Genomic DNA, 115,343 nt, shown 5'->3' on the forward strand with positions numbered 1-115,343 from the left:
CAAAGCTTGAATGTAATGCAACAACATTGTCAATTTTACCAATTCTTCGCAGCAAAATATCACTATAATCATCCATATTTCGTGCAACTAGTTCTAAAATAAAATCAGCACTCTGACCTGTAACCAAAAAGGCGTTGGTGACTTCAGGAATATCTTCAATCTCTGTCAGAAATTTATCAAAAGTCTCGGTATCATGTTTACTTAAAGAAACTTGCAGCAAAATATGTAAAGTAAAACCAAGCTTCGCAAAATTAATATCACGCTTCAGACTACTCATGATATTGGTTTCAATTAAATGTTTAATCCGCCGATGCACCGAACTGACTGAAAGACTAATGCGCTCAGAAAGCTCATTCAGATTGACATCTTCATGGGTTAAGATTTCAAGAATTTGTTTATCAAAACGATCCAGTTCCATCGATGCTCCACAATCTTAATTAGGATATTTGAGTTTATTGGAACTTTTTATAACCATTTAATTTTTACAGGGTTAAAATTTTACAGGGTCAAGGGAAAACATCAGTTTACTTGTGACGACGTATTCACCGATAAATGAAATCATCTTGCAATTAACTTGTGGTCAATTGTGTCAAAGCCGAGTTGAGACCTTTTGGGTCAGATCTGCGTATCTCCCAATCCGCTGATCACTCTTCTCAGTCCCCATCACACCCTGATATATAAAGTACCAATATCTGTATGGAATTATTTCCCTAAAATAAAAAGAAACCAAGCGAAATTTAAATTATTTTTCATTAAATGTTATTTTTATGTTATTTTTTACCAGATTATTATAAATAATCGATTATAAATGTCATTTTAACTCATATAATTAATAAAATTTACTTTAAAAAATAAAAGATCAAAAGCGAACTACTTCTAAAAAAATATTTAAATAATTGCAATAAATTGGAACATGAATGATTTATTTTAGGACTTTTTAATACTTATTATTCTGAATAAAAACTTTAGAGTTTTCAAAGATTACATATAGTTATCTTATTTTATTCTTTTTTTTCATATTGGCTAGTTTTTGGATATTTTTCAACCAAACACAAAAGACTCATTAGTCTGTCTTAATTATTGGCACTATTCTTGTTAGTAAAAACACGAAGCTTTTTTTGATTTGAGCTTTTACCATCATCATTGGAGTAATCGTGATCAAACTTAATAAATTAGTACTTTGCATGAGTACACTGGGGCTATCCGCAATCTCTCTACCAGCTTTTGCTGCTACTAGTGAGCAGCAAGAGATACAACAATTACGTGCAGAAGTCGCAGAACTTCGCGCATTGATTCAACAACAGGCAGTTACCCAAAAACAAATCGTGGCAGAGCAAAAGGCTCGACCAGTTATTGCTACTCCGCCACCAGCACCTGTTATAGCACAAGCTGCACCAGCGCCTGCCAATGCAAAACCAGGTTGGTTCACTTTGCCAGATGGGCAAACACAAGTGAAACTTTATGGTAGCGTCCGTGCAGATGCGACTTATGACTTTAAAGGCACAAATGCTGACACCACGAACATCAATAACCCAACCAACAAAGTTCCTCTGAACTCTGCAAATGCCACCGAAGATGCGCTTAACGTCACCGCAGCAACCACTCGCTTTGGCCTTGATTTCTCACGTCCTAGCGACATTGGCGAGATTACAGGTAAAATTGAAGCCGACTTTATGGGCTCATCTGGAACGAATGGTACGGGTTCATTACGAGTACGTCATGCCTATGTGAATGTTGGAAAATGGTTAGCAGGTCAAACCACTTCTCCGTTTGTAAACGTTGATACTGCACCAGAGACAGTCGATTTCAACGGCCCAATGGGGTATGGTTCAACACGAACTGTTCAGGTTCGTTATACACAGCCAATCAATGCCAATCAGAAATTATTATTGGCATTAGAAGGTGGAGATGTTGATAACATTACAACAGGTAATGCCGTTATCAATGCAAATGGTACAACATCAAGTGGTGGTAACCGTTTCCCTGCTTTAACTGCTCGTTATGATTTTAAAACAGCCGATAATAAATTCTTGGCTCAGGCCCATGCACTTTTACATGAAAACCGTATTTCAACCAATGACAGCAATGATGAAGAAAAACTCGGTTGGGGTGTCGGTTTAGGCGCAAAATATAAAATCACCGATGCAGATACCGTATTTGCCAATTACTACCATGTTAAAGGTGATAACCGTTACTTGCTTTACGGCAATTCAGCTTATGTCGCTTCAAGCAATGTCGATGGTAGTTTAAATATTTCAGAAAGCGAATTTAACTCAGGTTTGATTGGTTACTCACGCACTTGGAGTCCAAAACTGAGATCAACCATTGCTGCAGGTGGTATTTGGTACAAAGATGATAATGGTTATGCAGATTTTGCGTCCCGCGCTGCAACTTTGCCAGCAACACGCGATGGCTTAAATAAGACTTTATATAACATCATTGTCAACTCATTTTATAGCCCGACAAAAGCGATTGATTTAGGTGTTGAATATACTTATGGTCAACGTAAGATTTTTGAACAGCTTGATCCGAACAAATCAGACGATGGTGATTATTCACGTTTAAATTTAATGGCTAAATACAGCTTCTAAATTCTTTCATGATTTAAAAAACCACAGATCAATCCTGATCTGTGGTTTTTTATAAACAAATTTATTCGACTTAGAATAACAATCATAGTAATAAAAAAAGAGCCAAGACAATGACTCTTCTTTTCAATGATAAAACACTTAATGCATCATTTGAATCTTGTCTAAAAATAATTTGGCGCGATCATGACGAGCATGTAAATTGCCAAAAAATTCGCTGGTCGCGCAATCTTCCAGAATTTTACCTTCATCCATAAAAATCACGCGATTAGATACTCGTTTGGCAAAGCCCATCTCGTGCGTTACGCACATCATGGTCATGCCTTCGTTAGCAAGTTGCATCATGACTTCCAAAACTTCACCCACCATTTCAGGGTCAAGTGCAGATGTAGGCTCATCAAACAACATACAAATCGGATCCATGGACAATCCACGAGCAATAGCGACACGTTGCTGCTGACCACCTGAAAGCTGACCTGGAAACTTATCTTTATGAGCAAGTAAGCCGACTCGTTCAAGATATTTCACGCCCTTTTCGCGTGCTTCTGCCACAGAACGTTTCAGCACCTTGACCTGTGCTACTGTCAAATTTTCAAGTACAGTCATGTGGGGAAATAGTTCAAAATGCTGGAAGACCATTCCGACTTTAGAACGAAACTTGGCAAGATTGGTTTTAGGATCACATAGTGATACTCCATCTACCAAAATATTACCTTGCTGTATAGGTTCAAGGGCATTGACGGTTTTAATCAATGTTGATTTTCCAGACCCAGAAGGGCCACAAACGACGACCACTTCCCCTTTTTCGATACTGGTGGTGCAATCTGTTAAAACCTGAAAATCACCATACCATTTAGAGATATGTTGGATGTCTATCATTGGCATTTAAAATCTCCAATTAGCGAATGATGGCAATTTTCTGCTGTAATCGTTTTACAAGTTGCGAAAGCAAAAACGAACTACAGAAATAAACCAGAGCTACAATAAAATAAAAAGTGGCTTTTGTTTCAGGCCCATAGGTATTGGCCAATGTATCTGCACGACCTAAAAAGTCAGGCGCACTGATCACATATACCAAAGAAATATCCTGAAATAAAATAATGGTTTGCGTTAAAAGTACAGGCAACATATTACGAAAAGCCTGAGGCAAAACCACATATTTCATGGATTGACCATAAGTAAAACCTAATGCATAACCCGCGTTCACCTGACCTTTAGAAACAGATTGAATACCTGAGCGTACAATCTCAGAAAAAAATGCTGCTTCGAAAATAGCAAAAGTCACAACGCTGGAAAATAATGGCCCCCAGTACGTATCTGATTGAAAATCAAATACTTTAGGCAATAAGAAATAAAAGATAAAAATAACCTGAATCAGTGGAATACCACGAAAAACATCCACATAAAACTTGGCAAAATTACGCGCAACAAAATTGTTGGATAAACGCATCATTGCCAGAGGTGTACCGATGAGAATCCCACCGATCATAGACAAAACAGTTACCGTAAGGGTAAAAACAAAGCCTTCTCTTAATGCATGAATTACGTCAGGATGTTGTAATAAACTAAAGTCCATATTACTTCCCTCCCGAGCCTAAACCTGGCACTGCCATTCTTTTCTCAATCCAAGCCATCACAAATTTAATTCCATATGTGATAATTAAATACACTGGCGTAGATAAAATTAAAATAACAATATCTTGAGAAGTCTCTTCCCGCATGGTTTTAGTATAGGCAAAGAAATTCAGTACACTTAAGGCATATAGCACTGCTGAGTTTTTAAACACATTCATGGCTTCAGAAGTAATCGTTGGCCAGACAATTCGATAAGCGACTGGCAAAACTACATAGCGATAGCTTTGACCTGTGGTAAAACCCAGTGCAGAAGCAGCATATTTTTGACCGCGTGAAACTGTATTAATCCCCGCCCGAATATGTTCAGATACACGTGCTGCGGTATAAAGCCCTAAAGCAAAAACACCAATGACGGCAGGATGCGTATTTAAAATATTTTTCCACCATCCGCCTGCAACAATATCTCCACTCCCTGAACTCAAGCTATCAGGCAAAAACTCGGGAAACACAAAAGCCCAGAAAAAAAGTTGTACAATTAAAGGAATATTACGAAAAACCTCGACATAACAGTTACCTATAAAAGCTAGAGGCTTATTTGGTAAAGTACGAATAATACCTAACAAAGATCCTAGAAAAAAAGCAATTAAAAATGCAATTACAGCGGTCCAAATCATTGTAAATACACCAGAACCTAACATTTGAAGCCATGTAGGTGCATCGGCGTAGGGAGAATAACTTGCACTGCCTAATCCTTTACAGATCGATTCAGCCCAAGCAGCCTTATCCATTCCGTATTCATTGGATTCAGCACAAAACGCAGTCCAGTTTAATGAGCCAACTGACATAGCTGCCCCTTTTAATAAAGTTCAAAAAGTACAGCTCATGCAGTAAAAATCACTGCATGAGCCAACGATCTAGCGACTACTCATTAACCTAATAAGTTAAATACCTGCATCAGTAGGATTTGCTTTTAATTTTTTGAACGATTGACTTTGAGGCATATTTAAGTTGGTATTTTTTGGAGGAATGGCAGATTGAAACCATTTTTTATACAAAGTATCCATCTGACCTGACTTCCACATACCTTTAACTGTACGGTCTGCGATTGCCTTAAATTTAGGATCATCTTTTGCAATCATAATGCCGTATGGCTCAGAAGATAATACTGGCCCAACAATTGCAAATTCTTTTGGATTAGAAGATTTGGCAATTAGTCCTGCCAAAATATTATCATCCATTACAAATGCAGCTGCACGACCTGAAGCCATCATTGAAAATGAGTCTGCATGATCTTTACCATAAATGTTTTGCACATTAATCTGTTGACCACGTTCATTCATTTTAATGTATTTGTCTGAAGTTGTTCCCTGAGTAGTTACAACTGCTTTACCATTTAAGTCTGCAAGGCTTTTAATGCCTGAATTTGCTTTAACCGCCATACGAACTTCTGTCGCATAGTAATTGGTTGAGAAACCCACTTGCTCCTGACGCTGTTTCGAATTTGTCGTCGTACCACACTCCATATCAATATTTCCTGATAAAAGTTCTGGGATACGTGTCGAAGAAGTCACCGCCTTATATTCAACTTTAAGATTTGGCATCTTAAGGTCTTTTTTAATTTCATTGGCAAAGTTATTGCAGATATCAACTGCATAACCCACTGGTTTACCGCCTACGACATAAGAGATTGGATCAGAAGATTCACGATGCCCAATAATAATTTTTCCGCTCTTTTGAATTTTTGCCAATGTATCGGCAGCTTGAACCTGTGTTGCTCCTCCGACTGTAAAAACCATAAGTGCAGATACAAGTAGTGAGGTCGCTGAATGTTTCATAAAAACTCCTTGATTATAAGTTCTCTCCTTTTGGTATCTTAATCGTATTATTCAAAGATACTAAAGGATGAGCTTGTTTTTCCTAGTTGCAATTATCAAGCCAACTTCTAATTATTACTTAATTATCGATTGATAATAGCTCTGTTTATACGCTATTGAAAAAAAATGAAAAGATTAAAAAATTCCTTTTTTGTTATACTTTAGTTTTAGTTTTCCTATTTTACGCTCTAAGTGTCTTTTTTTTACACAATTTATTTAATTAATCTTTAAAGAATATCCTATTTGGTGCACACATTATTTATAAAATGCGACATAAATAAGCATTTCAACAAAAGAAGATATCTTTTAGCCAAATATCTATGACAAATATTTTTCTTGGGTAAATGATTGTGCTTTTATCAAGCATTCATTTTATAAATGATTATTGTTTAATTATTTTTACAAATCATAGTTCCAAGTTATTTAAGTAACAATGAAAAATACTTTTTTGAGATTTATCTTTATCCCCGAGTGTAAGCTCAGGTTTTAATCAACTTAGCATTTTTATAACTCACAATATAACGCTATTGAATCATCCATATTTACACCCATATACAAAACATCTATCAAGCCCAAAACGACCGTTACCTTTACACAGCCAGCCTTGCTAAATTTTGCTATACTGTAATCTGGGTATTTAATTTCTTAAGTTTCCAATAATTTTATGTAGAGACCCCCTAACCTTATGACTCAACACGTCTGCTGCGAACTACCCCAAACCAGAAGAGGACATGAACGCCGTATAGCGCTCTTGTTAAGCGGCACTGAGTTATTTTTAGAACGTGGCTACGATGCCGTTTCTCTGGATGATATTGTTAATCATGCAGGCGGTTCCAAAGCGTCTATTTACAAATATTTTGGTAGCAAAGAAGGCTTGTTTAAAGCCATTTGTGATTATAGACGTGAGCTTTTTTTTAAAAATATTTGTGTGGCATTTAATAGCCATATTGAAGATTTAAGAAGCTATCTCATTCAAACTTTGATCGGTTTTTATCAGAAAATTACCTGTGCTGAAAATGCAGCCTTTATGCGTTTAGTCATTGAACGTTCACAAAGTGATCCTGAACTAGCGCTTTATTTACATGAACGTGGCCCTGAGTTCGTGCAAAAAACCATTGCTTGTGCTTTGGAACAGGCCGCGCAACAAGGAAAAATCGATTGTCCTCAGCCGTTTAACTCCGCCATGATGTATTTTGGTATTTTGCGTAATATTGAGTGGAAAATTACGATGGGAGTTCCAATGACTGTAGATCATCACGAAATTCTTGATCATATTGAATATTGCGTGGATATTTTTTTGAAAGGCCATCAGTTAAGCTAATTTCTTTGCATTTTCAAACACATGTAGTATAGTATTTGATTCTTTTTTTCTTCATTTATCAGCAACTAATTGTTGTTTAACAACAATTATTGTGGAGTAACCATGGCTCTACGGCATTTCTTAACTTTACGCGACTTATCTTCTTTGGAATTAAACCGTATTTTAGATCGTGCAAGCGAACTAAAACGCTTACAGCATGAAAAACAGATATTTCAGCCTTTTGTGGGTAAAGTTCTAGGAATGATTTTTGAAAAATCGAGTACACGTACCCGTATTTCTTTTGAAGCAGGCATTAATCAATTTGGTGGTAGTGCTATTTTTCTTTCGCCACGCGATACTCAATTAGGTCGCGGTGAACCCATTGAAGATTCTGCTCGTGTTATTTCAAGCATGCTTGATATTGTCATGATCCGTACTTTTGGTCATGAAATCGTTGAGCAATTTGCTTCTTATTCCAAAGTTCCTGTGATCAATGGTTTAACTGATGATCATCATCCTTGCCAGCTTTTAGCCGATCTACAAACGTATCAGGAACACCGTGGCAGCATAAATGGTAAAACTGTAGCTTGGATTGGTGATGGCAACAATATGTGCAACTCTTACATTGAGGCAGCACATATGATGGGCTTTAAATTAAAAATTGCCTCTCCAAAAGGTTATGAGCCAAAACCCGAATTTCTAGCAGAATTTGCACACTGTGCAGAGGTTTTTGATAATGTTGAAGATGCAGCCGTCAACGCTGATCTGATCGTGACTGATGTCTGGGCGAGTATGGGGCAAGAAGAAGAACAAAAACTTCGTGAAAAAGCTTTTTCTGCATTTCAGGTCAATGAAAAACTGATGGATATTGCACATCCAGATTGTTTATTTATGCATTGCTTACCAGCGCATCGTGGTGAAGAAATTTCAGAACATATGCTAGATCATAAAAATTCTGTTGTTTGGGATGAAGCTGAAAATCGTTTACATGCGCAAAAGGCATTGATGGAATTCTTGCTAAACGAACAATCAAAATAATATGTTTGATATTAAAAAAACGCTGTTTTAAAACAGCGTTTTTTTACTTTTTGAACTTAGAAAAATAAAACTTATCGAATCAAACCTTGTGGTTGCAAAATAATTAAACTCGCACCAATTAAAACCACTAAACCACCCAATAAATCCCAACGAGTCAATGCAACCTGATCAACAAATCGAAGCCACATCAATGCTGTAAAAATATAGATTCCGCCATAAGCAGCATAAATGCGACCTGAAGCAGCTGGATGCAACGTTAAAAGCCATACAAATAATGCAAGGCTAACTATGGTAGGAATCCATAGCCATGTACTTTTCCCCTCTTTTAAAATTAAGTAAGGAAAATAACAGCCCAATATTTCAGCAATAGCTGTTAATAAAAATAACCCGAATACACTGAGTATCCGGGTTATTGAGAAATCTTCTAGCATCGATTAAGCAGGCTCAGCAGTTTGATCTTCAAAGACAGAAAGCTGTAGTCCAACATCTTTGCCATCTTCTTTTTTCACAGAAACAGCTACGTTGCCACCATGATCAGCCAACTCACCAAATAAAATCATCTCAGCAAGCGGCTTTTTCAAATGTTCCTGAATTAGACGCTGCATCGGACGTGCTCCCATTTGACGATCATAACCGTTCGCGGCTAACCAATCACGAGCAGATTGATCAACTTCAAGCACTACTTTTTTGTCATCGAGTTGTGCTTGTAGCTCGGTCAGGAACTTATCGACAACAGATTCAATAACTGATGTTGGCAATGCCTTAAATTGAATTACGCCATCTAAACGGTTACGGAATTCAGGCGCAAATGCACGTTTCATCGCCTCTTGGTTATCATTGCTATTGTCTTGCTCTGTGAAACCAATACTGGCTCTCGAAATGCTTTCTGCACCAATATTTGTTGTTAAAACAATAATCACATTTCTAAAATCAGACTTACGACCATTATTGTCTGTTAAAGCACCATGATCCATAACTTGTAGCAACAGATTAAACACATCAGGATGGGCTTTTTCAATTTCATCTAGCAATAATACGCAATGTGGATTTTTGTGAATTGCATCTGTCAGTAAGCCGCCCTGATCATATCCCACATAACCTGGAGGTGCACCAATCAAACGTGAAACCGCGTGACGTTCCATATATTCAGACATATCAAAACGTACCAGTTCCACACCTAACAATTTTGCCAATTGTTTGGTGACTTCTGTTTTACCCACCCCAGTTGGGCCTGCAAATACAAAACTACCAACAGGTTTGTCTGGTGCTTTTAATCCTGCACGAGATAATTTAATCGCAGATGCAAGTGCGCTAATCGCTTCATCTTGACCAAAAACCACGCGTTTAAGATCCCGCTCAAGGTATTCAAGAACGGCTTTATCATCTTTAGATACGGTTTTTGGCGGAATTCGTGCAATTTTCGAAACGATATCTTCTATATTTTCAATCGTAATCAAACTATCATCTGACTCTGCTTTTAAACGACGCTGCGCACCTGCTTCATCAATAACATCAATCGCTTTATCAGGTAAGAAACGATCGTTAATAAATTTAGAAGAGAGTTCAACCGCAGCAACTAGAGCTTTATCTTCATATTCGACATGATGAAAATCTTCAAACTTGGTTTTGAGTCCACGTAAGATATCAATCGTTTCAGAAATACTTGGTTCATTCACATCGACTTTTTGGAAACGGCGTGATAATGCATGATCTTTTTCAAAGACTTGACGATATTCCTGAAAAGTGGTCGAACCAATGCAGCGTAAACTTCCATTTGCCAACGCAGGTTTGATTAAATTCGAAGCATCCATTGTACTGCCCATACTTGAACCAGCACCAATGATCATGTGAATTTCATCAATAAATAAAATTGCATTGGGATTTTTCTTTAAAGCATTTAGAAGTTGTTTTAAACGCTTTTCAAAGTCACCCCGATATTTGGTTCCTGCAACCAAGGCACCAATATCCAGACTATAAACCTCAGCATTGGCAAGTGGTTTTGGAGCTTTGCCATTGACAATTAACCACGCTAAACCTTCCGCAATTGAAGTTTTACCAACACCTGGATCGCCCACCAACAACGGATTATTTTTCCGACGACGGCAAAGAATTTGCGCGGTACGTTCGATCTCTTTTTCGCGCCCGATCAAAGGATCAGTTTTACCTTTGAGTGCTTCGTTATTAAGATTAAGCGTAAATTGCTCTAAAGGGCCAGCATTGGAAGATGCCGATGCATCACCCTCGATATCTTCAACTTCTTCTTCGGGTTGGATATCTTCTTTACGTGTACCGTGAGACAAATACTGAGTTAATGTCAAACGATTAATTTGATGACGTTTTAGTAAATAGACCGCAAAGGAATCACGTTCAGAATACATCGCCACCAATACATCAGCACCTTCGACAGTACGATCACCGCCGCTAGATTGCACATGGAAAATAGCACGCTGTAAAATACGATCAAAACTTTCAGTCGGATGCGGAGCCTGATCGTTATTTTCACCAAGCTTCGGCGTATGTTGTTCTACGTATTCTTCTAGTTCTTTACGCAATGAAACTATATCGGCACCACACGCCTTAAGTGCATTTACAGCCGAATCATTATCGAGCAAAGCCAGCAATAAGTGTTCTACAGTGAGAAACTCATGCCTTTTTTGACGAGCCATGCTTACAGCCAAACGTAAGGATACTTCTAATTGACGACTGAGCATACGACCCCCTTTTAATCTTTGGGTTCGATCTGACAAAGTAATGGATGACCTTGAGATCGAGCGTAATTATTTACCTGGTTTGCTTTGGTCTCCGCAATGTCTCTCGGATAGACGCCAGCAACACCTTTACCTTCATAGTGTACTGTTAGCATTACTTGAGTGGCTTGGTCAAGATTCAATGCAAAGTATTGTTGTAAAATTTCAATTACAAAGTCCATTGGTGTGTAATCATCATTCAACAACACGACCGCATATAGAGGTGGACGTTTTAGCTGAGGTTCAGCAGTTTGTACTGCAATGTCACCTTCTGGCTCATTACTTTGCGAATCACTTAAGCGCGGGTTGATATGCCAATCGACATATCCAGACTGGTAAAAGGAAGCTTTCACGTCTTTTAAACTAATTTGTCGCTTATTCGTTCGCATATACTCTTTGATTCACTCTTAATTTGCATTTGCTTCTGCTTGGGGAATTTCTGCAACAAAGGCAGACTCCGCTTCAACAGGCTTGCCACGTTGCCAGCTAAAACGTTTGGTTACAGGCGTAGCACCTGTCAGACGTATCTCAATGTATTGCGGAGTAAAGCCTTTTGGCATGGTCCAGCGCCCTGTTAAACGCTCAAAATCATCAAAATTGAAACTACTATCTTCCAACGGCACAACCAAAATTTCATCGCCCTGAATTAAACGCATTTCAACAGAACCTGCAGCACGACGTTTGTTTGGGCTGACTTGAACTAAGTCAAGCTGATATTCAAATGCATTTTCAGGTAATGATTTAATCGCCAGATCTTGAATCGTCAAGCTTAAACCACCTCTCTGGCGTAGGATTTCACGATAAAGCGCACTCATGCTTTGCATTTGTGCCTTATCATTTTTTGCCTGTGTAATGCCTTGATATAAATCATTGGCATTACTCACAGCAATATCGCGCTCTTGTACCGTTGCATTTAAACTTTTATTCACTGCATCAAGTGCAGTTTTCTGTTTTTGAACAACCTCAACCAGTTGCTCTGCATCGGCATCGTAACCAACAACAGTTAAGCCCTGACGATGTCCAACGGTATAACCTAATAAAAAACTACCAGAAATCAGAACAACTGCTCCAACTACTAATGGTCTGTTCGTATGCCAAAATGACGGCTTAGGTGTTTGTAGATCATCGTTATTTATTTGTTCAGTATTCTGCATCGCCATCTCTATTTGAAGATAGAACCAAAGCACACATTTAAATCGATATTTAAATGTGTGTGAAGCTTAAAAGCGTTTTTTATGGTAATAAACCAATACCTGTTAAACCTGTATCTTCTGAAAACCCAAACATTAAGTTCATATTTTGTACAGCCTGACCTGCCGCCCCCTTAACCAAATTATCCTGTGCGGATAATACAATTAGTTTATGGGGTTGTGGTTTGTATAATGCAATACGTAATTCATTAGAACCGCGTACACTACGGGTTTCAGGTGAACTATTAGGCGGCATCACATCTACAAATTTTTCATGGGCATAAAATTGCTCATAAAGTGCTTGAAGATCAGTTTTTGCACCTTCTTCAGTCAAGTCAATATAAATAGTACTGAGCATACCGCGAATCATCGGCACCAAATGTGGCACAAATACAATATGATCGAATACACCTTTTTGACCAGATATATTTTCTAAAGCTTCAACAATTTCAGGATGATGACGATGACCACTTACCCCATAAGCTTTAAAATTGTCGGCATTTTCTGAATAGATCATTCCCATGCTTGCTTTACGACCAGCACCAGATACACCCGATTTTGCATCAATAATAATGCTTGAAGGGTTTACTAAGTTTTGTTCAGACTTTAATAACGGTGCTAAACCCAACTGTACTGTCGTTGGATAACAACCAGGATTACCAATCACACTTGCCTGTTTAATTTTCTCGCGATTTAGCTCGGTTAAACCATAAGCCGAGTCTTTTAAGACATCTGGGCAGCTATGCTGTAAACCGTACCACTTTTCAAACTGTTCTAGATTTTGTAAACGAAAATCAGCAGCAAGATCAATAACTTTAGTCTTGGCAGCAAGTAGTTCTTGTGCATGTTGCATCGCAACACCATGTGGCGTAGCAAAAAAGACCACATCACATTGTTTTAATTGATCCAGATTCAAATCTGAAAATTCAAGATCAGTATGACCACGAAGGCTTGGAAACATATCAGCAACACGTTTACCAGCTTCAGTACGCGAAGTAAGAATTTGAACAGTGACCTGCGGATGTCGTAATAAAAGACGCAATAATTCAACGCCAGTATATCCAGTTCCCCCAACAATTCCGACAGAGACCACGATCATTACCTCTAAATATCAACCGAATGGCAGATAGTATGGCAGTTTACTTGGATTTCTACAATCAACTCGACAGCTTCAAAAAGCTTTATTAAAGCTGATGCAATGAAGTGCTGTAATAAAGTATTTGTCACATACTCTACCACTGGTCAAAAATTACTTTAGTCGTTATATTGAGATGACATAAAATGAAATAAAGCCAATAGTTTAAACTGGATAAAACTTTATATAAGCCATGAAGGCTATACAAAAGTATTTTATGTCGTTGAATGACAAGGACTAAAGTCTCTAATTTAAATAATAGATTGTTAGTGAATATCAAACTGACTCCTTGGTTGGCACGGATGACTAAAATTTCAGGGGTGAAGGAATGCCTTTTTTCAAAAGAAGACAATATCAATATACTAATTTATGCAAATCAATTGGTATTGTCATACTCAGTACTTATCTTGCCAGTTGTGGAGGAAGCTCTAACACCCCTCCAACTACACAAGCAAATAACGAAAATTCAAGTAGTGAAGTTTTGCAACCCAATGAGGTTCTAATTAAACTTCCTCTAGAAATGCATAATGTGAATCTTAAACTTTATGACAACACCAGTAATCAAGTCGTCACAGAAGTCGCATCTTTTAGCGGAATTTCATCTGTTCTAAAGTTTCCTATTGAAAGAGCAAACCGAATTTATCGCCTTGAAATTACCACCAATCAAAACTCACAAATTTATGATTTTATTAATGATAAATATGTAACACTTGATGGAACTTATCATGCATTACTTTGGCCAACCTCGACTGAGTCACGCATATTTTATGTCAGTCCAGTCTCAGAAGCTGTTTACCAACGCACTTTAGTACGCGCAGGTCAGTTACCTGATGAAAATATAGAAACGTCCAAGATCAATGATACTCATTTCATTATGGCTATGCAGGATGTAAACACTGCTCTATTAAATGCCTTTAAAAATGAAAAGACGCCGACTTTAACCAATGCAAATGCGTTAACCAATCTAACCTATACTGCATTGCCACAAAATGTTTATCTGGATAGTTATTTAAGTTTTGGTTATTTCGTTTATTGGTACAATACACACAACCAAAGTAGCAACTATTATTCAGAATTTACTCAGAATATTGCGCTTGATTTAGCAGATGGCTATTTAGATGGTAAAAGTGTGAATGGCAATAAAACTGCTTTTACTCCCATGATCACCACAGTTCAAAATGCTGATGCACGTTTAAATACTGCCCCTGATATTGGAGCAAATCAAAAAGCGGCAAGAGATTTATTTGCAAGTCACTTAAAGAGCGCCGTATTAGATTTAGCCGTTCGTCAACTACAACCAAGTTTAAATGGCGCAGGTTACAAAGCATTAGCTGAACGTACTTATAGTGGAACGCCTGACGCTGCCTACAATTCTTTCAATATACGAACAAGCGGTGCAGGCGATTATCGACGTGCTGTTGGATTTAACAATTCAACCGTATGTGGAGATTCAATTTATCTATGTAAACAAGGCATTTCTGGGATTAATAACGACAATAATGATATCAATTTTCCCTCAATTGAATACCTAATTGGGCTTTATGAAAAAAATGGTTGTGTTTTAAAAGTCAGAGCGACAGGTGACATTGAGCTGACGCAAGGTAGCCAAAGCTATAAATCCAGTCTGAATGGTGGCAGCACGGATAATTTGCTCCAAATCAATGCATCGACACAGGAATATATTCTGAATAGTGGTTCTGCCGAACCAAGTAATAACTCACAACAATATCCATTTATTCAGCTCAAAATTAAAGCCAATAAAATTCTGTCTGCTAGCGCAGGTTTAGATCAACACACGTCCCCTACACAACTGGAAACGCCGCAACTAAATTGCACATTTGACTAGTTAGCTTTACTTCAATACCACCATGCAGGCAACTGATAACTTTTCAGTTGTTTGCGGTGTATAAGATAGTCTGGTTCGAATTTTTCTACTTCAGCCCAAAACTGAGCGCTGTGGTTAAAATAACGTGTATGCGCTAGTTCATGCACACAAACATAACGTACAATTTCTGGTTGCATCAAAACTAATCCCGCATGCAACATAATACTATGTTGTACACTGCAACTTCCCCACCGTGTTTTAGGTCGTCGAACACTGCAATCACGAAAATTTAGTCCAGTCTGCCGACTAATCTTGTCCAGATATAAAGGTAAATATTGTTTCGCATAGTCATAAATCATGCCCTTTAATACGCTCACTCCTTTATCCTCACGAATGAAGACACAGGCTTGTTCATGATCGATGACATAATTTTTGTGTTGTTTACGCAATACAATCTGATAAGGCTGATCTTGATTAAAAAATTGAATATGCTGAAAATTTGAACTTGCAATTTGTTGTTGAGTTTGTTTTTGCCACGTCTGCATTAACCAGTCCTGCGACTGATCTAAAAACTGCTGGATTTGTTTTTTTGTACAAAATAAAGGTACAGTTAATCGTATCTGATGAGGCTCGACACGTAAGCGCAAATGTCTTGCTCTTACATGTCGTACGATCTTAATTTCTGGTATTGTTTCCAAATGCATTAAATCGCAGTACGCTCTTCAATACCATTATTGGTCGCAACAATTGCAATAGATGCAGAGTTAAGTGCAAAAATACCGTTAGTGACCACACCTGGAATATCGTTCAAAGTTTTCTCAAGCTCAAGTGCATTTAAGATATTTAAATTATAAACATCTAAAATTACGTTACCGTTATCGGTCACTACACCTTCTCGATAAACAGGGTCACCACCTAATGTGACGATTTTACGCGCTACAGCTGAACGTGCCATTGGAATGACTTCGACAGGCAATGGAAACTCGCGTCCTAATTGTTCGACCCATTTTGAATCATCTACAATACATACGAATTTTTTAGCGATAGACGCCACAATCTTTTCACGTGTCAGCGCCGCACCACCACCTTTAATCATATGCATATGGCGATCAATTTCATCTGCACCATCAACATATGCATCTAAGCCACCAACATGATTCATATCGACAACTTCGATGCCAAGTTTTTGTAACCGCTCAGCAGTTGCTTGAGAACTCGCCACAGCAGCTTCAAGCTGTAACTCAGGTAATAAATCAATCAAAAAATTAACCGTACTGCCTGTTCCCACTCCTAATATGCCACCTCTTGGCAAATGTTTTAAAGCAGCTTGCGCAGCAGCTTGTTTTTTTTCATCTTGGGTTGCATACAGGCTCATGACATCACTCAACTATTTTTCACATTTGGGCGAATTAATCGGCGCAAATGCGTAGGGGTTTGTTACAATAATCGTTTATTTTAAACTGTTAGATGGAAGATTAACATGCTGTCTCGTTTGGTTCGACAAATTTTACAGGCAACGGTGTATGACGTTGCAATCGAAACCCCACTCGAAGCAGCGCCACGAATTAGTGAGAAGCTTAACAATAACATTCGTTTTAAACGCGAAGATTTACAACCTGTTTTTTCTTTTAAACTACGGGGTGCCTATAACCGTATTAGCCAACTCCCAAAATCCCAATTGGAACGTGGCGTCATCACCGCTTCAGCAGGTAACCATGCTCAAGGTGTTGCATTATCTGGTCAAAAGTTAGGGATACGCGCCATTATTGTTATGCCTAAAACCACACCAGATATTAAAGTGCAGGCTGTTAAACGTCTGGGCGGTGAAGTGGTTTTGCATGGCGATTCTTTTGATGTTGCCAATAAATATGCGATTCAACGTGCCAAAGAAGAAGGAATGACTTTTATTCCGCCATATGACGATGAATTGGTGATGGCAGGTCAAGGCACCATTGCCAATGAAATTTTACGTCAATGGCGTGATGTTGAATATGTCTTTGTTGCTGTCGGTGGTGGTGGCTTAATTGCAGGAGTTGCTGCTTATTTGGGTGATGTTGCTCCGCACGTTAAAATCATCCCTGTTGAATATGATGAGTCAGCTTGCTTAAAAGCTGCTTTTGAAACAAATGAACGGGTTATTTTACCACATGTAGGTTTATTTGCTGATGGCACTGCCGTTGCACAAATTGGCGAAAAACCATTTGAAGTCATTCAACTACAAAAATCGGATAACTCTGGGCCAATTGTTGAACGCGAAGTTGTATTAGTTAATACAGATGAGATTTGTGCCGCCATTAAAGATACTTTTGATGAATGCCGTAGCATTGTCGAACCTTCAGGGGCAATGGCACTTGCAGGTATTAAAAAATACGTCGAACAACATCAAATTCAAGATAAAAATATTGTCTCAATCGTCTGTGGCGCAAACATGAACTTTGACCGCTTACGGTATATTGCTGAACGTACTGAATTGGGTGAACATAAAGAAGCTATTTTTGCTGTAACGATTCCAGAGCAAAAAGGTGCATTTTTAAATTTTTGTCGTGCTCTACATGGTCGTAATATTACTGAATTTAACTACCGCGCTAGTGCCAGTGATGAAGCTCAGGTCTTTGTGGGGATCAGTTTAAAATCAGGTCAGGCTGAACGGATTGAAACGTTCAATTCACTTAAAGAATTGTATGAAGTAGATGACCTTTCTGATGATGAAGTGGCTAAGCTACATATTCGTTATTTGATTGGTGGTCATGCCAATATTACAAATGAACGCCTATTTCGGGTTGAATTCCCAGAACGACCAGGTGCATTACTGACTTTTCTTGAACGCTTAGGCCCAACTCATAATATTAGTTTATTTCATTATCGTAACCATGGCGCTGCTGAAGGTCGCGTATTGGTTGGGTTACAAGCAACAGATACACAAGAAAATCCTGATGTACTGATCGAAACACTAGAAAATATTACTTATCCTTATGAAGAGATTACTCAAAATATCGGATATCAACGTTTTTTAAAGTAATCTTTTGAATAAAAACCGATAAGGGTGATGTCGCATACCTTATCGGTTTTTTAACACTTCTTTGCATTAAAACCTGTTCAAAAATAATAAACTACTTCAATAATAGCTTATCCAAGATTTAAAGTCGGTTAAGAGCTATTTATCTTTAAAATTGAATGCGTTAAGAAATTTTATCCTTATTACTTATACAAAAATCATCAGGTTAAATATGGCCCAATTTGCTGTCATCGGTCTAGGAAGTTTTGGTGCAACTGTCGCGGTACAGCTTGCACAGTTAAAGCATGATGTCATTGGTATAGATACCATTAAACGCAATGTAGAAGACGTTAGTGATCAACTCACACATGCTGTTATCGCAGATGCAAGCGATGAACATGTTCTTGAAGAGCTGAATATCAAAAATTGTGCGGCTGTCGTAGTTGCCATTGGTGAAGATATTGAAGCCAGTATCTTATGTGTTTTACATTTAAAAAATCTCGGCGTCCCGAAAATTTGGGTCAAAGCAAAAACCAAAGCTCATCATATGATTTTATCTCATTTACACGTTGATAAAATCATCCATCCTGAAGAAGATATGGGTGTACGTGTCGCGCAGGCTTTAAACTACCCAATGGTCAGCCGCTATATGGCACTCAATGATGATCATTTTATTGTAAAAATTGAAATTCCCAAGCATTTAAATGGTGTACATTTACTTGGCTTACTTGATGCCACCCAGCATGTAAAAACTATCTTATTACAACGCGGCAAAGATATTATTTATGATCCAGATCCTGCGTATGCAGTCCAGTCAAAAGATATTTTGATTGTAGAAGGTCATCTCGAACCGTTAAAAAAACTCTCCAAGCGATTTCTAAGCTATGATGAAACCTAAACTTAAGAATAAAACGTTTAACTTAAGTCCTCCATCACTTTTAGCACTAGGGTTCTTGAGTTTTATCATCGTTGGAACGCTTTTACTTAAACTTCCTGTTGCGAATCATGGTGATTTAAGTTGGATGGATGCCCTGTTCACTGCAACCTCTGCGGTGACCATTACAGGGCTTTCAGTTGTGAATATTGGTCAATCACTTACCACGACTGGTCAGCTTATTTTGCTATTTCTGATTCAGTGTGGCGGCTTAGGTTTTATGACTTTTGCGATTTTAGCTGCCTTAAGTCTTGCCCCACAATTAGGGCTTAGACAACAAATGATGGCGCAGGATTCACTTGGACAAACCAGCCTGTCTAAAGTCACGACTATCGCGCAGTCGGTATTTTTTTATTCTCTGTTCTTTGAAATAACAGGAATAATTATTCTAACTACGATCTGGACATCGCAATTCGGTTTTTCACAGGCTTTGTATTATGCCTTTTTTTATAGTGTTTCAGCATTTAACAATGCAGGATTTTCCTTATTCCCTGATAGTTTAGTCGGTTTCCAAAATCATTATTTCGCGTGTCTTGCAATTAGTTTTCTTTATATATTAGGCGGTATTGGTTTTCTGGTGCTTATGGATATTAAGCAGAACAAACGCTGGAAAAAACTGAGTACAAATAGCAAAGTCGTTTTATCTACCATTGCAATTTTAAATTTGAGTGGTTTTTTATTAATCTGGTTAATGGAAGCCAATAACCCCCTTACTTTCAGCCAAATGACACTCGGGGAACAAGCAATTAATGCGTGGTTTCAAGCGACAGTTCCTCGTTCTTCAGGCTTTAATACCATCAATACTGCATCTTTGATGGATAGTTCCACCCTACTCACTATGTTTTTAATGTTTATTGGTGGCGGCTCCCTCAGTACAGCAGGTGGAATTAAGGTAGGCACTTTTTTTATTTTAGTATTGAGCGTCGTCTCATTTTTGCGCCGAAATGATGAAATTCGAGTGTTCAATCATTCCATTTCCTATGAAAGTACATTTAAAGCACTTGCAGTAGTTGTTATTACCTTAAGCTTAATCTTTATTGGGCTCATGACTATTCTAGTTTTAGAACCACATAAAAACTTTTTGGATCTATTTTTTGAAGTTGTGTCAGCAGCATGTACAGTAGGTTTATCGCGTGGCGTAACAGGAGAATTACATAATGGCAGTTTATTTGTACTAAGTTTACTCATGTTTGCAGGTCGTTTAGGCCCACTCACTCTTGCTTATTTGATTGCAACACCCAAGAAAAGTCGACTTAAGCATCCAAGTGCAGATATTCAAATTGGTTAATTTATTAAATTTTAAACACTTTAAACTATAAAACGCCCAATAAGCCAATTGGGCGTTTTATTAAAGATAGATAACGATATGATTTAATTGGTCGATCAATACCAATCCATAAGAGAAATACCCAAACCGAAATAGGTAGCTCTATGATTATAATCAATCAGACTTTCACCATAACCATCAAACACCTGAAAATGACCACGCAACTTTCCACTAATCGGGAATGTCCAGTCAAACTGTGCAGCGCCATGCGAGTCATCACCATCTTTTAAAGAATGTCGAAGCATGAGAGAAAAATCATGATCATTCCACTTATAGAATGCAGTCAAATCTCCTCGTCCAACATAATCTTCAATGTCTGGATTATTATCATTTTTCGCTTCTTCCTCAATACGAATCCACGGTCGTAGCATCAAAGCAAAATTATCTTTTTCAAATCCGACATTAAAAATCACACGATTCCAACTACGTGATAAAGGATCTGAACGACCATTGGACTGATGATTCAATGTCATGCCAAGCAAACGCCCATCCAAACCAAAAACTTTATAATTGGTACGAAACATTAATGTGGCTTCAGGCTCATAGTTTGTTTCTCGAAATGGTCGAGATTCATCACCATTATAAACTTGCCAACGTGAAGACTGGGTATACCCCAACCATAAATCACCATTATTACCGATAATATTTTCCCAAGCCTTTGTTTTCAGTGAAAGCTGAAATTTCGACTCAAGCGAATCTAAATTTTGATTCTGATCTACTGTGTTATTCGGGTTTGGACTAGAAGGAAATTCATTTTTCTTGGTTGTCCAGAATACGGGCATCAAATACACAGGTTTAAATGCACGAATATTCCATGTTCCGAGTTTAGCTTTTTCAGATAACTCCCAACGTTTATCTAACAAAGAAACATTTGGATCGAGCGGATCAGCTTCCAAGGCAAATAAACTGCCCACCTTTTCTTCAACTTTTTCTTTTAAAGATGTAGGTTGTGCTTTGGTCTGTACAGATTCAACAGGCGCGGCAGCTTGTGCTGCGATCGCGTTTGCAGTATCTACAGGTAGTTTAAAAATTGCATCGTAGCAAGCAAGACGATCTGCATTTGAATCCAGTGCAACACAAGCTTTGGCACTTGCGGGAGCAGCAGGTGACTCTGCATTTTTTACAATGGGTGCAGGTGTTTGAGCTTTCATCGATATTTCAGCATGTACAGCAGATACACCCATACAACTGAGCATGCTAAACATACTCAGTCGAATTGGTGTTCGTTCAAAAGATTTGAACGACATAAGGTTCTCCAGTTTTTTGTTTTAATTGACTTGTTTAATCTGAAAACCAAGCTGCTCAAGTTCCTGACGTTTTGCAAACGGTGCAACTACAGCTTTTGTCGGTTTCTGATTAATTAAATATTGTTTTGCCACACGTTCTAAATCATCCAAGGTGACATTTAACAAACGTGTCCGCAAAGTTTTTCGAAATGCAGGTGTACGTGCATGTAAAAGCGCATAACATGCTGTAATCGCTTCTCCAGCAGGAGAACCTGGTTTATCCATACTTGAGACTAAACCCAAAATTGCTTCTTCAAGTTGATGCGGCTGCTGTTCAGTATGCAAAAGCCATTCCACACTCGCGTCAAAATCTTTAAATGTTTCAGCCAGACGCGGATCACGATAACTGTAAAAACGGAATGAACACGCATTACCATCATAGCTTGCCCCACCGCCATAAGCCCCGCCTTTTTCGCGAATGGCACTATGTAAATAGCCATTACGCAAATAAGCTGCTAACACCATTAAAGGTGCTGCATCAGGATGTGAAACATCAACAGCTGAATATGCAGATGCACAGAATTGGACGTTAGCCTGAATCAGCCATGCTTCATCATGATCATTTTGTTGAGGATTAATTTGCTGAATATTAGCAATATTGCTATCGATTTCAACTGTATCCCAAACATTCTGAATTTCTTCAATTAATTGTTCAGAAAGCTGTTCCTCACATACCAACAAAAATTGCTTAGGTGCCTGAAGCAGCTTTAAATGAATGCTTTTTAGTTCATTGATGAATGCGTCATAAGCTGCATCATCTTGCTCAATACCATCAACCAGATCATTAAGCCAATTTAAAGCACCCAAACCTGTATTATGATAATCACGTTGTGCCAATGCACTCATATTGCGTGATGCAATTTGCATCGCATAGCTATGACCAGAACCAGATAAACGAGATTTCCAGCGCGTTTTACGTTGTTGTAATAACTCAATAATGCGTTCTTTTTCATCAAAACGAAGCTTTTCAAAGGCCAACTTTAATAGGCCAATCGCATCTAAACGTTCATTTAAAGATTTAGTGGTTAACGTCAACCATGCACTAATTTTGCCTTTATCATCGACTTTACTGCGTAATGAAGCGCCCATGCCCAAACCGCCACTTATCGCAGTTTGTAGTTGTTGCAAAGTTAAATAATCATATTCACCAGCACCAACTTCTCCCATCAAAATAGACAACAAACTAAAGTAAGGTGACTGAACAATTTCATTCGGGATTTCAATCAGAACTTGCTGATAATAAATACCATTTGTTCCAGCATGATATAAATTGAGCGGATAATCATGGCGATTTGAAATAATTTCTCTAAGTTGGCCCTGCACAATGTGCAAATCTGCTGGGACATCTTCAAGTCCGACTTTTGGCAATAAATCCAAATCATCAGGTGTATCCTGACGTTGTTTCAACGCTTCCGTATTTGCTTCAATTTCAGCACGATCAGCATCAGTTAAATGTTCACCAATTTTCGCCAAACGTGCTTTTTCATCCGCTTGCTCTTTCACAGATTTTTCAGCATCAGGAATAAGTGTCATCTGTACGCGGTGTGGATTATCCAAAAGATACGTCTGAATCAGATTTGAAAGCCACATCGGATCTTTGAGTTCTTCTTTAACCTGATCAATTGCGGTGTCCACATCCCAGACATGAACGGGATCATTATGGTGAATCGCACTACTTAAACCATTTAAAATCAAACTCAAACCATAAGGCATACCATCGCCATTGATTTCGCGCTGATGCAATTCAATCTGGTGCAAAATCGCATCAACCAACGCCTGATCAATCGGTTTTGATGCAACATCCTGTAAAACCTTGAGAACACCTTGTTTAAATTCTTCGGCATATTCGGCATTTGAACCCTGAACGCCGCAATAAAATGTCATCTCAAAATTAGAATCATCTACACCCATTAATGGACCTGTAGACTGCGCATAGCCACATGTTTCCAGATAATGACGCAATGGAGAAGCAGAGTTTTCCAGTAAGATTCCTTCTACCAAACGCATACCCAAACGCAATTTAATATCACTTGCTTGAGGTAACAACCACGCCAAAACATGATACGTTTTATCAGTTAAATCTTCGCTATCTACCGCATAATTTTCAGTGACTTCAATTGGAGCGGTCAAACGTTTTTCTGGCGTTGAATAAAGCGTAGTGCCTTTTTCAAATCTAGCCAACGCCAGTTTTTCAAATTGTTCTTGCAGTTCATAAGCACTTTGATTACCAAAGGTCATAAATACCGCATTACTTGGATGATAATGGGTCTTGTAAAAACGAACTAATTGTTGATAAGTCAGATCAGGAATATCTTTTGGATCACCACCAGAATTATAGTGATACGTTGTTTGTGGGAATAAATGATGAGCCAATTGATGATAAAGTTGGTCTGAAGGTGCGCTCATTGCCCCTTTCATTTCATTAAAAACCACACCCTTATAAACAGGCTCGCCATTTTCAAGCTCAATGCGAATCCCTTCCTGTGCAAAGTCTAAAGGGTTCAAATTGGCTGCAAAAGCTGCATCCAGATAAACAGACAATAAGTTTTGAAAATCTTTTTTATTTTGTGTTGCAAACGGATAAGCCGTCCAGTCTGCCGCAGTAAAAGCATTCATGAAAGTATTCAATGAACGGCGAATCATCAAGAAAAACGGATCACGTACAGGAAATTTCTCTGAGCCACACAATGCCGTATGTTCAAGAATATGCGCTGTGCCTTTCGAATCCATCGGCTGAGTACGAAATGCCACTAAAAAAACATTTTCATCATGCGAAGTGGCTAAGTGGTAGTGAATAGCGCCCGTCACTTTATGGGCGTATTCAGAAACTAGAATATCTAAAGCTTCAACATGGTGTTGACGTACCAACTGAAACGCAGGATGTACAGTTTGATTAATGGTTTCAGTGACATCTACCGTCATGTGATCTCCTAAAATTTCGCTTTATAAATTGGCTTCCATTATAGCCTTACTCTCTAACCAATTTGGTAGTTTTAATCTGACACAATTTCTTTGTTTTGCTATATTTTTGTGCATGTTTTAAAAAGATCATTAAAATTCAAACTATATTTTTACTCCTCATCAAATAACTGAGCAAATTTTTAAAAATTCAAAAGATTCTTTTGATAATTACTTTGCTCATCAACAAAAAAGCTATAGCCCATCTTTCTATAGAATTTAGCCGCATTTTCCGTATCTGTGTAAAGGTGTAAAACCTTAAAATAATTGTGGGCATAAGCTTCTACAGTCTCAAGCATCGCCTGACCAATACCTTGTTGGCGATATTCTGGATGTACATAAAAACGCCTTAAGCGACCAATCTGATCATCTTGCGAGAATGTATCTTGGTTTAAACCACATATTGCGACAAGTTGCTGATTCAAACGCGCTTCAAATAATGCTTCGCCAACACCTGAAAACTGATTTTTCCCCATTTCAAACTCATCATACAAACGCTTTAAGAAACGAAACTTCTCATGCACAGAATATTCAACTAATACATTGAAATCGCGGGGTAAATTTAAAATTTTATTGATAGTTAGCATATTTACCCCATCAATCTTAAATAAAAATTTAATGAAGTGGCTCAACTCAATCCATAACGGCTTATGTGCTGAACCAATGAAATTTATTCATCAAACTACAGCAAAACTGAACAATCGTGTAAACTGTGTGCTTTGATTTTTTATGTGAATACAATCATGGCAACTGTAGACCTTTTTGCAATTGGTAACGCGCTTATTGATCAAGAATTTAAAATCTCTGATGATTTTTTAGCCCAGCAAGGCTTGCAAAAAGGCACAATGCAGTTAACCGATGGTCCAACTCAAGCAGCATTATATCAAAATCTATTAGATTCTCAGGATTATAAAGGTCAAGCCAGTGGTGGATCTGCGGCAAACACCACGGTTGCTTTTAGTGCTTTAGGTAGTTCTGCATTTTATGCATGTCGTGTTGGCAATGATGAACTTGGGCAAATTTACCTTGATGGTTTAAATGATGCCGATATTCATACTTCAGAAAAATCAAAAACTGAAGGTGTTACAGGTACTTGTATGGTACTGATTAGTCCAGATACAGAACGCACCATGCATACGTATCTTGGGATTACCACTGAGCTATCTTCCGATCAAATCGATTATGAGCCATTAAAAAATGCGAAGTGGCTTTACATCGAAGGTTATTTATCAACCAGTCCTTCGGCTCGTTTAGCAGTAAAACAAGCACGTCAAATTGCACGCGAACATGGTGTAAAAATTGCATTATCACTTTCTGATCCTGCAATGGTTCAATATGCACGAGAAGGTCTGGAAGAATTAATTGATGACGGTGTCGATTTGCTTTTCTGTAATGAACAAGAAGCGCTCATGTATACAGAAACGCACACGCTTGATGACGCCTTTGCAAAATTGAAATTAAAAAATCATACCATTGTCATTACACAAAGTGCCCAAGGTGCTTCTGTATATTCTGCTAATACACATTTTCACTTGGGTGGACGTCGTGTCGAAGCAATTGATGCTAATGGTGCTGGCGACGCCTTTGCAGGTGCATTTTTATATGCGCTAAACCACAAAATGTCTCTTGAGGATGCAACGCAACTGGCAATTCTTATTTCCAGCGAAGTCGTAGCCCAATATGGCCCTCGTTTAGATATTGAAAAATATGCTAAACTTCTGAAAAATTTCCAAACTGAATGTGCATAATTATGGAAAAAATTTGCATGACCGAGGATATCCCTGAGCGTGAAGCGCGTTCTTATGAGACATCTCAGGGAGATACTATTTTTATTACACAACGCGATGGTGGATTTTTTGCCTACCAAAATATCTGCCCCCACCTACAAGTGGAGCTTGAATTTCTGGAAAATCAATTTCTCGATCAAGATCAGGAATTTATCCAATGTTCAACACATGGCGCATTGTTTAATGTAGAAACTGGTGAATGTATTTCTGGGCCTTGTTTGGGTGATTTTTTAACCAAAATTGAAATTCAGGTACACTCAGATGGCGGAATTTACTTAACAGAATAATATCTCGGGTTTTTGCCATGTCAGAATTTTTTTTCAACTATGACTTGATGCCTTTTCATTTAAGTGTGGTTGCCTTAATTCTGTTAAGCATGGCAGAAACGATTGGAATATATATCGGCATACGACCTAGTGCGATAATACGAAAAATTTCTCCAAACTGGTTAGTTTATTCGCCCTTGCTTAATGTCAAATTTTCAAAAGTTCTTATTTTAGTTTTTTTACTAATCAATTTTAGTTTTGCTGGTTATTTTTTACAGTTGGCTTTTTTTGCCAAGCAACATAGCTTTGTTTCTCCCTTTTATCTTATTCTGCCTGCTTTCATTATTGCTATATTTTTCACTGTGTTCATGATTCACTGTCTGGATCAAGTGATTAAACCACAGCTTGAACATCATAACACTAGCCTGCTTGGAAGGCTTGCAACAATTTCTAGCGGCAATGCTCGCCCTGGTTTTTCGGCTCAAGCACGCATTCGTGACGAATTTGGTCAAATTCACTATGTTCAAGTCGAACCAGAGTTTGGTGAATTAGAATTTCGTTCACAGGTGATTCTAATCCGATTTAAACAAACACACTACATCGCCAAAAAAATTGCGGTTTCAAATCACTTATTTACACCTCAACAATAATCATGTATATATTTTAATCAATTCAATAAAAAAACTCGCATAGGATAATTCAAACCCAAAGAGTAAATTATAAAATTAATATTATATTGTGAAAAATGAAAAATCATTATAATCCGACGATATTAGTTGGTTATTTAATTTCGTCAAAAAATTAATTATTAGCATTTTAGTCGGATTTAAAACTTTAAATACAACCAATTTAGTCAGGTTTATTAAACCTTAAATACAAGTGTTTTAATATACTTTAATTTATTTTATATATTGAAATAAATTTTCAACAAGACATTGATTTAAAACAATTTAATAATATATTTTTATTTTAAGTGTTTTTATTGTTTATTTTTTTATTTATGTCATTAATAATATACATTATCCAACCATATAGGCTTATATATATGAGCTTAATGAAAAAAGATTTTAATCAACGTCTAGTCAAAGAAATTACCATCATATTAATAATTAAGATTGTAATTTTACTGACGATTAAACATATCTGGTTTGATGCCCCAACCATCCCTAAAAATTTTGACAATCAAGTTGCCGAGCGTATCGCTGGCACAAATTCCCAAATCAAGGAGACACGTTGATGATTTCTGAAAGCGTGGTCGATCTTTCGCGGTTCCAGTTCGCTATGACCGCAATGTATCACTTCATTTTTGTTCCACTGACTTTAGGATTGGCTTTTCTTCTTGCCATTATGGAAACGACATATGTCATTTCTGGTAAGGAAATTTATAAAGACATGACCAAATTCTGGGGAAAACTGTTCGGTATCAACTTCGCTTTAGGTGTAACCACAGGACTGACCATGGAATTCCAGTTTGGTACAAACTGGGCTTACTATTCTCATTATGTAGGTGACATTTTTGGTGCGCCATTGGCAATTGAAGGCTTAATGGCTTTCTTCCTAGAATCGACTTTTATTGGTTTATTCTTCTTTGGTTGGGATCGTCTATCCAAAGTACAGCATCTCGGTGTCACATGGTTAGTTGCCATTGGCTCAAATATGTCAGCCCTTTGGATTTTGGTTGCAAATGGTTGGATGCAAAACCCTGTTGGTGCTGCATTTAATTATGAAACCATGCGTATGGAACTCACAGATTTTGGCGCATTAATTTTTAATCCTGTTGCTCAGGTAAAATTTGTACATACTGTTTCTGCAGGTTATGTGACTGGTGCAATTTTTGTGTTGGCTATTTCCAGTTATTATTTATTAAAAAAACGTGATCTACCCTTTGCGCGTCGCTCTTTTGCGATTGCAGCAGTTTTCGGTTTAGCTTCTACATTATCTGTTATTTTACTTGGTGATGAATCAGGCTATGAGTTAGGTGATGTTCAAAAAGCAAAACTTGCCGCCATTGAGTCTGAATGGGAAACTCAACCAGCTCCTGCGAGTTTTACACTATTTGGTATTCCAAATCAGCAAGAAATGCGAACTGACTATGCGATTAAAATCCCTTATGCACTGGGCTTAATTGCAACACGTTCAGTTGATAAGCAAGTAACTGGTATCACCGACTTGATGAAAGAGCATGAGCTACGTATTCGTAATGGTATGGTGGCTTATAGTGAACTTGAAAAACTTCGTGCTGGTGACAAATCTCCAGAACTGCTCAACTCATTTAAAGAAAACCAGAAAGATTTAGGCTACGGTTTATTATTGAAAAAATATACCGAAAATGTCACTGATGCGACTGAAGCAAATATTCAATCTGCTGTTAAAGACAGTATTCCTAATGTGACTGCGCTGTTCTTCACTTTCCGTATCATGGTCGCTTGTGGTTTCCTTATGTTGTTGCTATTTATCTTAGCAGCATGGTCAGTAGCCAAACGTAATGCCGAAGAAAAACCATGGTTACTTAAATTTGCATTATTTGCTTTACCCTTACCATGGATTGCAGCTCAAACTGGCTGGTATGTTGCCGAAGGTGGACGCCAACCGTGGACAATTGGTGAGGTTTTACCAACACACTTATCTGCTTCTAGCTTAAGTACAGGCGATGTCTGGGGTTCAATCATTGCACTTGCCGCGTTCTACACCGTACTGCTCATTATTGAAATGTACTTGATGATCAAGTTTGCACGTTTGGGGCCAAGCTCACTTCATACTGGTAAATACCATTTTGAAAAACAAGAAAACTCAAATATGGTCGCTGGGGAGACTCAATCATGATCGAATATGAACTCTTAAAAATTATCTGGTGGATCTTGGTCGGGGTTCTTCTGATTGGACTTGCCCTAACTGATGGTTTTGACATGGGTGCTATGATTCTCATGCCTTTCGTGGGTAAAACTGATAGCGAACGTCGTGTAGCAATCAATACCATCGCCCCCCACTGGGATGGTAACCAAGTCTGGTTAATTACTGCTGGTGGTGCCATTTTTGCCGCATGGCCAATGGTATATGCTGTTGCCTTCTCTGGTATGTATTGGGCCTTATTGCTCGTTCTATTTGGACTTTTTCTAAGACCTGTTGGTTTTGACTATCGATCTAAACTTGAAAATACCAAATGGCGTAATTCATGGGACTGGGGCTTATGTATTGGTAGCTTTGTTCCTGCTTTAGTGTTCGGTGTAGCATTTGGTAATATGCTTGTAGGTGTGCCTTTTAGTCTGGATGAAACTGTGCGCTCTCATTATGAAGGTAGTTTCTTTGCATTACTGAATCCATTCTCAGTTGTATGCGGATTAGTCAGCGTCACAATGCTTTGTGCGCATGGTGGAGCATGGCTAATGCTACGTACAGACGGAGATTTACATCGTCGTGCGGCTAAAGCAACTCAAATTATGGCGATTATATATCTGGTGTGCTTTATTGCAGCAGGTGCTTGGCTGTATTTTGGCAATATAGAAGGCTATTCGATTGTTCAACCATTCGATACTAACGGCGTTGCCAATCCTTTGGCAAAAGAGGTCGTTACTAACAATAATCATGGCTGGTTAAATAACTATAGCTTATACCCAATTACCATGATTGCACCTATTTTAGGTATTCTCGGTGGTTTGATTGCTGTATTTGCATCTAGCAAAAATAAAGCGGGTTTCAGCTTTATGGGTTCGGCTTTGGCTGTTGTAGGAACAATTCTAACCGCTGGTTTCGCATTATTTCCATTCTTAATGCCATCTAGCATCAATCCTGTTTCAAGCCTTACAATGTGGGATGCAGTTTCAAGCCATAAAACATTGGGGGTAATGACTGTGGCTGCATGCATTTTTGTTCCGATTGTATTAAGTTATACATGCTGGTGCTACTATAAAATGTGGGGTGTCATTACCAATAAAGACATTCAAGCTAATTCACATAGTTTGTACTAAGGTAACGAGGAGAAATATATGTGGTATTTCGCATGGATTCTTGGAATATTGATGGCTTGTTTTGCAGGTGTTCTGAGTGCACTTTATATTGAGCATCATCAAAATTTAGATGAGGAATAACATCATGGTAGAAGCAGTGACAACAGTAAAAAGAAGTAAAACGCAGACAATTGCGATGGTCATTTCATTTTTGTTGGCATTGCCACTTGCAGCCGTTTTATTAGTTCATCCTGCTATGATGCTAGATGCAAATGGACATTATAATCATAGTGTCCTTATGTTAGTTATGTTGGGGATTTCAGGCGGCTTTATTCATGGTGTTGGTTACATTCCCCAGTTCTGGTTATGGAAATGGTTATTTAGCCCTTATATCGCATGGCCACTGATGTTAATTGGCTATTATTTATGGTTTGTTAAATAGCTACCCTTATAAAAAACCTCCAAAATTTTGGAGGTTTTTTTATAATTATTTTTAAAGAATTAATTCGACTGTCCAGCTAACCAAGTCATAAATTTTTGGCGTTCTGTTTTTGAAGATTTTTGCCATAATTCAACCAATTGTTGATCATTAGTTTTCACTGTATTACTCGACGAAGCCACTACAACAGTAGCAGGAACACTTGCTGTTTCTTTAACTGTCACGGCTTGAGTTGTATATACTGGCGCAGGCTGATTTGCAGATGCGGATTTAGTTTGAGTTAAATCATATGCCTTACCAAAAAGCCCTCTGTTAAACCATGGTTTAGCTTCTGTATTTGCACCTGTTTGTTGAACGAGTAGTTGATGATTGGCATTATAAAGTGCAATTGTTGGTTGCTCTGCATATTTTTTTGCATCTTCAAAATTTGTGGGTGCGTTTACTACATCCAGTTTATAACTTGCACCGTCTTTTAAAGGCGGCGTTTTTAACGTTACTATTCCAGATTTTACAATATCGTGTTCACCATCTAAATGCTGAAAAAATTCTTGATAACGAACACTGATACTGATTTCACCTGCATCAACTTTATAATCATTTTCTTTTTGACGTAATAAACCTGAATTCACCTCTTGGTCATTGACCGCAAGTATCACGATTTCCTCTGGAGCAGTAATCGTGGCAGCAGCAAATACAGAGCTACTTAAACATAAACTTAATGCAGCTAGGGTGAATTTTAAAGTCATTGTCGGATTTCTCTATTCGTTTTTTAAATCATGAGCACTATGCAGTGCAGTTATGACAATTTTATGACAAATATTTCAAGAATTTTACTAAGTTATTCAATTTTTTAATGATATTTAAATCAAGAAAAGAGAAATTATTTCATTTAATTATTTATTTCTCTACAAATATTGGCACATAAAAAAAGAGCGCGTAAAACGCACTCTTGATTTTAAAGAAGATACTTCAAACTTAATTGAAAATCTTAAAGCGCTCATCATCGCTCATAAAATCTTTATCGCCCGCTTCTGCTTCAATTGATCCAAATACCAACTGGGCACGAAGTTTCCAATTATGCGGAATATCAAAAGTTTCTGCGACTTCATCATCAACAATTGGGTTGTAGTGCTGAAGTGATGCACCAACATTATGCTCTGCTAACGCAGTCCATGCCGCAAATTGCGCAATTGCAGTTGAATGTTCAGACCAAACTGGGAAGTTATCAGCATAAAGTGCGAATTGCTCTTGTAAACCTTTGATAACAGCTTCATCTTCATAAAATAACGCCGTACCAAAACCTGCAGAAAAGCTATCAAGCTTGCCACTCGTTGCAGCAAAAGCAGCTTCAGGAACAATCTTTCTTAATGTTTCACGAACAATTTCCCAAAATTTATGATGAGAATCACCGAACAGAATGACAACACGTGAAGACTGTGAGTTAAATGAAGATGGGCTGTGTTTTACTGCATCTTTAATGATCTTCTCAATCTCACTTTGTTCTAATGCAACATTTTTCCCGATTGCATAGATACTGCGACGATTTTTAATTTTATCTAAAAACGATGTCATTTGTTATGTCCTGTGTGCATTTGACCCTAGAGGTCGTGATCTGGAATGAGTACAAGTCTATGCAACTCTTATGGCGTATTCATTACTAATTTTATTACATACTGTTTTATTTTTAGAACAGTTAAATGATTTAATTCACAATCAGAACAAAAAACTCCACTTGATGTGGAGTTTGATAAACTTAAATTCAGTTATTTATCTGTTTCAAACAATGCAGCGACAAAAGATTTTGCAGAAAATGGACGCAAGTCATCAATTTTTTCACCAACACCAATAAAACGAATAGGCACATGAGTCCGGCTTGCGATATTAAATAGTACACCGCCTTTAGCAGTACCATCCAGTTTGGTAATGGTAATACCTGTTAAGCCAACCGCCTGATCAAACTCTTGAACCTGATTAATAGCATTTTGCCCAGTTCCAGCATCGACAACGAGCATAATTTCATGCGGTGCAGTGGCATCAATTTTCTGCATTACGCGCTTCACTTTCTTAAGTTCTTCCATTAGGTTACTTTTGTTATGCAAACGACCTGCGGTATCGGCAATCAGGACATCAATCCCTTTCGCGCGCGCACTTTCAAAAGCGTCAAAAATCACAGATGCACTGTCTGCGCCATGTCCTTGTGCCACTACTGAGATGTTATTGCGTTCGCCCCAGATTTGTAATTGTTCAGTTGCCGCCGCACGGAATGTATCTCCTGCTGCCAACATGACTTTCTTACCTTCGCCTTGTAAACGTTTTGCCAGTTTACCAATTGTGGTGGTTTTGCCCACACCATTTACGCCCACCATAAGGATCACATATGGTGTTTTATTAGGATCGATATGTAATGGTTTTACACGCGGTGCAAGCAAGGCAACCAGTTCTTCCTGTAGAGCCTTGTAAAGTGAATGTGAATAAATTAGATCGCCACGCGCTGTACGTTCAGTCAGATTGGTAATAATGGTTTTAGTCGCATCCACCCCAATATCAGACACCAATAATTGCTCTTCGACTTCTTCTAAAAGCTCATCATCAATCTCTTTCCCCCCAATCAGGATATTCACCATCCCATCTGCCAAATTACGGCGTGTCTTGGTTAATCCATCCTTCATACGGCTAAAGAAGCCACTTTGGGATTGGGATTCGCCAGAGTTTGGAGCAGTATCTTGAAGATCAGAAGTTTCAGATTCAACAGCAACAGGTAAAGCGGATTCTTGAGTCTTTACAGTTTCATCAATAATTGGAACATTGACGGCAGGTAAATTTGGTAATGTGACATCGTCGTCCCCAATGTCAGCATCAATCAAGAATTTATTTTGCATATTCGATTGCTGTTGCATACCGATTCCCTTGAAAAGCAGCGGGTTAAAAAGAGAGATTTTAGCACAGATTCGCTGTATTACCTGACCTTATTCAGTCTGCTTTTGTACCACGCTTAAGCTTCAAGCCTAAAGTCCGATTCATCTTCTTGATCATGATGTATTTCAAAAAGATATTTATATTGGATATTAATCATCTTCACTAAAACACAACAGGATATTCTTGAGTTTAAACGCTATTTTTTTAAGAATAGATTGAAATATGAGAATCACCTATGGACGGCTTGTGCTCAAATCGTTGCTTCAACATTTTAAATTCGTCTTTTTATCTTGCTCTTTTTCTTTTCTCACTTTTACTGTGAGCCATGCAGAAACACAAAGCCAACTTGCGCGCACAACTTTTGAAACCACGCTGACCAATGGTTTAAAAGTCATTATTCGTGAAGATCATCGTGCTCCCATTGCTCTTACTCAAATCTGGTATTCAGTCGGTAGTAGTGATGAATCAGGCAATATTTTAGGTGTGTCACATGCGCTTGAACATATGATGTTTAAAGGAACTACAAAAGTTCCTGATAATGAATTCACTCGCCTAAGCCGTATCTATGGAGGTCGAGTCAATGCCGCGACCTCTAGCAATTATACAAATTATTATCAGCTTTATCCGAATGCTTATTTACCAATGGCTCTTGAGCTTGAGGCAGATCGTATGACCAATTTGGTATTACGTCAAAACGATTTTTTGACTGAAATGAATGTTGTGATGGATGAACGGCGACAACGTACCGATGATAATCCACGTGCGCTTGCGTTTGAACGGTTTAAATGGCTGGCTTACCCCAGCAGTCATGCACGACAACCTGTAATTGGTTATATGAAAAATCTGCAAAACATTCAGCTAGACGATCTGAAAAATTGGTACAAAACATGGTATAGCCCAAATCATGCTACCTTGGTGATTATTGGTGATGTAGATGCAGAGACTACGCTAAAACACGTCCAAAAATATTTCGGACATATCCCCAAACAAATCTCAACAGAGCGTAATGACGTGCTTGAATTTGATCGTGTCGGTTATCGACACATGGAGGTTGAATTGCCTGTGCATGTGCCTAATTTGTATATGGCATGGAATGTTCGCTCAATTAAAACCGCTAAAAATCCACAAGATGCCTATGCTCTTACGATTATTCAAGCACTTTTGGATGGTCATATTTCTTCTCGTTTGCAACAGCGCCTAGTGCGTGACAAAAAAATTCTAAGTTCAATTAGTGTAAATTATGATCCATATAATCGTGGTGATAGTTTATTTACCATTACAGCTTTGCCTGCGGATGGTGTAAGCCTCGCTTCCGCTCAAGATACCATTCAAAAAGAAATCGACATACTTAAAACAGAACTGATTGAACCCGTCGAACTAGAACGTGTCACCAATAATTTTGTCTCTAACCTGATCTACAGCCAAGACGATATTATTGGTCAGGCACAGATGATCGGTTTACTTGAAGTGAATGGTCTAAGCTATCGACTAGTAGATGATTTACCCGAACATTATCAAACCGTTACACCACAGGATATACAACGTGTTGCCAATGCTTACTTTGTAAAAAGCAATCTAACCACTTTATATTTAGAACCAGAACAAACTCAGGGAAAATAAAGGAATCAGCATGAAAAAGTCGCTTTTAATGATACTGAGCAGTTCCCTCATCACTTTTCCAGTTTTTGCAGATATTGTGGATCAAAATATCCTTGAGCAAAATGATTCCTCACAATTAAAATCTGTTTCACAACTTAGCAGCTTAAAAAATATTTTAAAAAGACAGACCGAACAAGCTCCCTACGTGCATGACTTAAAAAATGCATATCAAGTAAGAACATTATTTGTAGAATCACAAGCCCTTCCTATTGTCGATATACAACTTACATTTAATGCAGGATCTGCGCGTGATGAAAGTATAGGAAAAGGTTTGTTTGGCATTGCCAATATGGCTGCCAACCTCATGACTGAAGGTACGGAAAACTATAGTACTGCACAAATTGCCAATCAGTTTGAACAACTCGGCGCACAGTTTAATGTCAAAGCGTATCGAGATATGTTCGTCGTTCGTCTACGAGTGATGTCAGATCCACAAAAACTTGAATCTGCAATCAATCTTATGCTTGAAGTACTCAACCACGCAACATTTACGCCTTCTAGTTTGAATCTTGTCTTTAGTAATACACAAGTGGGACAACGCCAGTTACAGGAAAATCCAAATCGTTTAATAGATATCAAACTTTACCGTACTTTATATGGAACACATCCATACGCGCAGCCCATTACTGGAACCAATGCCAGTATTCGCAAGATTACCCCAGCATTACTCAAACAGTTTCGTGAGCAATTCCTCGTTGCTCAAAACATGAATATCGCGATAACGGGGCAACTTAACACACAACAAGCGAGTGACCTGAGCATAAAAATTATGCAATCGCTTCCACAAGGTCATCCTGCTCCAGCCCTTCCTCTACCAGAGCCACAACGTGGCTTTAACATCCAGCATATTCCTTATCAATCTACCCAAGCCTATGTCACGATGGGGCATTTGGGAATAAGTCGAAATGATCCAGATCAGCTTGCACTTGAACTCGCCAATCAAATGCTAGGTGGTTCAGGGTTTAACTCACTACTCATGAAAGAACTTCGAGTCAAGCGTGGTTTTACTTATGGTGCATACAGCGCATTTAGCCTGACGCAAACTGATGGTATTTTCAGCTTGAATTACTCAACCAAACAAGATCAGCTTATGGAAAGTATTCAGGTTGCACATAAAACTTTAATTAATTTTGTAAAACAACCTATTGATAAAAAACAACTTGAAGAAACAAGAAGCGGTATGCTGCGTGCTTTTCCCATGAGTTTTAGCAGTAATGCCAATATTAATGCTCAACTCGGTTCCATTGGATTCTATGGATTACCTGCGGATTATTTGTCTAAATACCCAGAACAACTGAGAAAACTTACCGCTCTGGATGTACAACAAGCGATCAGAAAACATATATATCCTGAAAATTTAACGGTTATTGTTGCTAGTGAGAAATTAGAAAAAGAAAAATTATTGCAAAACCTTAAAGACAATCTGTCTCCTCCACAGCCTGTAGAGATTGATCCAGAAACTATTCATCCTCTAACGCCATAGCAGGATAATGACGTGCTTTAGAGTTTTCAAACTGATACGCCCGCATCAACTTAAAATATTCAGCTCGATTAACCGACTGGTTATTTAACAACTGATGCGCCATTTTCTGCGTTTCAGGATTGTTGGCCATGTGAGATAAATTTACAATAATTTGATATTGGGGTGTAGAAATAGGACGCTGTAATGCAATAAAAGCCAATACCAACATCGCGATAATAATGACCGCGACTATAATATTGTAAATGCGCTCTAATTTGATTTGATTTCCTAATTTTAGAAAATTTTGTTTTGATATGAGCATACCTTACCTCGAATGAACGTAGTGTATGGCTCATTTGCTTCGTACACAAGTCAAAGTGCCTAATTCTCCAGAAGAATAGAACATTAGGCACTCTAAAATCACCAAATTTGAAAAAAATTAACTCATTAAGGCGCGAACAAATGCGAAATATAAGATGAAAGCAATAATTGCCAAAACAATCAAAATGGCAAAATAACTTAAACCCGTTTCTGCATCTGCGGGATGCAAATCTTCCTCATCAGCAAGACGCAATAATTCGCCATCATACACTCGGTAAAACCACGCCTTTAATTGTGGATCGAGTTGTCTGGTAAAATCATAAACACGTTTACGCTGTGCCAGACAATAATCCCCCAAGTGGATCTCTTGATGAAAAATTGCTTCGTCCAATTGCTTACGGTGGTACTGCGCTAAAGCAATGATTTGAGATTCATCTGGCGGAACTTCAAAGTTGAAACCATCTATCGTTGTTAGCATGTTCTTCTCCTTGTCATGTCATATTTAATTGTTATATTGATTTTACTAAAAAATATTTTTGTTTAATGTTTAATCATGTAAGCTTGCAATTCGGGAGTTACACCCCATCTAATACTTGACTTATCACGCTTATTGTAATATTAGTTTAACAATCAACTGCTAAAATTAGTTTTGCAAGGCAAGTAAGCCGAGTTGATGTGATCATAATTACAACTATAAGGAGTTTTTAATATGATTCAACAAATTTCCCATCATGACTTAGAGCATGTGTACGCATCTGCGGTAAATACAATTCAATCACAGATGAACTTTCAAGATGCAGTGAAACAACTTGAAGATGCAGCACGTGCAGGACACGGTAAAGCAGCAATGTTTCTGGCTGAACTTTACTATCAAGGCTTTCGTGTAGAACGAGATTCATTGAAAGCACAATACTGGCAACGAATGGCCACCATGCAAGCATAATAAAACGTCACTTAGGTGGCGTTTTTTAATGCCCTTGAAAAACTTTATTACGATTTAAAGCAAAGTTGTAACTGAAATTTAGTATTCATTTTTTATAATCAATACGAGTTTAAATCGCAGCAAACCCATGAAAACTTATACACAGCTACATCCTGTATCTAAAGACTTGATAATTAAAATTTCTATTTTAAAAACTATGATGTATTGCGGCACACTTTGGGGTTTATATCATCAAGGATGGGCAATTAAATCTGATCAAGATGATTTTATTTTCCCTTTTTGGCTAAATGGTGTACAGGCACATCGTTATGCCAAAAAACACTGGCCAAATTATGTTCCAAAGAAAATTACGCCTAAAGATTTTCAAGAATCTCTATTACCTACGCTAACGCGTCTCAATGTTACACCTGCCCTATTTAATTCGAATCATCGCAAATTTAAACTTTCTACGCAGCAAATGCGCCATTTTTTCTTTGCGCCTGTATCGACTTTAAAAATTGCATAATTTTCTTTGTATTGGGTCTTGAACAATAAGACCCAATACATAAGCCAATCTCTTTGGCAAAATATTATCCATTTATACTTTCAAAGGCTTTGCATTTTCATAAAATCGCGCTAAGTTAAATTAAAACGATAAAACTAGCCAGAGGGACATAAAAGATGACAAACGTTGCTCAAGTTATACAAGATAAAGCTGAACAAGCTATTTATACTGTTTCACCAGACGCAACCGTACTTGAAGCAATTTCGATCATGGCAGACAAAGGGATTGGGGCATTGGTTGTCACACAAAATGAAGAAGTGGTCGGAATTTTGTCTGAACGCGATTACACGCGTAAAGTTGCACTGATGGAACGTTCTTCTTATGACACCATTGTTCATGAAATCATGACACCAAAGGTCTTAACCATCACGCGTTCAAACACCGTTGAAGAATGTTTACAGCTGATGACAGATCGACATTTACGTCATTTACCTGTGGTTGAAGATAATAAATTGGTCGGCCTCATTTCGATTGGCGACTTGGTAAAAGCAGCTATGCAAGATCAGAAGAATTTAATTGATCAATTACAGCAGTATATTTCAGGTTAAATAAAAAAAGGCATCTTGATCAGATGCCTTTTTTCAGTGTATTCGCAATACAGCTCTTAATTAATTAAACTGGTTTAACCAGTTAAGCATTAACGCGAAAGATACCGCGTTAAATCTTCTATACCTTTTAAAGTCATTGGATACATGTGGTTATCAAAAATTTGCTTAATTAAGCTTATCGTCTGCGTATAGTGCCAATATCCTTCTTCTTCAGGATTAAGCCACGCTGTTTTATCAAAATGCTGACGTAATCGGCGCAACCAAATTTCCCCCGCTTCATCATTCATATATTCTACTGAACCTCCAACTGAACGAAGTTCATAAGGTGCCATACTGGCATCTCCAACAATGATCACACGATAATCACGTCCATATTTATGAAATAAATCCCATGTTTCCAGACGGCTTGCTTGTCTACGGTGATTATCTTTCCAGACATAATCATATAAGCAATTGTGAAAGTAGAAATATTCAAGCGTTTTAAATTCAGTTTTGGCAGCACTAAATAGTTTTTCACACTGCGCGATATAAGAGTCCATCGATCCTCCCACATCAAACAGCATTAAAACTTTAATACGATTACGTCGTTCAGGAACTAACTGTACATCTAGTATGCCTTGTTTCGCTGTTTCACGAATCGTACCATCTACATCAAGTTCTTCTGCTGCACCCTGACGCGCGAACTTGCGTAAGCGACGTAAAGCCAATTGCATTTGTCGCGTTCCCAAAATCTGATCATCATCCAGATTTTGATATTTACGTTGTTCCCAGACTTTTACTGCTGAACGCTTGCGTTCTGGCCCGCCAATCCGAACCCCTTCAGGATGATCTCCAAATGCGCCAAAGGGTGATGTTCCACCCGTGCCAATCATTCGATTGCCACCCTGATGTTTTTTATGCTGTTCCCGTAAACGTTCTTCCAGCATTTTCATCAACTCTTCAAGAGAGCCTGCTTTTTGTAAAGCCTCTCTTTGTTCAGGAGTCAGATGTTTTTCAAGCAGTTCTAAATCTAGCCAATCTTTTGGAATCTTCTGAACTTGTTTAAGCAACTCATCCAGATCAAAGGTTTCTATACCTTCAAAATAGTCCTTGATGGCACGATCAAATTTATCAAAAAAACGCTCATCTTTAACCAAAATAGTTTTGGCAAGCTGATAAAACTCGTCCTGATCTGCAAACACCAACCCTTCGGCAACGGCTTGATTTAAATCAATCAATTCACGCGTGGTAACTGGAACGCCATATTTTCTTAAGGTATAAAATAGCCGCACAAACATAAGCGACCATCCTTAACGACGTGTCATAAAGGCAAGGCGTTCTAGTAATTGCACATCTTGTTCATTTTTAATCAGCGCTCCATACAACGGCGGAATGGCCTTCGATTTATCATGATTACGCAATACATCTTCTGGCATATCATCAGCCATAAGCAAACTTAACCAATCGATCAATTCAGAAGTCGATGGTGGTTTTTTTAGGTTTGGCACCTGACGTAACTTAAAGAAAACTTGTAATGCTTCACTGACCAATGTTGTTGAAATATTCGGAAAATGTACCGCAATAATTTCACGCATTGTGGCTTCATCAGGAAATTCAATATAGTGAAAGAAGCAACGACGCAAGAATGCATCAGGTAATTCTTTTTCATTATTTGAAGTAATAATGACAATCGGGCGCTGAATAGCTGTAATGGTTTCCCCTGTTTCATAAACATAGAATGACATTTTATCCAGTTCATGTAACAAGTCATTTGGAAACTCAATATCTGCTTTATCAATTTCATCAATCAATAAAACGCAACGTTCCTCACTGGTAAATGCTTCCCACAACTTTCCAGGTTTAATATAATTTTTGATGTCATAAACCCGATCATCACCAAGCTGACTGTCACGTAGGCGCGATACAGCATCGTATTCGTACAAACCCTGCTGTGCTTTAGTGGTCGATTTAATATGCCAAGTAATCAGCTTTAGCCCCAGACTTTCAGCGACTTGCTCTGCAAGTAATGTTTTGCCTGTACCTGGTTCGCCTTTTACCAATAATGGCTTTTGTAAAGCTCTTGCTGCTTTTACAGCAAGTTTCAAGCTATCCGTTGCGATATATTGGTCTGTACCTGAGAAATGTTGTGAATCAACCGCCATGTTTTAACCTTTATTTTTTTACTTAAATGGGTGCGCGACTTTCATTGGAAGTAAGCTTGTTCATGCGATATTTTGACCACAAATAACCAATCACCAGACCCACCCCAATCACCAAAAGAATAAGCGATGTATTCGCCCACACCAAAGGTTGCTCTTTAGTTAAAATACCAAATAGCACCCCGAAAATGGCAGGTGCGATTTCAGCATTTGCACCATCGGAAACAGTTGGTGTAGCTAAAATTGCAAATAGAACAATCCAACTTATCCCACCAAGGAGATGAGGAAGCCGTTTCGCCACTCCATACCAACACCATAAGACAATAATAGTTCCCACGACATACACAGTCACGGCAATACTATCTTCTGGAACTGAATCAAGTGAGGATAATAGACTGTTCCAAATTGCAGCTAGTTGCTCAAGCACCTCTTAACCCCTCTGGTTCATCAGTTGGATTGATAAATCCTTCTGGTGGCATTTGAATAAAGAAACCAGTGGTCTGTAGTGAATCCATCACATGTAACACATTTACACGCGCAAGTTTACGTGACTGAGAAAGTTCAAGATGCATGACAAATGTTGGTCGACCAAAGGCCTGACAAATACTTTCAGGAACATTTTCTAACGGATCTTTCCCTTCTGTATCATCATTTGGATAGTCTGGACGGGCAATATAAATGTACATTTCATCTTTTTTGCTCGATCTATAAATATCACAGTGCATATTTAACTTAACTCTCATCACTTATTAAAAAGCATACATCAAAAAATTGGTTGGAACATTAGCGAATCGTAACCCATCAGTCGTCATGAAAAGTCACTTTGCTATCAGAGTTTATCGCTCTACCTGCATTTGGGTCATCAAAAAACTTTCATCTTCACGCAAAATTTGAATCAAAGGCTGAGTTAATCGTTCATAACGCCATCCCAGTAAATACTTTGGTAAATCCTGTTCATCACCATGAAAAACAACATGTTGATAAAGTGCATTCATCCATTTTTTACGCAATAAGACTTCTTTGGGAATTTCAGTTGTATCAACAATATCTTGGATCAAATGTTGCATTTTTGCGCTGACATTTTCCGAACATTGTTTAATCGGTCGCGCCAAACGTAACGGCCACTCATTTTCTGGAGGAAGAAATTTCAATAAATCCAGAATAGTTTTGCCATGCTCACGGATCACATGAGGACGCATCTCTTTGATCTGAGAAAGCTGAAAATTATTTTTAGGATTTTTTTCAACCAGATCAATCATGGTTGAGTTCCTTAAAATAAAACTTCTTGGCTGATTGAGCGCTTTAATGAGTTGCTCACGCCAGACGCTTAATTGTTGTAGCTGCATTAGCTGTTTACGCGAATGACGATAATTTCCAATATCTGTATAAAGTAAATGTACAGGTGTTTCCTGCGCAATTTCTTTGGTCAAGCTTTGACAATCTTCAAGTACATAGTCGTACTGATTTTTCTGTTGTAATTGTTGCTTAAGCTGCTCTGAAAGCCTTAACAAATAAATGACATCATTGGCTGCATAATTCAGTTGCTCAGTCGTTAAAGGTCGAGCCAGCCAGTCTGAACGTGTCTGATCTTTGTCAATTTCAATATCTAAAATTAATTTCAGGGCATTTTGATAGCTGACTTGCAAACCATGTCCTAAAAAGGACAAAGCAACCTGTGTATCAAACACATTGTTTAACGTATCCTGCTGTGCATAGTGATAAATTAGATCAATATCCTCACCACAGGCATGGAAAATATTTTGCTTGGCAAGATACAGCTTTTTCCAAAAGGGAGCTAAATCTAACGCGGCCCCATCCAGCAAATAAATTTGCCCATTCACATTAATCTGAAATACACCCAACTTCGGCCAAAGCGTATCTACTTTAATAAATTCGGTGTCCAAAGCATAAACTGGATATTGATCCATTTGTTGGAGGACTTGAGCAAAATCATCTTGCTGCTGAATAAAATGAAACATGTTTTCTCGATTTAACAACTAGCGCAGTTAACTGCGTCTGTATATATAACACTACAATCTTGGAATTTTCTACCTAAAGCGCTATTAATGCTTTAATTTTTGAACAAAATCATCAGTATATTTTTTTATTGCGCTACACTTCATTTTACTTCCCAAATAAAAATTTATTTTTTTCATAGGATTATAAAAAACGATTATTTTCAAAGTAGACATTGCTTCAGGTTTAAGTTGTTAACGTATGAAACAAGGATGCCTCATTTCATACGCATACGATTATGCACAGCTTGACTCAAAGTATGACTATCGACATATTCCAACTCACCACCTTGCGGCACGCCTTGTGCAATACGCGTCATATTGAGCGGTAAATGTTTGGTGGCTTCTACCAGATAATGCGCCGTTGCCTGCCCTTCTACTGTCGCATTGGTCGCCAAAATTACTTCTTCAATCTGCCCTTCACTTAGACGCTGAATCAGATAAGGAATGCCAATTTCTTCAGGACCAATGCCATCAAGGGGAGATAAATGTCCACCCAATACATGGTATTTCCCACGAAAACTACCGCTTTGCTCAATTGCCATGACATCGGCAGGAGATTCAACCACACACAACAATTGTTGATCACGATCATTTGAAAGGCAAATATCGCAAATTTCATTTTCAGTCAGAGAATGACATATTTTACATTCATGAATATGTGAAGATGCCTCATGTAGTGCATGCGCTAGACCAAAAGCACCTTCACGATTTTTCATAAGTAAATGTAATGCCATACGTTGAGCCGATTTCGGCCCAACGCTTGGTAAAACTCGTAATGCTTGAACAAGTTGTTCAAATCGATCACTAAACACAGATATTCCTCTGATAAAATTGGCTTAGAACATACCTGCTAAGCCAGGTGGTAGCCCCATACCTGAGTTTGCACTTTTCATTTTCTCATCCGCAACCAATTCTGCCTGACGTACTGCATCATTCACTGCCGCAGCAATTAAGTCTTCAATCATATCTGGTTCGTCTTGAAGTAAATCGGGACTAATTTCAACGCGTTTAACCACAAAACGACCTGTCATGGTCACTTTAACCAAACCACCGCCTGCTTCTGCTTTAACCTCAGTATTAGCCAACTCTTCTTTTGCCTTTTTGGCATTGGCTTCCATGTCTTTTTGCATGCGTTGTGCTTGCTGCATGAGCATATTAATGTTCATAAATTTTTCTCCAAAAGATTTAAAACTAATAAGTTCAAATTAAAGCTAAACCACGTTCAATATCGCGAATAATATCTGAAATATCTTCAATTCCTACAGAAACTCGAATTAAGCCTTCCTGTATGCCTGCTGCCTGCTTTGCTTCAGGTGACAATTTACCATGAGTCGTCGTGGCAGGATGGGTTATCGTCGATTTTACATCACCAAGATTACCCGTAATCGAGATAAACTGAGTATTATCGATGACTTTCCACGCACCTTCACGACCGCCTTTTACTATGAAAGAGACAATACCACCAAAGCCATTTTGTTGTTTGGCTGCACGCTCATGACCAATATGTTCAGGCAAACCCGCATAATACACTTTTTCAACTTTGTCGTGCTGATTAAGCCATTCAGCAAGCTGTTGCGCATTTTCACAATGTGCTTTCATTCTTAAACGTAAAGTTTCCAGACCTTTTAAGAACACCCAAGCATTAAATGGACTCATCGATGGACCCAGTGTACGCACCACACCAAATACTTCTTCTAGTAACTTATGATTGCCTGTAACTGCACCACCTAAAGCTCGACCCTGTCCATCCAGATATTTAGTGGCCGAATATACAACTAAATCTGCACCGAGTTTTAGAGGTTGCTGTAAAACAGGCGTACAAAAACTGTTATCTACCACTAACATTGCATTTTGAGCATGTGCAATGTCGGCCAACACTGGAATGTCGGCAATTTCAGCCAAAGGGTTTGATGGTGATTCAATAAATAAAATTTTGGTTTCTGGGCGCATCGCATTTTTCCACGCATCCAGATCATTTAAATCGACAAAGGTGACATCAACACCAAACTTTGCGATATATTTTTCAAATAATGCAACGATTGAACCAAAAACAGCACGAGAACAAATGACATGATCACCTGCTTTTAAGAAAGCCATGCAAACAGACAAAATGGCCCCCATACCAGAACTCGTCGCAACTGCACGTTCAGCTCCATCCATTGCTGCAAGACGTTTTTCGAACATAGCAACAGTTGGATTGGTAAAACGAGAATAGATATTTCCCGCGACTTCGCCAGAAAACTTTGCAGCTGCTTCTGCTGCATTTTCATATACGAAAGACGAGGTCAGAAAAATTGGCTCGGCATGTTCGCCTTCAAAGCTGCGAGTATGTCCTGTACGGATCGCCAGCGTATCTAACTGGTATTCTAATTCATCGTTTTGGCTATGCATTGCTTTGTTCTCAGTCAAAAGACCGCTCAAGTGGAAAAACTGCCAACATTTTGAGCTTCTACGGTATTTAAGGTCAAGGTAAAAGATAAAATTATCGCTTAGACTTCATCCAAACTTTTTTGGATCTGAGAAATATGCAAAGAATGGAGTCGTTCAAATCACTTATCCATCATCAGCAAATCAAACTCAAACATCTTTCAGCACGTCTATTTAATGAAGAGTCTCTTGTTTTATCGCAAACTGCGCCTTATCAGGTTATTGCGGAATTTGATCAAACTCGGATTCGTTATTATGCAGCAGCCGATAAATCTTATAAAGAACCCTTAGTTTTTGTTGCACCTCTGGCAATTAATATGGCGATTTATGATCTTTATCCTTATCGCTCACTCATTCAATACTTTCAAAATCACGGTTTCGATGTCTATCTGATTGATTGGGGACGTTTAACTTATGAGGATCGACATCTCAACTTTTTATCTTTTGTGAGTAAAGCACTGCCTGAATATATTCAAGTGATTCGTAAACATTCTCAAAGTGATGAAATTTCTCTACATGGCTGGAGTATGGCTGGCATTTTTGTGTTGTTATACAGTGCGCTCAATCAGCCAAATTACGTTAAAAATTTGATTGTTTTAGGAAGTCCGATTGATAGTTACGCGTCTGGTCGCATTGGTAAACTTTATCAGTTTATGCATAAAACCATTAATCGAAACAAAAAACTACAGTCCCGAATTTATAATGGACTACCAAAACGACTGATTCATACCCCCGGTATTTTAAATGCATTGGGTTTTAAAATCCTTGATCCGAAAGGTTGGATTGATGGTCATATACAACTTTTAAAAAATCTTGAAAATAAAAAATTGGTGCAGGAACATGCCACACTTGGTAATTTCCTAAACAATATGATCGACTATCCGGGTGGAATTAATCAGGACATGCTCTTTAATGTCTGGTTACAGAACCCATTGAAAAAAGGGGCTATTCGCCTGAAGGATCAAATTATTGATCTAAAAAACATTCAATCTTCTTTATTGATTGGCGCAGGTCGTAGTGATCAATTAGTAACAGCAGATGCAGTAAAACCGCTGACCCAATTGACAAATAGTCCCGATGTCACGTTTACTCTAATTCCCGGCGGACACTTAGGGCTTATGTCCAGTCAGTCCAGTTCCGAAGAGTTTTGGCCAATGTTTAAAGATTGGCTCGCACAACGTTCAACACGGATAAAAAAAGAGTAGATTATGGTTCAATCAGTTGCATTTCTTGGTCTTGGCGCGATGGGTTATCGTATGGCATCGCATTTACCTAAACATTTCGATACCGTTTATGTCTGGAATCGAAATATGGATAAAGCCAAACAACATGCAGCTACATATGGAACTCAAGCGATTGATTTAGCTCAGGCTGTACAGGCAGATATCATTTTTTCATGTTTACCAACCAGTGCTGATGTCGAACATTTAATCAATAGTATCCAATTAAAATCAGGTAGCATTTGGGTAGATTGTACCAGTGGTGTGCCTGATTCAGCTCGTAAATTATCGACTGAGCTTAAACAGCAGAATGTGGACTTTCTCGATGCGCCTGTAAGTGGACAAACCATTGGCGCAGATAATGCAACATTGACGGTTATGGTGGGTGGAGATCAGGCTGCTTTTGAACGTGCTTATCCTGCTATTGAAGCTTTTGGTAAACTTATTAAACATGTTGGCTCATCAGGTGCAGGTTTTGCAGTCAAAGCAGTAAATAACATGCTACTTGCAGTCAATTTATGGTCTGTTGCTGAAGGATTTACCACCCTAAAAGCGCATGGCGTCAACCTAACAGAAGCATTAGACTGCATCAATGCTTCAAGTGGCAAAAGCGGCGTAACGGAAACTGTTTTACCACAACGTATTTTGAATCGTAGTTTTCCTGTGACTTTTGGATTGCCACTACTCGCTAAAGATACTGGTATTGCACTTGATCTGGTTCGTGATGCCAACTTACCAGCCCCTGTGATTGCTTTAGTCCAGAGTCTAATACAAGCTGCCAGCCTTACTGCTGAAGAAAACAGTGACTTTTCTGCTGCCATAAAAATGTATGAATCATGGAGTAAAATAACAATTGAGTAATGATTGATCATTGCTTTTTCCTGTAAAGCACCTATATTTAGACATAGGTCGTTACATTTACACCGATTATAAAGAGGACCCTCGCATGAATAAGTTTGCTGTTGCACTTTTTACTGGAATGATTACCCTTGCAGGTGTCTCAGTGCATGCTGCAACACCTGAACAAGAGTGCAAAAAACTTCAGGATGACTCTAACCTCATTTATGCATCAAAAGGTTTTTGCTTTAAAGATCCAGAAGCTAAAGCTAAATATGGAAATGAAAACTGTCATACCACTAAGCCAAAGTTTTCGGATAAAGAACAGCAACGTCTTGACCAGATTGAACAGCGTCAAAAAGAACTGAACTGTAAGTAATATCAATATATTCAGACGTTTGAAGGATACAAATATGGCTTACGATGAACAGAATATTTTTGCCAGAATCATTCGCGGTGAACTTCCAGCAATCAAGTTATATGAAGATGATCAAGTGATTGCGTTCATGGACATTATGCCTCAAGCAGATGGTCATGCCTTGGTCATTCCTAAAGTACCAGCGGTTACCCTGCTAGATTTACCACCTGAAGCAGCAGCTTATACCATTCAAATTGTACAAAAAGTAGCTCAAGCAATTGAAAAAGCGCTTGATGCTAAAGGTATTGTTCTCATGCAATTGTCGGGTGAAGCTGCGGGTCAAACTGTGCCACATGTACACTTTCATCTAATCCCAAGTTCAATTCACCAACTGGGTCGCCATGCTGCGCAAATGGGTGATCAGGAAAAAATTAAAACGCTTGCGGAAAAAATTAAAGCTCAACTTTAAATAAAAGTAACGTATATAAAAAATGGAGCTTATGCTCCTTTTTTTATATAAAAATAATAAAATCAACTATTAAAGTAAATTTAATTCCATCACATGTCATCAAACTGTCACGTATTTTTCACCCATTTGTAACAAAGTTTAAAGATACTGCTTAGCAAGTTGGTGAGCTTCTGTAATTTTTTGTACATAAGCAAACTTTAAAAAAATAGTGAACTTAGGCATACGCCACTGAACTTGTGTTTTGGAGAAATCTCAATGAAAAAATTGCTTATCGCTGCCGCAGTATCAACGCTTAGCATAACCGCAGCGCAAGCAGCGCCAACTTTGTACGGTAAATTAAACGTTACCCTTGACCAAGTTGACAACAGTGATTTCGCAGGGAACGATGTCACTGCACTTAATTCAAATGCTTCACGTATTGGGGTAAAAGGTGAAGAAAAATTAACAGACAAAGTATCTGTTGTATATTTGGCTGAATGGGCAATCTCTACAGATGGTTCAGGTTCAGATACTGATTTAAGTATGCGTAACCGCTTTTTAGGTTTAAAATTCAATAAAATAGGTACTTTGAAAGCTGGTCGTTACGATACTTATTTTAAAACGAATGCTGGTAACAATCAGGATATTTTCAACGACCACACGATTTTGGATATGACCTCTGTTCTTCATGGTGAAGAGCGCTCAAATAACGCGATTGGCTTTGAAACAGATAAAGAGTTAATTATCCCTGGTTTACAGTTCAATATCATGGCGCAGCAAGGCGAAGATACTAAAACTGATAATACTAGCCTTGGTAAAGAAGGTAAGCGTGATGGCTTTGGAGATGGTATCTCAACTTCTTTAACTTATGAAAATAAAGATTATGGCTTGGCTGCTGGTATTGCAGGTAATTTTGGATTAGCTGGTAAATATAACGCTTATAGCCTTTCTGGCATTTACTCAGATGCAATCCGCGTAACAGGTTCGATTGATTTAGCTAAAGCAGGTGTCGATGGGTTAGTATTCGGTGCTTTATGGCAAAATGCTCAACCTACTGACGATACCGTATCAACAACTAGTGGTACAACAATAACTTCTTATAAAGGCTTGGAAGAAGATGCATGGGGTTTGACCGCTGCTTATGCAATTGCCTCAACTCCTTGGAAAATCAAGGGTGAATATATTGAATCAAGTACCTCTGTAGATAATCGCTCTGACCGCAAAATTTCACAATATGGTTTAGGCGTAGATTACAACTTTAATAAACAAGCGCGTTTTTATGGTGTATTGGCGCAACAAAAACGTGACTGGTTATCAGATGATGACAAGAAAACTGTTGTTGGTGTAGGTATGGAATATAACTTCTAATACCTCATTACAAAAAATAAAAGGGTACAGTCCATAGATTGTGCCCTTTTATTTTTTTATTGATTTTTAAATGCTTTTTCTGTGCTTATACTACATTCGGATTTTTAAGCTCTGTCATTGGCCATCTTGGCGTTGTTGTCACTTCGAGTCCATCGTGTTGTCCAGCCTTTAAGCGCTGATATCCTGCAAATGCAATCATGGCACCATTATCAGTACATAAAGCAGGTTCTGCATAATAGACCTGAGCCTTGATCTTTTTCAGTGAAATTTCTAATTGTTCTCGCAAGCGAAGATTGGCACTCACCCCACCCGCAATAACCAAACGTTTTAAACCCGTTTGTTTTAAAGCTTTGACGGATTTTTTAACTAAAGTATCTACGATCGCTTCCTGAAAGGATGCAGCAATATCTGCATCACGATTTTCTTCGCCCAATTTTTTAAGTTGCACAGAAACTGCAGTTTTTAAACCGCTAAATGAGAAATCCAATCCCTGATGCAACATCGGCCTTGGGAATTCAAAAGCTCGAGCATCACCCATTAAGGCTAATTTCGCGATATTGGGGCCACCAGGGTATGCTAAATTCATCATTTTGGCGACTTTATCAAACGCTTCACCTGCCGCATCATCAATCGATTCACCTAGTAATTCATATTGACCAATGGCATAAGCCGCCATCAACTGAGTATGTCCACCTGAAACCAAAAGTGCCACAAATGGAAATTCAGGCGGCGTAATCGATAGCAATGGCGCAAGCATATGCCCTTCCATGTGGTGGATACCAATCGCTGGTTTATTCAATGCTAAAGCCAGCGTACGACCAAAGAGTGCTCCTGTCATAAGTGCGCCCATCAAACCTGGCCCACGCGTGTAGGCAACAGCATCGATATCTTTTTTATCGACTTGGCTTTGCAAAAGCAATTCGTTCAATAACGGAATAAGTTTACGTACATGATCACGTGAAGCAAGTTCTGGTACAACACCGCCATATTCCGCATGGAGTTTGATTTGACTGTAAAGTACCTGTCCACGCAGTCCTTGCTCGCTATCATAAATCGCCAAGCCAGTTTCGTCACAAGAGGTTTCCAAGCCTAAAACAATCATTAAAATGCCTATATTTTCGCGACTAAAATTCTGTCAGCGCTATTATAGACTTGTGATATCAGTTGTAAATGAGTAAAATACTGACCTTCACTTGTCATCGAGGCAATAATGCGCTCGGTGTTATCCATAATCTATGAGGATTTTACATGCCACAAGTTAAGTTGAAAGAAGGCGAACCAGTTGACGTAGCAATCCGTCGTTTCAAACGTTCATGCGAAAAAGCTGGTGTTTTAGCTGACGTTCGTAAGCGCGAGTTCTACGAAAAACCGACTCAAGAACGTAAGCGTAAAAAAGCTGCTGCTGTTAAGCGTTACCAAAAGAAATTGGCACGCGAATCTGTACGTACTACTCGCCTTTACTAATTAATTTGTGATTGACTGTCTGGAAAGCTAAATGACTACTTTGAAAAGCCAAATAACTGAAGTTTTAAAAGCAACTATGCGTGCCAAAGAAATGGGTAAGTTAACGGTGATTCGTAGTTTACAGGCAGCAATTAAGCAAATCGAAGTCGATGAGCGCGTAGAGCTTGACGATTCGCAGGTTCTTGCGGTCATTGAAAAGCAAATTAAACAGCGTAAAGAATCGGTCAAAGCCTTTGAAGGCGCGGGCCGTGATGATTTAGCTAGTAAAGAACAAGCCGAAATTGAGGTGTTATCCCAATTTCTACCAGAAGCTATGACTGAGGAAGAGCTTGATTCTCTCATTGAGCAAACGATTGCTGCTCAAGGTGCTACTAGCATGAAAGATATGGGTAAGGTGATGAACTCTCTACGTCCGATCATAGCCGGACGTGCCGATCCTGCACAAGTTTCTGCCAAAATTAAAGCAAAACTAGGCTAATAAGCTAATTGTCTTCGAGCTTCATTTGCCACTTCTCTAGTTCACATACAAGTTGTAAAATGGATTGATTAGATTCATATTAAATGAATCGTCTATAAATTTTCTTTCTGATTGTATTTATTTACTGCAAATGACATTGAATATTATATTTCTTTAATATTTGCATTTCTTTTGATGCCAAAACTTGATTAATAAAATCTTGTTTAGTCATTTTTGCATATGAAAGCGGTAAGTCTGATCGATATTGATCATTAACCTGATATAAATCTTGTACATACTGATTCACAATGCCACAAAACTGTGTTTGTTGAACTGGTGTAAATTGCGTTTGTTGTGGATTCAATGATCGTAAAAAATTACGCATATCGGTATTGTAAGTATTTGAAATTTTTTCAACTGAACGGACATAGCGCTCAGGCGGCGCAGCAAAAATTGATTGCCCCAAAATCACTAAACTTAACAATAATGTGATCTTTTTCATAAATATAATCAATATGATATCTCTATATGTAGCTTAATGTCTAAATTAATTTTTGCAAAGTAAATTTCATATACAAGCGATAATTTAAAAATAAATTAGCACAAGTTTAGATTAAATTTTTAATAGACGCTCCGATTGCATTTCCTTCAATCTTGTATCAATTGTTGCACTCATGGCATTATTTCCTTTTGCCAGACGTTGTGCGTGTAGCATTGATTTAATTGCATTTTCTTCATAACCTGACCAATATTCAACCTCTGCCCGATAACGCAATACATTCACTGTTCTTAATGGTGACTGGGTATCTACATTGGCTGACTGTTGCAAAAGTCGCCACCCCTCAATATCTTTATTATTGTTATTAATAAATCGTTGCACCAGTTTTTGCGCGTCACTACTTTTACCTTGCCGAATTAAAATTTCAGCCAATTTATAAGCCAAAGGACGATTTTCAGGCATTATTCGCTGTGTACTGATAATTGCTTGATAAGCATCGCTTAACTTATTTTGATTTAAAAAAATATCCGCCTGCAATATAGTTGTTAATGTATTGTCTGAAAATGTTGTTTTCACGCCATCAAGCATCCCCTGCGCTTTGGCGTAATCTCCCTGATTATTGTAAAAAGCACTCATCGCCAACTGAGCAGGTTTATTATTTTGATTAACTTGAGTTTGTAATAACTGTTCTGTGACCTGATTGGTTTCAACCAAGGTGTACCATTTTAAAATCTGAAAATCAGGATCGTACAATTTAGACTTTACTTTAGGGAACTGATTCGCACGCAAACGCGATTCACTCATGCGCTCGGATGTTAATGGATGCGTCATCCAAAAATCAGGCAAATAGCTTAATCGACTTGTGGAACGATTCATGGTTTCAAAAAAATCTGCCATACTTTGTGGATTATAGCCCGCTGCATACATATATTGCATGCCTATACGATCTGCCTCACGCTCCTGATTTCGACTGTAGGTCAATTGATTGTCCATCAAAGCGGCTTGTGTTCCCAACATTACCGCAGCACCTGCATCAGATTTGGTCTGTGCAGCAATTGCAGCACCAACCAGTATCCCTGCAAGCGCTAATAAGCCCTGCCCCTTAAATGCTTCTTGTGATCGACTATAATGACGTTGACTGACGTGCGCAATTTCATGCGCCATTACTCCTGCGACTTCATCAATATTGTGAGCAGACGCAATTAAACCCGAATTTAAAGCAAACAGCCCACCAGGCACAGCAAATGCATTAATTTGAGGATCATTCACCACCACCATTCCAATCGGCTGACCGAGTTGCGTCTGACTGAGTATTTGAGCGAACACTCGAAAAAATTGATCCTCAAGCCACGGATCATGCAAAACAGGTAATTGTCTTTGCACTTGGCGATAAACTTTCTCTCCAATCATTTTTTCTTTTTGTTGATCAATCAGCCCGATACCGCTTCCAATTTCAGGCACTTCAACCTGTGTAATTGCAGATTGGTAACGATAGTCTGCATGTGCCTGCGCTACTCCAGTCACCATACTTAAAGCCAATATAGTCGCCACATATTTCAAATCTTGATCTCTCATCAAAAAATAAGGGATAACCGATCAGAATAATTTGATCAGTGATCCCCAATATAGCATTGGAAACTCAAAGAATTTGCAATAAAGTGTTATAGAAAATTTAGCCATTTACCAGATATTGTGGCGTTTTCCCTTCCAGTGCATCGACTAAATTTTTATATGCGAGCTTTGCCATTTTTAAGCGTGTTTCTGCGGTTGCAGAACCGATATGCGGCAAAGTGACTACGTTAGATAAATTAAACAATTCAGAGGACTGCAATGGCTCTTTTTGATAAACATCAAGACCCGCTGCAAAGATTTGTTTTTGTTGCAAGGCATTCACCAATGCCTCTTCATCGACCACGGAACCACGTGCAATATTTACAAACACGGCATGAGGCTGCATTTTTTCAAATTGAGCCTGACCCATGAGTGCTTTGGATTCAGGATTTAAATCAACTGCAACCACGACAAAATCTGACTGGCTTAAAAGTTCATCCAAACCACAATAACGTGCATTTAAAGGCTGTGCCAATTCAAGTTTTTCACGACGATTGTGATAAAGAATATTCATATTAAAACCGTAAAAACCACGTCGTGCGACTGCTGCACCAATATTTCCAAGTCCAATAATACCCAGTGTTTTACCAAAAACATCCTGTCCAAATTGTGCAGGACCGACTGTACGCTTCCATTCACCTTGCTTAGTCCAGCGGTCAAGTTCAGGGACTTTACGTGCAGCACTGACCAATAAAGTAAAAGCCAGATCCGCAGTTGTTTCTGTTAGCACATGGGGAGTATTGGCTAGCCAAATATTATTTTTTGTGAGGTAATCCACATCATAATTATCATAGCCCACACTTACAGTTGAAATGATTTTTAATTTTTGTGCAGGCGCAAGGTTATTTTCATTGAGTAAACGACCCGCTCCAATCATGGCATCTGCATCTACCACTTCAGTGCGAATTTGCTCATTAATATCACCCTGTTTTGGGTTTAATACGACTACTTGATAATCTTGCTCTAGCTGAGCCAATACGGTTGAATCAATTTGACTAAAAACGACGACTTTCTTTTTCATTACACATCCTTATTCAATAAACTAAATATTTAGTATGAGAGAGATACTGACTAAAATATCAAGAAATGCAGTTTTAAGGAGATATCATGAGTTGCCATAAACGACGTTTGAGTAAAGGTTGATCAATCATTTCCTGCAAACTGGCAAGTTGCATGCTATGAATATGAGAAATAAAGTCGAGTTTACCCAAAATCAAAATCTGCTTATCAATTGCAAGCGCATCCAAAAAACCCTGTACATATGCTTGTACACCACGCCCATCACGAAAGTTTTCGAGAGGTAATGGCCATTTTAATTCATGATAAAGACCCGACAAAGCAGACTGGATATTCATCCAAAGTTGTCGTTGTTGATTAGATAATTGTGAAGTTTCGACTATTAAAATGACGCGATCAAGACAGTAAGCTTCCAATATAAATGCCTGTTGTATAACCGCAACTTGAGGCTGTTGCTTAGGCATAGAATTTGAAAGTGATAGATCTGAATTTGATTGTACAACCTCAACAAAGCTATCTTTTACTGAAGGTTCAATCTCGATGCTTTTGGCAACGTCTGGTTCTGATGGAATAGCATCCACTTGCTGGTTTAGAACTAAAACTGTAGCTTCAGTTACAATGGGAGTTTGGTCACGCCAAAAACTGACAGGCTGCTTTTTTTGGCATGACAATGCTCGTGGAATCCAGACATCCACCCCCATAGTCGCCAAAATATTCCGCTGCTGCCCTGTCATACTCACACTATTAAACTTATTTCTGAACCCTATTCTACTCTGCTTTCCAGCCTTTTTCAGTGATTTGATTCAAAGAGGTATTAAATGCAGTTTAAATAATCATAAGGGTATTTTTCTTTTGCATTTGGTCGACAATATCACCTGTTTCAAAGCCAAATCTCCAATATAGTAATTCCAGAACATCCAACTCATCTTGTGTAATGATACGATCACTCCACAAACACATTTCTGCAATACCCAATATACTCAGTCGATCACGCAATAATAATCCCGCACAATCATTCAAGATTTCAGCCAGATCGATGGGCTCATCTGAAATTTCTTCGTACAACACCATTTCTTCCAAAGTCAAAATATGACTCAGAATACGATCACGCACTTCAAGCTGATTGGGACTATTAATTTGCTGGACATGCAATAAAGCATCAATTAAACGAACCATTTGTGGTTTAACTTCTTCAATTGATGTTGGCATATGTATTGGCATCAGATTGAGCTCAAACTTCACCCGCTCTAATAGTAAGGCATCAAGCAAACCAACCTCACCATCTTCCTGAATAATTAAAGCCAAACGCGTTAAAAACTGCCGTGCAATACTGGCTGGAAGCGAACCAATATTACGGCATGCTTCATGAAAAATCTGTACGTGAACACGGCCATCCAGATACAGCAAGGCATCGACAATTGCTCGGCTTACTTGGGCATTTGGTGGAAGAAATTCACGATATTGACGAATCATTAAAATCGCAACCATGACTTCACGCGATCCCGTTGCTGTCTGTAAGGCTCTTTGAATTAGCTCTGGCCGCTTGATATTTTGGCGTATTTCAGCTTTTAGCGGTTTAATCGCATCATTTAAAGCAAAACTGATCGGAGACAATCTTAACAAAGGCAGCGGTTGTGGCGATACCCACGGCGTATAAACACTTCCATCCATTTCTTCAAGGGAACGAAATAAGCTAAATAATGGTCGATTTCTCAACTTTTTCAGGTTTTCAAGTTGTAATTCTTGCAAGATCGTAGGATTGAGTTCATATATACGATCTTCAATACTTGGATGGATATTTAACCAGCTTTGCGGACTTAATGAGTTAGCAAAACACATATGTGCAATCGATTCGGAAAATACGCTGTGAATTTGAGAACCCGCATGATGCACATAAATTCGAAGTAAAGTCTGAGTATTGGCATTATTCTGAATCAATTGCATGGTTTTATAATCGTTACGAAAAGTTCGCCCACTTAACGTTAAATATTTGATTAAACGAGTAATTAATACTCCCATGCTTCCGAGCAACCAAATAATTCCACCCACTGCGATAAAGAATGTTTCAAACTTACGCTGTTTATTTTTTTGATAAGGCTTAAAACCACGCTTGGCAATTCTGCTCCCCAATTGACTAAAAGTAATTAGACCGCTGTATAGAATTTTGAGTTTTGTGTTCTCTACTGCCTCACCTGATAATATCTGATTAAACTCATGACTGAGTAAACCATATAATTCAACATCATCCAGATTTTGCAAAGCTCCCCATGTCACGATGATCACCACATTTTGCTGATCAAATCCTGCTGTTAGAGCATTAACTCCGACTTCATCAGGCAGCACATATAAGACAGGAGCTTCGATTCTAAAGCGTTCCGCCAATTGTTGTGATATTTTAAGTGCGACACTTTCTTCAGGTGTACTTTCAAGTAGATCTAAACGACGACCTTTTAATTGCTTCGCTAAAGAATGACCGCCTTCACGAAAAATATAAAATTCGTAAATTGCGGAACTAATCACAATAAAAAATAATAAAACAAGGAGATAAGGGCTTAGACTGTGCCACAAAATAGACTGGCTATAATCAAAATAGTGAACCAAAAGTCCAAGTGTTGTATTTAAAATGAACATTGTCAGTAGCATTGCGACAACACACATGCTTGCTGACCACATCATATTTTTGTTTTCAACGAGATAATGACTAACTTCTTTCAATGTAAATATGTCCTGATTACATTGTTGCTCCATCATAAATGAAAAAAGCGGGAAAAACCCGCTTTTTCCTAGAGAATTTAGCTTATGATTCTTCTTTGATTCCTGTCAAATCAACAGAAGCAGCATCAATGTTGACATCAATATAACCATCTGTACCTTTAGCCATATCGTTACGCTTACGTTCAAGGTTTTCAAGGTAAGTTTGATCAATACCACCTGTCACATAAATTCCATCAAAAACTGAACTATCAAATTCTCTCAAATCTGGAACTTTGCTCGTACGCACTGCATTTTTCAAATCTTCCAAATCTTGAAAGATCAAGCGATCAGCACCAATAATGTCTTGAATTTCTTCAACACTACGCTGTGAAGCAATCAATTCAGTTTTCGCTGGCATATCAATACCATACACATTTGGATATTTAACCATTGGTGCAGCCGAAGCGAAATAAACCTTTTTTGCACCCGAATCACGCGCCATCTGAATGATTTCATTACAAGTGGTACCGCGAACGATCGAATCATCTACAAGCAATACATTTTTGCCTTTAAACTCAAGTTCAACTGGGTTGAGTTTTTGACGTACTGATTTTTTACGTTGCTGTTGGCCTGGCATAATAAAGGTACGACCGATATAACGGTTTTTCATGAAACCTTCACGAAATTTGACCCCAAGAATATTTGCCAGTTCAAGTGCAGAAGTACGACTCGTATCTGGAATTGGAATGACCACATCAATATCATGCTCCTCACCCCATTCGCGCAAAATTTTATGCGCCAGTTTTTCACCCATTTTTAAACGGGCTTTATAGACTGAGATTCCATCGATAATTGCATCTGGACGCGCAAAATACACATATTCAAAAATACATGGACGATGCTGCGGTTCAGCAGCACATTGCTGAGTGAAAAGTTCACCTTTATCATTGATAAAAATTGCTTCACCCGGCTGAATATCACGCTCGATCTTAAAGCCAAGCGCTGTAATTGCAACCGACTCAGAGGCAATAATGTATTCAAGACCTTGTTCAGTTTCACGCGAACCATAAATTAATGGACGAATACCATTCGGATCACGAAAACCCACCAAACCGTGTCCAGTAATCATGGCAACTACGCCATACGCTCCTTTGCAGCGCTCATGCACGCGCTTCACAGCATGAAAAACATCTTCAGCGGTTGGGTTTAAAGTTCCACTTTTTTGCAACTCATGCGCAAAAACATTTAAAAGAACTTCAGAATCAGAATCCGTATTCATATGCCGTAAATCTGTTTTAAACAGATCTTCGTGAATTTCTTCAGCATTGGTCAAATTACCATTATGCGCCAGTGTGATTCCATAAGGTGAGTTCACATAAAATGGTTGCGCTTCTGCACTACTTGCTGAACCCGCAGTTGGATAACGTACATGACCAATACCATAATTACCAATTAAGGCGCGCATATGACGGGTATGGAACACATCTCGCACCATTCCGTTGTCTTTACGCAGAAAAAGACGACCATTATGGCAAGTTACTATCCCGGCTGCATCCTGTCCACGATGTTGCAACATCGTTAATGCATCAAACAACATTTGGTTAACGGGTGCTTTACCAGCTATACCAACTACTCCACACATAGCAACCTCGCAGACAAGCTAGGATTAATAAAAAGGATTCTGGGTTGAATGACTGACCTGATCTTTGTCTAAATCAGACTCAGCCACTTCATGTGAAGGGCGATGAAATAAACTCCCCTCTGATGTCACATGCTGTAATGCTTCACTGGCCGCATCTTTCGATAACTCTGTTGCTAAAGGTGCATAAGGCAATAAAACCTGAACAAATTTAGACTGTTTCCAGTGCGGAGAGCTTTCGACCCATGGACCAAGACCTTGCATGGTCACCAGTACAATCAACAACCCTTTTAATGTACCAAAAGCACCACCAGCCAAACGATTTAACGGGCCAAGGCTCATACTTCTGAGTAGCAAATTGAGTAAACCCGTAACCAACCACGTAAGGACAATAATGATTAGGACAATAAAGGCAAATGCTGCAATCTTCTGAACAACTGGATCATGACTCAACACCACCATGCTTGGCGCCAAAAAGTTGGCATATTTCGCACCTACAATCAGTGCTAATATCCAACCAATCAAGTTCGCAAAGGCTTTTACGAATCCTTGTCGCAAACCGTTTAGCCCTCCAATGAGCAGAAGTATCAGAATAATGATATCCAGTGTATTCATCACTTAGTTGAAAGCACTCACGCAATCTTTAATTAGGCTCGGACCTGTATATATGAGGCCACTATAAATTTGTACAAGGCTAGCACCTGCATCTTTTTTTGCAAGCGCATGTTCACCTTGAGTGATTCCCCCAACACCAATCAGAGGAATTTGACCATTTAAGCATTTTGCAAACTGGCGCAAACATTCAGTACTTTTTTCAAATACAGGCGCACCAGATAAACCACCTGCTTCATTACCGTAAGGCAAGTCTTCTACGCCAACACGTGACAATGTGGTGTTGGTAACAATGAGACCATCAATTTTAAACTGCAACAACTGAGTTGAAATAAATTCAATATCTTCTTCAGTTAAATCAGGTGCTACTTTAAGAACTAAAGGAACATAATGATGGTACTGCTCCGCCAAGTCTAACTGGCGTTGTTTTAATGTTTCCAGTAATTCTGTCAAAGCATCACCACTTTGTAAACTACGCAGATTTTTAGTGTTTGGTGAAGAAATATTGACTGTAATATAAGATGCGTATTGATAAACTTTTTCTAAACAAATCAGATAATCATCTACTGCATTTTCAACGGGCGTGTCGGCATTCTTGCCAATATTGATCCCCAAAATGCCTTTAAATTTTGACGATTTTACATTTTCAATGAGCTGATCCACACCATCATTATTAAAACCCATACGGTTAATAATGGCTTTTGCTTGAGGAATACGAAATAGTCTTGGTTGTGGGTTCCCAGCTTGCGGACGCGGAGTAATTGTTCCGATTTCAATAAAACCAAAACCCAAACCCGCCAATGCATCAATATAAGCACCATTTTTATCCAGACCTGCTGCAAGACCTACAGGATTTGGGAATTGTATGCCCATACATGTGACGGGTTTAGGTGCAATATGCTGACGCAATAAGCCAATTTTATGGGCAGACTTCAGAGCTGATAAGGTAAGTTCATGTGCACGCTCGGGTGACAAGGCGAATAACATAGGGCGAGCAAGCGAATATAACATATCAATCAAAGTCTACTGCTTTTTCAGGTAGGCATATTATAGGCATAGCAAAACTAAAACGCCATGCTTGCAACCCTTTTATTTTGAGGACTTATTGTACTGTAGCCGTTAATTTAATCTGATTGTTACCCGAAACCATCTCCATTTTTTCAATCGACACGCCCATTTTCGCTAGTTGGGTTATAAAATTTGCCAAAACTGCATAATTTTGATGTTCAGCAACAATTTGCAACTGCTCTCCCATTTGCTGAGATGACACGGTTAACCCCTGCTGCTGAGAAACACGCTGGACTTTTTCAGCTATAGTTAACTGGCTTTCTGATGCAGGTTTCATTGTGGCTGCATTGCTTTGCATCCAGACCATTAAATCCTTGAGATCATTAACCCGCTTTTGTTGCTGATCAGCTAGACTATGCATTTTCCACAGTGAAAAACTTATAATTGATACCACAACTAAAACGCTCGCGAAAATCACCATGTAGCGTTCACGTACAGACATGCGCTGTAAGGCATCAACAATACGTTCAATTTTTTGATCCAAGCTGTGCTGAATTCGAGTCATTGTGTTCATTATTGTACTTTTACCATCCCAATCGCGCCTGCACCATCTGCTTGAACATTACCCAGTTCCGCTTTAAAACCTTGCTGATTGAGTTGTTGCGTTAAACTTTGCAAGTCATTTGCAGATTTAGCTTTTAACGACAAGCTCAAAGAAGAATCAGTATAACTTAGCTGTTGAGCGACAATTTGGCGTTGCATAAGAATTGGCCCTACTCTACTTAACAGATTTAGTGCCGTTGTATCGCCGCTTTGACTCATTCTAAGCTGACTTTCGAACATACTTTTTACATTCTGCTCGGTCACACGACTATTGGCACCAAACCAATATTTATATTGATCAACTGCTTGCATCGCTGTTTGGTTTGCAAGTTTTTTCAGTTTATACCAACGCAAAGCATCATAACTAAATTGAACAACCAATACCGCAATCAGAACAGCAATACATGCTTTCCAATAACCAGAAACTTGAGTTTCTTTTTTTGTTTTCGGCAAAACATTAAATGGATGCTGCTTCGGTTTTAATATTTTTTGAAACTGATAATCAAAAGGTTGCCGAGTTTCTACGGTAGATACGTTAGCCAGACTATCAAGTTGCTGTGTGGTCAAATTAGTATAATGGTAAAAGGTCTGCGAAGGCTGGAACTCAAGATACACAGCCAAATCATCTATTGACATACCTTTATACAAATTTTCACGAACTAAAGTCTGCCCATGCAAATGTGCGATATTCACTTGACCTTGTTCAGGTGCAGGTAATATCAGAAAATCAGGGAGTAAAGCGATCAATTTAATCGGCAATAAATTAAGTGCATGTTGCCACGTTTCAACCAGACTCTGTGCAACTCCCAATATCGTCAATTGATCTGGGGATTCAAAATGGTGAACCACCCGCATATGATCGATTGGTAAGGTTACATATTCTTCCATGAGATATTTAACACCATCTGCTCCCAGTTGCTTCACATGAGCTTTAGTCATGTGCTGTTGCAAAATCTGGATATGCCGACTGGAAAAGAAAACTACTGTCTCTTGTCCTTGATGGGATTGTAAATCATGAATAAGCTGTTCAAGGCTGGAAGCCTGCAACCAATTTTCACCTGTTGACCAAAACCAAGCCCCATTGGCTTCAGGCATCCATAAATACAGCATAAATTATAAGTACCGTGTTTTCGTTATAGCGTAGGTATAAAACTATGTCCTTGTGTTGACAATCCGTTGGCAATCACGCTTTGGCTATAAATACGCGCTTCAGCCAAAGCAAAAGGATTAAAGTTCTCATGCGTGAGCTGTTCAGCAATATGCCCAACAACATTCATATGACAAACCACAACAACAGACTCGAATGGAAGTTGAGACAGCCAATCTATCGCATCTTTTGCATCATCATCTGGTTTGATCTTATCACAAAGTAAAACAGGAACTTCAGGAAAATATGTCTGAATATGACCAAGTGTTTCTTGTGCACGCAATAAAGGGCTTACCACAAAAACCTCGGGCTTGACCATCTCCTTAAGGTATTGTGAGGTTTGTTCAGCCTGAGCATGACCCAAAGCAGTGAGTGGTCGCTTGATATCATTACCATCCACTGGAGGCGCTGCTTCCCCGTGACGAACTAAAGTCAGTTGCATAACCATTCCTTTTTTCAATCTTTCTTTATGATAACAAGTGTGTATGACAGTTTTTATTAAATGCCTTATTACACTTCATGATGCGGCAGTACAAATTCTACATCACTACGGTGACCATTTTTCATTAGGGAGAGCGCAATATTTAAAGGTGGTGCCCCCTCAAAAATCACCTCATACAAGGCATTAGTAATTGGCATATAGACATCAAGCTCTTGTGCGCGTTTGCGCACTTGCACAATCGTATTAATCCCTTCAGCCGTTTGCCCTAGCTCTTTAGTTGCCTGTTCTAGTGTCTTTCCTGAACCTAAAGCATATCCAATTTGATAATTTCGACTGAGTGGACTATTACAGGTCGCAAATAAATCCCCTACACCAGACAAACCAAGAAAAGTCAAAGGATTTGCGCCTAATTCAACCGCGAAACGACTCATTTCAGCCAAAGCACGAGTGATAATCATACTCTTGGTGTTTTCACCAATATTATAAGCAACCGCCATCCCCATCGCGACCGCATAAATATTTTTGAGTGCGCCTCCCAACTCTACACCATGCACATCATCGCTACCAAAAACACGAAATAAAGCACTATGTAAGGCATGCTGTACAGCATAACGCACCAATTCAGAATGACTGGCAATCACCGTTCCAGATGGCATCCCCGCCATAATTTCTTTCGCTAAATTTGGGCCAGAAAGTACACCATATGGCACTTCTGGTAATTCTTCACGAATAATATCGCTCATAAAGCTAAAAGTATCTGCTTCGATACCTTTGGTAAGCGATACAACAGCCTGTGAGCTAATAAAAGGAGCAATTTGTTTGAGCACCTTACGGAACGAATGGCTAGGTATTGCGACTAAAATAATATCCCGATCACAAACTGCTTCTTCTATATTACAGACTGCACGCAATCCAGTTTCTAAACTAAAATCAGGCAAATAACGCTTATTAACATGACTTTGATTGATATCATCCGCTGCATCCTGATCACGAATCCAGATCATGGTATCGCAACCATTTCGAACTGCTAGATTCGCCATTGCTGTACCAAAACTACCGCCACCCAATACTGTTATGCGAAGTGCTGTTTTCTTATCAACTTCAATGGGTTGTACTAGATCTGAAAAGTTTAGTTCCGTCATGCGCTGTTCATTCCTGCCAAAACAATACCAATATTTTTTTAAGACTGCCAATTTTTAATAAAGTCAGTCACTGTTATTTCTGTACGAGGTGCAATTGCTTTCGCAGCAGTGCCAATATAAATAATCCCCGAAATTAGATCACGTTCAGCCAAACCAAGATGTTGTTTTAACCACTTTGATTCAACAACTGCACCTGAGCGCCATATGCTTGCAAATCCCTGTACTTGTAAAGACAGAAGAAAATTTTGAATAGCAGCACCTGTACTTAATGTCTGCTCAAATAATGGAACTTTAGGATGATCTTGAAATTGCGTCACCGCAATCACCAATAACGGCGCACGAAAAGGATGCTGCTTAACACGATCGAGCTGAGTTGGATCAGTTTCACCAAGATCAGCCAAAGCCTGAGATAAACTTTCTCCAAAAGCTGCACGTTGCTCAGATTGAATCACAATAAAACGTGTTGGTTTTAATCGATGATGATCTGGCGCTGTCAGTGCAGCATCAAATGCTTTATTTAATTGTTCAGAAGATGGTGCAGGCTCAATGAGATGCCCAATTGATTGACGCTGATGAATATTTTGATGAACCGTATTTACGTCTAAATCCGTCATGAACATTGATCTAATTTAAAAAACCAAAAATAGATTAGCACATTCTTTTTTATTTCTGCCATGCTAATTCTTGGCATTTCTTTAGTTTTCCAAAATTTGACACGGTTACTGCATAAAACCATCAAAATCTATACAACATACTCAAAACAAATAGAAATTTTTATGTTCAACTTAAAAACTAATTTTTAATTTTCAAGGACTGGTTTATGAAAAAACAAATGACAGCCAGCATACTCACCGTATCTGCTATTTTACTCACAGCCTGTGCATCTAACCCCACTGCAACCACAGCAGTTCAAAAAGAAAATAATCAATTTGAAGTCACTGGTGTAGGTAAAACTAACCTTATTGCAAAAAACAATGCTGTCGATGCAGCCAATAAGACCTGTAAACGCAGCACAGCTGTGGTCGTGGATGAAAAAACCACTTATAACGGCGTACTTAAAGGTGTCGTAGACGAAGAAACTGGAAAAATGGTAGAGGCAGCGGCTGGAGTTATTGGCTCAATTACAGGTAAAAATGCCTCACTCGCCAAAGACGATGACTATCAAACTACGCTCACTTTTTATTGCAAAGCAGATTAAATCAAGTTTTAAGCCATAAAAAAATGCGCTCTAAGATGTTAAGAGCGCATTTTTTATTACCCAATATTGATTAGGTATCTTTTAACAATAGCCTTCCAAGCGAGTTAAAGGCAATTTCTTTCCAATCGCTTTTTCAATTTCAGGCAAATAAAAAGCATCGTCTTCAGATAAAAAGCTAATGCTGACCCCTTGTGAACCTGCACGCCCAGTACGACCGATACGATGTACATAATCATCAGACTGTTCAGGTAAGGTGAAGTTCACAACATGAGATACACCATCGACATGAATACCACGACCTGCAACATCTGTGGCAATCATAATATTATTTTTACCTTGCTTAAATTGGTCGAGCATTTTAAGACGTTTATCTTGTGCAATTTCACCCGACAACATCCCTACGCGATAACCATCTTTTTTAAGATGATCATATAAGCGACGAACCTGATCTCGACGGTTGGCAAAGATCATAACTTTATCAATCGGTTCATCACGTAAAATATCTTGTAGCAAACGATATTTATCTTTTTTCTCAACCACATAGACGCGTTGTTCTACATCATTATTGGTTTTTTGCTCAGGTTCAATTTCTACCGTAACAGGTTCAAACAACCATTGACGAGCCAGATTTAACACATCATAACTAAAGGTCGCCGAAAACATTAAAGTCTGACGTTCCTCTTTACGAGGAGAGTAACGGACGATCCGCTTTACCGAAGGAATAAACCCCATATCCAGTAAACGGTCAGCTTCGTCTATCACCAAAAACTCAATTTGATCGAGCCAAATTTCTTTCTGTTCAACAAAATCAATTAAACGGCCTGGTGTTGCCACCAAAATATCAAGAAAATTGGCATTTAACGGTTTCTTTTGCTTATCGAAATCCACACCACCGACCAATGTCAGTAATTTTAAATCTGTAAATTTGGTCAGTTCTTTAGCATCACTTTCGATCTGTAAGGCTAGTTCGCGAGTTGGCGCAAGAATCAAAGCGCGAGGTTCCCCCCGATAGCGTTGTTCCTGAATAGGATTATTTAGCAAGTCGTTGATAATGCTAATTAGAAACGCGGCTGTTTTACCTGTTCCTGTTTGCGCACGACCAATTGCATCATGTCCTGCCAGTGTATATTTTAAAACCTTTTGCTGAATTGGGGTCATTTGCTTAAACCCTAATGCATCAATCGCTTTTTGCAGTTGCGGATGTAGATTCAAGGTTTCAAAACCAGATACCATAAACTCGTGCTCTAACTGTTAATCACTCTGATAAGAGGGATAGTATAAAACAAAAGCGCCCCAATTTAAAAATTGAGGCGCTATTCAACATAAAATGTTGATTAGTCTAAAGGCTGTACATTCTCAGCCTGAAAACCTTTTTGTCCTTGCACAACGCTGAATTCAACACGCTGGCCGTCACGTAACGAACGATGTCCGTCACCCATAATTGCACGGAAATGTACAAATACGTCGTCGCCGCCATTACGTTGAATAAAGCCAAAACCCTTAGTGTCGTTAAACCATTTAACAACGCCTTGTTCGCGAGCTGTCATAAGTCAATCCTCAGAAGTGAAAATAAAGGACCTTCCGGTGTTGCAAACAGCAGAGCAAACAAGTTTAAAATTCTTTATTATTTCAAAGCTTGTAATCATTCTGTAAAACTATCAACAATTTCCGGTTACATCCATTTGTCATAGGCCTAACTAAAACAAGGTTTTTGTTCGTAGTAGCCACCCCTAAAACGCTTCGAGCTTAACACGGGTTTATCACAATTAATAGAAATTTTTTAGATAATTCTATATAAAATGTTGCTTAATTTTTAGACTCATCAATTTTTTTTACCATCAATAAAATATATACTTCTTAAAGCATTCGACTTTTTTCACAAATACGCATTTTTTTGATAAAATAAATTTAAACCAACATCTTTGAATATTTTTACGGATGAATGACTTAAACCCCGTTATTCCTACTGAAATAAATGCAATCGGTCAACCATGTCCTATGCCTCTTTTAATGTTAAAGCGCGGTTTAAAAAAAGCGACTATTGATCAAGCTTTTTTACTTAAATCTTCCGATCCTCATAGTGAAATAGATGTGCTACGTTATTGTCAGCTTCATAAACTGGATTGTCATTTGACAAAAATATCTGAACACGAATTTCATTATTTGATCCAACCTTAGACATACAGCTTTGATATTCCAATCAACTCATGTATAAAATTTTACATTTCTCTACCCAATTTTCCTTAATTATGAACTTGCTTCGCATTAAGATGAAACTATTGGTTATACCACCATCCTATAAGGAGAACTCATGAGTGACAGCAGCAATCAATTGATGCCCCTGTCCTTATCTGCGCCCGGTGTAAATCTCGGTGCTTATATCAGCACTGTTAATCAAATTCCAATTTTGACGGCTGAGCAAGAGAAAGAACTGGCTGAGCGTTATTATTATGATCAGGATCTGGATGCGGCAAAAATGCTCGTCATGTCGCATTTACGTTTTGTTGTGCATATTGCAAGAAGTTATGCTGGCTATGGCTTGCCACAAGGTGACCTGATTCAAGAAGGTAATCTTGGTCTAATGAAAGCAGTGAAACGGTTTGATCCAAATATGGGTGTGCGGTTAGTTTCCTTTGCCGTCCACTGGATCAAAGCCGAAATTCACGAATATGTAATTCGTAACTGGCGTATCGTCAAAATTGCCACGACTAAAGCACAACGCAAACTGTTTTTTAATTTGCGTAGTCTAAAAAAGTCGAGCAAAAAATTAACACTTGATGAAGCCAAAGCCATTGCAAGTGATTTAAATGTTACGCCAGAACAAGTGCTGGAAATGGAAGGTCGTTTGACTGCCTATGATGCTGCGTTTGAAGCTCAAGGTGATGATGACGATGATTCTACCCATGTTGCACCTGCATTATATCTGGAAGATAACCGTTATGATCCTGCTCGATTGGTAGAAAATGAAGACTATGAAGAACAAAGTAGCTCTGCATTATATCAAGCGATGAACCAGCTTGATGATCGTTCACGGAATATTTTACAGCGTCGTTGGTTGGACGATGATAAATCGACCTTGCATGAACTTGCTGCTGAATACAATGTTTCGGCTGAACGTATTCGCCAGCTTGAAAAAAATGCAATGGAAAAAATTAAAGTTGCCATGTCGGCAAGTTAGTATTTCCCATGTTTTAAAAAGAGGCGTTTGCCTCTTTTTTATGAGCCTTAAGTATTTTTAGCTCACTGGATTTATGCTAAGGTGCTTGGGTCTTTTTTTAAGTGTTTTGGCTTATGTGGATCGCAATTGCAGCTGTTAATCTTGCTTTGGCTGTTATATTGGGGGCCTTTGGTGCTCATGGCCTAAAAGCTTTTGCTACACCAGAACAAATTGGCTGGTGGGGAACAGCAACACAATATTTCTTCTACCACGCACTAGGTCTACTTGCACTAGGTATTTTGTCTAAAGTAAGCCACCATTTTCCCATCAAAACATCTTTTATTCTGATTCAGATCGGTATTTTATTATTCTGTGGTTCTTTATATATCATGGCCTTGGGTTTACCACGTGGTCTTGGTGCGATTACCCCAATAGGAGGGGTATTTATGATTTTAGGTTGGTTCGTTCTAGCTTGGAATGCCATAAAATACGGAAAGTAACTGGAAACAATATGCAGATTTATTTGAATGGCGAGCTTAAACAAACTGCTTGTCAGAATTTATTAGAACTTGTTCAGGAATTAGCACTTGAAGGTAAACGATTTGCCGTTGAACAAAATGAGCAAATCATTCCTAAAAGCAAACTCGAACAATCTCCCCTTTCAGACCATGATCGTATTGAAATTATTCACGCTGTTGGCGGCGGCTAAAATGGAGTAAACCATGCAAGATTCACCTTTAATTATCGGTTCACGTACATTTCAATCACGCCTTTTAGTCGGCACAGGCAAATACAAAGATCTCAATGAAACAGACTTAGCTATTCGGGCAAGTGGGGCAGAAATTGTGACGGTTGCGATTCGCCGTGTAAATATTGGACAGCATCCTGATCAACCAAATTTACTATCGGTCATTCCACCTGAAAAATATACCATTTTACCAAATACCGCAGGCTGTTTTGACGCCGATAGTGCGGTTCGTACTTGTATGTTGGCACGTGAGCTTCTAGATGGCCACAATCTGGTTAAACTTGAAGTTTTAGGTGATGAAAAAACACTTTATCCCAATATTACTGCCACGCTTAAAGCTGCCCGCACCTTAATTGATGATGGTTTCGAGATCATGGTATATACCTCGGACGATCCTATTGTCGCTCAAGAACTTGAAAGTATGGGCTGTGTTGCGATTATGCCTTTAGGAAGTTTGATTGGTTCAGGTCTGGGAATTTTAAATCCGCATACCATTTCGATTATTAAAGAAAATGCCAAAGTACCTGTTTTGGTCGATGCAGGTGTAGGAACTGCAAGTGATGCAGCAATTGCAATGGAATTGGGCTGTGACGGCGTACTTATGAATACGGCAATTGCAGCGGCACAAAATCCAGTACTTATGGCATCTGCCATGAAAAAAGCAGTAGAATCTGGTCGAGAAGCTTATCTGGCTGGACGTATGCCACGTAAACGCATGGCAAATGCCAGTTCTCCAGAAACAGGTTATTTCTTTAAATAATTCCATGTTTTAATGAAGAAAATTTTTAAAGGATTCTTTGGGATCCTTTTCTTTTAAAGAATAAATAATAAGAGTAAATTTACATGTTCAACGCAATAATGAGATTTTTTTGTTTAGGCTGTTTGGGTTTCACAACTACTGTATTTGCAGATCCTGATCCATCACAATATCAACAATTTATCCCTAAACATTGGAAAATAATTGAAACAGTCCGAGGTGATTTAAACCGCGATGGTAAAGAAGATATCGTTTTTGTGATTGAAAAAAATGACCCAAAAAATATTCTTTCCAATGATGGACTAGGAAGCCCTGAACTTAATACCAATCCCAGAACTTTACTGGTTTTATTTAAAACAACTCATGGTTATCAATTGATCAGCACAAACCCATATTTGCCAAGTGAAAATGATGCAGAATCCACTTGCCTTGCAGATCCATTAGAAGAAGGCAATATCAAAATTTCAAAAGGTATTTTAAAAATAAATCTAAATTATTGGCTAAGCTGTGGTTCATGGTATATCACCAACAATACTTTTAGCTTTCGTTACCAAGATCTGGGTTTTAAATTAATTGGTTTTGATCAAATGAGTTTTCATCGTGCTTCTGGTGAAGAAAGCACATTGAGCATTAACTTTTCGACAGGAAAGTTAAAAAAAATAACAGGTGAAAATGAATTTGAGAAGACTGAGCAACCCATAAAAACTCAGTGGCAAACGTTAAAACACCATTATAATTTAAAATTAGAGCAAATTAATTTTAAAGAACCGCCAGAGTTTAAATAAAAAAAGCCTCAATTTTTTGAGGCATTTTTTTATGCATGTGAGATTTAAGGAATTAATCCTTCATCACGCATTGCGATATTCACAGATTGACGTTCAGCAACCTTATTACGAAGAGCAACAATATTTGTGTATGGCGTCAAATCATGTTCAATGCCATTTGACCAATTTGTAAGCACAAATAAATAAGCATCAGCAGGGCCAAAACCATCATCTACAAGATATTCATGATCTGACTCACCAATGGCTTTATCGATATAAGCCAACAATCGATCAATTTCAGCATAGGCTTTTTCTTTTGCTTCAGCATCCAAAGCACCACCAAAGAATACCGCATAGGCATCATGCAATTCTGAGTTTAGGTACCCTAACCATTCCAAAACTTTGGCACGACCTAAACCCGATGGTGGAATCAAGTTCTGAGCTGGATCATGCTGCGCAATAAAAGGAAGCACTGCAACGTTTTCAGTGAGAACCAATCCTGGTGTAATTTCAAGTGCAGGGACATAACCCTTAGGATTAATTTCATAATAATCCGCACCTTTTTCAGTTTTATGTGTTTTTAGATCAACCCGTTCAAGATCAAAATCGACATTAATTTCGTTCAAAAGAATATGTGCAGCCAATGAACATGCACCAGGTGAATAATACAACTTCATAGATAATCCTTGTTATAGCTCTCTTCACTGTTTTAGAACGCTTTACTCGAACTTTCAAGCTCTACCCGCTTTAAAATTTTTAAAAAACGTAACGATCTGAAAATACTTACCATTAGACTATTGAGTAAAATGGCAACTTTTTCAAGTGAAAAACGTTGTCTTTTATAATTACCAATGTGTATGACGAAAAAATGAACTTTAGATAATTTATTTGAACAAAAAAAGGAAAACCAGTCATATTGCTGTAATAGACTGGTCTAAAATAACGCTGTTATTAGAATTTTATCATTATTATAAAGTGACATTTCTCCCTTTAAACTTAAAGTGATAAGTTCTAATTAAAAACTAAAACTTAGATTCAATTTAAAGTGTTTTATATATGACGAACATCCCTGAAATTGGTGATTTTTACGAGATTTGAATTTTTTTTTGATCTTGTGATAAAAAACCAGTCAATGTAGACTGGTTTTTTTCATATTTAAAAATTTGTATTACCAACTAAAACCTACACCGACACCACCCGAACTTTCCTCTTTACTTAGTGCTCCGCTGATACTCAAACTGGTATTTTCATTAATCATACGTTGATAGCCTACAGCAACAGCTTGTTCCGCACCTTGCAGACCAGCCCCAACCCCAATGCGGTTCTGCCCACGCAATCCAGCCGTACTGGTCGCCATATTCATCATGGCTGCACTCATCGCGCCCTGACGGTCAAAACGTTTGTCAACCTCTTGAAAACGGCGTTCTGTTTGCAGACTATAGTCCTTAAATGTACTCTCCAAACCCGCAAAACGAGTATCTGTATAGCTGTTTGCGCTTGAAAGGGTTTCTGAACTTGATGTATTCATTTGCGCAACATTAACGGCATCTGTGTCTGCCGTACCTGCTGCCACATGAGTAATTTGACGTTGATTGGTCGCAGAGCCTACAGATACCGTATTGTCTCGATCTGAACTTGAATTATTGCCCAACACTACAGCATTTTTAGCATCTGTATTGACGTTATTACCTAACACAAAGGTATTATCACCTTTCACTGTATTGTCATTGCCTACAACATAACTGCCGTTGCCACTGATCGTATTTGGATCTCCAAAGGCTCCTGATCCATTGCCAGAAACAGTATTACCAACACCCACAGCGGTTGAGTTATTCCCTGTAACCACAGTGTTTGGTCCTATTGCTGTTGAGTTTTTACCAGTTGCATTTGAACTTGTACTTGCACCAGCGCCATTTCCCCCAATACTGATATATTGTCCTGCATCTGCTACTTTTTGATCAGTATAGGATTTAGCCGTATTTAAGGTCGATGCGGTTTGTTGGTCGGTATAAGTTTTGGCATCATTCAATGCAGTTGTGGTTTGTTGATCGGTGTAGCTTTTTGAGTCATTTAAAGATTGTGAGGTTTGTTGATCTGTATAAGATTTTGCATCATTGAGATTTTTGGCATCTTGTTGGTCAATATAAGATTTTGCATTTGCCAGTGTGCCTGAGCTTTGTGTATCCGTGTAGGTATTTGCATCGGATAAAGTTTTAGCATCTTGCTGATCAACATAATTTTTTAGGTTGCTCACAGAACCTTTTAATGCGGTTAATTCATTATTCACAGCACCAAAGGTGGCACCAATATTAGAATAACTTGTGCCCTGAATCGTAAAGGTCGGTAATGTAAATACGCCATTATTGAATCCCGCTCCGCCACCTAATACAGAAGCTAATTGATTTGCGCTACTACTAAACTGCGTTGATAATGTGCTGATATTTTGATTGGTCGTATAAAGCTGCCCACCCGTAACTGCATCTTTAGAATTGCTTGAACTGATATCACCCGCTTGTAGATTGGTGAGTTTTGTTCCGCTCTGGCCCGTCAAAGTAATTGTTTCTTTTGATGAATTGTCATAAACAACAGCATTAGCCGAAATATTACCCAAACCTGTTTGTAAGGCTGAAATATTATTGGTATTTGTGGTGATTTTGCCATCTAAAACCAAATCCTTTTGATCTGCATAACTTTTTGCATCATTTAATGTATTAGACAAACCTGTCGTTAATGCACTTGTCGATGCCTTCGTATCCAAACCTGTCGTTGCATCATTAACTTTGCTATTTAATGCATCAAATGTAGTTTTATCAGTTTTTAAAGCTAGACCATCAGTTAAATCAGACTGTGACGCTTTTGTAGCCAAACCAGTATCTACATAGCCTTTATTAGCAGCATCTGTTGCTTGAGTTGGTGTTGCAACATTGGTAATGCGTTTTTCAGCACCACTACGACCAACGGAAATAGTATTCGCTTCATTGGCTACGGAATCATGACCTATCGCAGTTGAACCATAAGCTGTAGCCTGACTACTACTACCGAAAACACTACTATAAATAGCGGATGCCGTATTATTTGAACCTACGGCAGTGGAAACACCACCTATTGACTTGTTTGAAACACCTAGACTTGTGCTATTTACGCCTAGCGCCTGATTGTCATAGCCCACCGCACTACTTTGAACACCTAATGCAATATTATGTGAACCAACCGCAGCACTACGATCACCAAATGCCACGGAACCACCATTGCGAAGCGTGGTTTCAAAATCTGCTACTTGTTGTGAATTTACAGATGTATCACCAATTTTGGTAATAGATGCGGTCGTTAAATTTGTTGCCTCGACTTTAATGCCATTAATAGCAGTGAGCTTTGTCCCATCATCTTCTGCATTATAGTTTTGTCCACTGGCTGCCCCCACAACGGTTGAACCACTACCTTTTGCCAAGTTTTGTGAACCTGCGGCGAAGCTCCCTGTGCCATTTGCTTTATTATAAGTACCAACCGCATTACTTCCTTTTCCAGAAACAGTATTGCTAATCCCTAAGCCAGCACTTTCATCTTGAGTAACATTGTTATTAAAACCGATACCAGTACTAAACACACCATTTACAGTATTTTGACTACCAATTGCGTTGGAGAACATACCGTTTGCAGTATTACTTGATCCTATTGCATTGCTTGAGCTACCTAATGCAGTGTTTGAATTACCAAATGCGCTACTAGAATCCCCTGACGCTGTGTTACTTCTACCTACCGCACTACTAGAATCAGCCAATGCAATATTATTAGAACCAATGGCGCTACTTAAACTAGCCATTGCCCGATTATAATCACCAATAGCACTGCTCGCCTCACCATTTGTAGTATTATCAGAGCCGAATGCGCTACTTTGCTTTCCTTGCGCTCTGTTGGAATCACCTACAGCGCTAGCAGACTCGCCTGATGCAATGTTTGAATTACCCACAGCATTACTCGATTCACCAGATGCAGTATTCCAATACCCTAAAGCACTACTTCCATTAGCTTCGGTTAAATTAAATCGTCCGATTGCATTACTTGCCTCACCTATTGCCGTATTTCCGTCGCCCATAGCACTGCTATATTTTCCTGAAGCTTTGTTAGACGACCCTATGGCATTACTTAATAAACCAGAAGCGATATTAGAGGATCCCATGGAGGAGCTATAAGCACCAATTGCAATATTAGCGCCTTTTTTGGCAGCATTTTTAAAAGCAGCTACTTGAGTTGGATTTGTTATAAAATTGCCATCAGGTAATGTAATTGACGTGATATCATCGATATTGTTTGTTGTTGCGGTAACTGTAATACCCGCGACACTTGTCAGTTGCGTCCCATTACTTTCTGAATTATAAGCTGTACCGGATGCAGCACCTAAAGCAGTATCCGTTGAACTACGGGCATAGTTATCACTTGCCACTGCTGTTGGAATGGCTGCAATTGCAGTATCAACATAGCCTTTATTAGCTGCATCTGTTGCTTGAGTTGGGGTTGCAACATTAATAATTTGACGTTGCGTAGTCGTACTTCCAACCGAAAAACTGTTATTTCTATCCGCGATAGAATTTGCGCCAATGGCGACACTATTAATTCCACTCGCTTTTGCTTGATTACCAATAGCAACATTACCAATTCTTTTTGCAACAGCATCTGTTCCGATCGCCACTCCGCTTACCGCCGCCGCCGCACCACCAATTGCCACAGCATGATCTAATGCCAGAGTGAGATTTGTACAATCCCCCCCAATTGCTATAGCACCATCAACAGGGTTTGAAAATCCAACAATTGCAGACATAGAGCCTGCAGAAGTTAACCCTAACTGACCATCTATATCTTCTATAAAGTCAGCAGCAGTAACAGAAGTAGGACAACTCACACCTTGAACAATATTCCCTGCCCAAACATTAGCACCGATAATGGTTGCAATACTTAAAACCAGAGTTTGCAAACCAAATATCCGACGTTTACTTATATCTATAGTTAAAACCTCAGAACTAGCCATTGCCCCAGTGATATGATCGGTTTTCCCTGCACTTTTAGCATTTTCCGAAACCACCACCATCTGCCCCAGTGATTTATTCCAGATCAGTTTAAAAATCTTGTTCATATGTCCATCCCCGCCGATTATTTTGTGATTTAAATTTATGCACTTATTATTTGAACATGATCACAAGTTTTCCAATATCCCTGAAATTAGTGATATTTTTGTTGTCTATTGGAAAATACCCAATCTCAGGGATATAAAAAGTAAAAAAATATTGGCAAATTAGGGGAAGAAATGAATCTTTTGAGTAATGTAATGCTGGATCCAGACTTGGTTTTACCTGTACCCGTCATTGTGGTTGAGGATGAACCACTCATTCAAAAAAGGCTAAAAGAAATATTATTAGGTATTGGCTATTTACCAGAAAATCTTATTTTTGCACAAACTTTAGCTCAAGCTCATGAACAACTGAAACAACATTCTGCATCTTTGGCGTTGGTTGATTTAGGCTTACCTGATGGCAACGGTATAGATTTTATCAAACAACTAAAAATATATGACCCAACCATCGCGATTTTAGTCATCTCGGCATGGAGTACGGAGGATGCGATTTTAAATGCACTGATAGCAGGTGCAACGGGCTATGTACTTAAAGAACGTGATGATATTGAAGTCGCCCTATCTATCCGTAGTATTTTACGTGGTGGCGCGCCTATCGACCCTTTTATCGCTCGTCAAATCTTAAAACAACTTCCTTCATCTAATGAACACATTGAGAAAAAAAATATTGAAAATGAGATAGATGACGCTTTACTTTCCAAACGTGAACATGAAATATTATTACTGGTTGCGCAAGGTTTAAGTAATAAAGAAATTGCCAGCCAGATCAATTTGTCACGTTATACGGTTGAGTCTCATATCAAGCACATTTATCGGAAACTTGCAGTATGTACACGCATCAAGGCAGTCGATACTGCAAGATCACTTGGTTTGCTCGATTAAAATCTTTTTTTTCTTGCTGCTTATTTATGTTAGTTGGCAGTATTGCTCAAATTCATGCCTCATCATTGAATGAATTGGTATTGCTCCCCAAAGACCATAACTGCCATGTCAATATCATCAATATTCAATCTATTCAAACCTCTCCAGACACCCAGATTAGCGATATAAATAAACTTACTAATTGGCAAACGGTAAAATTACCTGATTTTTGGGAAAATCGTTGGAAAAATTATTCTGGTATAGTTTGGTATCGCATTTTATGGTCAAAAGCCTGTCAAACTTCTCAGACTGAACCACTTGCCTTAAATATTGACAGTATCAATATGGCAGGAGAAGTTTATTTAAATAAACAATTGATTTGGCGCGATAAAAATCTGACCGAACCTTTAAGTCGTAGTTGGAATATGCCGCGCTATTGGGTTTTACCCAATTCAGAGCTTAAACAAGGTGAAAACGAATTTTTGATTCGGGTTGTAGGCATCTCTACACAAAGTCCTGGTTTAGGCAAAGTTTATATTGGTACTCCACATGCGATTATTGAACAAAATTCAAAATATGTATTTGAACATCGCACGCTGTATTTTATTAATTTAGTTATTTCCCTAACGCTTGGTGCTATTGCTTTTCTAGTGTGGCTGCTGCGTAGAAAAGACTCAACCTTTGGTTGGTTTGCTTTGGCTTCTTTGCTATGGGGACTTTTTATTAGCAATATTTTAGCCACCGAAACTTATCCATTTTTATATACGCTGCAACTTGCTAAGATTAATATGTTGTTTCTAGTGGGTTATGTGATTTCTTTTACAATTTACACGTGGCGTTTTGCAGGGAAAAAATATAAAAAGATCGAAAATTTGCTTTGGCTAACTGGCTTCATCGGTGGTGTAGGACTATTTATAGCACCGTCTTCGTACATAGGGCTTATTCTTTTTCTTCTCTTTTTGTTTGTAACCATTGTATTTTTAGCCTGCTGTATTTTTTATCAATGGATTGCTTATAAAACACCTAAAGCAGATATCCGTTTCCTTGCCCTAATTTTACTTGGTTTTATTGGGATCAATATCCATGACGTTTATCTGATTTTGACTCAAAATACTGAACATACTTATATTACCCCTTTTGCAGCACCATTAACTGCATTAGCTATTTCTATGATATTGGCTTGGCGGATTGCACAAAACGTTAATCATATTGAAGAATTTAATCAAACATTGACACAAAGCGTAGAGCGAGTTAGCGCCGATTTAAAAAATTCTTTAGATAAAAAGCATCAACTTGAAATCGAAAATATGCGTTTGCAGGAACGGCTCAGCCTTTCTCATGAACTACATGATGGCTTAGGCGGCTCTTTGGTACGTTCCATGATTTTAGTCGATAAAAGTGATGATATTGATAAACAACATTTTTTATCAATTTTAAAACTTTTACGTAATGATTTACGCCAAGTCATCGACAGTGGCTCTACAATTGGCGCAAAAGTTCCAGAATCACCCATTGTTTGGGCATCCTCAATTCGTAGGAGGTTTGTACAGCTTTTTGAAGAACTTGAAATTGAATCAAAATGGCAATTGCCCAATCATTGGCTCACACAACCAACAGCCTTGCAATGCCTAACGCTTGCACGTGTCGCCGAAGAAGCATTGACCAATATTATTAAACACAGTCATGCAACATTGGTTAAAGTCAGTTTATCTCAGGAAGATCAACAATTAATCCTTGAAATTGAAGATAATGGCATTGGTTTTGATCCACTTACTGTTCAAGAAGGCTTACATGTTGGCTTGCAAAGTATGCAGATCAGGGTTCATCGTATTGGGGGAAATTTTGAAATTTATTCTAAAACAGGACAAACCCTGATTCGAGTCAAATTATAAAAGTTTTAATATGATAGGCACAATTGCCAGATTAGGTTTGACTTCATTTATTAAGCCTTTAAAATACGGCATTCAGATTTTTGAGTCATACCAAAATTATGTCGACTGATCAGTTAGAAACGCAAATTACTGAACTGGATAATTTGCCAGAACATCGTGAAATTGTGACATTTATGCGCCGCTCCGCGCCTTTAAATACGTCACAACGTACTGCTCTGGAACAATATCAGCATTTAATTTTGGAATACCCTGTCGGTGATTTACGTCAGCATTTTGAACATCCAGAGCGTCCTTTAACTGTTGAAATCGGTTTTGGAATGGGACGGTCTTTAGTGCTTATGGCAAAGGCCAATCCTGAACGCAACTTTATCGGAATTGAAGTTCATGTGCCTGGTATTGCACAATGTGTCTATGAAGCTGGAATGGCAGAACTGACTAACCTTCGTGTATTGGATGCAGATGCTATTCAAGTACTTCGTGAAATGCCCGATAACAGTATTAATTGTGTTCAGCTTTATTTTCCAGATCCATGGCAAAAAAAACGTCACTTCAAGCGCCGTTTTGTCATCCACGAACGTATGCAATTGGTTGAGCAAAAACTTGAACTTGGTGGAACTTTCCATGCCGCAACCGACTGGGAACCTTATGCCGAGTGGATGCTGGATATATTGGATCAACGAGAAAATCTTGAAAATCTGGCAGGTAAAGGCAATAGCTACCCGCGTCCAGATTGGCGACCTCAAACTAAGTTTGAACGTCGCGGTTTAGAATCAGGTCATAAAATTAATGACTTTATTTTCAAAAAAATAAATTAAAATACCGTTATATCAAGCACTTTTGCTGTTCTGAAAAGTGCTTGATATACAAAGAATAAAAACAAATTCTACCTCAAGCGTATCTTTATATTTCTGTTTTGGTGCAGTGATTGCTTGTACTAGATCTATGATCTGTTGAATCTCGATTCAAAAAAAAGTGTTTCTCATATTAAATTGACCACTTAATTTTCAATAAATTTAAATCTTATATTAAAAGAAACTGGGCACAATGATTTGCCTGAACATAAGATATACATGCCAAATTGAGTTGAACATTGATCAAAATCTATATTTGATTTTGAAAAATAGCGTTTTAAATTATTTCAATAACCTTTTGTGACAAATCAATAACCTAACTGTTATGCGAAAAGTTGAAAAAATACACTATTTATAAGAAGAACAAAAAATAACTTTTTAGCTTGATCAGTAAAATAGGGAAATTAAGCTATTCATTTTATAAAGATTTCTCTTATAAAGACTTTGATACGTCATTGATTTAAGTAAAAAGTTACATCTTTTTCCATTATTTTTAACGCATTGATTTGATTTAAAATGCAACTACCCAAGGAGTAAGTATGACTTTTTTCCTGTTTATCGTTGCTATTTTGGTACAGCTATTTACCGTTTGGGCTGTTTTCTATTTTAGCCTGTCCAGAACTGTGGGCAGTATTGTGACCATTGTTGTGGCAATTGTTTCAGCCTTTATTTTTACAGCTTGGTCATTATTATTAGGGCTTCCGCTTATTATTGTGAGCCTCATTCTGTTAATAGATCCATTACGTTTTAATTTAATTACCAAACCCGCATTTAATAGTTTGGGTAATTCGATGCCAAGTATTAGTACTACAGAACAGGAAGCTCTTGAAGCTGGTACAAGTTGGTGGGAGAAAGAGCTATTTATGGGAGCCCCAAACTGGGAAACCTTTAATGCCTATCCATTTCCACAGTTATCCGAAGAAGAACAGGCTTTTATTGACAATGAAGCCGAACAGTTATGTAGCATGTTAGATGAATGGGAAATTCACCATCAAACTAAAGACTTACCTGAACACGTCTGGCAATTTATTAAAGATAAAGGGTTTTTAAGCTTAATTATTCCAAAATCATACGGCGGTAAAGAGTTTAGTTCTTTTGCACAAAGCCGCATCATGAGTAAAATTGCCTCGCGCTCACTGACCACAGCCGTGAGTTGTATGGTTCCCAATTCTTTGGGGCCGGGTGAATTACTCATGCATTATGGAACAGATGAACAGAAGCAACGTTATTTACCAGGTCTGGCAGCGGGTACAGAAATCCCTTGTTTTGGTCTTACTAGCCCAGAAGCAGGTTCTGATGCAGGTGCAATTCCAGATACTGGTGTAGTTTGCTACGGTGAGTTTGAAGGGCAAGAAGTTCTTGGTTTACGTATGAACTTTTCAAAACGTTGGATTACCCTTGCACCGATTGCCACTGTGGTAGGTTTAGCTTTTAAATTATATGATCCCGATGGATTGCTTGGTGATAAATCCAAAACAGAATATGGTATTACCTGTGCTTTAATTCCTGCCAGTCATGATGGTGTAGAAGTCGGACCGCGACACTATCCAGGTTCACCGTTTATGAATGGTACGGTTGAAGGACGCGATGTATTCATTCCTATTGATTATATTATTGGCGGCCCTAAAAATGCGGGTAAAGGCTGGCGTATGTTGATGGAGTGTCTGGGTGTGGGGCGTGGTATTTCCTTACCAGCACTTTCTACCGCAGCAGGTGAAATGTCTTATTTAACTGTCGGCGCCTTTGCTAAAGTTCGCGAGCAGTTCAAACTTTCTGTAGGTAAGTTTGAAGGTGTGCAGGAGGCTACTAGTGACATCGCAAGTGATGCCTACATGTTGGAATCCTTTCGCTATATGGTCACTTGTGGATTGAATCAAGGCGGCACCCCTGCTGTCATGACCGCTATGGCCAAATATTATGCCACTGAAACCATGCGCAAAGTGGTCAATCATGGTATGGATGTTGTTGGAGGACGGGCCATTCAGCTTGGACCTCGTAATTTTTTAGCACTTTCTTATCAAGCGATTCCTGTCGCGATCACGGTTGAAGGTGCAAATATTCTGACTCGATCATTAATGATTTTTGGTCAGGGTTCTATGCGCTGTCATCCATATTTATTTGAAGAATTGCAATTATTGCAGTCTGATGATAAACCAAGCGCACTAAAACAGTTTCATGAAATTTTATTTAAACACTTAGGTTATACCTTTAATCGTGGAGCACGTTCATTTGCCTTCGGTTTTACGGGTGGTTCAAATGACTCCCCTGTGATTTCAGATGATTTTACTCAGCCTTACTATAAAATTATCAATCGTTTAAGCGCTAATTTAGCGTTAACCGCAGATATGTCTTTAGGTCTACTTGCAGGTGATATCAAACGTAAAGAGATGTTATCTGGGCGTTTAGCTGATATTCATGCCTATCTATTTATTGCGACGTCTATCTTAAAATTTTATGCCAATGGCACAAAATCTGAAGCAGAACAGTTACATGCTAAACTCGCCCTTGAAAAATCACTTTATAATGTGCAAGAAGCATTCTACGGCTTGTTTGAAAATTTCCCGATCAAACTTGGTGCGGCACTGGTTAAATTTGTTTGTTTCCCTCTCGGACGACCAATCAATAAACCTAGTGACGAACTTAAACAGCAAGTCGCAGAATTAATCATGCAAGAAAACCCGTTCCGTGCTCAACTGAAAAAGCATGTGTACTATTCACAAGACGCAAATGATGTGACTGGTCGGATGGAATCAGCCTTTCAAATGCTATTACAAATTGAACCTCTGTGGCATAAATTCAAAAAAGCAGAATCTAAAGATCAGTTTAAAGGTCTAACTTTTGAAGAACATATCACGGATGCCGTTGCGACAGGCTTTATTACAGAAGCAGAAGCGCAAAGTCTGATTCTTTATAATGCTAAACGCTTTGATAGCATGTTAACCGATATCTTTGATATGGAACTCAATCATGATCTTGAACTCGAAAATCCACATATGCCTATTACAGGTGAAGCAACTTTGGACTAAATGAGGCTTTTAAGCGTCCCCCATAATGTGATAAAAGCGTCTACAGACGCTTTTATTTTTTTAATTTTCAGGAAAGATGATGTCACAACAAGATTATGAAAATGGCTTAAAGGTTCGCACAGAAGTGATGGGTGAGTCTTTTGTCAAACGTGCGCAGGACAACACTGTACCATTTACAGAGCCACTTCAAAGCTGGATTAATGAACATGCATGGGGATCGACGTGGCAACGTGAAGGTATATTACCACGTAAATACCGCTCACTTATTACGCTTGCTATGTTAACAGCATTAAAAGCCCCTACAGAACTTAAAGGTCATGTGCGCGGCGCCTTAAATAATGGCTGCACGGTTGAAGAAATACAGGAAACTTTGCTACATAGCTTGCCTTATTGCGGCGCACCTGCCGCGCAAGAAGCTTTTCGGGCAGCACTGGAAGTAATTGAGGAATATCAAAATAATCAGGCGTAAATGAAAGTTATTTGAGATTAGATTTATTTATTACTAATAGATCCTAATTCCGTTTCGACCATTACGTTTGACATAATAAAGTGCTTTATCAGCCAAACCAAACCATTCAGAGACTGTTTTTGCAGTCTCTACGGAGGCAATCCCGATACTAATACTAGCAAAAAACTGGTCGTCACTTTGCAGTCTAATTTTCTTGATAGATTCTGAAATATTCGTGGCTAGTTTTAAGATCTGTTCGTTAGTTTGATCTACTACAATGATCGCCAACTCATCGCCGCCAAATCGAGCAGGTGTATCTTTAGGTCCGATGATATGTCTTAGGATACTCGACATTTCTGCCAAAAAATAATCACCAGCTTCATGTCCATAGGTATCATTAATGTACTTAAAATTATCAACATCCAATAACATCAAATGTGCATGTGTTCCATTTCTTTGAGTTTGCACAAAAATTGAAGATAAGCGTTGTTCAAATAAACGTCTATTAGGAATATGCAAACGCGGATCCATCAAGGCAATTCTTTCAAACTCACGATTTTTATTGATTAATTGAACTGCTAGATTACGGGTTAACATACTTAAAGACATGATATAAACAGTCGCTAAGGGTAAAGAACACCAGACTATACTTGCACTAAAACTTAGGTTTAAAGGGAAACCCAAAACTGCCCAAACAATCACAAAAGTGACAAACATTGCAATTAAAGAGGGTTTAAGTACATTCCACCCACCTGCGGCATAACGATCCGAGATCAAAATCGCAATCATAATTAACGCTGGGAAAGGACTAACTGCCATCATTGCGACCCAAAAACCACCTAGAGCCGCATCAATCACCAAACTTAAATTTGTTGTTTTAACAGCATCCATTGTTTTTTTTGCATAAAAAAATGCAATTGTTGGCCAACAAAATGCGTTAAACCCTAGCAAAACATACACAAAAGGAGAATAATTTAAGTAATGAAGTACAGAAGCAATGGACAAAAAGCACAGTACTGTTCCTGTTTGTCGCATCAAAAAAATACGATAAACATACCGCTTGCTTCGCTGTAATAGTATTTTTTCATCTGTTTTTATATATGACATAACGACCAGCAGCTTTCTGAACAATGATAAACCAATAGCTTATGACTAAGCTGCCCAATCCATAATACGTTATCTTTAATCCAAAATTTTACCGATATTTTATTCGAAATATAATGTACTTATATACCAATTTTTTAAAATATAATCGATATAAATTGTCTATATTTACAACTATATTTTTAATTGTCTTCGATGATTTTGATTCGGTTCTTTATATCATGTAAAAAAGAGAGAGCTATATAACTTAGCCAACCATAAATATGGATATCGACTAAACTCCAGACATGTATTACATAAACACATCATAGTCACTACATTTTCTTCATGATCATGCAACACATAAAAAAGCAGTATCGTTCTAAAATTATAATCAACTGATATTTATCATTTTAAACAGATCATCTATTCATTGATATCCATTATTAGATGATCTAGACCCGTTAATTACAAAGATTAACTTCATTATTTTTTAAACTAAACTTGTTTTTGTGTTGATTGCTAGTGCCTTAAACTTAATCTTTACTTGGGAAATAAGCCTCTTATGTCCAAAAGAAAAATGAAACCACTTGAAATAGATGATGTTGAAATTGTTGATTATGACAAAACCAAAAAAGCGATTAAAGCGGCTGCTTTAGGCAATGCAATCGAATGGTTTGATTTTGGTGTTTACGGATATGTTGCATATGTATTGGGGAAGGTATTTTTTCCCAATTCATCTCCTAGCGTACAAATGATTGCTGCTCTTGCAACATTTTCAATTCCCTTTATTTTTAGACCGTTAGGCGGCTTATTTTTTGGTCGTTTAGGCGATAAATATGGGCGGCAAAAGGTACTTGCTATTACAATTATCATCATGTCGGTCAGTACATTTGGGATTGGTTTAATCCCCTCTTATGACAGTATTGGTATTTGGGCTCCAATTTTATTATTAATCGTCAAAATTGCACAGGGCTTTTCTGTCGGAGGTGAATATGCGGGTGCAGCCATTTTTGTCGCTGAGTATTCGCCTGATCGTAAGCGCGGTTTTATGGGAAGCTGGCTCGACTTTGGTTCAATTCTAGGTTTTGTTGTAGGTGCAGGTTTTGTATCTTTAATCAGTTTTTCTGTGGGTGAAACAGCCTTTATGGAATGGGGATGGAGAATTCCTTTTTATCTCGCATTACCTTTGGGTTTAATTGGGCTTTACTTACGTCATTCACTTGATGAAACGCCCACTTTTCAAGCGCATACCGAAAACCAATCTCAAACCAAAAAACCCAAAAAGATTGGCTTCAAGCAAATTTTGAGTGAACATAAACGCAGCTTGTTGGTCTGTGTTGGTCTGGTGATTTGTACCAATGTTACTTATTACATGTTACTCACCTACTTACCCAGTTACTTTTCACATAACTTAGGCTATTCGGAAGATCACGGTGTATTGATCATTATTGCTGTCATGGTTGGAATGCTTTTTGTTCAGCCTTTTGTTGGGATGTTTAGCGACAAAATTGGTCGTCGACCTTTTATCTTTGCAGGCAGTATTGCTTTAGTTCTGCTGTCGTATCCCGCATTTCTTTTCTGGATTCCAATAATGTATATTTGATTTTTCTGGGTCTTTTAATTCTGGCACTTTCACTCAATATGTTGATTGGTGTGATGGCATCGACTTTGCCTGCCTTGTTTCCAACCGAGATTCGTTACAGTGCACTTGCGATTGCATTTAATATTTCGGTGGTGATTGCAGGTTTAACACCAACCGTTACCGCCGCGTTGGTTGAAACCACCCAAAACATTATGATCCCTGCCTATTATTTAATGCTATGTGGTGTATTTGGAGTAATTACCGCAATTTATCTGAAAGAAACTGCTAACTTACCGCTTAAAGGTGCAACCCCCATGGCAGTAGATTCCGAAGAAGCGGAAGAATTGTTGGAACAATATCACGGTAATATTGAACAAAAGATCGAACAGATTGATCAAAAAATTGAAGAACTTCAGGAAAAAAGAGATCATTTAGCCAAACAGCATCCTGATATTGATTAATTTTATACAACACAAAAAAAAGCCCCTTCAATTGAATTGGGGCTTTTTTTTGTTCAATGATTATTTCACTTTATCTTTTATAGAACTTATCCAGTCTTTAAAATGCCCAAACTGTTCTGAGAGAAATGACTCTGTTTCAGGCTGTTCGGTATCTTTTGGAAGAATATGTTCGTAATAAGTACCTTTCAAAACGTGTCTAAGCAAACGTTCACCAGGGAAAGGTCCGCCATCATTGAGCGTTTTAGCACCTTTAATTAAATGGCGAATATCATATTGCAGAGGTGAAAGATCAGGTGCTTGTTTATCGATATTAAGAAGTTTGTAAACTGCTAAACGACCTGTTCGAGCTGAACTTTCAATGGTAAAAACCACATCATTATTAGTTTCAACAAATTGGCCCACAACCGCCAAATTTTTATAACCCTCAGGAACCACACGAGGACGATCACCTTTAGCGCGTGGCATAAACATTGAAGTAATATATGGCATAAAGGCAATACGGGTAATTGTATTCTCAATGACGTTATCTATTTGATCTACAATACCTAAGTGATAACACAACTCAGTCAATATTTCATTGCCTGTACATTCTGGCATATTTTTTTTGACATAATTTCCCTGCTGATCCATAAATAATGCATAGACCCAGAGAACAAGTACATCATCAGGCTGTTCAGGGAAATGTGGTTGACGGTTACAGGTAAAACTCATTAACCAATTTGAATCTGTAATGGTAACAATCCCCCCTGTCACCGTTTTACCAGAGTAAGGATCATTCACCGCATATTCTTTAAGTTTTTCGACAAATGCTGAAGGTTTACAAGTCAAAGTCACCGACAGCCATGATGATTTTTCAATGTTACTACAAAATTTTTCAGGCTTTCCAAAAGCTGGTGATTTTTTTGCCAGATTTTTCCAGAGCACCCACCCTGCACTTTGTCCACTAGTGCTGTTATCAACTTTACTCACCGCCGCAGTGGTATTATTACCATACGCTGTATCTTCGGTCATTGAACCTGTCGTAATAACAACAAAGTCATTGTCAGTGAGACTGATCTTGTCTTCTTTTCCATCTTTTTCAATCAGTAACGATTTAACAATTTTCTCCTGACCTTTCTCTTCAAATTCAACATCTTTAACCAAAGTTTTTAATTGAATCTTGACTCCTTTCTTATGTAGATAACGACCTAAAGGTTTTACGAAAGTATCATGCTGATTATATTTTGGGAAAACCAGAGCCGTCATATCTTTAAAGCCATCAAGCTGATGTAAAAAGCGGTGCATATATAATTTACACTCAAGCAGACTATGCCAGTTTTCAAAAGCAAACATGGTACGCCAAAGTGTCCAGAAGTTTGACGCTAAAAATTCCGCGCTAAAATATTCTTCAATTGTAATATTATCCAGATCTTCTTTTTTTGCCAGAAGCAATTTTACAATAGCAAGCTGATCTTTTTTAGATAAACCAAACTTACTAAAATCCTGAACTTTGCCTTGTTGATGAATCAGACGTGCTTTGGAAAAATTTGGATCATTATCATTTAATAGTCGATATTCATCCAATACGCTAAACGGCTCTGGCAATTCCACTGCTGGAATATCCTGAAAAATATTCCAGATATTTTCGTAAGCAAATTCCATTTCACGACCACCGCGAATAATGAAACCATCTTGTGCGTTGCCAGCACCATCCAACGAGCCACCTTCCACGCTCAACTGATCTAGAAATACAATATTTGATGCAGGAATTTGCGCATCGCGGATAAAATAATAGGCTGCGGAGAGTCCCGCGATTCCACTTCCAACGATATAAATTTTGCTGTTTTTATATGTTTCTGAACCAATCCCTCGATTTCTTTGATAATTACCTATGTAATCAGCAGGTGGCGTGGTGATATCGGCTGAGTTTTGATATGTTTCTGTACTCGAATCTGGTTCGTGAATCATATTGCCATAAAGTTTTGATGTATTGAGAACCTTGTCGAATTTTGAAGTAATTTTACTCATGAGTTCCTCTTCGGATTTATTATCAAAAAATATTTTTTTATGAGCCTATTAGTATGATCATATCCACTACTAATTTTAGCCAAATTGTGTATTAACTTTGTATTGGAGATGGGAACAGAAATAATATATTTTCTAAAAATTAAGATTTATTAGATTTATGAGGTCATATTTGATACAAGTTTACTTTTAATCACCAACAGACTGTTTATTTGCATATGTATATTATGGATTTTAAATATACTCTCTCCCGTTGCAATATATCCCATCGACTTATGGGAATGTAAAATGGATAAAAACAAGAATATTGATTCAAACAATCTTCTGCATATTTAAATATGATAATGACCTTTGTCATTTATTTTAAATACTGTCTGATTACTTTATTTTTACCCATAATAATTCAACATTTTCTTGTCAAATTTTATACCTTATTAACTGAATCTTGAAGATTGCATGGGTTGCATATCACGATCGCTAATTAAAATAACTTGTCTGCAAATTCCCTCTGCATCACGTTGCTGTTCAAATACAGATGCTAGCATTGGGTCAAAACTATCAAAAAAACAGATTTCCTGTTCATCAATTGAATAGATTAATGACTGATTGCCTACACCATCTAAAGTGTCATAAGAAACAATCGCCATCTGTCCACTTTCAATTGCATGCTGGATCTCTGAATACGCCAATGCCGCGCCCATTGGAATATTACAAGCTTGAGCTTGTTGATAAATTAGATGCTCGCTTTCATCTATATCTGGGTCTGGATCTGTATAAAAAGACACATCAAAACCAAATTTTTTTAATGCAACGGCTAATGCGATGGTAAAAGTCCCATGTTCCTCATCGTGTTGGGTCGCTTCTATCAGTTCTGAAACATCCATTTCAATCCCATGATGTTGAAACAACATCCATAACGCAAAAATGCCACAATTGGCTTCAAGGTTTAATAAGGACTCTGGAATTTCTAGCGCCATCATGTTGAACTCGCATTACATTTATGCGAATCATACACAAAACAGCGTTGGCACTGTAACAATTTATCAGTACAATAGCGCCACCAGTCGAGGGATGCTGCGACTTTTTCACAGGCTGATTTTTTTAAAATAGCAATGTGGAATCGCTAGGCTCGACATACGAAGCCGTTTAAAAACAATGCTTCACAAAACAACGGCATCCGCGAACTGAATGATCAATATTTGTTTTTTTAAAAGGAGATCGTGATGAACGCGGTTAATGCTTCATTTACAGATTATAAAGTTGCTGATATTTCTCTTGCTGACTATGGTCGTAAAGAGATCAAACTTGCTGAAGCAGAAATGCCAGCTTTAATCGGTTTGCGTAAACGTTATTCAGCAGCTAAACCACTTGCAGGCGCAAAAATTCTGGGTTGTATCCACATGACAATTCAGACAGCCGTTTTAATTGAAACTTTGGTTGAACTTGGCGCTGAAGTTCGTTGGACATCTTGCAATATCTTCTCTACTCAAGATCACGCTGCTGCTGCAATCGCTGCAAGTGGTGTTCCTGTATTTGCATGGAAAGGTGAAACTGAAGAAGAATATGTCTGGTGTTTAGAACAACAGATCAATGTAAATGGCAAACCATGGGATGCCAACATGATTCTGGATGATGGCGGTGACTTAACCGCTCTCGTTCACGATAAATATCCAGCGCTTTTGGAAAAGATTCACGGGATTACCGAAGAAACTACCACAGGCGTACAACGTCTACTTGAAATGTGGAAAGATGGTTCTCTTAAAGTTCCTGCAATCAATGTCAATGATTCAATCACGAAATCGAAAAATGACAACAAATACGGTTGCCGTCATTCTTTAAATGACGCGATTAAACGTGCAACTGATATGTTACTTTCTGGTCGTCGTGCACTTGTAATTGGTTACGGTGACGTAGGTAAGGGTTCTGCACAATCTTTACGTCAAGAAGGCATGATTGTTCGCGTCACTGAAGTTGATCCAATCTGTGCAATGCAAGCGTGTATGGACGGTTACGAAGTCGTTTCTCCATACAAAAATGGCGTACAAACAGGTAAGAAAGAAGACATCAATCACGACCTCTTAGGCAATACTGACCTTGTTGTCACTACAACTGGTAACTACCATGTGTGTGACTCTGCAATGCTAGATAGCTTAAAAGCAGGTTCAGTGGTGTGTAACATTGGTCACTTTGATACAGAAATCGACACAGCTTATTTACGTGGTTACAAGTGGGTTGAAGTTAAACCTCAAGTACATCAAGTTTATCGTTCAGAAGATGAAAGTAACTACTTAATCCTGCTTTCTGAAGGTCGTTTAGTTAACCTTGGAAATGCAACAGGTCATCCATCACGTATCATGGATGGTTCTTTTGCTAACCAAGTTTTAGGGCAAATGCATTTATTTGCTGAGAAATTTGCTGACTTACCAGCCGATCAAAAACAAGCGGCTATTCGTGTTGAAGTACTTCCTAAAAAATTAGATGAAGAAGTTGCTGCTGCGATGGTTGTTGGTTTTGGTGGCGTATTGACACAGTTAACTCAAGTACAAGCAGATTACTTGGGCGTTGCTGTTGAAGGCCCATTCAAATCTGACGCTTATAAATACTAAGTTTTTATTAGAATCCCCCTAAGTCCTCCTTTAAAAAAAGGGGGACTTTCCACAGATCATTACATCGGTGTGATTCCCCTCTTTGAAAAGAGGGTCAGGGGAGATTTAAAAAAGGATTTGAAATGACGAAACGTGTGCCTATTTCTTTTGAATTTTTCCCACCAAAAACAGATGCTGGTGCAGAAAAGTTAAAAACTGTTCATCAAGAATTACAACTGCTTAATCCAGAATTTTTTTCAATTACCTATGGTGCTGGTGGTTCTACGCGTGAACGTACATTAGCTGCGATTCATGACTTTAATGGTAAAGGCACAGCTGTTGCTCCCCATTTGTCTTGTATCGGTGATGACAAAATACGTATTGCCGAATTGCTAGATTTGTATAAATCGCAGGGCATTAATCGCATCGTGGCTTTACGTGGTGATTTGCCATCAGGTCAAGTCGGACTTGGCGAGTTACCATATGCACAAGATTTGGTACGTTTTATTCGTGAGCATTCAGGCGATCACTTCCATATTGAAGTCGCTGCTTACCCTGAAATGCATCCCCAAGCTGAAACATTTGATGCAGATATCAAACGCTTTGTGGAAAAAGTAAATGCAGGTGCGAATGCAGGCATTACTCAATTTTTCTTCAATCCAGATGCGTATTTCTACTTCATTGAACGATTAGAAAAAGAAGGGATTAATATTCCAATTGCACCAGGGATTATGCCAATTACCAATGCCAGTAATTTAATTCGTTTTGCTGATGGTACAGGTGCAGAAATTCCTCGCTGGATTCGTAAGCAACTTGCTGCTTACGGTGATGACAGTGCAAGCATTAAAGCTTTTGGTCATGAAGTCATTGTCAAACTTTGCGAACGTTTAATCGCTGGTGGCGCACCAACTTTACACTTTTACTCAATGAACCAGACTGAACCGACTCGGCAGCTTGTTGTTGATCTTGGTTTAAACTAAATTTGTATGAGCCTTACCCAAATATGAATCGCTTTTATATTGAAACCGAACTAAATACAGGACATACCATTGAATTAACTGAGTCGGTATTTCATCATTGGGTTCGTGTGCTTCGTGCAAAAGAGCAGGAACAAGCCATCTTTTTCAATGGGAAAGGTGGTGAATATAGAGTAACACTCACTGAAATTAATAAGAAAAATGCATGTGTATCAGTTGATCATTTTAATCCAATGGATCGAACGCCACCTTTTCAAGTGCTTTTAGGTCAAGTAATGAGTAAAGGTGATCGCATGGATTATGCGATTCAAAAGGCAACTGAGTTAGGGGTAAGCACCATCCAACTTTTGACCAGTGAACGTTGCGAGATGCGCCTCAAATATGAGCGCGACCAAAAGAAAATTGAACATTGGCAATCTGTAGCAATTGCAGCCTGTGAACAATGCGGCATGAATCGGATTCCAGAGATTCTTGCTCCTATTTCTTTGAATGACTGGTTTGCCTCTGAATTACCAACCTCGCGTTTTGTTTTAGCACCAGATAAAAATCAAGAAAATGTTTTACAAGATAGTGATGAACATTTGGCGCTATTGATTGGTCCAGAAGGCGGCTTAAGTGAAGCTGAAATTCAGGCTGCAAATGCAAATGATTTTCAGAACTGGTGCATTGGAGAACGGGTCTTGCGCACTGAAACAGCACCTGTGGTTGCTCTTTCAATTTTGAATTATCACTTTTTGTCAAAAGCTGACTAATTTAGTCCAAACAAATATTGATTTTCCATGTCAGTTATGACAACGTAAAATGACATTAACAAACATGCTAATTAAACATTAAAAAAGCATTCTGATTTTTATTTTTTTGCATTTACTTATTGTTATGTAAATATTAACCGGATCATATTTATATGTCTGAAATACAAGAAACTGAATTGTACGATCATGTCGATACGGCCCATATCAAAAGCTCAATCCGACATAGCAAAGCTTTATTACTCAATTTATTTTTATTATGTATTTTTGACTATTTGTTATACCGTTTATTTTATAGTCCAGTTTCTTCTTTTTGGTTCACCACATGGATTACAGTTGCTAGTTTATTTTTTTTAGGCTGCTGGTACATCACCCAATTTTATTTTAAAGAGAATACCTATAGCCTCAAAAAAGCTAACATCTGGATGCAATGCATTTGTTTAGGCAGTGGTTGCATCATTGGGACAGGTATCATCCTGATTAATTATAATTTGATTTACCTAAGCCCTGCATTTTCTGCACCACATGTTTTAACGTTAAGTTCCGTGCTGTATATAATTACGGGGATCATCTGTCTAACCTACCTCACCCAATCCTTACGACATTTTTTTCTTGTCTTTTTCCCCACTGTATTACCTTTATTTATTTCACAATTTAGCCACCCACAGAATAACTACACTCTTTTTTATGTGGCATATAATTTTATTCTGATTATTTTTGTTTTTAGTGCATTTGCCTCACACCGCAATAAGCATCGGATGTCTATTTTATTTTTTAAAAATAAAGAGCTCAAACAAAATGCTGAAGAACAAGTCAAATGGACTGACGAACTTTATCAGCAATTACAAGTCGAAATGGATAAGTCCAAAGAAATTGAGCTACAACTTCAATTGCACAATCAACTTTTAGAACAGAAAGTTAAAGAACGCACATATGATGTTGAAAAAATGAATGAAAGATTAGAAAACAATGCACAAAACCTAAGGTTAGCACACGAAATTGCTGGAATTCGACCATGGCACTGGGATATTGAACATCGAAAAATAGAACTGACGACTCCAGAACAGGATCGAATTACCAAAGACTGGAAATCACATCAGCACTATCTTGAAAAAATTGTACATCCTGATGATTTATTCCTTGTAAAAAGAGCACTCTATCGACATTTACGTGGTTATACACCTCGTTTTGATGTCACTATGCGTATTCAACATGATGACAATTGGTATTGGGTACAAGAAGTTGGACAAGTCGTTTTGCGCCATGCTCAAAGTAATATCCCCTTAAGAATGTTAGGAATTCGTAGGGATATTAGTCAGGAAAAAAAAGATCAGGACCGCTTAAAACTTGCTGCAAGTGTAGTTCAACAGGCTGCTGAAGGTATCTTTGTTCTGGATGAAAATCTTTGTTATGTTGATGCTAATCCTTGTTATGAGCAACTGACTGGTTTTCATAAGCAGGAAATGTTGGGAAAACATTTATTTGATATTACTCAAAATGATAAATTTCATCAAAAAAACATGCACTTAAATATCACCAAGCAACTCTTACAAAAAGGTGAGTTTGATGGTGAGTTAAACGAAAATTTTTTATCGGGCAAAGAGCTGTCTATCTGGACACATATTAATGCTGTAAAAAATGACAATGATCAGATTATTAACTATATCGGAATCGTATCCGATCAAACTGAGCGTAAACGCCAAGAGCAGCGTTTATCTTATCTGGAAAACTACGATACCCTAACCGATCTGCCAAATCGTTTTTATTATAATTATCAGCTTCATCAATATTTAGTGAGTCAAAAAGATCCAATAAAACAATTTGCTGTAATTCGTTTCAATATTGATCGTTTTAGAACACTGAATGAATTTTTGACGAACAACGGTGGTGATGAGTTATTAAAAAAAGTAGCTCAACGTCTACGCCTGACTACACCTGATGCCCTTTTGGTCGCGCATCTAAACGGTGATGACTTTGCTATTCTTTATGAAATTTCACATATCAGACCCTCAATAGAACAGCATTGCTCACGTATTTTTGAAAGTTTTCTCGAACCCTTTCACGTTCAAAATCAAGATTTCATCATTACAGTTTCAATAGGTGTCGCCTATTATCCTGAACATGGCCGCCAAATTGACAGCTTAAACAATCATGCAGAACAAGCTTTAAATGATGCAAAACGATTGGGCGGCAACACTGTTTGTTATTATTCACCAGAAAAATCTGCCTTGTTGACTCAAGGGGTTAATATTGAACGTGAACTACGCAATGCCATTAAAAATAATGAATTGATGGTGTATTACCAACCCAAAGTTTGCGCCATAACTCACGACGTATATGGATTTGAAGCATTAGCTCGCTGGAATCACCCTACTCGCGGATTAATAGGACCCGATCTGTTTATTCCAATTGCACAGGAAACTAGCCTTATTTCTGATATTGGCCGATTTGTCATTATGGAAACTGCTAAACAAATGCGCATCTGGGAAGATCTGGGTTTTAAAAATATTTGCGTTTCAGTGAATGTTGTTGCCCAACAAATTCATCGGGGACAATTGCTTAACGATCTAGATGATGCGATGCAGTATTATCAAATTAGCGGTAAGAAATTAGAGCTTGAAATTACAGAATCTTCGCTCATGGAAAGCTCTGAAATCGTTCAGGAAATGTTACAGGAAATTAAACATAGAGAAATTCTTATCTCACTGGATGATTTTGGAACAGGTTATTCTTCTCTAGCGTATCTAACCGAATACCCAATTGACATTCTAAAAATTGATCGTACTTTTATTTCTAAAATTGGCATTCTAAAACAAGAAGCCATTGTGAGTGCCATGATTGCAATGGGCAAAGCCATGAATTTGACTTTGGTTGCAGAAGGTGTTGAAACGAAAGAGCAAGCGGACTTTTTAAGTCAACAAAAATGCGATATTTTACAAGGCTTTTTATTTTCTAAGCCTCTTAATCCCGTCGATAGTACCAAGTTTTTAAAAACACATAAATGTGTAGATGAATAATCAATAGTGCTTTGAAAAACCATGAGTTCAAAGCAAATTGATAGTTTTTGACTGGGCGTAAAGCCCAACTAATGTTATATTCACAAGGATTTACCCTTACACCCAAGCATTCAATAGTTAACTCTTGTAAGAATCGAGATTCAGATGGACGATCAATCATTAAAACAGGCTGCTTTGTATTATCATGAACATCCTACTCCAGGGAAAATCAGCGTTACGCCAAGCAAGCAACTTGTCAATCAGCATGACTTGGCCCTTGCTTATTCTCCAGGCGTTGCAGCTCCATGTTTAGAGATTGAACGCGATCCTTCTACAGCGGCAAAATATACTGCTCGCGGAAATCTGGTCGCAGTGGTCAGTAATGGTACGGCGGTTTTAGGTCTAGGCAATATTGGACCTTTGGCATCTAAGCCTGTTATGGAAGGTAAAGGCGTTCTCTTTAAAAAATTTGCGGGCGTAGACGTTTTTGATATTGAAATTGCAGAAAATGATCCAGATAAAATTGTGGACATTGTTGCTGCTTTAGAACCTACTTTTGGCGGTATTAACCTCGAAGATATCAAAGCCCCAGAATGCTTTTATATCGAGAAAAAACTTCGTGAACGCATGAATATTCCTGTGTTCCATGATGACCAACACGGAACCAGTATTATTGTGGGTTCAGCATTATTAAATGCACTGCAACTGGTCAACAAAAAAATCGAAGACATTAAAATTGTAGCATCTGGTGCAGGTGCCGCAGCATTATCTTGTCTTGATTTATTATGCGCACTTGGTGTGAGTAAAGAAAACATTACCGTCGCTGACTCTCGTGGTCTTTTAACTACTTCTCGCGAAGGTCTTGATGACTCTAAAAAACGTTATGTTCAAGATATTCCACAAACCAAACTTCATGAAGTAATGGCAGGTGCGGATATGTTCCTTGGTCTTTCTGCGGCAGGTATTCTGACCAAAGAAATGGTGAAGGAAATGGCAACTAATCCAATCATTTTTGCATTGGCAAATCCAGATCCTGAAATTTTGCCAGAACATGCGCACGAAGTTCGCCCTGATGTCATTATGGCGACTGGTCGTTCAGACTATCCAAACCAAGTTAATAATGCACTTTGCTTCCCATATATCTTCCGTGGTGCATTGGATGTTGGTGCAACGACAATTAATGAAGAAATGAAAATTGCTTGTGTGCATGCCATTGCACGTATGGCACATGTAGAAGCAGATGCAGCGACCTATGGTGAAAAATCTGCTTCATTTGGTCGTGATTACCTAATTCCGCGTCCATTGGATCAACGTTTGATTCTTGAAATTGCACCTGCTGTTGCAAAAGCAGCCATGGATTCAGGTGTTGCAACTCGTCCAATCGAAGACTTTGCAGCATATCGTCAAAAACTGTCTGAGTTTGTTTATAACTCGGCGTTTATGATGAAACCGATTTTCTCACAAGCCAAAACTGATCCTAAACGTATTGTATATGCCGAAGGTGAAGATCAGCGTGTACTTCGTACTGCACAGATTGCAGTAGATGAAGGCATTGCTTTTCCAATTTTAGTTGGTCGTACAGCAGTAATCGAAGCCAATATCAAAAAATTGGGGCTACGTTTAGAACATGGCAACAATATTGAGATTGTTGACCAAGAGAAAAATCCGCTCTACGAAGAGTTCTGGAAAGATTATCACCAAATTATGCAGCGTAAAGGCGTAACCGAAGAATATGCTCAACGTGAAGCGCGTCGTCGTTCGACATTAATTGCAGCGTTGCTTGTTAAATTTGGTAAAGCAGATGGTATGCTTTGTGGTACATATAGTAGTTATGACATTCACCTAGATTTTGTAAGCAATGTGATTGGACTTAAAGAAGGTGTAAATAACTTCTTTACGTTGAATGCGCTAATGCTTGAAGATCGTAATTTGTTTATTGCTGATACATATGTCAACACCAATCCAACCGCAGAACAATTGGTTGATATGACCATTATGGCTGCCGAAGAAGTTCGACGTTTTGGTATTACGCCACGAATCGCCCTGCTTTCTCACTCAAGTTTTGGTAGCGACCAGAATGATCCTAGTGCGAAAAAAATGCGTGAAGTTTATCGTTTACTTTCTGAACGCGCGCCTGAGCTTGAAGTTGAAGGTGAAATGCATGGTGATGCTGCACTTGACGAAAGCATTCGCCATTTTGCATTCCCAAATTCGCGTTTCAAAGGATCAGCCAACTTGTTGATTATGCCGAATCTAGATGCTGCGAATATCTCATTCAACCTACTTAAAGCAACTTCAGGAAATAATGTCACGATTGGCCCTATTTTACTGGGTGCTGCTAAACCTGTTCATATCCTTACACCGACAGCAACGACACGTCGAGTTCTGAATATGACGGCACTTACAGTTGCTGAAATTCAACAAAGTGGCGGCTAATCTTTAAACTCAAGAGATTAGAAAAGCATAACTTTGTGACTTGAGAAAACCTCTGTTCTGTAGCATGATGAGCTTAAGAACAGAGGTTTTTTCATGCATGTTTATTTAGTAGGCGGTGCTGTACGAGATTATTTACTTGGGCATCCCTATCACGAAAAAGATTATGTCGTGGTTGGAGCGACGCCACAACTGCTGCTTGATCAGGGTTATCAACCCGTTGGTAAAGATTTTCCTGTATTTTTACATCCTGAAACCAAAGATGAGTACGCACTTGCACGTACCGAACGTAAATCTGGTGTGGGTTATCACGGTTTTCAATTTTATACAGCCCCAGACGTCACCCTTGAAGATGATTTAATTCGACGTGATCTCACGATTAATGCGATTGCGATGGATGAAGATTCTGGCGAAATTTATGATCCTTATGGTGGACGTAAAGATCTGGAAATGAAAACTCTACGCCATGTGTCAGATGCCTTTTTAGAAGATCCTCTTCGAGTTCTACGCGTAGCAAGATTTGCAGCACGTTATTTCCAATATGGTTTCACCATCGCACCAGAAACATTAAACTTAATGCAAAAATTAAGTGAATCGGGAGAGTTAGATGCGCTCACACCCGAGCGCGTTTGGAAAGAAACATCTAGAGCCTTGATGGAAACTCATGCAAATGTTTATTTTGAAGTTTTGCATCAATGTGGCGCGCTAAAAGTTTTGTTTCCAGAAATTGATGCTTTATTTGGTGTGCCACAGCGCCCTGAATATCATCCCGAAATTGACTGCGGAATACATACTCTAATGGCTTTACAACAGGCTTGTAATGCCAATTATTCACTTGATGTACGTTACGCTGTATTGGTACATGATTTGGGCAAAGCACTTACACCGCCAGAAGAACTTCCACGTCATATCATGCATGAAGAACGCGGGGTTGTACCTGTACAAAACTTATCAGACCGCTTGAAAGTTCCAACGCTGCTTAAACAATTAGCCGTTTCTGTATGTAAAGAACATTTAAAATGTCATCAAGCTATGACTTTAAAGCCTGGAACTTTATGGCGTTTATTACAACGTCTAGATGTTTTAAGGCGACCAGAACGTGTTGAAGCTTTTATTCAAGCGTGCGAATGTGACGCGCGTGGACGATTAGGCCTAGAAAACAGAGAATACCCTCAAGCAGAATATATGCGTAAAGCGATACATATCGTACGTTCAATCAAAGCATCAGATTTACCAGAAAATATCCAAGGTGCTGAAATTGGTGAAATGCTAATTCAATATCGTATTGATGCATTGGCTCATTTAAAGCAGCTTTATGAAAGCAAAGCCTGATTAAACACTTTTGAATCCCCAAAAAAAACCTGAGAAAAATCTCAGGTTTTTTTATTAATCACTTCAATTAAGCTTCTGGCGCAGGGCTATATTGCTCAACTAAAGGTTTTAATTCACCATTTTGGAACATTTCCAACATAATATCGCTACCGCCGACTAGTTCACCATTTACCCAAAGCTGAGGGAAAGTTGGCCAGTTGGCAATTTGTGGAAGTGTTGCACGAATATCTGGATTTTCCAGAATATTCACATAGGCAAATGGACGACCGATTTGACTGAGTGCTTCAACTGCACGCGCAGAGAAACCACATTGTGGAAACTGTGGCGTGCCTTTCATATAAAGTAAAACCGAGTGTTTGGCAATTTGATCACGAATCAGTGCTTCGGTGTCACGTGCTTGTTCAGTCATAGATAAATCCTCAACTATTCTGTCTGTATTATACCTAAAACCGCCCTGTTGTTGTTATCGATCATCATAATTCTATTTTAATTTCGTTTAGCTCTTTCATTCTGTGGTCGTTTTTGCTTATATAAACACTCTCATTTAATTCAACAGATAAGAGTTCGTTATGAATCACATTACTCTCGCTCCTGTACAATCTGATCAACCTTCTCATTTGATGGCAACTTATGGCCGTCAAGCGATCAGTTTTGTACGAGGACGAGGTTCTTATCTTTATACAGAAGATGGTACTGAATATCTGGATGCTTTAACGGGTATTGCTGTGTGTGGTCTAGGTCATGCACATCCTGTGATTGCACAAGCAATTGCAGAACAAGCAGCAACCTTAATTCATACCAGTAATTTGTTTGAAATACCTTGGCAAACTGCTGCTGCACAAAAATTGGCTGAAGTTTCAGGCATGCAAGAAATTTTCTTTTCTAATAGCGGAGCTGAGGCCAATGAAGGCGCAATTAAAATTGCACGTAAATACGCCAGCCAACAAGGTATTCAAAATCCAAAAATTGTCGTTGCTGAAAAATCTTTTCATGGTCGAACGCTAGCGACTTTGTCTGCGACAGGTAACAGTAAAGTTCAGGAAGGTTTTTTTCCTTTAGTTGAAGGTTTCATTCGTGTGCCTTTTGGGGACTTGGAAGCATTACAAGAAGTAGCCTTACAACACCCTGATATTGTCGCTATTTTGATTGAGCCGATTCAAGGTGAAGGTGGGATTAACACTGCCCCACAAGGCTTTAGTTATCTCGAAGATGTTCGTGCTTTATGCAATCAGCATAACTGGCTCATGATGCTAGATGAAATCCAGACGGGAAATGGTCGTACAGGCAAATATTTTGCCTACCAACATACCAATATTATTCCAGATGTTTTAACCACTGCTAAAGGTTTGGGGAACGGTTTTCCTGTTGGTGCTGTCATGACCCAAGCAAAAGCCGTTGGTATACTCGGTCAAGGTAGTCATGGTTCTACTTATGGCGGTACGGTGCTTGGTTCACGCGTGGTCTATACGGTGATTGACACCCTTCAAAAAGAAAATGCCGTTGAAAATGCTGCAAAAATTGGCAGTTATATTGTTGCGCAATTGCGTGAACAGTTATCTGGTTTAAATATCGAAGTTCGTGGTTTCGGAATGATGATTGGTATTGAATTACCAAAGCCATGTGCTGAAATCGTTGCAATTGCACGCGATGAATATAAACTGATTGTCAATGTCACAGCTGGTTCTGTGGTACGTTTACTTCCACCATTAAATATGACTCAGGAACAAGCAGATGATTTATTATCGCGTTTAGTTCCTGCGATTAAGCAATTTTTAGCTTAAGTTTTAAGTTAAAAGCGTCTGTTTGAAAGCCACAATCATGTTGTGGCTTTTTTATTTACTTTAAAAAATAAAAAATCGAGCTATTGGCATAACTCGATTTTTATATCAGATATTGCATTCAATCTAAAACAGCCTCAAGCTTTAAGAGGCTTCTTGAAAAGTTCGACCGCCTGGTAACTGACTAAAATACTGCTTTAAAGCATCCAGACAACGATGGATCTTCATCGGCTGCTGTTCGCGTTTAGATGTAATCGCATAAAGTGTAAAAGCGGGTAAATTCCATTCTGGTAACACTTCCACCAAAGAGCCATTGACTAACTCTTTTTGTGCATCCAAGTATAAAATTCTGGTTAAACCGTGCCCTTGCTGACATAAAGATTTGGCGACAAAAACATTATTCGTTTGTAAGCGAGTTTTCATCTCAATATTTGCAGACTCACCATTTGTTGCATGCTGAAATGAAAAATGTTGGTAATTATTCATTAGATTCACTGGAATCAGATCATGATTCTTTAAATCTTCAGGACGCGAAATGGGGGCTGATTGATTCAAATAGCTCGGCGAAGCAACCAATACCTGATCGACTCTTGCCATCGGAATAATTGTCAAATTTTGATCTTCGATTTTTGGACTCATACGAATAGCAATATCAATACGCCCTTCGATAAGATCAATATATCGATGATCAGCTTCAAAATTTACAGATAATCCACGATGCGCAGACATCCAGTGTGATAAAGCAGGAACGATATGTAAAGCGCCTAATTCGGGAGTTGTTGCAATACGCAGCTCTCCAACCAAATCATCTCGCAATTCGTTAATACGAATTTTACCACGTTCCGCAGCAGCAAGCATTTCCTGGCAACTGTGGAAAAAAGCCTGTCCAGCTTCAGTTAAGCTTAGTTTACGGGTAGAACGGTGTAGAAGTGTAACCTCCATGTCCTGTTCTAGAGACCGAATCTGTTGACTCACTGCACTGGTGGTAATACCCAGATCACGGGCAGCACCACTAAACGAACTTTTCTCTACAACACAAGCAAACACTCCCATTGCTCGAAGTTGATCTAACATAAATTTCCCTCTAAACTTATGAGATGCAATTATCACTATTTGATAAAAGCAACTCTTTGTATTATACGGAGAAATCTATGTTTTGCATTATTTAATTTAAATTTCCAATCAGTTCACAGGAATTATATTTGCAGGGTTAATTGGTTTACCATCTAAACGAATTTGAAACTCAAGCATCACACTATTTGCGCCAGATGAGCCCATTTCCGCAATTTTTTGCCCTGCCGTGACATTATCGCCACTTTTTACGAACATTTTGCTGTTATGGGCATAGGCTGTAATGTAGCCGTTTATGTGCTTAATCAGCACCAAATTACCATATTCCTTAAGCCCATCAGCGGCATAGACCACCTGTCCATTTGCAGCAGCATAGATAGGATCACCTACATTTCCACCATAGCGTAAGCCTTTTACATTGCCTGCCAAATTAAACTGCTGGATAATTGGGCCTGACGATGGTTTAACCCATCGCAAACTTGTTGCTGTAGGTGCTGTCGTAATAACAGGTGCTGATGTTACTGGTGCAACAGGTTGAGCAGCTGGACGCGGTGCGGTCTGAGTTGTTGTGGTGGTTGGTGTTGTCGGTAATGCAATCGTTTGACGTTGTATTGGAGCCGTTTGTGTAATCGCTTGTGTCGTCGTTGTGCGTTTAGTTGCAGAACCTTTTAGACGTAAAGATTGGTTTACATAAATGCGATACGGTGGGGCAATATCATTTAATTCAGCCACATTCATATAGTTCAATCCATACCGAGCAGCAATTCCACTCAAAGTATCTCCCGAACGTACCGTATAATAATCTGGCGAATTCAAGACACGTGTAGAATTGGAAACTTGTGGTCTTGAAGCACAACCCGTTATTGCAAGTGCGGAAACCACCGCCACAGATATCATTATTGTTTTTAGAAATTTATGGCCTGAAATAAACGCGATTTCACTTTCATGTCGAAGCAATGGCATCGATCACCCTCTCTCATCAATATAAAACAACAGACATTTGCGCTAAGAGTACCAAAAAAGGACGAACACGCACGTTCATCGTCCTTTTTTTCACAAAGTTATAACATTAGACCTAGCCTAACGATATATTTTGTCAAATACGTGAAGAAAGCACCTCTTGTAAATCTTCTAGCACATCATAATTGGTTGCATCCATCTGAATGGGAGTGATGCTGACGTAACCATTGGCGACTGCAAAAAAATCGGACTGGGCGTGACTCGGCGTCCTTTTTGGATCTGTCACGGCTTCACCAGCAAGTCCAATCCAATATACTTGACGGCCACGCGGATCGACATGACTGGTTATCGGTTTGGATTGTGCACGAAGTCCCTGATATGTCACTTTTTCGCCTTGAAGCTCTGCAACATCTGGAATATTAATATTCAAAATATGACGCGGTGGCAAACTCGGCAAACCTCGTGCAATAAAATCATGTACCCATTTAGCAGCTGTTGCATAGTCATCTGCATGTTCATAAGAACGTACATTACTTCCTGCCAATGACACTGCAATCGCGGGCTGCTTCATTAAGCGACCTTCGAATGCTGCACCCACTGTACCTGAATACAACACATCATCCCCCAAATTTGCGCCACTATTGATGCCACTTACCACTAGATCAAATTCAAAATCAAATAATCCATTCATGGACAGATAAACACAATCCGCAGGTGTACCATTAACTGCCCAAACATCTGGTGCAATAGGAATTGGGCGTAAAGGGCGATCTAACGTCAACGCACTGGAAAATCCACTTCGTTCACTTTCTGGAGCAACCACAACAACACGACCTAAAGGTTTTAAAGCTTGAGCAAGCGCCTGAATGCCTGGTGCAAATACACCATCATCGTTGGCTATAAGAATATTCACAAAACACGATCTCGATAAATGACTGATGAGGTTATTCAATTGAAATATTCATTGAATTATATATATTTAGCCACTTAATTCATCAATAATTTTGTGAAATCATGAGAACGTTATTTATATCTCGCTTTTGTTTATTTACGGTAATGGCAATCACATTTAATCATGTGACTTTTGCAAATGAGAGCTTAACTCAGGCAGAACGCAACACTTTAGTGAAAGAGGATATCGCTGGAACACAAGTTTTAAGCGAAGTTTGTCCTGCGCTTATGGGGCAGAAAGCCAACTTTGAACAAAATATTCAAAAATTGATTCAAATGAACTTAAAGCAATATTCTGGTCAGAGCATGACTTTTGCAGCACTACAAAATGATGCTGAATATAAAGCATTACTTGCTGAAGCGCATAAGACCCTCAAAGAAACCCCTACAGATGAACAAAAAACTGTCTGTGAAGATGTATTAGATTTTCAAGAATAAATGCTGTTTGATCGCTTTCTTTGGTTCTAAATTGTGCATATTTAGAACCTCATAACTGCATAAGCCCTACAGCAAAGATACAATTTTAAAATATTTCTATGCTATAAGTAGTTCAAATTCTTTAAGTCTTATTTTGAGTTTGAGTTTTTATGAAGAAAAATGTGTTTAAAATAGTGGGATTATCATTTCTACTTGCAACGACCACTTTTGCCACAACCGCATTTGCAAAAGACAACAAAGCTGAATCAGAAAAAATCGAAGTGACTCCAACTTCCGAAAATGTTACGCCTCAAGAACTGGCTGCAATTTATGTGCTTTCTGAGGTATGTCCAAGCCTGATTGGTAAAGATTTAAAATTTAATAAAGCTTACGAAAATTTGGTAAAAGCGTATCTAAACAATGAACCAAATGCAGTTGAAGCGCTAAACAAACGCGCTAAATCCAAAGATTTTCAACCTGCTTTAAAAGAAGCTCGTGCGGATGCAAAAAAAGCATCTGATGACGATAATCGTCAAATTTGCGATGATGTCCGTAATTATTATTCGAAATAACTGATTATTTACAATATGTATGAAATAAGCCGACTTTTGACGTAGAAGTCGGCTTAGCTTTATCCTAAAATGCTAGGCTCGTCTGCTTCACACAAGTTATCGGAACGCCTAGAATGATTCAAAAAAGCACCCTTGCTGCACTCATACTTTTACCCTCATTTTCTTATGCAGCAACTGTTTTATCTTCACCCCCAGAATTAAATAATAAATCTTATGTATTAATGGATTATGAGACTGGGCAAATTCTCGCATCGAAGAATGAAAATGAACATCTTGCACCCGCCTCAATGACAAAAATGATGACCAGTTACATCATTGAGCAGAAACTTTTAAAGGGTGACCTGACTGAAAATGAAAGCGTTCGTATGAACGAGTCAGCATGGTGTCGTGGCAGTAGTGCGGAATCATGCATGTATGTTCCTTTAAATGGCACAGCAACCGCGCTTGAAATGTTACGTGGCATTATTGTGCAATCTGGTAACGATGCTTCTGTTGCAATGGCTGAACATATTGCAGGCAATGAAGGCACATTTGCCCATATGATGAATCAGGAAGCCAAACGTATTGGCATGACCAACACTCATTTCGTCAATTCAACAGGCATGCCTGCTGAAGGTCATTATTCTTCTGCAAAAGATATGGCACTTCTTGCACAGCATATTATCAAAGATAGCTCAAAATATTACCCAATTTATTCTGAAAAAGAATTTACTTTTAATGGGATCAAACAAGGCAACCGTAATGCCCTGCTCTATACAGATCCAAGTGTAGATGGTTTAAAAACAGGTCATACCAATGAAGCTGGCTACTGTATGACCACATCAAGCAAACGCGGCCCTATGCGTTTGATCTCGGTGATTTTTGGTACACCAAGCATGAATGAACGTGCCTCTCAAACACGTACTTTATTGGCTTGGGGTTTTGCTAACTTTGAAACAGTCAATGTTCAACCTGCAAATCAAGTTTTAGCTAAAGCTAAAGTCTGGTTTGGTAAGGAAGACGAAGTCCAAATTGGTTTGGCAGAGAACTTCAGTGTTACTATGCCTAAAGGTCAAGCGGATAACATCAAAACTCAACTGGTGATTCAACCTAAACTTAATGCACCTTTAGCGAAAGGTCAGGTCGTAGGTAAATTGGTCGCAAGCCTTGATGGTAAAGTAATTTCAGAAAAACCACTTGTTGCTTTGAAACCTGTAGAAGAAGCTGGCTTTTTCGCTCGTATGATCGATCATATCAAGATGTTTTTTAGTAACTTATTTTAATTTTTAAAACAGTAAATTGAGCATTCAGGCGATTTAGTTTGAATGCTTTTTTATTTTATAATTTCATCATATTTAATTTTGAAGCCAGTCATGACCAAAAACATCCGCCCTTATTTAGATCATTATCCGCAAATTGATGACAGTTGTTATATTGATGAAATGTCAGTGGTGATTGGTGATGTTCAGTTGGCCGAGAATGTTTCGATTTGGCCTTTTGCCGTGATTCGTGGTGATGTTAATCATATTCGCATTGGTAAAAACAGCAATGTACAAGATCATTCCATGTTGCATGTAACCCATAAGCAGACTGCAAAACCTGAAGGCTTTCCTTTAATTATTGGTGAAGATGTCACCATTGGTCATCATGTTACATTGCATGGCTGCACCATTGGCAATCGTGTTTTGATTGGTATCAATACCGTGATTTTAGACGATGTCATTGTTGAAGATGATGTGATGATTGGTGCGGGTAGTTTGGTTCCACCGCGTAAGGTTTTAGAAAGCGGATACTTATATGTCGGAAGTCCTGTTCAGAAAGTGCGCCCTTTAACGGATAAGGAAAAAGCCTTTTTACCTTATTCAGCACAGAATTATGTGAAGGTGAAGGATAATTATTTAAATGAATGATAATTGCTTGAAACCAAGCAAGATCAATCTACATTTTTATTGATCTCGAAGATACCATCAATAACTCATGCAGCCTAGCCACCACGCTTCAAATTTTGTATCATACTGCTTTTAAATCAGGGTGCTTTTTATGACCGCTTGGACACCGCACGTTACCGTTGCCACAGTTGTTGAAAAAGATGGTCGTTTTCTATTTGTTGAAGAACATACCGAAGGCGTGACCCATACCGTATTCAACCAGCCAGCAGGTCATGTCGAATGTGGTGAAACCCTGATACAAGCTGCGATTCGTGAAACACTGGAAGAAACGGGTCATACGGTCGAAATTGATGCCTTAATTGGTATTTATACCTATACCCCACCGATGTTTCCAGATCGCACCTATTACCGTTTTTGCTTTTTAGCGCATAGTGTCAATGTTGACCTAAATGCAACATTAGATACAGGTATTGTCCGCGCTGTCTGGATGAATCTGGATGAATTGCAGGAAACAGCTCGCGCACGTAGTCCTTTAGTCACCAAAGCCATTCAAGATGCTTTAAGCGGTCAGCGTTATCCTTTATCGCTTATTTATGAGCACCACTCTCCCTCTTTCACTTCAAATCTGGATGCTTAATCCTATGTCACAACGCGTCATCGTCGGGATGTCTGGTGGAGTCGATTCATCGGTTTCCGCTGCACTTTTACTTCAACAAGGATATCAAGTTGAAGGTCTTTTCATGAAAAACTGGGAAGAAGATGATGGAACGGAATACTGTACAGCACTAGAAGATTTAGCTGATGCCCAAGCAGTTGCCGATAAAATTGGTATTAAGCTACATACTGCCAATTTTGCAATGGAATATTGGGATCGTGTATTTGAGCATTTCTTAGCTGAATATGCGGCGGGTCGTACTCCTAACCCAGATATTTTATGTAATAAGGAAATTAAATTCCGAGCATTTTTAGATCATGCGATGACCTTAGGCGCAGACTTTATTGCCACTGGTCACTATGCACGTCGTGGTGCAAGTGCGGAAAATTCACGTGGTGAAAGCTACGCGCCATTGTTACGTGGTGTCGACAACAATAAAGATCAGACCTATTTTCTGCATGCGGTTCATGGTCGTGAAATTAATAAAACCTTATTTCCTGTAGGCGAAATTGAAAAACCAGAAGTCCGTAAAATCGCGGAACAACTCCATTTAGCTACAGCCAAGAAAAAAGACTCGACTGGTATTTGTTTTATTGGTGAACGTCGCTTTAATGATTTTCTCAAACAATATTTACCTGCACAACCTGGACAAATTGTTTTGGATAATGGTCAAGAGGTTGGTGAACATCACGGCTTAATGTACTATACGCTGGGTCAACGTGGCGGTATCGGTTTAGGCGGTCTTAAAAATGCGCCTGAAGGTGCTTGGTTTGTACTGCATAAAGATATTGCCAATAATCGACTGGTGATTGGTCAAGGGCATGAACACCCCCTTATGCAAAGCACACAATTGTGGAGTGAGTCGATTGACTGGGTTGCAGGCGAACAAAAAATCCCAGATACGGGTTTCCGATGCACAGCAAAAACCCGTTATCGTCAACCTGATCAAGCGTGTACAATTTACCGTGATGAAAGCGTTGAAAATGGTATCCGTGTTGAGTTTGATCAACAACAACGTGCAGTAACACCGGGACAAAGCGTTGTATTTTACGACGATGAAATTTGTCTAGGTGGTGGTGTAATTTTAAGCACCAATGCACCAAAACCCGATTTTATTTAAAGTATATTTAAAGGAATCTTAGGCATGGTTGACACCCCTTTTCAACAGCCTCAAGCACTCAATGTACGTCAAAACCGTGCATTAGCGCTTGCGGGTGTCTTTCAGGCCGCGCAGCTGACACACATGACTGCGATGACAGGTCAACAAAGTATTGGTGAAAGTGGGAACTTTTATTTTGAACAACTGATTAAAGCCTGTCTAAATATACGCCCTGCTATGAATTCCAGTACCCAAACCTTGGATTTTTTTCATCAGCTTGCCGATATTTCACTGGGTTTAAAAACGCTCGAAAGTAGTATTACTCAACCTTTTACAAGCTCCCCCAAATCTCGTTTACCTAAACTTTCAAATGCCAAGCTTCCTATGACTTATGCCATGGCACTGCTGCAACTTGAAAAAAAAGTATATAAAAATCCAGAATATGTTGAAATTATTGAAAAATCACAGCAAAAAATTTTAAAGCAATTGTCATTTTTCGATAACAACTATTTGCATCCGAGTATTATTGCCAACCTTGCTCAAACTTATGTCGAAACAGCGGGTCAGATTAATCCGCGCATCATGGTTCGCGGCAATGCTGAGGCTTTCAAAGATAGCAATCACACCAACCGTATCCGAGCCTGTTTATTTACTGGATTACAAATGGCGCATCTTTGGCGGCAGTTAGGTGGTAGCTCATGGAATATGATTTTTAGCAAACGTAAATTGCTACAAGACATTCAAACTCTCGCTCGTTTACAGTATCAAATGGTAGAACTCTGATGCTGCAACGAATTTCATTTTATATTTAAACCCCACCTGAGGAGCACTGCTCCGCAAGGTCCCCTGTGGAAAAACTCAAACGTCTTCAAGGGGAAATTTAATTTTAAGGAACCTGTATGAACGCGCTCACCGCACTCTCGCCACTTGACGGACGTTATGCAAGCAAATGTGATGCTCTACGTCCCTATCTTTCTGAGTTTGGTTTAATTCATGCTCGTGTGACTGTTGAAGTGCGTTGGTTACAAGCGCTTGCGAACCATCCTGAAATCATTGAAGTTGCACCTTTCTCAAATGAAACCAATGCTGCTTTAGATGCTATTGTAAGTCATTTCTCTGAAGATGATGCTAACCGTATTAAAGAGATCGAACGTACCACTAATCACGATGTCAAAGCGGTTGAATATTTTCTGAAAGAAAAAATTGCCAATATTGATGAACTAAAAGATGCAGGTGAATTTATTCACTTTGCCTGTACATCTGAAGACATCAATAACTTGTCTCATGCTTTAATGCTTAAAAATGGTCGTGAAGTTTTAGTGGCGAGTATGAAGCAAATTTTAAATGCGATTGCTTCGCTAGCAACAACTCATGCTGAACAACCTATGTTATCTCGTACACATGGTCAAACTGCAAGCCCAACCACGTTGGGTAAAGAAATGGCAAACGTAGCCTATCGTTTGGCTCGTCAAATCAAACAGTTCGAAAATGTTGAGTTACTTGGCAAGATCAATGGTGCCGTAGGTAACTACAACGCACATCTTTCTGCTTATCCAGAGATTGACTGGGCGGCACATTCTCAAGCATTTGTTGAGTCTTTAGGTTTGGCATTTAACCCATACACTACGCAAATTGAGCCACATGACTATATGGCTGAATTGTTTGATGCACTACGTCGTTATAATACGATTTTGATCGATTTTAACCGCGATGTCTGGGGCTATATTTCGCTTGGCTATTTCAAGCAAAAATTAAAAGATGGTGAAGTGGGTTCTTCAACCATGCCACATAAAGTCAATCCGATTGATTTTGAAAACTCTGAAGGTAACTTAGGTATTGCCAATGCAGTACTCGGTCATTTAGGTGAGAAACTCCCTGTTTCGCGTTGGCAGCGTGATTTAACCGACTCTACTGTTCTTCGTAACATGGGTGTTGGTTTTGCACAAAGCTTGATTGCCTTTGATGCTTGCTTAAAAGGGATTGGTAAACTTGAGTTAAATGCAAATCGTTTAAATGAAGATTTAAACCAAGCTCAAGAAGTTCTGGCTGAACCAATTCAAACTGTGATGCGCCGCTACAATGTTGAAAAACCATACGAAAAACTAAAAGCATTAACTCGTGGTCAAGCGATGACACGTGACATGATGGTCAACTTCGTCAATGGTAACGAACTTGCGCAAGTTCCAGCCGATGAACGCGCTCGTCTTGCTGAGCTAACTCCTGCAACTTATACAGGTAATGCAGCAGAACAAGCGAAACAAATTAACGATTTGATTAATAAGCTTTAATCAATATCGGTTAAAGAACGGAACCATTTAAACTGGTTCCGTTTTTATTTCTCAACGTTTAAATACGGAACTTAATTTCTGGTCACGATAGGAAATGTCCCATTTGCCTTATCAAATAAAGAAAAAAACTTCCTTAGCGTTAAGCGATTACCCTGAATTTGAGTATCTTTAGAAAACATCAAATCAAGTGCACCACTTTGCCCTGTCATCATTTTTAAAAAGAAAGGCTTTGTAAGCGTTAAATTGACATCTGCATTAGCTACTGGTTGCTTTACTTCCTTAAAATTCATAACTGCATGATTGACTTTAATTTCATAGACCTGATTTAAATCTGAAAAGATTAAATTCATGGTTAAATTGACATCTTGCGCACGCTCAGCATTCAAACTCGCCGCCATCGATTCGAGAAAACGCTCAACTGGGGTATGCTGTAACATATCCAATAAAACGAGCGAAGTGACTCCTTTCTTTGGCGTACCAGTTTGTAATTCTTGCGCACCTGTTAAGTAAAAATTTCGCCATGTTGAAGCTTCTGACATATAGCCCAATTGAGTAAAAACTTTCGTCTGTAAATCTTTTGCTTGTTTATTGTTGGCATTTACATAAAGCACATGTTTGAGCAATTCTGCCGCCCAACGATAATTTCCTTGATCATACGCTTTTTGTGCAGATGCAATTACTTTATCTTGCCCCCCTGCTAATTCAACATATCCTTGAGCTGCTTGTTGCACAGGAAGGTTATCTAAATTGGCAGGATTAGCATCAAACCATCCCATATAATACTGATAAACTGCTCTTGCATTATGTTTAACGGTTCCATAATAGCCATGCACATTTAAATATTGATCCAACTGCGGAGGCAATTTAAGATTTTCTGCAATTTCACTTCCAGTCAGACCTGCATTAATCATGCGCACCGTTTGATCATGAATATATTTATAGCTGTCGCGTTGTACTGTTATAAACTGTTTAATGTTTTCATTACCCCAGACTGGCCAATGATGCTGAGCAAAGAAAACGTCGGCATCTTTCGCTTGTTCAAGCGATTGATCCAAATAACTCACCCATTTTAAAGTATCCCTGACTTTCGCACCTCTCAAGGTATATAAATTATGCAAAGTATGAGTCAAAATTTCTGCACCACCATACGCTTTTTGCTTTGGTAAATAAAAGGTCAGTTCTGCTGGAGCCTCTGAATTAGGTACGTTATAAAAAATAAAATCCACACCATCCACTGTCATGGGTTGAACAGGCTGAGTGATCAATTTATTGGGTTCTAAAATCCCAATATGCCCTGTAGAAACCGCTTTACCCAAGCCATTATCAACTAAACCCGTTTCATTTCTAGGTAAAGATCGACCATACATATAATTTGCTCGTCGTCCCATTGCTGGACCAACCATTAAATTTTCACTGGTCGCTTCTTCCATAAATCCAATGGGTGCAATCACAGGAATATGCTGTTTTTTTACATCTTCTTCTGACAAGACTCCCAAAGCACCGCCAAAATGGTCAATATGACTATGGGTAAAGATAATCGCAGAAACAGGTTTATTGCCTAAATGCTGACGTGCAAATTTCATAGCAGCTTCAGCAGTTTCTTTTGAAGTCAGTGTATCAACAACAATCCAGCCTGTTTTCCCTTCAATAAGTGTAATATTGGCAAGATCAAAACCACGAATTTGCCAAATCCCATCGCTTACTTTAAACAGTCCGATTTGATTATTTAAAATAGCCTGACGCCATAAACTTGGGTTGACAGTATCTGGGGCATTACCCTGCACAAAATTAAAACTCTCAAAATCCCAAACAATATTTCCTTGTTCATCTTTAATCTGACCTATAGGTTTTGCAATAAAACCTCTAGTCGCATTATTTAATTCTTGAGTATTGGTTAAATCATACTTTTCAGAAGTTTGCTTTTGCATATTCAAAGTTGTTTTTTCAACTTTAAAATTTTCAGCCAATGTGAGTGGAGAGATAATCGACATTATCATCGATATAATTAAAATTCTTTTTTGATAAAAATTGCTTTTTTTTTGCATTTAATATTTCCCTTTCTTAATAAAACCCTGTTCCGTCATTAAAAAATCTTAGTTTTCTCATCTAAACAAAAATATTTAAGTTTCACATTTATTCTAACTTGATGAAAATTTTAGATATAAATTTATCCAAAATTCATCGTTTAAATACTTTTGTATTAGATATGTTGACAACATTAATCTAGTTGGATTAATGTTGTCAACAACTTTACATCCACGTTGTACTTCACAATGAAATACAGTGAAACACAATTGAAACTTATAGAAGCAGCTATCCTTTTGTTTTCACAAAATGATGCGGCTCGCCTTTCTGTTCAACACATCAATGACTTGGCGGGCGTTTCAAATAAATCTGCACTGTATTACCACTTTAAATCGAAATGGGGCTTATTAGAGGCCGCTCTTAGTTACGTTTTAAAGCCCTATGCTGAGGAGAGCTTGAAAGAACTGAATAAAATTCCCAAAAACTGTATTGATCCAAAAGACATCGTCCAAGCAATGTACAAACCTATGGTTAATATTTTGCTGCTTGAAAATGGCCTTCAATATCTTAAGTTTTTTTCGCGAATGATTAGTACAGGTGAAGAAGGTCGAAAGATGGTTGCAAAAGAATTAGCACCTATTGCTGAAATTGCAACTGAACTATTGAGTTATGCGTTTCCTGATGCAAATAAAGATGCAATAGATCTCAAAGTGCTTTTCACATTTAACATTATTTTAAACGTGATTAGTGATGTTGGACTTGAACAATATTGGGCCACAGATATTAAAGATCGTAAATTAATCTCCAAGTATCTTATTGATTATATTGAGGGAGGTATAACATTTAAGATTGATTCAAAATATTAAATAAATGAAATATATTTTATTCATTTTTACCCAACATATTTTTGTAGGATTTATAAAAGTATTTAGGCAATAACTTGCTACATCGAATGGATTCAAATTATGAAAATTTTAAATAATACCTTAGCAGTCGCTCTTACGAGTATGTGCTTCTTAACAGCCTGTCATGATAATGATGATAATGACACCACACAAATTACACCGCCAACTCCATTAACAGACTGTATGTGGCATGATGGTGTAACCAGTAAATCTCATACTGGTGAAGATGCGATGAATTTTGCGTATCCTGATACCAATGTAAATTATTATACCAGTCAGTTTAATATTCCAGAGGGTGCTCGAGTATTTGTAGACGGTGACTTCCCTTACTCTCGCCACATGTCATTGGTAAGTTATGAAGCAAATGGGACACGTGTAAATTCACTACTTGATGCTGAAATTCAACCAAATGCGGGAGTAACCAATCCTTTTGTGGTAGGTAATAAACGTTTAGAAAAAGAACGTGGTTATTCAACAGAAATTAAAATTGGAAATTTACCTGCAAAACCAGAGAAAAACACCTTGTATGCACCTCCTACAACGGATAACTCATTGGTGATCTGGTATCGGGTGTATGTACCAAATGAAGGCTATAATAGCAAAGGTGGTGTTGAGTTTCCGCATTTTAAAGTTGTCACTAAAGAAGGAAAAGAAATTAAAGGTCAAGAGGTTTGTCAGTTCTTAAACGTTAAAGATAAACCTGTCCAAAATTATAATGCTTTTTCGGGTGACATTGTTCAAAAAGCATTCTCTAGACAGCTATACTCTGGCTTCCCTGCGCAACTGACTCCAACATGGTATGCAGCTCGTAATGGAACAGCCAATGCCCAATGTGCTTATAAAATTGGTATAGAAAAATGTGAAGGTTTAACACCTGAGCGTAAACTCAATTTCTGGGCAACGCCTGACAATGAATATGTATTTGCCACTACAAGCCGAAGAATAGGCAAAGTGTTGCTATTAAACGGTAAA

General features: G+C 38.5%; 109 protein-coding genes and 2 pseudogenes (2 of these 111 running past the window's edge). 57 read left to right on the forward strand and 54 right to left on the reverse strand.

Annotated features, from left to right (window positions below; all coding sequences use genetic code 11):
- Positions 1-418 carry the 5' portion of an Lrp/AsnC family transcriptional regulator gene (locus A7A69_RS01300; protein ID WP_120370573.1) on the reverse strand. The gene continues 53 nt to the left of window position 1, outside the view, so the window shows 418 of its 471 coding nt (coding positions 1-418); it begins with the start codon at positions 416-418; its stop codon lies beyond the left edge, outside the window.
- A gap of 736 nt (positions 419-1,154) precedes the next feature.
- Here A7A69_RS01300 and A7A69_RS01305 point away from each other — a divergent pair.
- Positions 1,155-2,591, forward strand: coding sequence for a DcaP family trimeric outer membrane transporter (locus tag A7A69_RS01305; RefSeq protein WP_187349143.1), 1,437 nt, complete (start codon positions 1,155-1,157; stop codon positions 2,589-2,591).
- 138 nt (positions 2,592-2,729) lie between these two features.
- Here the strand turns inward: A7A69_RS01305 and A7A69_RS01310 are convergent, their stop codons facing one another.
- The 4 genes from A7A69_RS01310 to A7A69_RS01325 all read right to left on the reverse strand — a co-directional run bounded on the left by A7A69_RS01310 (position 2,730) and on the right by A7A69_RS01325 (position 5,998).
- Positions 2,730-3,473: an amino acid ABC transporter ATP-binding protein gene (locus A7A69_RS01310; protein ID WP_120370571.1), complete on the reverse strand. Its 744-nt coding sequence runs from the start codon at positions 3,471-3,473 to the stop codon at positions 2,730-2,732.
- A 13-nt stretch (positions 3,474-3,486) separates the two neighbouring features.
- Positions 3,487-4,164, reverse strand: a complete 678-nt coding sequence (locus A7A69_RS01315) for an amino acid ABC transporter permease (protein ID WP_120370570.1) — start codon at positions 4,162-4,164, stop codon at positions 3,487-3,489.
- A gap of 1 nt (position 4,165) precedes the next feature.
- Positions 4,166-5,008 carry an amino acid ABC transporter permease gene (locus tag A7A69_RS01320; RefSeq protein WP_152876033.1) on the reverse strand — a complete coding sequence of 281 codons (843 nt, stop codon included), beginning with the start codon at positions 5,006-5,008 and terminating at the stop codon, positions 4,166-4,168.
- 96 nt (positions 5,009-5,104) lie between these two features.
- Positions 5,105-5,998: an amino acid ABC transporter substrate-binding protein gene (locus A7A69_RS01325; protein WP_120370568.1), complete on the reverse strand. Its 894-nt coding sequence runs from the start codon at positions 5,996-5,998 to the stop codon at positions 5,105-5,107.
- Between the two features lie 724 nt (positions 5,999-6,722).
- Between A7A69_RS01325 and A7A69_RS01330 the strand changes: the two genes are divergently transcribed.
- Positions 6,723-7,358 (forward strand): TetR/AcrR family transcriptional regulator, encoded by a 636-nt coding sequence (locus A7A69_RS01330; protein WP_152876034.1) that lies wholly within the window; start codon positions 6,723-6,725, stop codon positions 7,356-7,358.
- Between the two features lie 102 nt (positions 7,359-7,460).
- Positions 7,461-8,375, forward strand: coding sequence for an ornithine carbamoyltransferase (gene argF / locus A7A69_RS01335; RefSeq protein WP_152876035.1), 915 nt, complete (start codon positions 7,461-7,463; stop codon positions 8,373-8,375).
- 71 nt (positions 8,376-8,446) lie between these two features.
- On the opposite strand, the gene A7A69_RS01340 is transcribed toward argF, so the two are convergent.
- From A7A69_RS01340 to argC, 5 genes are all read right to left on the reverse strand, one after another.
- Entirely contained in the window at positions 8,447-8,806 is a 360-nt protein-coding gene (locus A7A69_RS01340; RefSeq protein ID WP_120370565.1) for a YnfA family protein, read from the reverse strand.
- Positions 8,807-8,809: 3 nt separating this feature from the next.
- A complete protein-coding gene (gene clpA, locus A7A69_RS01345) occupies positions 8,810-11,086 on the reverse strand; it encodes an ATP-dependent Clp protease ATP-binding subunit ClpA (protein ID WP_120370564.1) in 2,277 nt (758 codons plus the stop codon).
- 11 nt (positions 11,087-11,097) lie between these two features.
- On the reverse strand, positions 11,098-11,511 hold the full coding sequence (gene clpS / locus A7A69_RS01350; RefSeq protein WP_004989257.1) for an ATP-dependent Clp protease adapter ClpS: 414 nt from the start codon (positions 11,509-11,511) through the stop codon (positions 11,098-11,100).
- Positions 11,512-11,529: 18 nt separating this feature from the next.
- Positions 11,530-12,276: a DUF6776 family protein gene (locus A7A69_RS01355; protein ID WP_120370563.1), complete on the reverse strand. Its 747-nt coding sequence runs from the start codon at positions 12,274-12,276 to the stop codon at positions 11,530-11,532.
- A gap of 79 nt (positions 12,277-12,355) precedes the next feature.
- Complete coding sequence (gene argC / locus A7A69_RS01360; protein ID WP_152876036.1) at positions 12,356-13,411, reverse strand: N-acetyl-gamma-glutamyl-phosphate reductase; 1,056 nt, start codon at positions 13,409-13,411, stop codon at positions 12,356-12,358.
- A gap of 364 nt (positions 13,412-13,775) precedes the next feature.
- On the opposite strand from argC, the gene A7A69_RS01365 reads away from it, so the two are divergent.
- Positions 13,776-15,293: a hypothetical protein gene (locus A7A69_RS01365; protein WP_152876037.1), complete on the forward strand. Its 1,518-nt coding sequence runs from the start codon at positions 13,776-13,778 to the stop codon at positions 15,291-15,293.
- An 11-nt stretch (positions 15,294-15,304) separates the two neighbouring features.
- On the opposite strand, the gene A7A69_RS01370 is transcribed toward A7A69_RS01365, so the two are convergent.
- Together A7A69_RS01370 and rpiA are read right to left on the reverse strand one after the other, a co-directional pair.
- The gene (locus tag A7A69_RS01370) at positions 15,305-15,976 is read right to left on the reverse strand and encodes a M48 family metallopeptidase (protein WP_152876038.1); all 672 of its coding nucleotides are present in this window, start codon (positions 15,974-15,976) and stop codon (positions 15,305-15,307) included.
- Positions 15,976-16,647, reverse strand: coding sequence for a ribose-5-phosphate isomerase RpiA (gene rpiA / locus A7A69_RS01375; protein WP_120370560.1), 672 nt, complete (start codon positions 16,645-16,647; stop codon positions 15,976-15,978). The genes A7A69_RS01370 and rpiA overlap by 1 nt, the downstream gene beginning before the upstream one ends.
- 105 nt (positions 16,648-16,752) lie before the next feature.
- Here rpiA and ilvA point away from each other — a divergent pair, with 105 nt between their 5' ends.
- The 3 genes from ilvA (at position 16,753) to A7A69_RS01390 (ending at position 20,489) form a co-directional block, all read left to right on the forward strand.
- Positions 16,753-18,291 (forward strand): threonine ammonia-lyase, biosynthetic, encoded by a 1,539-nt coding sequence (gene ilvA / locus A7A69_RS01380; protein WP_151980580.1) that lies wholly within the window; start codon positions 16,753-16,755, stop codon positions 18,289-18,291.
- A gap of 208 nt (positions 18,292-18,499) precedes the next feature.
- The gene (locus A7A69_RS01385; protein ID WP_120370556.1) at positions 18,500-19,165 is read left to right on the forward strand and encodes a potassium channel family protein; all 666 of its coding nucleotides are present in this window, start codon (positions 18,500-18,502) and stop codon (positions 19,163-19,165) included.
- The gene (locus tag A7A69_RS01390; RefSeq protein WP_151980610.1) at positions 19,155-20,489 is read left to right on the forward strand and encodes a TrkH family potassium uptake protein; all 1,335 of its coding nucleotides are present in this window, start codon (positions 19,155-19,157) and stop codon (positions 20,487-20,489) included. Before A7A69_RS01385 ends, A7A69_RS01390 begins: the two co-directional genes overlap by 11 nt.
- Positions 20,490-20,584: 95 nt before the next feature.
- Here the strand turns inward: A7A69_RS01390 and A7A69_RS01395 are convergent, their stop codons facing one another.
- The 3 genes from A7A69_RS01395 to A7A69_RS01405 all read right to left on the reverse strand — a co-directional run bounded on the left by A7A69_RS01395 (position 20,585) and on the right by A7A69_RS01405 (position 25,359).
- The gene (locus tag A7A69_RS01395; protein WP_152876039.1) at positions 20,585-21,775 is read right to left on the reverse strand and encodes a phospholipase A; all 1,191 of its coding nucleotides are present in this window, start codon (positions 21,773-21,775) and stop codon (positions 20,585-20,587) included.
- 21 nt (positions 21,776-21,796) lie between these two features.
- Complete coding sequence (locus A7A69_RS01400; protein WP_152876040.1) at positions 21,797-24,736, reverse strand: insulinase family protein; 2,940 nt, start codon at positions 24,734-24,736, stop codon at positions 21,797-21,799.
- Between the two features lie 179 nt (positions 24,737-24,915).
- On the reverse strand, positions 24,916-25,359 hold the full coding sequence (locus tag A7A69_RS01405) for a GNAT family N-acetyltransferase (protein ID WP_152876041.1): 444 nt from the start codon (positions 25,357-25,359) through the stop codon (positions 24,916-24,918).
- 156 nt (positions 25,360-25,515) lie between these two features.
- Between A7A69_RS01405 and A7A69_RS01410 the strand changes: the two genes are divergently transcribed.
- The 8 genes from A7A69_RS01410 to A7A69_RS01445 all read left to right on the forward strand — a co-directional run bounded on the left by A7A69_RS01410 (position 25,516) and on the right by A7A69_RS01445 (position 31,211).
- Positions 25,516-26,520, forward strand: a complete 1,005-nt coding sequence (locus tag A7A69_RS01410; protein WP_152876042.1) for an adenosine kinase — start codon at positions 25,516-25,518, stop codon at positions 26,518-26,520.
- 17 nt (positions 26,521-26,537) lie between these two features.
- On the forward strand, positions 26,538-26,846 hold the full coding sequence (locus tag A7A69_RS01415) for a Rieske (2Fe-2S) protein (RefSeq protein ID WP_171500761.1): 309 nt from the start codon (positions 26,538-26,540) through the stop codon (positions 26,844-26,846).
- Positions 26,847-26,863: 17 nt separating this feature from the next.
- Positions 26,864-27,475, forward strand: a complete 612-nt coding sequence (locus A7A69_RS01420; RefSeq protein ID WP_120370551.1) for an OB-fold-containig protein — start codon at positions 26,864-26,866, stop codon at positions 27,473-27,475.
- 395 nt (positions 27,476-27,870) lie between these two features.
- Positions 27,871-28,062 (forward strand): cytochrome oxidase putative small subunit CydP, encoded by a 192-nt coding sequence (cydP, locus tag A7A69_RS01425; RefSeq protein WP_120370550.1) that lies wholly within the window; start codon positions 27,871-27,873, stop codon positions 28,060-28,062.
- Positions 28,062-29,648 carry a cytochrome ubiquinol oxidase subunit I gene (locus A7A69_RS01430; RefSeq protein WP_120370549.1) on the forward strand — a complete coding sequence of 529 codons (1,587 nt, stop codon included), beginning with the start codon at positions 28,062-28,064 and terminating at the stop codon, positions 29,646-29,648. The genes cydP and A7A69_RS01430 overlap by 1 nt, the downstream gene beginning before the upstream one ends.
- The gene (cydB, locus tag A7A69_RS01435; protein ID WP_120370548.1) at positions 29,645-30,790 is read left to right on the forward strand and encodes a cytochrome d ubiquinol oxidase subunit II; all 1,146 of its coding nucleotides are present in this window, start codon (positions 29,645-29,647) and stop codon (positions 30,788-30,790) included. Before A7A69_RS01430 ends, cydB begins: the two co-directional genes overlap by 4 nt.
- 18 nt (positions 30,791-30,808) lie before the next feature.
- A complete protein-coding gene (gene cydX, locus A7A69_RS01440) occupies positions 30,809-30,910 on the forward strand; it encodes a cytochrome bd-I oxidase subunit CydX (RefSeq protein WP_000270276.1) in 102 nt (33 codons plus the stop codon).
- A 4-nt stretch (positions 30,911-30,914) separates the two neighbouring features.
- The gene (locus A7A69_RS01445; protein WP_120370547.1) at positions 30,915-31,211 is read left to right on the forward strand and encodes a cyd operon YbgE family protein; all 297 of its coding nucleotides are present in this window, start codon (positions 30,915-30,917) and stop codon (positions 31,209-31,211) included.
- Positions 31,212-31,270: 59 nt separating this feature from the next.
- On the opposite strand, the gene A7A69_RS01450 is transcribed toward A7A69_RS01445, so the two are convergent.
- The 3 genes from A7A69_RS01450 to ftsY form a co-directional block, all read right to left on the reverse strand.
- A complete protein-coding gene (locus A7A69_RS01450; protein WP_152876044.1) occupies positions 31,271-31,954 on the reverse strand; it encodes a YccT family protein in 684 nt (227 codons plus the stop codon).
- Positions 31,955-32,183: 229 nt separating this feature from the next.
- Positions 32,184-32,780, reverse strand: coding sequence for a nitroreductase family protein (locus A7A69_RS01455; RefSeq protein ID WP_120370545.1), 597 nt, complete (start codon positions 32,778-32,780; stop codon positions 32,184-32,186).
- 191 nt (positions 32,781-32,971) lie between these two features.
- A complete protein-coding gene (ftsY, locus tag A7A69_RS01460) occupies positions 32,972-34,105 on the reverse strand; it encodes a signal recognition particle-docking protein FtsY (RefSeq protein ID WP_152876045.1) in 1,134 nt (377 codons plus the stop codon).
- Positions 34,106-34,346: 241 nt separating this feature from the next.
- Between ftsY and A7A69_RS01465 the strand changes: the two genes are divergently transcribed.
- On the forward strand, positions 34,347-35,744 hold the full coding sequence (locus A7A69_RS01465; RefSeq protein WP_241675194.1) for a M16 family metallopeptidase: 1,398 nt from the start codon (positions 34,347-34,349) through the stop codon (positions 35,742-35,744).
- Between the two features lie 10 nt (positions 35,745-35,754).
- On the forward strand, positions 35,755-37,266 hold the full coding sequence (locus A7A69_RS01470) for a M16 family metallopeptidase (RefSeq protein ID WP_152876046.1): 1,512 nt from the start codon (positions 35,755-35,757) through the stop codon (positions 37,264-37,266).
- Here the strand turns inward: A7A69_RS01470 and A7A69_RS01475 are convergent.
- Both A7A69_RS01475 and A7A69_RS01480 read right to left on the reverse strand, forming a co-directional pair.
- The gene (locus A7A69_RS01475) at positions 37,244-37,567 is read right to left on the reverse strand and encodes a hypothetical protein (protein ID WP_152876047.1); all 324 of its coding nucleotides are present in this window, start codon (positions 37,565-37,567) and stop codon (positions 37,244-37,246) included. The genes A7A69_RS01470 and A7A69_RS01475 overlap by 23 nt on opposite strands.
- 117 nt (positions 37,568-37,684) lie before the next feature.
- Complete coding sequence (locus tag A7A69_RS01480) at positions 37,685-38,044, reverse strand: hypothetical protein (protein WP_120370541.1); 360 nt, start codon at positions 38,042-38,044, stop codon at positions 37,685-37,687.
- A 231-nt stretch (positions 38,045-38,275) separates the two neighbouring features.
- Between A7A69_RS01480 and A7A69_RS01485 the strand changes: the two genes are divergently transcribed.
- From A7A69_RS01485 to A7A69_RS01495, 3 genes are all read left to right on the forward strand, one after another.
- Positions 38,276-38,509 carry an SEL1-like repeat protein gene (locus tag A7A69_RS01485; RefSeq protein WP_004989307.1) on the forward strand — a complete coding sequence of 78 codons (234 nt, stop codon included), beginning with the start codon at positions 38,276-38,278 and terminating at the stop codon, positions 38,507-38,509.
- Between the two features lie 127 nt (positions 38,510-38,636).
- Positions 38,637-39,014: a DUF2750 domain-containing protein gene (locus A7A69_RS01490; RefSeq protein WP_151980568.1), complete on the forward strand. Its 378-nt coding sequence runs from the start codon at positions 38,637-38,639 to the stop codon at positions 39,012-39,014.
- 155 nt (positions 39,015-39,169) lie between these two features.
- Complete coding sequence (locus A7A69_RS01495; RefSeq protein WP_120370539.1) at positions 39,170-39,601, forward strand: CBS domain-containing protein; 432 nt, start codon at positions 39,170-39,172, stop codon at positions 39,599-39,601.
- Between the two features lie 89 nt (positions 39,602-39,690).
- Here A7A69_RS01495 and A7A69_RS01500 read toward each other — a convergent pair whose 3' ends face one another.
- The 8 genes from A7A69_RS01500 to A7A69_RS01535 all read right to left on the reverse strand — a co-directional run bounded on the left by A7A69_RS01500 (position 39,691) and on the right by A7A69_RS01535 (position 46,148).
- Complete coding sequence (locus A7A69_RS01500) at positions 39,691-40,878, reverse strand: vWA domain-containing protein (RefSeq protein ID WP_152876048.1); 1,188 nt, start codon at positions 40,876-40,878, stop codon at positions 39,691-39,693.
- A 12-nt stretch (positions 40,879-40,890) separates the two neighbouring features.
- Complete coding sequence (locus tag A7A69_RS01505; protein WP_152876049.1) at positions 40,891-41,742, reverse strand: AAA family ATPase; 852 nt, start codon at positions 41,740-41,742, stop codon at positions 40,891-40,893.
- Between the two features lie 22 nt (positions 41,743-41,764).
- Entirely contained in the window at positions 41,765-42,166 is a 402-nt protein-coding gene (locus tag A7A69_RS01510; protein ID WP_120370536.1) for a hypothetical protein, read from the reverse strand.
- The gene (locus A7A69_RS01515) at positions 42,159-42,464 is read right to left on the reverse strand and encodes a YcgL domain-containing protein (RefSeq protein ID WP_120370535.1); all 306 of its coding nucleotides are present in this window, start codon (positions 42,462-42,464) and stop codon (positions 42,159-42,161) included. The genes A7A69_RS01510 and A7A69_RS01515 overlap by 8 nt, the downstream gene beginning before the upstream one ends.
- A 111-nt stretch (positions 42,465-42,575) precedes the next feature.
- Entirely contained in the window at positions 42,576-43,718 is a 1,143-nt protein-coding gene (locus A7A69_RS01520) for a ribonuclease D (protein WP_120370534.1), read from the reverse strand.
- Positions 43,719-43,972: 254 nt separating this feature from the next.
- Positions 43,973-44,569, reverse strand: a complete 597-nt coding sequence (recR, locus tag A7A69_RS01525) for a recombination mediator RecR (protein ID WP_004988213.1) — start codon at positions 44,567-44,569, stop codon at positions 43,973-43,975.
- A gap of 24 nt (positions 44,570-44,593) precedes the next feature.
- Entirely contained in the window at positions 44,594-44,923 is a 330-nt protein-coding gene (locus A7A69_RS01530) for a YbaB/EbfC family nucleoid-associated protein (RefSeq protein ID WP_004988215.1), read from the reverse strand.
- Positions 44,924-44,957: 34 nt separating this feature from the next.
- Positions 44,958-46,148 carry an O-succinylhomoserine sulfhydrylase gene (locus A7A69_RS01535; RefSeq protein ID WP_152876050.1) on the reverse strand — a complete coding sequence of 397 codons (1,191 nt, stop codon included), beginning with the start codon at positions 46,146-46,148 and terminating at the stop codon, positions 44,958-44,960.
- A gap of 143 nt (positions 46,149-46,291) precedes the next feature.
- Here A7A69_RS01535 and A7A69_RS01540 point away from each other — a divergent pair, with 143 nt between their 5' ends.
- From A7A69_RS01540 to A7A69_RS01560, 5 genes are all read left to right on the forward strand, one after another.
- Positions 46,292-47,389 carry an alpha/beta fold hydrolase gene (locus A7A69_RS01540; protein WP_241675199.1) on the forward strand — a complete coding sequence of 366 codons (1,098 nt, stop codon included), beginning with the start codon at positions 46,292-46,294 and terminating at the stop codon, positions 47,387-47,389.
- Between the two features lie 3 nt (positions 47,390-47,392).
- On the forward strand, positions 47,393-48,265 hold the full coding sequence (locus tag A7A69_RS01545) for an NAD(P)-dependent oxidoreductase (RefSeq protein WP_152876052.1): 873 nt from the start codon (positions 47,393-47,395) through the stop codon (positions 48,263-48,265).
- 85 nt (positions 48,266-48,350) lie between these two features.
- Complete coding sequence (locus tag A7A69_RS01550) at positions 48,351-48,620, forward strand: YARHG domain-containing protein (RefSeq protein WP_120370530.1); 270 nt, start codon at positions 48,351-48,353, stop codon at positions 48,618-48,620.
- Between the two features lie 34 nt (positions 48,621-48,654).
- A complete protein-coding gene (locus tag A7A69_RS01555; protein WP_120370529.1) occupies positions 48,655-49,068 on the forward strand; it encodes an HIT family protein in 414 nt (137 codons plus the stop codon).
- Between the two features lie 255 nt (positions 49,069-49,323).
- Positions 49,324-50,415 (forward strand): porin, encoded by a 1,092-nt coding sequence (locus A7A69_RS01560; protein WP_152876053.1) that lies wholly within the window; start codon positions 49,324-49,326, stop codon positions 50,413-50,415.
- Positions 50,416-50,500: 85 nt separating this feature from the next.
- Here the strand turns inward: A7A69_RS01560 and tsaD are convergent, their stop codons facing one another.
- Positions 50,501-51,517, reverse strand: a complete 1,017-nt coding sequence (gene tsaD / locus A7A69_RS01565) for a tRNA (adenosine(37)-N6)-threonylcarbamoyltransferase complex transferase subunit TsaD (protein WP_152876054.1) — start codon at positions 51,515-51,517, stop codon at positions 50,501-50,503.
- 146 nt (positions 51,518-51,663) lie between these two features.
- Between tsaD and rpsU the strand changes: the two genes are divergently transcribed.
- Positions 51,664-51,879 (forward strand): 30S ribosomal protein S21, encoded by a 216-nt coding sequence (rpsU, locus tag A7A69_RS01570; protein WP_001136722.1) that lies wholly within the window; start codon positions 51,664-51,666, stop codon positions 51,877-51,879.
- 31 nt (positions 51,880-51,910) lie between these two features.
- Complete coding sequence (locus A7A69_RS01575; RefSeq protein WP_120370526.1) at positions 51,911-52,357, forward strand: GatB/YqeY domain-containing protein; 447 nt, start codon at positions 51,911-51,913, stop codon at positions 52,355-52,357.
- A 121-nt stretch (positions 52,358-52,478) separates the two neighbouring features.
- On the opposite strand, the gene A7A69_RS01580 is transcribed toward A7A69_RS01575, so the two are convergent.
- The 13 genes and pseudogenes from A7A69_RS01580 to A7A69_RS01640 form a co-directional block, all read right to left on the reverse strand.
- Positions 52,479-52,838 (reverse strand): hypothetical protein, encoded by a 360-nt coding sequence (locus A7A69_RS01580; RefSeq protein WP_120370525.1) that lies wholly within the window; start codon positions 52,836-52,838, stop codon positions 52,479-52,481.
- A 111-nt stretch (positions 52,839-52,949) separates the two neighbouring features.
- Positions 52,950-54,311, reverse strand: a pseudogene (locus A7A69_RS01585) (M48 family metalloprotease); the annotation flags it as partial.
- Between the two features lie 196 nt (positions 54,312-54,507).
- Complete coding sequence (locus A7A69_RS01590) at positions 54,508-55,467, reverse strand: 2-hydroxyacid dehydrogenase (protein WP_152876055.1); 960 nt, start codon at positions 55,465-55,467, stop codon at positions 54,508-54,510.
- A 73-nt stretch (positions 55,468-55,540) separates the two neighbouring features.
- Positions 55,541-56,197, reverse strand: a complete 657-nt coding sequence (locus A7A69_RS01595; RefSeq protein WP_152876056.1) for a hypothetical protein — start codon at positions 56,195-56,197, stop codon at positions 55,541-55,543.
- 91 nt (positions 56,198-56,288) lie between these two features.
- Positions 56,289-58,178 (reverse strand): M48 family metalloprotease, encoded by a 1,890-nt coding sequence (locus A7A69_RS01600; protein WP_120370583.1) that lies wholly within the window; start codon positions 58,176-58,178, stop codon positions 56,289-56,291.
- 82 nt (positions 58,179-58,260) lie between these two features.
- Positions 58,261-59,799, reverse strand: a complete 1,539-nt coding sequence (gene purF / locus A7A69_RS01605; protein ID WP_120370521.1) for an amidophosphoribosyltransferase — start codon at positions 59,797-59,799, stop codon at positions 58,261-58,263.
- Between the two features lie 24 nt (positions 59,800-59,823).
- Positions 59,824-60,411, reverse strand: coding sequence for a CvpA family protein (locus A7A69_RS01610; protein WP_152876057.1), 588 nt, complete (start codon positions 60,409-60,411; stop codon positions 59,824-59,826).
- A 3-nt stretch (positions 60,412-60,414) separates the two neighbouring features.
- Complete coding sequence (locus A7A69_RS01615) at positions 60,415-61,419, reverse strand: quinone-dependent dihydroorotate dehydrogenase (RefSeq protein WP_151980609.1); 1,005 nt, start codon at positions 61,417-61,419, stop codon at positions 60,415-60,417.
- A 91-nt stretch (positions 61,420-61,510) separates the two neighbouring features.
- Positions 61,511-61,981 (reverse strand): type II secretion system protein GspM, encoded by a 471-nt coding sequence (gene gspM / locus A7A69_RS01620; protein ID WP_421721577.1) that lies wholly within the window; start codon positions 61,979-61,981, stop codon positions 61,511-61,513.
- 8 nt (positions 61,982-61,989) lie between these two features.
- Positions 61,990-63,129, reverse strand: coding sequence for a type II secretion system protein GspL (gene gspL, locus A7A69_RS01625; protein WP_152876059.1), 1,140 nt, complete (start codon positions 63,127-63,129; stop codon positions 61,990-61,992).
- A 23-nt stretch (positions 63,130-63,152) separates the two neighbouring features.
- Entirely contained in the window at positions 63,153-63,608 is a 456-nt protein-coding gene (locus A7A69_RS01630) for a SixA phosphatase family protein (RefSeq protein ID WP_152876060.1), read from the reverse strand.
- A gap of 68 nt (positions 63,609-63,676) precedes the next feature.
- The gene (locus tag A7A69_RS01635) at positions 63,677-64,750 is read right to left on the reverse strand and encodes an NAD(P)H-dependent glycerol-3-phosphate dehydrogenase (protein WP_120370515.1); all 1,074 of its coding nucleotides are present in this window, start codon (positions 64,748-64,750) and stop codon (positions 63,677-63,679) included.
- Positions 64,751-64,788: 38 nt separating this feature from the next.
- Complete coding sequence (locus A7A69_RS01640) at positions 64,789-65,364, reverse strand: nitroreductase family protein (protein ID WP_151980557.1); 576 nt, start codon at positions 65,362-65,364, stop codon at positions 64,789-64,791.
- A 206-nt stretch (positions 65,365-65,570) separates the two neighbouring features.
- On the opposite strand from A7A69_RS01640, the gene A7A69_RS01645 reads away from it, so the two are divergent.
- Entirely contained in the window at positions 65,571-65,948 is a 378-nt protein-coding gene (locus tag A7A69_RS01645) for a hypothetical protein (protein ID WP_120370513.1), read from the forward strand.
- Positions 65,949-66,029: 81 nt separating this feature from the next.
- Here the strand turns inward: A7A69_RS01645 and rhlB are convergent, their stop codons facing one another.
- Together rhlB and A7A69_RS01655 are read right to left on the reverse strand one after the other, a co-directional pair.
- Entirely contained in the window at positions 66,030-67,181 is a 1,152-nt protein-coding gene (rhlB, locus tag A7A69_RS01650) for an ATP-dependent RNA helicase RhlB (RefSeq protein ID WP_120370512.1), read from the reverse strand.
- 101 nt (positions 67,182-67,282) lie between these two features.
- Entirely contained in the window at positions 67,283-67,495 is a 213-nt protein-coding gene (locus tag A7A69_RS01655; RefSeq protein ID WP_004653893.1) for a cold-shock protein, read from the reverse strand.
- Positions 67,496-67,886: 391 nt separating this feature from the next.
- Here A7A69_RS01655 and A7A69_RS01660 point away from each other — a divergent pair, with 391 nt between their 5' ends.
- The 6 genes from A7A69_RS01660 to A7A69_RS01685 all read left to right on the forward strand — a co-directional run bounded on the left by A7A69_RS01660 (position 67,887) and on the right by A7A69_RS01685 (position 71,395).
- Positions 67,887-68,126 (forward strand): sulfurtransferase TusA family protein, encoded by a 240-nt coding sequence (locus A7A69_RS01660; protein WP_152876061.1) that lies wholly within the window; start codon positions 67,887-67,889, stop codon positions 68,124-68,126.
- A 133-nt stretch (positions 68,127-68,259) separates the two neighbouring features.
- Entirely contained in the window at positions 68,260-69,126 is an 867-nt protein-coding gene (gene rpoH, locus A7A69_RS01665; protein WP_120370510.1) for an RNA polymerase sigma factor RpoH, read from the forward strand.
- A 113-nt stretch (positions 69,127-69,239) separates the two neighbouring features.
- Complete coding sequence (locus tag A7A69_RS01670; RefSeq protein ID WP_152876062.1) at positions 69,240-69,605, forward strand: DUF423 domain-containing protein; 366 nt, start codon at positions 69,240-69,242, stop codon at positions 69,603-69,605.
- 11 nt (positions 69,606-69,616) lie between these two features.
- Entirely contained in the window at positions 69,617-69,814 is a 198-nt protein-coding gene (gene thiS, locus A7A69_RS01675; protein WP_120370508.1) for a sulfur carrier protein ThiS, read from the forward strand.
- Positions 69,815-69,827: 13 nt separating this feature from the next.
- A complete protein-coding gene (locus A7A69_RS01680; protein WP_152876063.1) occupies positions 69,828-70,613 on the forward strand; it encodes a thiazole synthase in 786 nt (261 codons plus the stop codon).
- Between the two features lie 98 nt (positions 70,614-70,711).
- Entirely contained in the window at positions 70,712-71,395 is a 684-nt protein-coding gene (locus A7A69_RS01685; protein ID WP_152876064.1) for a hypothetical protein, read from the forward strand.
- A 44-nt stretch (positions 71,396-71,439) separates the two neighbouring features.
- On the opposite strand, the gene A7A69_RS01690 is transcribed toward A7A69_RS01685, so the two are convergent.
- Both A7A69_RS01690 and A7A69_RS01695 read right to left on the reverse strand, forming a co-directional pair.
- Entirely contained in the window at positions 71,440-72,051 is a 612-nt protein-coding gene (locus A7A69_RS01690) for a glutathione binding-like protein (protein ID WP_120369655.1), read from the reverse strand.
- Positions 72,052-72,542: 491 nt separating this feature from the next.
- The gene (locus A7A69_RS01695) at positions 72,543-76,502 is read right to left on the reverse strand and encodes an ESPR-type extended signal peptide-containing protein (RefSeq protein WP_152876065.1); all 3,960 of its coding nucleotides are present in this window, start codon (positions 76,500-76,502) and stop codon (positions 72,543-72,545) included.
- A gap of 171 nt (positions 76,503-76,673) precedes the next feature.
- Here A7A69_RS01695 and A7A69_RS01700 point away from each other — a divergent pair, with 171 nt between their 5' ends.
- From A7A69_RS01700 to A7A69_RS01720, 5 genes are all read left to right on the forward strand, one after another.
- Positions 76,674-77,381, forward strand: a complete 708-nt coding sequence (locus tag A7A69_RS01700) for a response regulator (RefSeq protein ID WP_151980551.1) — start codon at positions 76,674-76,676, stop codon at positions 77,379-77,381.
- Positions 77,327-79,252 carry a sensor histidine kinase gene (locus tag A7A69_RS01705; protein ID WP_152876066.1) on the forward strand — a complete coding sequence of 642 codons (1,926 nt, stop codon included), beginning with the start codon at positions 77,327-77,329 and terminating at the stop codon, positions 79,250-79,252. The genes A7A69_RS01700 and A7A69_RS01705 overlap by 55 nt, the downstream gene beginning before the upstream one ends.
- 98 nt (positions 79,253-79,350) lie before the next feature.
- Positions 79,351-80,067: a tRNA (guanosine(46)-N7)-methyltransferase TrmB gene (gene trmB / locus A7A69_RS01710; RefSeq protein WP_151980608.1), complete on the forward strand. Its 717-nt coding sequence runs from the start codon at positions 79,351-79,353 to the stop codon at positions 80,065-80,067.
- A 575-nt stretch (positions 80,068-80,642) separates the two neighbouring features.
- Positions 80,643-83,129, forward strand: a complete 2,487-nt coding sequence (locus A7A69_RS01715) for an acyl-CoA dehydrogenase (protein ID WP_152876067.1) — start codon at positions 80,643-80,645, stop codon at positions 83,127-83,129.
- A 79-nt stretch (positions 83,130-83,208) separates the two neighbouring features.
- A complete protein-coding gene (locus tag A7A69_RS01720; RefSeq protein ID WP_120369648.1) occupies positions 83,209-83,598 on the forward strand; it encodes a carboxymuconolactone decarboxylase family protein in 390 nt (129 codons plus the stop codon).
- 33 nt (positions 83,599-83,631) lie between these two features.
- On the opposite strand, the gene A7A69_RS01725 is transcribed toward A7A69_RS01720, so the two are convergent.
- Positions 83,632-84,684: a sensor domain-containing diguanylate cyclase gene (locus A7A69_RS01725; protein ID WP_152876068.1), complete on the reverse strand. Its 1,053-nt coding sequence runs from the start codon at positions 84,682-84,684 to the stop codon at positions 83,632-83,634.
- A gap of 541 nt (positions 84,685-85,225) precedes the next feature.
- Here A7A69_RS01725 and proP point away from each other — a divergent pair.
- Positions 85,226-86,706: pseudogene (gene proP, locus A7A69_RS01730) on the forward strand (glycine betaine/L-proline transporter ProP).
- A 60-nt stretch (positions 86,707-86,766) separates the two neighbouring features.
- Here proP and A7A69_RS01735 read toward each other — a convergent pair.
- The gene (locus A7A69_RS01735; protein WP_152876069.1) at positions 86,767-88,713 is read right to left on the reverse strand and encodes an oleate hydratase; all 1,947 of its coding nucleotides are present in this window, start codon (positions 88,711-88,713) and stop codon (positions 86,767-86,769) included.
- 431 nt (positions 88,714-89,144) lie between these two features.
- Positions 89,145-89,687: a cysteine peptidase family C39 domain-containing protein gene (locus tag A7A69_RS01740; RefSeq protein ID WP_152876182.1), complete on the reverse strand. Its 543-nt coding sequence runs from the start codon at positions 89,685-89,687 to the stop codon at positions 89,145-89,147.
- 246 nt (positions 89,688-89,933) lie between these two features.
- Here A7A69_RS01740 and ahcY point away from each other — a divergent pair, with 246 nt between their 5' ends.
- The 6 genes from ahcY (at position 89,934) to A7A69_RS01770 (ending at position 99,782) form a co-directional block, all read left to right on the forward strand.
- Positions 89,934-91,316, forward strand: coding sequence for an adenosylhomocysteinase (gene ahcY, locus A7A69_RS01745; protein WP_151980545.1), 1,383 nt, complete (start codon positions 89,934-89,936; stop codon positions 91,314-91,316).
- A 122-nt stretch (positions 91,317-91,438) separates the two neighbouring features.
- Positions 91,439-92,275 carry a methylenetetrahydrofolate reductase [NAD(P)H] gene (metF, locus tag A7A69_RS01750; protein WP_120369642.1) on the forward strand — a complete coding sequence of 279 codons (837 nt, stop codon included), beginning with the start codon at positions 91,439-91,441 and terminating at the stop codon, positions 92,273-92,275.
- Between the two features lie 23 nt (positions 92,276-92,298).
- Positions 92,299-93,024 (forward strand): 16S rRNA (uracil(1498)-N(3))-methyltransferase, encoded by a 726-nt coding sequence (locus A7A69_RS01755; protein WP_151980544.1) that lies wholly within the window; start codon positions 92,299-92,301, stop codon positions 93,022-93,024.
- Positions 93,025-93,176: 152 nt separating this feature from the next.
- Entirely contained in the window at positions 93,177-96,038 is a 2,862-nt protein-coding gene (locus A7A69_RS01760) for a putative bifunctional diguanylate cyclase/phosphodiesterase (protein ID WP_152876070.1), read from the forward strand.
- 144 nt (positions 96,039-96,182) lie between these two features.
- Positions 96,183-98,453: an NADP-dependent malic enzyme gene (locus A7A69_RS01765; protein WP_152876071.1), complete on the forward strand. Its 2,271-nt coding sequence runs from the start codon at positions 96,183-96,185 to the stop codon at positions 98,451-98,453.
- Between the two features lie 93 nt (positions 98,454-98,546).
- Positions 98,547-99,782 carry a multifunctional CCA addition/repair protein gene (locus tag A7A69_RS01770; protein ID WP_152876072.1) on the forward strand — a complete coding sequence of 412 codons (1,236 nt, stop codon included), beginning with the start codon at positions 98,547-98,549 and terminating at the stop codon, positions 99,780-99,782.
- 67 nt (positions 99,783-99,849) lie between these two features.
- On the opposite strand, the gene grxD is transcribed toward A7A69_RS01770, so the two are convergent.
- Complete coding sequence (gene grxD / locus A7A69_RS01775) at positions 99,850-100,191, reverse strand: Grx4 family monothiol glutaredoxin (RefSeq protein WP_120369637.1); 342 nt, start codon at positions 100,189-100,191, stop codon at positions 99,850-99,852.
- Positions 100,192-100,351: 160 nt separating this feature from the next.
- Between grxD and A7A69_RS01780 the strand changes: the two genes are divergently transcribed.
- Positions 100,352-101,563, forward strand: a complete 1,212-nt coding sequence (locus tag A7A69_RS01780) for an aspartate aminotransferase family protein (RefSeq protein ID WP_152876073.1) — start codon at positions 100,352-100,354, stop codon at positions 101,561-101,563.
- 141 nt (positions 101,564-101,704) lie between these two features.
- On the opposite strand, the gene A7A69_RS01785 is transcribed toward A7A69_RS01780, so the two are convergent.
- The 3 genes from A7A69_RS01785 to surE form a co-directional block, all read right to left on the reverse strand.
- Positions 101,705-102,634 carry a LysR family transcriptional regulator gene (locus A7A69_RS01785; RefSeq protein ID WP_120369635.1) on the reverse strand — a complete coding sequence of 310 codons (930 nt, stop codon included), beginning with the start codon at positions 102,632-102,634 and terminating at the stop codon, positions 101,705-101,707.
- Between the two features lie 108 nt (positions 102,635-102,742).
- Positions 102,743-103,594 (reverse strand): peptidoglycan DD-metalloendopeptidase family protein, encoded by an 852-nt coding sequence (locus tag A7A69_RS01790; RefSeq protein ID WP_152876074.1) that lies wholly within the window; start codon positions 103,592-103,594, stop codon positions 102,743-102,745.
- A gap of 133 nt (positions 103,595-103,727) precedes the next feature.
- Positions 103,728-104,504, reverse strand: a complete 777-nt coding sequence (gene surE, locus A7A69_RS01795; RefSeq protein ID WP_151980539.1) for a 5'/3'-nucleotidase SurE — start codon at positions 104,502-104,504, stop codon at positions 103,728-103,730.
- A 101-nt stretch (positions 104,505-104,605) separates the two neighbouring features.
- On the opposite strand from surE, the gene A7A69_RS01800 reads away from it, so the two are divergent.
- The 8 genes from A7A69_RS01800 to purB all read left to right on the forward strand — a co-directional run bounded on the left by A7A69_RS01800 (position 104,606) and on the right by purB (position 111,441).
- Complete coding sequence (locus tag A7A69_RS01800; RefSeq protein WP_120369632.1) at positions 104,606-104,980, forward strand: MCR_0457 family protein; 375 nt, start codon at positions 104,606-104,608, stop codon at positions 104,978-104,980.
- Positions 104,981-105,129: 149 nt separating this feature from the next.
- Positions 105,130-105,531: an MCR_0457 family protein gene (locus tag A7A69_RS01805; protein WP_151980537.1), complete on the forward strand. Its 402-nt coding sequence runs from the start codon at positions 105,130-105,132 to the stop codon at positions 105,529-105,531.
- A 113-nt stretch (positions 105,532-105,644) separates the two neighbouring features.
- Complete coding sequence (gene dacC, locus A7A69_RS01810) at positions 105,645-106,793, forward strand: D-alanyl-D-alanine carboxypeptidase PBP5/6 (protein WP_152876076.1); 1,149 nt, start codon at positions 105,645-105,647, stop codon at positions 106,791-106,793.
- A 90-nt stretch (positions 106,794-106,883) separates the two neighbouring features.
- Complete coding sequence (locus A7A69_RS01815) at positions 106,884-107,420, forward strand: gamma carbonic anhydrase family protein (RefSeq protein WP_152876077.1); 537 nt, start codon at positions 106,884-106,886, stop codon at positions 107,418-107,420.
- A gap of 130 nt (positions 107,421-107,550) precedes the next feature.
- A complete protein-coding gene (locus A7A69_RS01820) occupies positions 107,551-108,036 on the forward strand; it encodes an NUDIX hydrolase (RefSeq protein WP_152876078.1) in 486 nt (161 codons plus the stop codon).
- A 4-nt stretch (positions 108,037-108,040) separates the two neighbouring features.
- Positions 108,041-109,174 (forward strand): tRNA 2-thiouridine(34) synthase MnmA, encoded by a 1,134-nt coding sequence (gene mnmA / locus A7A69_RS01825; RefSeq protein WP_152876079.1) that lies wholly within the window; start codon positions 108,041-108,043, stop codon positions 109,172-109,174.
- A gap of 24 nt (positions 109,175-109,198) precedes the next feature.
- Positions 109,199-109,936 (forward strand): high frequency lysogenization protein HflD, encoded by a 738-nt coding sequence (gene hflD / locus A7A69_RS01830; protein WP_152876080.1) that lies wholly within the window; start codon positions 109,199-109,201, stop codon positions 109,934-109,936.
- A 116-nt stretch (positions 109,937-110,052) separates the two neighbouring features.
- Positions 110,053-111,441 (forward strand): adenylosuccinate lyase, encoded by a 1,389-nt coding sequence (purB, locus tag A7A69_RS01835; protein WP_151980531.1) that lies wholly within the window; start codon positions 110,053-110,055, stop codon positions 111,439-111,441.
- A 71-nt stretch (positions 111,442-111,512) separates the two neighbouring features.
- Here the strand turns inward: purB and A7A69_RS01840 are convergent, their stop codons facing one another.
- A complete protein-coding gene (locus tag A7A69_RS01840) occupies positions 111,513-113,438 on the reverse strand; it encodes an alkyl/aryl-sulfatase (protein ID WP_421721578.1) in 1,926 nt (641 codons plus the stop codon).
- A 276-nt stretch (positions 113,439-113,714) separates the two neighbouring features.
- On the opposite strand from A7A69_RS01840, the gene A7A69_RS01845 reads away from it, so the two are divergent.
- Both A7A69_RS01845 and A7A69_RS01850 read left to right on the forward strand, forming a co-directional pair.
- Positions 113,715-114,332: a TetR/AcrR family transcriptional regulator gene (locus A7A69_RS01845; RefSeq protein WP_152876082.1), complete on the forward strand. Its 618-nt coding sequence runs from the start codon at positions 113,715-113,717 to the stop codon at positions 114,330-114,332.
- A gap of 99 nt (positions 114,333-114,431) precedes the next feature.
- Positions 114,432-115,343: the 5' portion of a hypothetical protein gene (locus A7A69_RS01850; RefSeq protein ID WP_152876083.1), read on the forward strand. 456 nt of this gene lie beyond the right edge of the window; only the first 912 of its 1,368 coding nucleotides appear in the window; its start codon is at positions 114,432-114,434; its stop codon lies off the right edge, out of view.

It is taken from the genome of Acinetobacter guerrae, assembly GCF_009372255.1.
Lineage (GTDB): Bacteria > Pseudomonadota > Gammaproteobacteria > Pseudomonadales > Moraxellaceae > Acinetobacter > Acinetobacter guerrae.

Coding starts and splice junctions, on each gene's coding strand:
- A7A69_RS01310 (WP_120370571.1), bottom strand. CDS start 3,473: ATGCCAATGATAGACATCCAACATATCTCTAAATGGTATGGTGATTTT.
- A7A69_RS01315 (WP_120370570.1), bottom strand. CDS start 4,164: ATGGACTTTAGTTTATTACAACATCCTGACGTAATTCATGCATTAAGA.
- A7A69_RS01320 (WP_152876033.1), bottom strand. CDS start 5,008: ATGTCAGTTGGCTCATTAAACTGGACTGCGTTTTGTGCTGAATCCAAT.
- A7A69_RS01325 (WP_120370568.1), bottom strand. CDS start 5,998: ATGAAACATTCAGCGACCTCACTACTTGTATCTGCACTTATGGTTTTT.
- A7A69_RS01330 (WP_152876034.1), top strand. CDS start 6,723: ATGACTCAACACGTCTGCTGCGAACTACCCCAAACCAGAAGAGGACAT.
- argF (WP_152876035.1), top strand. CDS start 7,461: ATGGCTCTACGGCATTTCTTAACTTTACGCGACTTATCTTCTTTGGAA.
- A7A69_RS01340 (WP_120370565.1), bottom strand. CDS start 8,806: ATGCTAGAAGATTTCTCAATAACCCGGATACTCAGTGTATTCGGGTTA.
- clpA (WP_120370564.1), bottom strand. CDS start 11,086: ATGCTCAGTCGTCAATTAGAAGTATCCTTACGTTTGGCTGTAAGCATG.
- clpS (WP_004989257.1), bottom strand. CDS start 11,511: ATGCGAACGAATAAGCGACAAATTAGTTTAAAAGACGTGAAAGCTTCC.
- A7A69_RS01355 (WP_120370563.1), bottom strand. CDS start 12,276: ATGCAGAATACTGAACAAATAAATAACGATGATCTACAAACACCTAAG.
- argC (WP_152876036.1), bottom strand. CDS start 13,411: ATGATCGTGGTCTCTGTCGGAATTGTTGGGGGAACTGGATATACTGGC.
- A7A69_RS01365 (WP_152876037.1), top strand. CDS start 13,776: ATGCCTTTTTTCAAAAGAAGACAATATCAATATACTAATTTATGCAAA.
- A7A69_RS01370 (WP_152876038.1), bottom strand. CDS start 15,976: ATGCATTTGGAAACAATACCAGAAATTAAGATCGTACGACATGTAAGA.
- rpiA (WP_120370560.1), bottom strand. CDS start 16,647: ATGAGCCTGTATGCAACCCAAGATGAAAAAAAACAAGCTGCTGCGCAA.
- ilvA (WP_151980580.1), top strand. CDS start 16,753: ATGCTGTCTCGTTTGGTTCGACAAATTTTACAGGCAACGGTGTATGAC.
- A7A69_RS01385 (WP_120370556.1), top strand. CDS start 18,500: ATGGCCCAATTTGCTGTCATCGGTCTAGGAAGTTTTGGTGCAACTGTC.
- A7A69_RS01390 (WP_151980610.1), top strand. CDS start 19,155: ATGAAACCTAAACTTAAGAATAAAACGTTTAACTTAAGTCCTCCATCA.
- A7A69_RS01395 (WP_152876039.1), bottom strand. CDS start 21,775: ATGTCGTTCAAATCTTTTGAACGAACACCAATTCGACTGAGTATGTTT.
- A7A69_RS01400 (WP_152876040.1), bottom strand. CDS start 24,736: ATGACGGTAGATGTCACTGAAACCATTAATCAAACTGTACATCCTGCG.
- A7A69_RS01405 (WP_152876041.1), bottom strand. CDS start 25,359: ATGCTAACTATCAATAAAATTTTAAATTTACCCCGCGATTTCAATGTA.
- A7A69_RS01410 (WP_152876042.1), top strand. CDS start 25,516: ATGGCAACTGTAGACCTTTTTGCAATTGGTAACGCGCTTATTGATCAA.
- A7A69_RS01415 (WP_171500761.1), top strand. CDS start 26,538: ATGACCGAGGATATCCCTGAGCGTGAAGCGCGTTCTTATGAGACATCT.
- A7A69_RS01420 (WP_120370551.1), top strand. CDS start 26,864: ATGTCAGAATTTTTTTTCAACTATGACTTGATGCCTTTTCATTTAAGT.
- cydP (WP_120370550.1), top strand. CDS start 27,871: ATGAGCTTAATGAAAAAAGATTTTAATCAACGTCTAGTCAAAGAAATT.
- A7A69_RS01430 (WP_120370549.1), top strand. CDS start 28,062: ATGATTTCTGAAAGCGTGGTCGATCTTTCGCGGTTCCAGTTCGCTATG.
- cydB (WP_120370548.1), top strand. CDS start 29,645: ATGATCGAATATGAACTCTTAAAAATTATCTGGTGGATCTTGGTCGGG.
- cydX (WP_000270276.1), top strand. CDS start 30,809: ATGTGGTATTTCGCATGGATTCTTGGAATATTGATGGCTTGTTTTGCA.
- A7A69_RS01445 (WP_120370547.1), top strand. CDS start 30,915: ATGGTAGAAGCAGTGACAACAGTAAAAAGAAGTAAAACGCAGACAATT.
- A7A69_RS01450 (WP_152876044.1), bottom strand. CDS start 31,954: ATGACTTTAAAATTCACCCTAGCTGCATTAAGTTTATGTTTAAGTAGC.
- A7A69_RS01455 (WP_120370545.1), bottom strand. CDS start 32,780: ATGACATCGTTTTTAGATAAAATTAAAAATCGTCGCAGTATCTATGCA.
- ftsY (WP_152876045.1), bottom strand. CDS start 34,105: ATGCAACAGCAATCGAATATGCAAAATAAATTCTTGATTGATGCTGAC.
- A7A69_RS01465 (WP_241675194.1), top strand. CDS start 34,347: ATGAGAATCACCTATGGACGGCTTGTGCTCAAATCGTTGCTTCAACAT.
- A7A69_RS01470 (WP_152876046.1), top strand. CDS start 35,755: ATGAAAAAGTCGCTTTTAATGATACTGAGCAGTTCCCTCATCACTTTT.
- A7A69_RS01475 (WP_152876047.1), bottom strand. CDS start 37,567: ATGCTCATATCAAAACAAAATTTTCTAAAATTAGGAAATCAAATCAAA.
- A7A69_RS01480 (WP_120370541.1), bottom strand. CDS start 38,044: ATGCTAACAACGATAGATGGTTTCAACTTTGAAGTTCCGCCAGATGAA.
- A7A69_RS01485 (WP_004989307.1), top strand. CDS start 38,276: ATGATTCAACAAATTTCCCATCATGACTTAGAGCATGTGTACGCATCT.
- A7A69_RS01490 (WP_151980568.1), top strand. CDS start 38,637: ATGAAAACTTATACACAGCTACATCCTGTATCTAAAGACTTGATAATT.
- A7A69_RS01495 (WP_120370539.1), top strand. CDS start 39,170: ATGACAAACGTTGCTCAAGTTATACAAGATAAAGCTGAACAAGCTATT.
- A7A69_RS01500 (WP_152876048.1), bottom strand. CDS start 40,878: ATGTTTGTGCGGCTATTTTATACCTTAAGAAAATATGGCGTTCCAGTT.
- A7A69_RS01505 (WP_152876049.1), bottom strand. CDS start 41,742: ATGGCGGTTGATTCACAACATTTCTCAGGTACAGACCAATATATCGCA.
- A7A69_RS01515 (WP_120370535.1), bottom strand. CDS start 42,464: ATGCACTGTGATATTTATAGATCGAGCAAAAAAGATGAAATGTACATT.
- A7A69_RS01520 (WP_120370534.1), bottom strand. CDS start 43,718: ATGTTTCATTTTATTCAGCAGCAAGATGATTTTGCTCAAGTCCTCCAA.
- A7A69_RS01530 (WP_004988215.1), bottom strand. CDS start 44,923: ATGAACATTAATATGCTCATGCAGCAAGCACAACGCATGCAAAAAGAC.
- A7A69_RS01535 (WP_152876050.1), bottom strand. CDS start 46,148: ATGCATAGCCAAAACGATGAATTAGAATACCAGTTAGATACGCTGGCG.
- A7A69_RS01540 (WP_241675199.1), top strand. CDS start 46,292: ATGGAGTCGTTCAAATCACTTATCCATCATCAGCAAATCAAACTCAAA.
- A7A69_RS01545 (WP_152876052.1), top strand. CDS start 47,393: ATGGTTCAATCAGTTGCATTTCTTGGTCTTGGCGCGATGGGTTATCGT.
- A7A69_RS01550 (WP_120370530.1), top strand. CDS start 48,351: ATGAATAAGTTTGCTGTTGCACTTTTTACTGGAATGATTACCCTTGCA.
- A7A69_RS01555 (WP_120370529.1), top strand. CDS start 48,655: ATGGCTTACGATGAACAGAATATTTTTGCCAGAATCATTCGCGGTGAA.
- A7A69_RS01560 (WP_152876053.1), top strand. CDS start 49,324: ATGAAAAAATTGCTTATCGCTGCCGCAGTATCAACGCTTAGCATAACC.
- tsaD (WP_152876054.1), bottom strand. CDS start 51,517: ATGATTGTTTTAGGCTTGGAAACCTCTTGTGACGAAACTGGCTTGGCG.
- rpsU (WP_001136722.1), top strand. CDS start 51,664: ATGCCACAAGTTAAGTTGAAAGAAGGCGAACCAGTTGACGTAGCAATC.
- A7A69_RS01575 (WP_120370526.1), top strand. CDS start 51,911: ATGACTACTTTGAAAAGCCAAATAACTGAAGTTTTAAAAGCAACTATG.
- A7A69_RS01580 (WP_120370525.1), bottom strand. CDS start 52,838: ATGAAAAAGATCACATTATTGTTAAGTTTAGTGATTTTGGGGCAATCA.
- A7A69_RS01590 (WP_152876055.1), bottom strand. CDS start 55,467: ATGAAAAAGAAAGTCGTCGTTTTTAGTCAAATTGATTCAACCGTATTG.
- A7A69_RS01595 (WP_152876056.1), bottom strand. CDS start 56,197: ATGACAGGGCAGCAGCGGAATATTTTGGCGACTATGGGGGTGGATGTC.
- purF (WP_120370521.1), bottom strand. CDS start 59,799: ATGTGTGGAGTAGTTGGTATAGCTGGTAAAGCACCCGTTAACCAAATG.
- A7A69_RS01610 (WP_152876057.1), bottom strand. CDS start 60,411: ATGAATACACTGGATATCATTATTCTGATACTTCTGCTCATTGGAGGG.
- A7A69_RS01615 (WP_151980609.1), bottom strand. CDS start 61,419: ATGTTATATTCGCTTGCTCGCCCTATGTTATTCGCCTTGTCACCCGAG.
- gspM (WP_421721577.1), bottom strand. CDS start 61,981: ATGACTCGAATTCAGCACAGCTTGGATCAAAAAATTGAACGTATTGTT.
- gspL (WP_152876059.1), bottom strand. CDS start 63,129: ATGCTGTATTTATGGATGCCTGAAGCCAATGGGGCTTGGTTTTGGTCA.
- A7A69_RS01630 (WP_152876060.1), bottom strand. CDS start 63,608: ATGCAACTGACTTTAGTTCGTCACGGGGAAGCAGCGCCTCCAGTGGAT.
- A7A69_RS01635 (WP_120370515.1), bottom strand. CDS start 64,750: ATGACGGAACTAAACTTTTCAGATCTAGTACAACCCATTGAAGTTGAT.
- A7A69_RS01640 (WP_151980557.1), bottom strand. CDS start 65,364: ATGACGGATTTAGACGTAAATACGGTTCATCAAAATATTCATCAGCGT.
- A7A69_RS01645 (WP_120370513.1), top strand. CDS start 65,571: ATGAAAAAACAAATGACAGCCAGCATACTCACCGTATCTGCTATTTTA.
- rhlB (WP_120370512.1), bottom strand. CDS start 67,181: ATGGTATCTGGTTTTGAAACCTTGAATCTACATCCGCAACTGCAAAAA.
- A7A69_RS01655 (WP_004653893.1), bottom strand. CDS start 67,495: ATGACAGCTCGCGAACAAGGCGTTGTTAAATGGTTTAACGACACTAAG.
- A7A69_RS01660 (WP_152876061.1), top strand. CDS start 67,887: ATGAATGACTTAAACCCCGTTATTCCTACTGAAATAAATGCAATCGGT.
- rpoH (WP_120370510.1), top strand. CDS start 68,260: ATGAGTGACAGCAGCAATCAATTGATGCCCCTGTCCTTATCTGCGCCC.
- A7A69_RS01670 (WP_152876062.1), top strand. CDS start 69,240: ATGTGGATCGCAATTGCAGCTGTTAATCTTGCTTTGGCTGTTATATTG.
- thiS (WP_120370508.1), top strand. CDS start 69,617: ATGCAGATTTATTTGAATGGCGAGCTTAAACAAACTGCTTGTCAGAAT.
- A7A69_RS01680 (WP_152876063.1), top strand. CDS start 69,828: ATGCAAGATTCACCTTTAATTATCGGTTCACGTACATTTCAATCACGC.
- A7A69_RS01685 (WP_152876064.1), top strand. CDS start 70,712: ATGAGATTTTTTTGTTTAGGCTGTTTGGGTTTCACAACTACTGTATTT.
- A7A69_RS01690 (WP_120369655.1), bottom strand. CDS start 72,051: ATGAAGTTGTATTATTCACCTGGTGCATGTTCATTGGCTGCACATATT.
- A7A69_RS01695 (WP_152876065.1), bottom strand. CDS start 76,502: ATGAACAAGATTTTTAAACTGATCTGGAATAAATCACTGGGGCAGATG.
- A7A69_RS01700 (WP_151980551.1), top strand. CDS start 76,674: ATGAATCTTTTGAGTAATGTAATGCTGGATCCAGACTTGGTTTTACCT.
- A7A69_RS01705 (WP_152876066.1), top strand. CDS start 77,327: ATGTACACGCATCAAGGCAGTCGATACTGCAAGATCACTTGGTTTGCT.
- trmB (WP_151980608.1), top strand. CDS start 79,351: ATGTCGACTGATCAGTTAGAAACGCAAATTACTGAACTGGATAATTTG.
- A7A69_RS01715 (WP_152876067.1), top strand. CDS start 80,643: ATGACTTTTTTCCTGTTTATCGTTGCTATTTTGGTACAGCTATTTACC.
- A7A69_RS01720 (WP_120369648.1), top strand. CDS start 83,209: ATGTCACAACAAGATTATGAAAATGGCTTAAAGGTTCGCACAGAAGTG.
- A7A69_RS01725 (WP_152876068.1), bottom strand. CDS start 84,684: ATGTCATATATAAAAACAGATGAAAAAATACTATTACAGCGAAGCAAG.
- A7A69_RS01735 (WP_152876069.1), bottom strand. CDS start 88,713: ATGAGTAAAATTACTTCAAAATTCGACAAGGTTCTCAATACATCAAAA.
- A7A69_RS01740 (WP_152876182.1), bottom strand. CDS start 89,687: ATGGCGCTAGAAATTCCAGAGTCCTTATTAAACCTTGAAGCCAATTGT.
- ahcY (WP_151980545.1), top strand. CDS start 89,934: ATGAACGCGGTTAATGCTTCATTTACAGATTATAAAGTTGCTGATATT.
- metF (WP_120369642.1), top strand. CDS start 91,439: ATGACGAAACGTGTGCCTATTTCTTTTGAATTTTTCCCACCAAAAACA.
- A7A69_RS01755 (WP_151980544.1), top strand. CDS start 92,299: ATGAATCGCTTTTATATTGAAACCGAACTAAATACAGGACATACCATT.
- A7A69_RS01760 (WP_152876070.1), top strand. CDS start 93,177: ATGTCTGAAATACAAGAAACTGAATTGTACGATCATGTCGATACGGCC.
- A7A69_RS01765 (WP_152876071.1), top strand. CDS start 96,183: ATGGACGATCAATCATTAAAACAGGCTGCTTTGTATTATCATGAACAT.
- A7A69_RS01770 (WP_152876072.1), top strand. CDS start 98,547: ATGCATGTTTATTTAGTAGGCGGTGCTGTACGAGATTATTTACTTGGG.
- grxD (WP_120369637.1), bottom strand. CDS start 100,191: ATGACTGAACAAGCACGTGACACCGAAGCACTGATTCGTGATCAAATT.
- A7A69_RS01780 (WP_152876073.1), top strand. CDS start 100,352: ATGAATCACATTACTCTCGCTCCTGTACAATCTGATCAACCTTCTCAT.
- A7A69_RS01785 (WP_120369635.1), bottom strand. CDS start 102,634: ATGTTAGATCAACTTCGAGCAATGGGAGTGTTTGCTTGTGTTGTAGAG.
- A7A69_RS01790 (WP_152876074.1), bottom strand. CDS start 103,594: ATGCCATTGCTTCGACATGAAAGTGAAATCGCGTTTATTTCAGGCCAT.
- A7A69_RS01800 (WP_120369632.1), top strand. CDS start 104,606: ATGAGAACGTTATTTATATCTCGCTTTTGTTTATTTACGGTAATGGCA.
- A7A69_RS01805 (WP_151980537.1), top strand. CDS start 105,130: ATGAAGAAAAATGTGTTTAAAATAGTGGGATTATCATTTCTACTTGCA.
- dacC (WP_152876076.1), top strand. CDS start 105,645: ATGATTCAAAAAAGCACCCTTGCTGCACTCATACTTTTACCCTCATTT.
- A7A69_RS01815 (WP_152876077.1), top strand. CDS start 106,884: ATGACCAAAAACATCCGCCCTTATTTAGATCATTATCCGCAAATTGAT.
- A7A69_RS01820 (WP_152876078.1), top strand. CDS start 107,551: ATGACCGCTTGGACACCGCACGTTACCGTTGCCACAGTTGTTGAAAAA.
- mnmA (WP_152876079.1), top strand. CDS start 108,041: ATGTCACAACGCGTCATCGTCGGGATGTCTGGTGGAGTCGATTCATCG.
- hflD (WP_152876080.1), top strand. CDS start 109,199: ATGGTTGACACCCCTTTTCAACAGCCTCAAGCACTCAATGTACGTCAA.
- purB (WP_151980531.1), top strand. CDS start 110,053: ATGAACGCGCTCACCGCACTCTCGCCACTTGACGGACGTTATGCAAGC.
- A7A69_RS01840 (WP_421721578.1), bottom strand. CDS start 113,438: ATGATAATGTCGATTATCTCTCCACTCACATTGGCTGAAAATTTTAAA.
- A7A69_RS01845 (WP_152876082.1), top strand. CDS start 113,715: ATGAAATACAGTGAAACACAATTGAAACTTATAGAAGCAGCTATCCTT.